The sequence below is a fragment of the Herbihabitans rhizosphaerae genome (genome assembly GCF_004216555.1).
Classification (GTDB): Bacteria; Actinomycetota; Actinomycetes; order Mycobacteriales; family Pseudonocardiaceae; genus Herbihabitans; species Herbihabitans rhizosphaerae.
This window is the reverse complement of the sequence record NZ_SGWQ01000001.1, coordinates 953476-1064899: the sequence shown is the minus strand read 5'-3', so window position 1 is coordinate 1064899 and position 111424 is coordinate 953476. Positions and strand designations below refer to the sequence as shown.

Sequence of the window (111424 nt, the reverse complement as noted above, 5' to 3'; positions counted from 1 at the left end):
TTCGCCGAGATCACCGAGGTCGGAACGGAGGCGGGGGCATGAGTTCCACACGTGCGGTCATCGTCCGGGCGGGCCTGATCCGGGGCTGGATCGAGTTCCGGCAGACGCTCACCAATGGGCAGGACGTGTTCGGATACCTGCTCTCCCCGGCGATCTTCCTGATCGTCATGGTCTCGCTGCGCGGCGACAAGCTGCCCGGCACCGAGATCTCCATCGGCTCGTCGATCATGCCCGGCGTCCTGGCCATCACCGTGCTGTTCAGCGGAGTGCTCGGGGTGGCGCAGTTGCTGGCCGTCGAGCGTGAGGACGGCACCCTGCTGCGCGCCAAGGCGGTGCCCAACGGGATGGGCGCCTACCTGTTCGGCAAGGTCGTCAGCGTCGCCGGCATGACCGTGGTCAGCCTGCTGATCGTGCTGGTGCCGAGCCTGTTCCTGCTGGACGGGTTCGTGTTCACCGCCGGCTCGGCGCTCGTGCTCGCCGGCGTTCTGGTGCTGGGCCTCGCCGGCACGATGGCGCTCGGCGCGATCGCCGGTTCGCTGATGACCTCACCGAGGGCCGCCGGGATCCTCATGATCCCGATGGGCTTGCTGGCCGCGATCTCCGGCATCTTCGCGCCGCTCACCAGGCTCGCCGAGTGGATGCAGTGGATCGGCCAGGCATTCCCGATGTACTGGATGGGTCTCGGGATGCGGTCGGCGCTGCTGCCGGAGGAGACCGTCGTGATCGAGGTCGGGCAGTCCTGGCGGTACCCGGAGATGTTCCTGGTGCTCGCCGTCTGGGCGGTCGTCGCGGTCACCTTCGCGCCGAGGGTGTTGCGCAGGATGGCGCGGCGCGAGTCCGGTGCGGCGGTGGCGGCACGCCAGCAGAAGGCGCTGCAGCGGATCGGATGAGGGCATGAATCACACGGCCAACGCCGTGCGCGCCGGTCTCGCGCGCGGGTGGATCGAGCTGAAGCAGACCGCGACCAACGGGCAGGACATATTCGGCAACCTGCTCACGCCGGTGATCCTGCTGATCGTGATGCTCTCGATGCGCGGGGACACGCTCGCCGGGTTCCCGTTGTCGCAGGCGGTGTTCGCGCTGCCCGGTGTGATCGGGATGAACATCATGATCAGCGGTCTGATGGACATCGCGGGGCGGCTCGCCGTCGAGCGTGAGGACGGAACCCTGTTGCGCGCCAAGGCATTGCCGTCCGGCATGGTCGGCTACATGGTGGGCAAGGTCGTCACCGTGAGCGGGTCCGCGCTGGTGGTCGCCGCCGCGATCATCGTGCCCGGCGCGTTCCTGTTCGACGGGCTGCGGCTGGACGCCGGCGCGTGGCTCGGTCTGCTGGGGATCCTGGTGCTCGGTCTGCTCGCGACCATGCCGCTCGGCGCGATCGCCGGCTCGTTCCTGACCAACCCGCGCGCGGTCGGCGCGCTGATGCTGCCGATCGCCGGGTTGGCCGCGATCTCCGGGATCTTCGCGCCGATCACGCTGTTCCCCGAGTGGCTGCAGTGGATCGGGCAGGTGTTCCCGATGTACTGGCTCGGGCTCGGCGTGCGGTCGGCGTTGCTGCCGGACGCGGCCGTGGCGATCGAGATCGGGGAATCGTGGCGGCAGTTGGAAACCGTTGCGGTGCTTGGTGTCTGGGCTGTTATCGGGTTGGTGGTCGCGCCGGTGGTGTTGCGCAGGATGGCGCGGCGCGAGTCGGGTGCGGCGGTGGCGCAGCGGCGGCACAAGGCGATGCAGAGGATCACATGAGCGACGTGAGAAGGTGCCTGTCGTGAGCGAGGTGATCTACAACCGCATCGCGATGCTGCGCGCCGAGCGGGGCATCTCACGGCGGGAGCTGTCCGACGCGCTGGGCGTGCACTACCAGACGATCGGCTACCTCGAGCGCGGTGAGTACAGCCCGAGCCTCTACCTCGCGCTGAAGATCGCGCAGTACTTCGAGGTGCAGGTCGAGGTGATCTTCTCCACCGCGCCGTTCCCCCGCATCGGCGACGCCGAACGCCCAGCCTGACCCCGATCCATCCACAAGGGCCGTCTTATCCACATGTCGATCAAGCCACCTCGCCCGACCACCACCCGCCGATACAATGGCCATCGGACCGCCCCCCGAAGGTGGGGTGGGCGGGGGGTGCAGTGGGCACCCCAGGTACGGCGAAAAGCGTTGGGGCGCAAGGGGTTCAGCTATCGGTGATCGTGATGCCGGAGATCGGGGTGCCCTTGGGAATGTCGCGCAGCTGATCGTGCAGTTGGCCGGCGATGTGCACGCCGACGGTGAAGTCGATCGCCTCGATGTTGTCGACCTCCGGGGAGCCGCCGAGCCGCAGCGGGTGCGCGAACGCGTACACCTGCGCCTCGCCGAGCACCAGCCCCCGCTCGTGCGCCGCCATCGCCAGCGCGCCGAGCAGATACCGGTCCTGACCCTCCGGCGTGTCGAGCTCCGCGCGCAGCTCCTCGATCGTCGCCCACGGCATGGTCAGCGTGCCCTCGATCGTATCGAGGTACCAGAAACCGTTGCGCCCCTTGAAGAACACGTCACCGAACAGCGACGTGAACCCCGGCTCCAACCCGTCCAGCCCGACCCAGGCCCACGATTCCAGTGCCCGCGCGTACGCCTGCGCCGGGAACGCCTTGGTGAGGTTCACGAGGCATCCCGCAGTCGGGGCATCCGGTCCAGCTCGAACCCGAAGATCGTGCGATACGCGTCCAGCACCGCGGCGTCGCCGTTCAGCGTCTCCTCGACGCGCGACTCGCCGGTCGTCCTGATCAGCCGGTCGCCGCTGATCGTCACCCGCCCGTCGCCGTCCAGCATCGAGCAGGTCAGGCTCTGCGTGAAGTGCGACTCCGGCGCGGTCTCCTGCCACCAGCACGTCGGCTCGAAATCCTCCAGCACCCGAGGCCGCGCCTCCATCCGGAACGCCGGCGTGCCGTCGAACACCAGGTCCGTGTCACCGTCGGCGGCCGCCCGCACCTCGTACACGCCGCTCGGATCCTGTTGCGGCGCAACGGAATCCGCGCGCAACGGGTAGTACGCGTGCCGGCCGAACCCGACGTCGACCAGCCATGGCTCGTCGAGATCCACCCGCAGCGTCAGGTGGTCGAACAACGGCCCGAACGACCCGTCGGGACGGTGCACCCGCGCCGCGAGCATCGTCACCTCGTAGCCGAGCGCGCGCAGCAGTGACGCGAACAACCCCGTTCAGCTCGTAACAGAAGCCGCCGCGCCGCCGCGTCACGATCTTGTCGACCAGCGCCTTCTCGTCCAGCCGAATCCGCTCACCCAGATGGATGCTCAGGTTCTCGAACGGAACGGTACGCAGGTGCCGCTGTTGCAGGTCCCGCAACGCCTCCACGCTCGGCGGCTGCTCGCGCGCACCGATCCGGCGCAGGTACGCGCTGGCCACATCGGGTTTCATGCGGCCATCCTGCCCGGTGCTACGCGGCCGGAGCCAGCACCCCGGTGCGATCGAGGGCGGGCTTGGGCAGCTTGCACTCCGGCCTGGCGAGGTCGATCTCGCTCTTGTCGGCCATGCACCCGTAGAACAGGTACGTCTCCTGCCCGTACCGGGTGCCCTTGTGCACGGTGACCTTGCCACTCTCGTCGACCTCGCACGGGTTGTTCATCGTGCACTCCTGGCCGTCTTCGTTCGTGGTGTTGTGCACGCCGACCACCTTGCCGCTGGCGTTGTCGATCACCGGCGAGCCGGACCAGCCACCCCTCGTGTCGCAGCCGGGCGTGTAGCGGATCGAGTCCTTCCAGGTCCAGTCACCCTCGCGCAGCTGGTACACGAAACGGTCGATCGAGCACGTGCCGATCTCTTTCCAGTAGCCGGTGACGACGCTGATCGCCTTGCCGGCCTCTGGGTGCGGCTCGTTGAGTTCGAGTGCCGCGATTCCGTGCTGGGACTGGATTTCCGCGTACGTGGTGCTCAATTGGTAGAGCGACACGTCGGTGTCGGTCATCGTGGCGTACACGATCTTGGTCGCCTTGAGCGTGGCGATCTTGTCGCCGGCGGCGTTGAGCAGGTCGAACGATCGCTGGTTCGGTTGGTTGACGATCACCTTGCCCGGCGCGGGCATGCCCGACTCCAGGCAGTGCCCGTTGGACAGCGCGAGCGCCGGGTCCTCGGGCTTCGAGGTGCTCAGCCGCACGAGTGATCCGGAGCAGTTGGACAGCGCGAGCGAACCGGCGAAGGTGATCTCGGCCGGCTCAGCCGCCGCGGCGGGCGCGGCGGTGCCGAGCGCGAACGCACAGGCGCTCGCGGCCACGGCGACGATGGCGGTCAGCTTGGACATAGGCGAACCTCCGCGGGCTCAAGCGGTTGGCTTGGGGAGTTTGCAATCGGGCTTGCCGAGGTCGATCTCGCTCTTGTCACCCATGCAGCCGGCGACCAGGTGGGTCTGCTGGCCGTAGTTCGTGCCCTTGTGCGCGGTGATCTCGCCGTCCTCGTTGCCCGTGTTGTGTGCTCAACCGGACGATGGCGCCCGAGCAGTTGGACAGCTTGCCCGCGCCGGCGAAGGTGACCTCCGCGAGGGTGATCAGGGTTCGCATGATCGGATCCGCCTACGCCGCGGATGCCGGAACCGGCACCGCGACCGCGGCCGGCTTGGCCAGCTTGCACTCGGGCTTGGCGAGGTCGATCTCGCTCTTGTCGGCCATGCACCCGTAGAACAGGTAGGTCTGCTGGCCGTACCGCGCGTCGGGCTTCACCGTGATGTTGCCGCTCTCGTCGACCTCGCACGGGTTGTTCATCGTGCACTCCTGGCCGTCTTCGTTGGCGGTGTTGTTCACCCCGACGACCTTGCCGCTGGCGTCGTCCACGATCGGCGAACCGGACGTGCCGCCGATCGTGGCGCAGCCGGGCGTGTAGCGAATCGAGTCCTTCCAGGACCAGCCGCCCTCACGGAGTTCGAACACGAACCCGTCGACCGAGCACTTGTAGATCTCCTTCCAGTAACCGGACACGACGCTGATCGCCTTGCCGGCCTCCGGGTGCGGCTCGTTGAGTTCGAGTGCCGCGATCCCGTGCTGGGACTGGATTTCCGCGTACGTGGTGCTCAACTGGTAGAGCGACACGTCGGTGCCGGTCATCGTGGCGTACACGATCTTGGTGGCCCTCAGCGTGGCGACGGAGTTGCCGGACGCGTCGAGCAGCTCGAAGGACCGCTGGTTCGGCTGGTTGACGATCACCTTGCCCGGCGCGGGCATGCCCGACTCCAGGCAGTGCCCGTTGGACATCGCCAGCGCGGGATCCTCCGGCTTCGACGTGCTCAGCCGCACCACCGATCCGGAGCAGTTCGACAGCTTGAGCGCGCCGGCGAACGTGACCTCGGCGGCCTTCGGTGGCGCCGTTGGTGCCGCGCTGGCGGATGCGGTTCCGGCGAACGCGATACTCGCGACGACGCCGACAAGTGTGCTGACAGTGGTGAGCAGTGCGCGCCTGGCCATGGCGTTCCTCCCGGGGGACTCGTGGCATCAAGTTCACCGCACGTCTACACAGCGCTACCACCCCCGAACGGCGGGTTTCGGGAAGGAAGCGGGATGCTGTCCAAGCGGAAACAGTAAGGTCGCGAAATGGTTCGAGCCTCTTGACGAAATGCCGGCTGGGACCGTTAATACTCCTATCGGAGAACACTTTCTTCGGACACCTAATTGTCACGGTCAGGGACTGATGGAACCTTCTGGTTGAGCACGTGACCCGTCGGCGTTGCCGGGTCCGACGCCGCGATCATCTACGCCCTGACCTTGGAGCCACGGGGACATGGGCGGAGGTGTGAAAGGTTATGGTTGCTTGGCTGATCGTTTGTGTCGCGGTCCTCGCGCTGCTTTTCGTCACGAGGTACCTGACCGGCAGAAATAGGGTGCGGGAGCTGGAGAAGGATTTCTCGATCGAGGTTTCCCGCAATAGTTCGCGTACACTGCGCACGGCCGCGAATGCCGCGTGCGGCGTGCTCTGGAGGGTCACGTTCACAGAGAACGGCCTCTATACCCGGCACATCTTCGCGAACAACATCATCTATGTCGCGGTGTCCGAGCATCCGCGATCGCCCACTGGGTGCACCGCCAAGGTGTGGACCAGGTGCCGGTACGCCTCCGACGCGCTGCTGTTCATGCGCCCGACGGCGTACCTGGACACTCGGCGCAAGCGGGACAAGATCGTCGCGTCATTGCGCGCCCATGCGTGGGGCGGGCCGGCGCACCCCGCCGCCGGCCACGCTCACCTGGGCTGATCGGCCCGCAAGATCGCACGCAGTCTGGTCAGCGCCCGGTGCTGGGCAACCCGCACGGCACCGGGCGTGGAGTCGATCAGCACGGCCGTCTCGTCCGCGGTCAGGCCGACCGCGACCCGCAGGATCAGGATTTCCCGCTGGCGCGCGGGAAGTACGGCGAGCAGGTCGTGCATCTTCGCGGTCAGCTCGCCGCGCAGCACCAGTTGCTCGGGGCCGACCTCGGCGCTGGTCATCTCCGGCGTCTCGGACGTGGGCTCGGCGAGATCCCGGGCCACCGCGCGGTGCGCGTCGGCCACCTTGTGCGCGGCGATCCCGTACACGAACGCCATGAACGGGCGGCCGAGATTCTGGTACCCGGGCAGCGCGCGGAACACCGCGACGCACACCTCCTGCGCCACGTCGTCCGCGGTCGGGAACGTGCGCCGCGCGTTGCCCAGCCGCGCGCGGCAGTACCGCAGCACGAGCGGGCGCAGGTAGGAGAACAGCCGATCGATCGCGACCGGATCGCCGTCAGTCGCGCCAGGCACCTCGGCGTCCACGAGCTCACGCAGCCCGGCCGGCTTGCCGCCCGCGACGACCCGCATCGGGGTCTCCTTCGCGGGCTGCGTGAGCCGCCGGACCCGTGGCGGTACGGGCTCCGGATCCGCCTCGATCGACTGCATGCTGTGCGACATACCGTCTCCTTCGCCCGCGCGCGGTACCTGTTCACGAGAAAGGAGTACGGAGGCGCCTGGCGGATACGTACGGCGTCACTTTTTGTGGCCGAAACGGGGAATCGGACGCGTCTCGGCCGGATTTGACTACTCTCCGTATGTCCCACCAGTGCGGGACGAACACATCGACTTGTCGCCGCCGCCCCGTGATCTCGCGAGTCCCGCGCCCTGCACCGGTGAGTCCCGCGCCCTGCATCGGCCTGAGCGCGGGACTCACCGTGTCCCAGCGCGGGACTCGCGCAAACATGGAACTGCCCCGGCCGCCTCCCTCCAGCGACCGGGGCAGGGACTGTGTCGCGCCCTCGGTCCTTCTGATGTCGGCCGGGCGGCGACGGTTCCGGCGTGTCTGCCCGGACCAGAGGCCTCGGCGTGTCACCGTGAGGGTTGCTTCGGAGGTGATCGCCCATGAGCAGTGCGACGCTGGTCAAGCAGTCCGACGACTTGCTGTGGTGCCTCGAGTGCCGGGCCGAGCGGCTCGCCGAGGTGCTCCACCTGCAGGACGAGCCCGAGCCGGTGGTCGTGTGCACCGCCTGCGGAGTGGTACTCGACGTTTAGGTGTTACGGCCGGTAACATGTTCGGTGTCAGGCAAGGACGCCGACCCCGGAGGCCACCGTGACACGCATGCTGGACCCCAAGGACCGCGAGGCGACCGGTGCGCGCCTGCTGAGCTCGTCCGCGCGCAACTCCTACGACCCCGAGATCGACATCGACTGGGACGCGCCGCTCGCCGAGGGCAAGGCGTACCTGCCGCTGCACCGGGTCTCCTTGTACGGCACGGAGATCTGGGAGCGCCTGACCCCCGAGCAGCGGATCGAGCTGTCCAAGCACGAGATCGGCAGCGTGGCGAGCGTCGGGCTGTGGTTCGAGATCGTGCTGATCCAGTTGCTCGCCCGGTACGTCTACGACAAGGACCCGCGCACGGCGCATGCCCAGTACGCGCTGACCGAGATCGGCGACGAGACCCGGCACATCGTGATGTTCGCCAAGGCCATCGAGCGGTTCGGGCTGCCCCGGTATGGGCCGCCGCGAGTCGTGCACGAGCTGGCGCGCGCGTTCAAGGCGGTGTCCGGCGGTGCGTCGATGTTCGCCAGCGTGCTGGTCGCCGAGGAGATCACCGACCGGTTGCAGCGCTCCATGATGGACGCCGAGGACATCCAGCCGCTGATCCGGATGGTGAACCGCATCCACGTGGTGGAGGAGGCGCGACACGTCCGGTACGCGCGCGAGGAACTCGTGCGGCTGATGCCGACGCTGGGCAAGGCCAAACTCGAGCTGCACCGGCTGGTGACCGCCGTGGTCGGGTTCGCGATCGTGGACAGTCTCATCGACCCGAACGTGTACAAGTCGATCGGCATCGATCCCGCCGAGGGGCGCCGGGCGGCGCTCCGCAACCCGCACCACCAGGCGACCCGGCTGTGGATGGGCGAGAAGATCACGGAATTCCTGGGCGATGTCGGCATGATCGGCGGCCGTTCCACCAAGATCTGGCGCCGCGCGCACCTGCTGCCGTAGTGATCGAGTTCGCCGAACTGGCCGGCGGGCCGGTGCCCGAGGGCGGCGGAATCCGGGTGACCGGCCGGTGTCACAGCGGCCCGATCCACGTCGGCGACACCTTCACCGAGCTGGTGCACGCCAACGGCCGGACCGAACGGATCTCCTTGTGTGTCAAGGAAATCGTCATCTACGGCCGCGTGATCGACACCCTCGACAAAGGCGTTTCCGCCCGACTCCTCCTCGCCGGCGGCTCGACCGTCACCCCGCGCGCCCTGCTGCGCGGCTCTCCGGCACCGTTGAACACATGACCATCGAGCAACTGGCCGTGCGACTGCGCGAATTCGCGAGCGCCCGCGACTGGGAACCGTTCCACACGCCGAAGAACCTGGCCATGGCGCTGACCGGTGAGGTCGGCGAGCTGATCGAGCATTTCCAGTGGCTGACCCCGGACGAATCCGCGCACGCGATGGACGACGCCGAACGCGCGGAACAGGTGACCGACGAACTCGCCGACGTGTTCATCTACCTGGTCCGGCTGGCCGACATCCTCGGCGTCGACCTGCTGTCCGCGGCGGCGGCGAAGGTCGACCGCAACGAGCACCGGTTTCCCGCGCGTTAGAGGAAGCGCAGGTCGTCCATGAAGACGTCGTGCATGCGGTTCTCCCATTCGGCCATGTCCTTGAAGCGGCTGCCGCAGCAGCGCTCGACCAGGTAGGCCACGAACGCCTCGCGATCGGTGTCGTCGGCGAGGCGCAGTTCGTTCTCGCGGTCGCGCAGCAGGTAGCCGCCGTCCGGCAACGCCTCGAAGTCCGCCTCGCCGCCGCGATCGGTACTCCGTCCCCGCGCCTTGAGGTAGGCGAAGTAGATCGTCCGGTACGCCTCCTCGTCGTTGTCGTCGTAGACCTTGTCCACCCACACCTTGAATCGCTCCACGCGCCGATTAGACCAGGCAGGTGATCCTCGGTAACAAGGAGCGACTGAACCGCGAGTCAGCGTTGCTGACCCTGTGCAGAACTGGCTAACGTGCGGTGGGGAGATCAACTGGGAAGGGTAAGACCCATGGGGACGACGACGAGGTCGCAAGGAGACTCGCACGGAACACGCCGAATTCAGCTCGCCAAGGCCGAACGGGAGGAGAAGGTCACCTGTGAGTGATCTAAAGCTGTTTCGTATCGCCGACGGAAAGGCACACGAGCTTGCTTCGAGCGCTGTCGCGCTGGAGCGGAAGCTGCAGAACGTGATCGAGGCGAACATGGAGACGCTGTTCGGCGTTCAGTTCCTGGAGAGTGAATACTGGACCGGTCAGAAGCATCGCGGTCGTATCGATTCACTCGGCATAGACGAAACCGGCTCGCCCGTCATCTTCGAGTACAAGCGGTCACGTGACGAGAACGTCATCAACCAGGGCCTCTTCTACTTGGACTGGCTGCTCGACCATCAGGCCGAGTTCACGCTGCTCGTGATGAAGAAGCTTGGCGAGAAGCCATCGGAGCAGATCGACTGGACGAACCCCCGGCTCGTGTGTGTCGCCGCAGACTTCACACGCTATGACGAACACGCGATCCAACAGAACAATCGCAACATCGAGCTCGTGAGATATCGAGACTTCGACGGCGAGCTTCTTGCCCTCGAGTTGCTTACCTCGGTCACCGTGGCCTCGTCGGCAACGACAGAGACGCCAAGGGGTAGGGGCAAGGTGTCCCGGGATCGCACCGTGACCGAGAACCTTAAGAAGGCGTCGCCCGATCTGACCAACTTGTACGCTGATCTCGATGCCCAACTCACAGCATTTGGTGACGACGTACAGATGACCACGAGGCAGAACTACTTCGCCTATAAGAGAATCAAGAACTTCGCATGCGTCGAAGTTCATCCGCAGAGCCGGAACCTGCTGGTGTACTTGAAGGTGAATCCGGACGACGTCGAACTCGAGCAGGGCTTTTCTAGGAATGTCCGAGGCATTGGCCACTTCGGTACGGGTGATCTCGAGTTGAGGTTGACCAACTCGGACGATCTAGCCAAGGCCGAGTCGTATCTCAGGCAGAGCTACGACGTGAGCTGACTTACGACTCGAACGTGCTCGATAGAGTTGACCATGACCAAAGCCAGCGCAGGGCTGTGACGACGGTCCTCCTTGCTCGCTGACTAAAAGAATCGTGGCGACCAGCTCTTACATCTAGCCTGGACGGCATGAGTGCGACGACGGTGCGCGGGGAGCGCGTGGACATCAAGATGTGGACTCGGCCGGAGACGGTCGAAGACCAGGCGATGGGCCAGTTGCGCAACATCTCCGCGCTGCCGTGGGTGTTCAAGCACGTCGCGGTGATGCCGGACGTGCACTTCGGCAAGGGTGCGACCGTCGGCTCGGTGATCGCGATGCGCGACGCCGTGTCGCCGGCCGCCGTCGGGGTGGACATCGGCTGCGGTATGACCGCGGTGCGGACGTCGTTGCGCGCCAACGACTTGCCGGCCAGCCTCGCCCACCTGCGCTCGCGAATCGAGGCGCGCGTGCCGGTCGGGTTCGGCATGCACAAGGCCTCCGTGTTCAACGACGGAGACGCGAACGACTGGGACACCTTCTGGCGCGGCTTCGACCAGCTGACCACCGCCGTGAAGTCCAAAATGGACAGAGCGCTGCACCAGATGGGCACGCTCGGCGGCGGCAACCACTTCCTCGAAGTGTGCCTTGACGAGCACGACCAGGTGTGGATCATGCTGCACTCCGGCTCCCGCGGCATCGGGAATCTCCTCGCACAGCACCACATCGAGGTCGCACGCGCGCTCGCGCACAACGCCGAGCTGCCCGATCCGGACCTCGCCGTGTTCCTCGCCGGGACCGACGAGATGCGCGAGTACCGCCACGACCTGTACTGGGCGCAGGACTACGCGCGCCGCAACCGCGCGGTCATGACGCGCCTGGTGTGCGACGTGCTGCGGCAGCAGTTCGACGCCGTCACGTTCGACGAGCCGATCTCGTGTCACCACAACTACGTCGCCGAGGAGCACCACTACGGCGAGGACGTCCTGGTCACCCGAAAGGGTGCGATCCGGGCCGGTCGCGGCGACCTGGGGATCATCCCCGGCTCGATGGGCACCGGCTCCTACATCGTGCGCGGGCTGGGCAACCCGGAGTCGTTCGAGTCCGCCTCGCACGGCGCCGGCCGCAGGATGTCCCGCAACAAGGCGCGCAAGCAGTTCACCGAGCAGGACCTGGTCGAGCAGACCGCCGGCGTCGAGTGCCGCAAGGACGCCGGCGTGGTCGACGAGATCCCTGGCGCTTACAAGAACATCGACGAGGTGCTAAACAATCAAGGCGACCTTGTCGAGGTCGTCGCAAAGCTCAAGCAGGTGCTCTGCGTGAAGGGTTGAGGTCAGCGTACAGCTGTGTTCACATAGACCTCACGCCATCGTCGGGGAGGTCGCCCATGCGGCGCGTGCTCACAGCCCTGGTCACCGCCCTGTTGGGCGCCTCCCTGCTCACCGGTTCGCCGGCGCAGGCGGCGCTCCAGCTCTACGGCGTCACCATCACCCGCGACGTGCCGATCACCCTGGCCGACGGCACGATCCTGCGCGCCAACGTGCACGCACCGGCCGACCCGGCGACCGGAAAGCCCGCACCCGGCCCGTTCCCGGTGGTCGTCGGGCTCACGCCGTACGGCAAATCGATGTCGGCCGGGGCCACCGGAGGGCATGGCGGCCTCAACCCGTACCTGATCAAGCGCGGCTATCTGGGCGTCGTGGTCGACGTGCCGGGTACCGGCGGCTCGCAGGGAAACTCGGAGCTGTTCGGCCCGGACGAGACGGCGGCCAGCGTCCAGGTGATCGACTGGGCCGCACGGCTGCCGGCGTCCACCGGCAAGGTCGGCCTGCTCGGGCACTCCTACCTGGCGATCGACCAGCTCTTCGCGGCGGCGGCGGTCGGCAAGGGCTCGCCGCTGAAGGCGATCTTCCCGATGTCCGCCTCCGCCGACCCGTACCGTGACCTGTTCGTCAGCGGCGGCGCGATCAACCTGGAGTCCTCGATCGGGCTTCTCCTGGCCTACACGGGCACCCGCACACTCACCCCGCTGGCCGAGCGGTACACCGACCCGATCGACGCGCTGAACCTGTTCCTGCGGCACCTCGCGCAGGTCGGCGCGTTCGAGGGCGCCACGCTCCTGGACGTGCTGCGGGACGGCCCGCGCCGGTTCGACGGCCCGTACTGGCGCGAGCGCGCGCCGGTGAACGTGCTGTCCAAGATCGTGGAGAACGATGTCGCGGTGTTCGGTGTCGGCGGCATGTACGACGTGTTCCAGCGTGGCATGCCGCTTGTCTACAGTGGACTGCAGAACGCCGCCGCCGGCCGCCCGGTGCACGCGCCAATGGTTGCCGGACAACGGGTTTCGCCGAAGTACCAGATGTTGTTCGGCCCGTGGACGCACGGCGAGATCGGCGCTGGCGCGAACCTCGACGAGCTGCAACTGCGCTGGTTCGACCACTGGCTCAAGGGCATCGACACCGGCGTCACCGGCACCCGCACGCCGCTGCGGGTGATCGAGCCGGGCGGCGCGCGCTACGAGGCCGCGACCTACCCGGTCGACCCCGATACGACCAGCCGGCTGCACCTTCGTGCCGGTGACCGGCTGAGCCCGCAACCCCCTGCGGCACAAGAGAAACCGGACACGCTGGTGTTCACCGGGCTGTCCAACCCGTGCGGGCGCTCGATCGACCAGTTCGCCGCCGGGCTGTTCTCCGGCCCGGCACACGCCGCCGGCCGCACGATCCCGTGCGTGGACGAGCGGCCGGCGATCGAACTGCCCAAGCCGTTGGAGTTGTCGTACACCACCGATCCGCTAGCCGGGCCGATGCGGCTGGCTGGCCCGGTCGGGCTGACCGTGCACGCGAGGTCCACCCAGCGCGAGACGATGTTCGTGGTGCGGCTGGAATCCGTTGCCCCGGACGGGAAAGCGGTCGAACTGAGCGGCGGCGCGCTGCTCGGGTCGATGCGTGCCACCGACCCGGCGAAGAGCTGGCCGTCGATGCCGTACCACCGGCTCACCGCCGACTCGCGCCAGCCGGTCACGCCGGGAAAGCTCACCCGCTACGACATCGAGGTGCGGCCGGTGTTCGCCACCCTGCCGGCCGGCCACCGGCTGCGGGTGACCGTCGGGACCGGCGACGTGCCGCACCTGATACCGCCGCCGACCACCGCGACGAGCCTTCTCGGCGGGGTCTACGAGGTGCACCACGACCGGGCCGCCGCGTCGTGGATCGATCTTCCCGTGGTGATCCGCTAACGTATAGCCTGGCTATATGTCGACCTTGACCGCACTCGCCGACCGTTACGTGGACGACCTCGCGGCGTTGGACCCGTGCATGGCGGCCACGATGGGCATCGCCGGGCAGGAGGCGCGCCTCACCGACTACGGCCCCGACGGCGACGCCGCGCGCACCGAACTGCGGCGCCGCACGCTCGCCGAACTCGACGAGATCGCGGCGGCGCGTCCGCCCGGCGAGGTGACCGCCGCCGACCGGATCGCCGAGGCGATGCTGCGCGAGCGGCTGGAGACCGAGATCGCGCTGGCCGAGTCGCGGGCGCGGGCGACCCTGCTGGACACCACCGAGGGCCCGATCAACCTGCTGCGACAGGCGATCGAGCTGCTCGACCAGGGCGCCGAGACGCCGTGGGAGGTCATGCACTCGCGGCTGCTGGGCCTGCCGGACGCGCTGACCCAGGTGCGTGCCGGCCTGGAGGTGGCCCGCGGCGACGGACTGGTGGCCGCGCGGCGGCAGGTCCGGCGCAACGTCCAGGCCTGCATGAACGCTCCCGCCTACCTGAGTGGCCTGGCCGACGGGGCGCCGGACGAGCGGGTGCGGGACGCGGTGGCCCACGCCAACCAGGCGCTGACCGATCTCGCCGGGTACCTCGGCGACGTGCTGATGCCGATCGCGCCGGAGCGCGACGCGTTGGGGCGCGACCGGTACGCGCTCGGTGTGCGCGACTACCTGGGCACCCGGCTCGACCTGGAGGAGACCTACGCCTGGGGCTGGGAGGAGCTGGCCAGGATCGAGGCGGAGATGGCCGCCATCGCCGGGGAGATCCGCCCGGGCGCGAGCGTCGCCGAGGTGACCGCGGCGCTGGACGCCGATCCGGCGTACCGCATCTCCGGTGCCGAGGAGTTCCGCGCCTACCTGCAGGAACTCGCCGACCAGGCCATCGCCGACCTGGACGGCGTGCACTTCGACATCCCGGAGGCGTTGCGGCGCATCGACTGCCGGATCCCGCCGACCGAGTCGGGCATCTACTACTACGCCCCGGCCGAGGACCTGTCCCGGCCGGGCACGGTGTGGTGGTCGGTGCCGGAGAGCGGACCGGACGCGGCGACCTGGACGGTCCCCGGCGTGATGTTCCACGAGGGCGTGCCCGGTCACCATCTGCAGCTCGGCGTCACCACGCTGAACACCAGCCGGCTCAACCGGTTCCAGCGGCTGTCCAGTGAACTGCACCCCGGGCACGCCGAGGGCTGGGGCCTGTACGCCGAGCGGCTGATGGACGAGCTGGGCTTCTACCGCGAGCCGGCGCACCGGCTCGGCATGCTGGCCAACGGTCAGCAGTTGCGCGCCGCGCGGGTCGTGCTGGACATCGGCCTGCACCTGGAGCTGCCGATCCCCGCGGGCACGGGCTTCCACGAAGGGGAGCGATGGAACGCCGAGCTGGGCCGCGAGTTCCTCGCGCTGCACTGCGGCCGCGACTCGGCGGCGTTCGTGAACTACGAGATCGACCGCTACCTCGGCCGCCCGGCGCAGGCCATCGCCTACAAGGTCGGCGAGCGGGTGTGGCTGGCGGCGCGGGACGCGGTCCGGCGCCGGGAGGGCAGCGCGTTCGACCTCAAGGAGTTCCACCGCGACGCCCTGGACCTCGGGCCGATGGGGCTGGACCTGCTGCGCCGCGAGCTGGTGGAAGCCTGAACCCGTGGAACACAAGCACATCGCGTTCGTGTCCGTGCCGGCGCACGGTCACGTCAACCCCAGCCTCGCCCTGGTCGCCGAGCTGACCAGGCGCGGACACCGGGTCACCTACACGATCAACGACGAGTTCGCCGGCACCGTGACCGCGGCCGGCGCGACGCCGGTGCTCTACGAGTCGACCTTCCCGTCGGACAACGATCCGAACTCCGACTGGCCCGAGGACGAGGCCGGCGGCTTGAAGCTGTTCACCGACGAGTGCTTCGCGACGTTCGACACGATCGAGGCGGCGTACAACGACGATCGCCCGGACGTGTTCGTCTACGACATCGGCGGGTTCGCCGCGCCGATCCTCGGAGACAAGTGGGGCATTCCGGCGATCCAGCTCTCGCCGACGTTCGTCGCCTACGAGGGGTTCGAAGAGGACTTCGGCATGGACGGCGAGCCGTCGCCGGCACTCGCGGCCGTGCACCGCGAGTTCGACGATTTCCTTGCCGCACAAGGGGTTTCGATCACCCGTGACGAGGTGCTCGGGAAACCGAGGCGGTGCGTGGTGGCGCTGCCGCGCACCTGGCAGCTTCATGGGGACAAGGTCGCCGACCGGTACACCTTCGTCGGCCCGCTGATCGACGACCGGGCGCACCAGGGTGACTGGACCGCGCCGGACGACCGGCCGGTGCTGCTGATCTCGCTCGGCTCGGCGTACACCGACCGGCTGGACTTCTACCGCGACTGTGTCACCGCGTTCGCCGACCTGGACTGGCACGTGTTGCTGTCGGTCGGCCGGTTCATCGAGCCGTCCGCGCTGGGCGAGGTGCCGTCGAATTTCGAGGTGGTGCAACGGGTTCCGCAGGTTCGGGTGCTCCAGCAGGCCAGCGCGTTCATCACGCACGCCGGCATGGGATCGACCATGGAGGGGCTGACCTTCGGGGTGCCGATGGTGGCCGTGCCGCAGGCGGTGGACCAGTTCATGAACGGTCACCGGCTGGCCGAGCTCGAGCTGGGCGCGCACGTCGCGGCCGAGGACGTCACGCCGGAGAAGCTGCGCGAGGCGGTGCTGCACGTGTCCTCCGACGCCACGATCGCGGCCAACCTGAAGGCGATGCGCGAGGAGATCGCCGCAGCCGGAGGAGCCAGCGCGGCCGCCGACGTCGTGGAGCGCGCCTGAGCCGTCCAACCCCGACCTGAGCCCGCTAAACCTGTTGCGCCCCAACGTTTTTCGCCGTACCTGGGGTGCCCACTGCACCCCCCGCCCACCCCACCTTCGGGGGGCGGTCCGATGGCCATTGTATCGGCGGGTGGTGGTCGGGCGAGGTGGCTTGATCGACATGTGGATAAGACGGCCCTTGTGGATGGATCGGGTGTCGCTAGCCCCAGCCGAGTTCGTGGAGTCGGTCGTCGTCGATGCCGAAGTGGTGTGCGATCTCGTGTACGACCGTGATCGCCACCTCTTCGACGACGTCCTCCTCGGTGTCGCACATGGCGAGGATCGGCTCGCGGTAGATGCTGATCCGGTCCGGCAGCACCCCGCCGTAGCTGGACAACCGCTCGGTGAGCGCGATGCCGTGGTACAGCCCGAGCAGCGTCGGGTCCTCGAGATCGCGGTCCTCCACGAGCACCACGACGTTGTCCATCGCCTTGGCCAGCTCAGCCGGAATCAGGTCGAGCGACTCGCTGACCAGCTCCTCGAACCGCGCCCGCGTCATGTCGACCGGCACGGCATCACCGTCCGGTCGTCGGCGGCACGGGCGGGGTGCCGGCCGGCGGTGGCGGACCGGTCGCCGCCTTCAGGCTCCCGCTGACCGGGGCGAGCCCGCTGCCGTCCGACAGCCTCGCCCCGACCTTGCAGTCGACCTTGCGGGAGCCGATGTTCCAGCTCTCCTCGGCGAGCGTGTCCCAGCTGAGGATCAGCTTCATCGTGGACAGATCGGCGTTGTTCGAGTACTGCGCGACGATCTGCTGGCACACCTCGGCCAGCTTCTCGTGCTGCTTCCCGATCTGCGGGTACGCCGGCCCGAGCACCGACAGGTCCGCGATCCCGACGATCTCGTAGGCGTGCGCGTCGCGGCAGTCGACCGGGTCGCCGACGGTCTTGCCGACCAGCGCGAGACAGGTGCCCGGCGGGTGCACGTTCGACTGGTCCTGGCCGGCGGCCCGGCCCGGCAGCGAACTGGACCGCTGCAACCCGCAGCGCACCTTGCGGTCCCCGCCGCGCCACTTGTCGTCCGGCGGCCGCAGCGCGTTCACGCTGAACGTGCCGAACGGGTCGAGCTTGCCGCCGAGATAGGCGCTCGCGCCGGCGGTGCAGTTGCTCTGCGCGATCAGGCGCCACTGCTCGGGCGCCGGCGGGTCCGCGTCCGGCCCGTGGTCCGCTGACACGTCGACCACACCAGTGACCTCGAACACGTGCGGCTGCGCGCAGTCGACCTTGTGCATGTCGCGGGCGTCCGGCCGGGCCCACTGCAGACAACTGCCCGGCGGCGAGTCGAACGCCTCGGCGGCGAGCCTCGACTCCCGCTGCGCGGCCGACTGCGCGTCGTCGATCGGCTGCTCGGCACGCAGATCGGCCGGCCAGGAGAACAGCACGCTGAGCGTGAGTACGACGAGCGCGCCGGCGAACGCGCCCACCATCAGAAGGCGCGTTCGCGTGGTGTTGTCGTCGGAACGAAACCACTCGCCGGTTCGAGACATCTATTCCATGATGCCGTGCCGAGCCTCGGACGGCCTGCAGTGGTGTCCGGTGTGCCAACAGTGTGGAGATTGGGACAGTATGTGTGTTGCGATCGGGACAAGTCGGCCACGCGGACGCGCTGAGATCGGTACTGTCCCCGCCGGGAGTGGTTCATGACTGACGACAAGTCGAACGGTGTGCCTGAGGAGCAGCAGGGCGACACCGATGCAAGCAGCGGCGAGCCGCCACGTCGCGGTTCGATCAGCTTCCAGGACGCTGATACGACGCAGGCGCGCCAGCCGACCGTCGCCGAGCAGCGGGCGCGCGAGCGGGCGATCCAACGCGAGGAGCGGGACGCCCGCCTCGCGGTGGTGAGCGCGGAAGAGAAGAAGTCGACCACCCGCCGCCGGATCATGATCGGCAGCGGTGTCACGGTCGGCCTCGTCGCGCTGGTCGCCACGAGCTACAACGCGCTCGAGCCGGACGAGGTGTACGCGACCTGCGTGGACGACAAGACCGGCCAGGCCGTCGACGACAAGTACTGCGACGAGAGCTACATCCGAAGCTCCGGCGGCCACTACGACAGTGGTGGCGGCTTCTTCTTCATCGGTGGGTTCGGCGGGCCGTCGTACCACCACAGCTACGGCAACAACCGCTACAGTCCCGGCCAGTCCGTGCCGAACTACAAGAGCTCGTACAGCAAGCCGAGCGGATCGACGATCAAGACCTCCGGGTCCGGCAAGACGATCCAGCGTGGCGGGTTCGGCGTCAAGAGCAGCGGCAGCAGTGGGAAGAGCGGGGGCTCCTGAGTTGCGTCGAGAACGCTCGCAGCCGCGATCGGACTGGCAGCGCAAGGTCGAGGAGCAGGGCCTGGTCTTCGGCACGCCCGCGCGCGACGCGTCCGGGAAGATGCGCGAGTACTGGGACGAGTCGGTGCACTACGTGTTCCCGATGGACGAGATCCTGTCCATCGAGGCGGACGTGGAGCTGCTGCACTCGATGTGCCTGGAAGCCGTCGACAACGTGGTGCTCACCGAGCGGTACAAGGACTTCGGCATCCCTGAGTGGGTGTGGCCGAAGATCGCCGAGTCGTGGAAGCGCAGTGATCCGCACGTGTACGGGCGGTTCGACCTGCGCTACGACGGCAACGGTCCGGCCAAGCTGCTGGAGTACAACGCCGACACGCCGACCTCGCTGCTCGAGGCCGCGGTGATCCAGTGGCACTGGAAGACCGAGGTGTTCCCGGACGACGACCAGTGGAACTCCATCCACGAGAAGCTGGTCGAGCGGTGGACCGAGATCGGCGACAAGCTGCCGTCCAACGAGGTGTTCTTCACCTGGTCGTCGGCCGACGCGACCGGTGAGGATCACATCACCACCGCGTACCTGCAGGAGACGGCCGCCCAGGCCGGCATGGACACCGTGGGCCTGGCCATCGAGGAGATCGGCTGGGACCCGGTGCTCAAGCGGTTCGTCGATCTCCGCGAAGCGCCGATGAACACGGTCGTGAAGCTGTATCCGTGGGAATGGGTGGTCGACGAGGAGTTCGGCAAGCACGCCGTGGCGAGCCTTCCGCAGACGCTCTGGCTGGAGCCGCTGTGGAAGATGCTGCTGTCCAACAAGGCGCTGCTGGCGGTCCTCTGGGAGATGTACCCGGGCCACCCGAACCTGCTGCCGGCGTTCCTGGACGACCCGGGCATGCTCACCGAGTACGTGCGCAAGCCGCGGCTGGGCCGTGAGGGTGCCAACATCCAGATCGTCGCGCCGGGCTATGAGACCCAGACCGGCGGCGTGTACGGCGAGGAAGGCTACGTCTACCAGGCGTTCGACCCGCTGCCCGAGTTCGACGGGTACCGGCCGGCACTCGGTGCCTGGATCGTCGGCGACCTCGCCGCCGGGCTCGGCATCAGAGAGACGGCCGGCCTTGTGACCGACGACGGTGCCGCGTTCGTCCCACACCGCATCCCCGAATCGTGATAATCCACCTCAAACCGGATCTTTTCCGCTAGGCCAGGAGGACCTGTGATCACTGAGCTCGCCGCGACGACTGTCGTCGCGCTGCCGGACAACTTCGGCTCCGACCTCGGAAAGGGCATCGGCGCGATCGCCCTGTACGCGATCGTCGGGCTGGTCCTGATGTTCGGTGGCTTCTACGCCATCGACTGGACCACCCCGGGCAAGCTGAACGAGCTGGTGCGGTCGGGCAAGCCGAACGCGGTGATCGTGACCGCTTCCGGAATGCTCAGCATGGCGTTCATCATCGTGACCGCGATCATGAGCTCCGGCTACGACCTGACCGCCGGCTTGATCAAGTCGCTGGTGTTCGGCCTGCTCGGCATCATCGTGCAGGTGCTGGCCGTGCGCTCGCTGGAGTGGCTGACCAAGATCGACGTGGGCGGCACCATCGAGAGCGAGAAGTTCGCGCCGGCCACCATCGTGGTCGCCGCCGTGCACCTCGCGCTGGGCGCGATCGTCGCGGTCGCGATCTTCGACCCGCAGGTCTTCGCGCCGGCCCCCGTCGTCTGATCGAGTGCGTCTCCTTCGGACGCCTGAGGAACGGTTCGCCGGACTCGCGGATTTCGACTACGAGCCGCGGTACGCCGACGTGTCCACTCAGGACGGTGGCACGCTGCGGATCGCTTACGTGGCAACGGGTCCGGCCGACGGGCCGGTCGTGCTGCTGTTGCACGGCGAGCCGACGTGGTCCTATCTGTACCGGTCGATGCTGCCGGTGCTGGCCGACGCCGGCCTGCGCGCGATCGCACCGGACCTGGTCGGCTTCGGCCGCTCGGACAAGCCGGCCGACGCGGGCGACCACACCTACGCGCGGCACGTCGAGTGGATCCGGGCGCTCGCGTTCGATGTGCTCGACCTCAATGCGGTCACGCTGGTCGGCCAGGACTGGGGCGGCCTGATCGGGCTGCGGCTGGTGGCCGAGCACCCCGAGCGGTTCGCCGGCGTGGTCGCGGCCAACACCGGCCTGCCGACGGGCGATCAGCGCATGCCGAAGGCCTGGGAGATGTTCCGCGACGTGGTCGCCACCGCGGAGACGCTGGACGTCGGACGGTTCGTGCAGGCCGGCTGTCGCACGCCGTTGTCCGAACAGGCGCTGGCCGCCTATGCCGCGCCGTTCCCGGACCGGAGCTACACGGTGGCGCCGAGGGTGATGCCGACGCTGGTGCCGAACCGGCCGGACGACCCGGCGAGCGAGGCCAACCGCGCGGCCTGGGTGCGTCTGTCCACATTGGATATCCCGTTCCTGTGCGCGTTCTCCGACGGCGACCCGATCACCGGTGCGATGGCGCCGATCCTTCAGCGCACCATGCCGGGTGCGGCCGGGCGGGAGCACCCGACGATCACCGGCGCCGGGCACTTCGTGCAGGAGGACGCCGGCGACCGGCTGGCCAATGTGATCACCGACTTCGTGCGGGAACTGGGCTCCTGACCGCTGATCCGCGCCGAGCCGCCGCCCGCGTGACGGTCGGCGTCGGGGTGGCCGCACTGCTCGCCTATTCGGTGGCCGGCCCGCTGCTGGCCTCCGTCGGCGCGGGTGCGGTCCTCGCCGGCGTGGTCACCGCGGCCGGCGAGCCGCTGATCGTGCTCGCGATGGCCCGGCGGCACCCGATCTCCTTGTGGCGCAAGGACTTGCCGCACGTTCCCCTGTCGCACCTGGTGTTCGCCGGCGTGTCCGCACTCGGGCTGGCCGGGTTCGGGCTGCTGTCCTTCCACGCCGTGCGCACCGGCCTGCTCGCCCCGGCCGTCGCGCCGCTGACCTACGCCGGCGCGCTGCTCACCGGGCTGGCGTCGCACCGCTGGGGTCCGCGTGCACTGCTCGCGCTGCCGCCGGTAGCCGTGCTCGTGCCGGTGCTCGGGTTCTCCTCGTCCACGGCCCTGGCGGTGATCGGCGTGCTGTCCTGGGGGATCGCGCTCGGTGTGCTGGAGTCGAGGCTGCGGGCCGCTCGTGGCGCCGTGTTCGCCGTGGTCCTCGGTGTGGCGACAGCCGTCGGCGGTGTGCTGGGCGGAGTGCTCTACGCGTGGTCGGTGTCGGCGCTGGTGATCTTCTCGGTGGCCTGCCAGATGGTCGCGCTGGCCGTGCTGGGGTATTGGGTCGAACGCGCGGGGCGTGGCCGACTAGGCTGACCAGCCGTGATCGACCTCAAGACACTGCGCGAAGACCCGGACCTGATTCGCACCTCGCAGCGTACGCGCGGCGAGGACGCCTCCGTCATCGACGCGCTGCTGTCCCTCGACGAGAAGCGCCGTGCCGCGATCCTGCGCGCGGACACCCTGCGCGCCGAGCAGAAGCAGTTCGGCAAGCAGGTCGGCCGGGCGCAAGGCGAGGAGCGGGAAGCCTTGCTGGCCAAGGGAAAGGCGCTCGCCGCCGAGGTCAAGGCCGCGGAGGCGGAGCAGTCCTCGGCCGGGGCGGAACTGGCAGAGCTGCACCGGCTCGTGCCGAACATCGTGCACCCCGAGGCGCCCGCCGGCGGCGAGGACGACTACGTGGTGCTCAAGACGGTCGGCGAGCCGAAGACGCTGGACTTCGAGCCGCTGGACCACCTGGACCTCGGCACGCGGCTCGGCGCGATCGACATCGAGCGCGGCGCCAAGGTGTCCGGCTCACGGTTCTACTTCCTCACCGGCGTCGGTGCGCAACTGCAACTCGGGCTGCTCAGCATGGCCGCGGCGCAGGCGGCGGCGAACGGCTTCACCCTCATGATCACGCCGTCGCTGGTGCGCCCCGAGATCATGGACGGCGGCGGGTTCCTCGGCGCGCACTCCTCGGAGGTGTACCGGCTGCGCGACGACGACCTCTACCTGGTCGGCACCTCGGAGGTGCCGCTGCTCGGTTATCACTCCGACGAGATCCTGGACCTGTCCGGCGGGCCGAAGCGGTACGCCGGTTGGTCGTCCTGCTACCGGCGCGAGGCCGGCTCGTACGGCAAGGACACCCGCGGAATCATCCGCGTGCACCAGTTCGACAAGGTCGAGATGTTCACCTATTGCCGGCCAGAGGAGGCCGAGGCGGAGCACGCCCGGCTGCTGGCCTGGGAGGAGGAGATGCTCGCCAAGATCGAGGTGCCCTACCGGGTGATCGACACCGCGGGCGGTGACCTCGGCACCTCGGCCGCCAGGAAGTTCGACTGCGAGGCGTGGATTCCGACCCAGGGCACCTACCGCGAGCTGACCTCCACGTCGAACTGCACCACGTTCCAGGCGCGCCGGCTCAACGTGCGCTACCGGGACAAGAACGGCAAGCCGCAGATCGCGGCCACGCTGAACGGCACGCTGGCCACCACCCGCTGGATCGTCGCGATCCTGGAGACCCACCAGCAGTCGGACGGCTCGGTGCGGGTGCCCGAGGCGCTGCGCCCCTACCTCGGCCGCGACGTCCTCGAACCCGTCTAGGAGTGCGCTGAACAAGGCCGCGAGGGTGGTGGCCCACCTCCACGTTGGGCCCGTCGGTGCATCACCCTCACGTTCCCCACGCCCTGATGATCTTGGTCGACCTGGGCTTTCTCCGTGGCTGATGGACTTTAGCGGGCTAAAGTACGCAAAACATGAACGGAGCGATCGCTAAGTTTCAGACAGCACGACGTTGTTCAGCAGCCGTCTAGAGCACCGCTTCGAGTTCGCGCAGCAGCGCGGCCTTGGGCTTGGCGCCGACGATCGTGCGGATGACCTCGCCGTCGCGGAACAGCAGCAGCGTCGGCACGCTCATCACCTGGTAGTCGCGGCCCACGCGCGGGTTCTCGTCGTAGTTCAGCTTCACCACGCGCAGCGAATCGGCGTGCTCGGCGGCGATCTGCTCAACCACGGGCGCGACCATCCGGCACGGTCCGCACCAGGTCGCCCAGATGTCCACGAGTACCGGCTTCTCGCTGGCCAGCACCTCGGCGGCGAACGTCTCGTCGGTCACGGGCAGCATGCTCGGCATGTGGTTTCCCTTCGTGCGACGGCCTGCGCCATCGCGTCGCTGATCGTGGCTCGGGCGGCCCGCAACTCGTCGATGCAGGCGTCGATCTCGGCGAGCTTGCGGCGGTAGGTGGCCACCGAGTCGGGGCACGCGTCGCCCGATTCGTGCCCGGCGAACAGGCACTCCACGAACGGTCGGGTGTCCTCGAGCCGGAAGCCGATGGTCACCAGCGTGCGGATCTCCCGCACGACGCGCACCGCCGTCTCGTCGTACTCGCGGTAGCCGTTGCTGGTGCGGCGGGACCGGAGCAGGCCCTGCGACTCGTAGTACCGCAGCGCCCGCGTGGTTGTGCCCGACCGCTGCGCCAACTCGCCGATTCTCATGACCCGACGCTAAACCTTGCCGCCGACGTCAACGCAACGCCGACGCGAGCCGTTAACGTGGACGGCATGACCGGTGTCGAGGTGCGCACGACCAGCGGCCGCGTGCGGGGCGCGCGCGACGCCGGCGTGGTGTCGTTCAAGGGAATCCCGTACGCCGCGCCGCCCGTCGGTGACCTGCGCTTCCGCGCGCCGGTGCCGGCGCAACCCTGGGACGGCGTGCGCGACGCGGTCGAGTTCGGGCCCACCGCGGCGCAGCCTCCGGTCGAGGCGATGCGGGTGGTGTTCCCCAAGGTCGACATGCGGCCGACCGCGCCGGGCTGGGTGCGCGGCGACGGCTGTCTGACGGTGAACGTGTGGACGCCCGAGTCCGGTGCCGGTGGCCTTCCGGTGATGGTGTTCATCCACGGTGGGGCGTTCCTGGGCGGCGGCGGATCGGCCACGGCGTATGACGGCACCTCGTTCGCGCGCGACGGTGTGGTGCTGGTGACGCTCAACTACCGCCTCGGGCCGGAGGGCTTCCTGACGCTGCCCGGCGGCGACACGAACGTCGGGCTGCGCGACCAGTTGCTGGCGCTGCGGTGGGTGCGGGACAACATCACCGCGTTCGGTGGCGACCCGGACAACGTCACCGTCTTCGGCGAGTCCGCCGGCGGAATCAGCATCATCGATTTTCTGGCATCCCCTGCGGCACAAGGACTCTTCCAGCGCGCGATCGTCCAAAGTGGAATGTCCTATGTGGCCGATCCGCGCTACTCCGAGCGGGTCGCCGCCGCGCTCGCCGGCGTCCTCGGCGTGCCGCCGACCCGGGACGGGTTCGCCTCCGTGTCGCAGGACAAGGTGCTCGAGGCGCAGCTGCTCACCGCGATCAATCCCCGGTCGGTGGACATCAGCGGCATCGACGGCGCGCAGGAGTTGCACTCCACGACGCAGTACTGGCCCGCGGTGGACGGCGAGCTGATCACCGGCGCGCCGGTCGACGCGATCAGTGCCGGTTCCGCGGCCGGGATCGACCTGTTGGCCGGGTACACCGCCGACGAGATGAACCTGTGGCTGGTGTCCACCGGGCTGGTGGAGAAGTTCACCGACGAGCGGGTGGCCGCGCGGGTGGCGCGCGTGCATTCGTCGCCGGAGAAGGTGATCGCCGCGTACCGCGCGATGCTCCCGGACGCCACGCCGGGGCAGATGATGTCCGCGATGCTGACCGACCAGGGCTTTCGGCTGCAGACGCTCGGAGTGGCCGACGCGCACGCGTCGGCGGGTGGGCGCACGTACGCCTTCGAGTTCGCCTGGCGGTCGCCCGCGGTGGGCGGCACCCTGGGCGCGGCGCACACGCTGGAGATCCCGTTCGTGTTCGACGCCCTGGACGGGCCCGACCTCGGCGGGCCGGACGGCTTCATCGGCGACGAGCCGCCCTACGAACTCGCCACGCGCGTACACAAAGCCTGGGTCGACTTCGCCACCACAGGTGACCCAGGCTGGAAGCCCTACACGGCCGACAGCCGATCAGTCATGCGCATCGACACCGAGTGGACGATCGTGGACGACCCCGCCGCCCCCGCCCGCACCGCCTGGGCCGTGGGACTTTAGCGGGCTAAAGTACGCGCTTTTCACGTGGTCGTCCGGGCCGCGAAACGCAGGTGCGCAGGTCAGCGGCCTGTGGATAGCGGGTTTGACCTGAGGCTGCTGATATGCGTCCGTACTTTTTCCCGCAAAAGTACGCGGCAGCTAGGCGAGTACCTGGTCGGCGACGTGCTTGGCGATCTCCAGTGAGCTGGTCGCCGCGGGGGAGGGCGCGTTGAGCACGTGCACCTGGTGCGGCGCCGTCTCGATCAGGAAGTCGTCGACCAGCGAGCCGTCCGGCAGCAGCGCCTGGGCGCGCACGCCGGCGTCCGCGCGCACCAGATCCTCGGCACGGACGGCGGGTACCAGCCGGGCCAGGCTGGCCGCGAAACGCTTGCGGGACAACGACCTTCGCACCTCGTGGTACCCGGTGCGGGCGAACCGGCGGGCCAGCTTCCAGGTGCCGCGGAAGCGCACGACGTCCAGCACGTCCCGCCCGGAGAACGCGCGCCACCGGTACCCCTCACGGCGCAGCGCGAGCACGGCGTTCGGCCCGGCGTGCACCGAACCGTCCAGCATCCGGGTCAGGTGCACGCCGAGGAACGGCAGCGTCGGATCGGGTACCGGATAGATCAGCCCGCGCACCAGGTGCGAGCGGTCCGGCCGCAGTGTGAAGTACTCGCCGCGGAACGGCACGATCCGTGCGCGCGGCGTCAGTCCGGCCAGCCGGGCAACCCGGTCGCTGTGCAGCCCGGCACAGTTGACCAGCGCGTCCGCCAGCACCGAACCGTCCATTGTGGACACCTCGACGCCGGTGCCGCGCTGCCGGATCGCCACCGCCGGGGTGGACAGCCGCAGGTCCGCGCCCGCCTCGGCGAGCTGCCGGGCGAGCACGTCGCAGACGGCCGGAAAGTCGATGATGCCGGTGGACTCCACGCGCAGCGCCCGCACGCAGGCGACCTCCGGCTCGAACTCGCGCGCCTCGTCCGGCCCGATCATCCGCGCCGGCACACCGTTGGCCTCGGCGCGTTCGGCGAGCACCGTCAGCGCCGGCAGTTCGGACTCCGAGGTGGCGACGACCAGCTTGCCGCACACCTCGACGGGCACATCGTGCTTCCGCGCGAAGTCCACAATGGACTTGTTGCCGCGCACCGACATCCGCGCCTTGGCCGAGCCGGGCTTGTAGTACAGCCCGGCGTGCACGACGTTCGAATTGTGCCCGCTCTGGTGCGCGGCCCAGCGGTCTTCCTTCTCCAGCATCGTGATCCGGATACCGCGGGTGGACAGCTCGTTGGCGACGGCGAGACCGAGGATGCCGCCGCCGATCACCACCACGTGACGCGTCATGTCAGACGGATCGTCGCGCGCGCCGATGTCGTTTCCGGAGTACGAACAGGCCCGCGCCCATGCGCCACACGTCGCTCACCCTGATCCGGCTGCCGTGCTCGGAATGGTTGGTGCGCAACGAAACCGGCACCTCGACCGGCTTGATCCCAGCGCGCTCGGCGACGTAGGCCAGCTCGGTGGTGAACAGGAATCCCGACTCCAGCAGGTCCGGCGCGGTGCTTCGGGCCCAATCGCCGGCGAGGATGAACGTGCCCTGCGGGTCCTTGGTGCGCATACCCAGGATGAGCCAGCGCAGCACGCGGAAGCCGAAGGTCATGACGTCGCGCAACATCGACCGGTCCACCACCGAGTCGCGGTGCGCCTTCGATCCGACCACGACCGGGACGGTGTCGCCGTCCAGTTCGAGCGCCGCGTCCAGGTCGCCGAATCCGAACGGCAGGTCGTCCGCGCCGAGGAACACGCGGTTTCCCTTGCTCGCGAGAATGCCCTCGCGCAGCGCGTTGCCGAGGCCCTTCTCGCAGGTGAGCACGCGCAGCGGGGTCTTGCCGGCCCACTCGCTCTCCAGACGGCGGGCCAGCTCCAGCGTGCCGTCGCTGGATCCGTTCTCCACCACCAGGATCTCGGCGGCCCCATCGCCCATGTCGGCTAGCTGCGAGTCCAGCTCGTCGAGCGTGCGCTCGATCGTGCTCGTGCTGTTGTGCGCCGGCACGACGTAGCTGAGCGCGAGACCGTCACCCATGGTCAGGCCTCCGAGGCCGACGCGGTCACCTTGTCGATCACCACGTGCGCGGGCAGGATCGCCGCGCGCTCCTCGGCGACGGCGTCCGATCCGGCGCCCGTCTCGATCAGGTCGAGGAAGTGATCCAGTTGCGCGGCAAGGGGTTCCGCCGCGTACGGGATCATCGGGATGTCCATGATCGTCTGCTGCCGGTAGCCGCCGCCGTCCACCGAGTGGGTCACGTTCTTGTAGACCGTGATGTCGCGGCGCAGCAGGTCCACCTCGATCAGCCGGTCCACCTCGAGTACCGAGATCGTGCGCACCTTGCGCTGGCTGATCCGGCTCGCCGAGATCGTGGCGATCGCGCCGTCCGGGAAGGTCATGGTGGCGTCGGCGCTGTCCTCGGACCGGCTCTCCTTGGACACGTCGTGGAAGTACCCGAACGCCCCCTTCACCACCGACGGGGGACCGCCGATCAGGCGAATCGCCAGGTCCACGTCGTGGATCAGCAGGTCGGTGGCCACGCCGTTGCGGATCCGCGGCACGAACGGCGAATGCCGCACCGCGTTGACCTGCACGACGTCGCCGACGAGCTGCTTCGCGGTCAGGATCGCCGGGTTGAACCGTTCCAGGAACCCGCACATCAGCGGCAGGCCGAGCCGCTCGGAGTCGGCCACCAGCTCGGCGGACTGCTCGTATTTCGGCGCGACCGGCTTCTCCACGAGTACCGGCTTGCCCAGCGCCATCGCGTGCTTGGCCAGGTCGTAGTGCGACTCGGTGGCCGACGCGATCACCACGGCGTCCACAGTGGACAGTCCGTCCACGTCGCCGGCCCACCGCACGCCGTACTTGCCGGCGACCTCTTTGCCGACGTCCTCACGCTGCTCGATCAGCTGCGCGAACTCGGCCCGCTCGGACGCGGCGATCACGCGTGCGTGCAGTGAGCCCATCGCGCCGGATCCGACCAGTGCGATCCGCGGTCTCGCGGTCATGCTCCCAACACCTCCCGGACAGCGGACACCACACTGTCCACATCGGACCCGCTCAGGTGCTGGTGCACCGGAAGCGAGAGTGCCTGCGCCGCGACGGCGGACGCGACCGGCACGTCCGAGCTGATCACCCGGGGGTGGTCGCGGTAGCAGTCGTAGTCGAAGACGACCCTCGGGTAGTAGATCCCGTTGCCGATCTCGCGCTCGGTCAGCGCGGCGGACAGCGCGTCGCGGCCGACGCCGTTGCGCGTGGCCGGCCCGTCGATCAGCACCGTGTACTGGTGCCACACGTGCGTGCGGCCGGGCCGCGGCTCCGGCACGGTGAGGCCGGGAATGTCGTTGAGCCCCTTGGAAAGCGCCTCCGCGTTGCGCTGCCGGCGGGACGTGATCTCGTCCAGCTTCTCCAGCTGCGGGATGCCGACGGCGGCGTGCAGGTCGGTCAACCGGTAGTTGTGGCCGGCGACCACGTACTGGTAGCGGGCGCGCATGCCCTGATTGCGCAGCACCCGCAGCCGATCGGCGAGTTGGGCGTCCGACGTGGTGATCACGCCGCCCTCGGCGGTGGTGATGTTCTTGGTGGCGTACAAGGAAAAGCAGCCGACGCCGTAGCTTCCGGCGGGGTGCCCGTCGTAGGTCGCGCCGACACTCTGCGCCGCGTCCTCCACCATCGCGAGCCCGTGCCGCTCGGCGAGCGGGACCAGTCGGCTCATGTCGGCCATCTGCCCGTACAGGTGCACCGGCATGAGCACCTTGGTGCGCGGGCCGACCGCGGCGGAGACCGCGTCCGGGTCGACGCAGAAGTCGTCGAGCGTGATGTCCGCGAACCGGGCGGTGGCACCGGCCTCGAGGATCGCGTTCAGCGTGGCGACGAAGGTGAACGGCGAGGTCACGACCTCGTCGCCGGGCTGGAGGTCGAGTACCTCGATCGCGGCGACCAGGGCTGTTGTGCCGCTGTTGACCGCTACGGCATGATCGACACCGGCGATCGACGCGAACGTGTCCTCGAAACGCTTGACCATCGGCCCCTGGGCGATGACGCCCGATCGGAGTACCTCGGTCACGAGTGGTTCGGCGTCGCGGACGTCGACCACGGTGATCGGAATCATCGGCTGTCTTTCTTCTTGGACGGGTCCCCACGTCATTGTGTGTGCGCTGCCCCGCCGGTCGCGCGGCCACACGTTACCCTGGCCTCTTGCGATCCGACCGACGCGCCCGACGCACGCGTTCGGCCGGACTTGCCAACGCTCGGGGGAACGGATATCGAACGCAGGCGCCCGGAGGGCACATGACCGTGGACAGTGACGTCGTACCGCAAGAGGAAGCGGACAAACCGCCCGCGGGTGCGACCAACTGGCGCACGCTCGCGATCACCTGGCTGCGCCGGTTGCTGATCGCCGCCGTGGTCGCCGGCGCGACGTACTACGTGGTCACGCGCTGGGACGAGATGTGGGCGGCGCTGAGCAGGGTGCCCTGGTACATGGCCGCCGCCAGCCAGCTCGCGGTGATCATCGGCGTGCTGCTCGGCGCGTTCTCCTGGCGGGTCGTGGTGAACGATCTCGGCGCGCCGGTCAGCAAGACCCGCGCCGGGCAGATCTACCTGGTCAGCCAGCTCGGCAAGTACGTGCCGGGCTCGGTCTGGGCGTACGTGCTGCAGATCGAGCTGGGCAAGAAGGTCGGCATCCCGCGCGCCCGGATGTTCGTCAGCTCGTTGGTGCAGGTCGGCGTGTCCGTGGTGGCGATGTTGACGCTCGGCATGATCGCGCTGCCGCGGATGCTCGACGCGAACCCCCGGGCCACCTGGCTCTACGCCGCGCTGCCGGTTTCACTGATCGTTCTTCACCCGAAGGTGTTGACCTGGGGAGTGAATCTGGTCCTGAAGGTGCTCCGGAAGCGCCCTCTCGATCACGCGCTGCGGCTGACCACGATCGCGAAGACGCTCGGCGTGTCCGTGCTGTCCTACACGCTGTTCGGCGCGCACCTGTGGTTGCTCGCCACCGGTGACGGCACGCCGCACCTGGACGTGCTGCTGATTAGCGTCGGCGCGGTGGCGGTCGGGTTGGTGGCCGGACTGCTGTTCTTCATCGTGCCGTCGGGTGCGGGCGCGCGTGACGTGCTGATCGCGACCGCGCTGGCGCCCGCGATCGGCCTGGACGCGGCGGCCGCCTTCGCGCTGGCGTCGCGGGTGATGTTCACCGTCGCCGAGCTCGGGTCGGCCGGGGTCGCCGCACTGCTGGCGCGCCGGGAGCAGTTGGTGGAGGCCCGTTCGTGAGCGTGCACCCCAGCGCCGTGATCGGCGACGGCGTGAAGCTCGGAACCGGTGTCACGGTCGGGCCGCACGCGGTGCTGCTCGGGCCGATCGAGGTCGGCGACGACTGCTGGATCGGGCCGGGCTGTGTGATCGGGACACCGCCGGAGATCACCGGTGTGGATCACCCGTCCGAGTGGTCGGCGCCGCGGGACGCGCCCGGTGTGCGGATCGGCGCGCGGACCGTGATCCGCGAGCTGAGCACGATCCATGCGGGTTCCTACCGGCCGACCACGATCGGTGCGGATTGCTGGTTGCTGAACCGGGTGTACGTCGCGCACGACTGTCTCATCGGCGATCGGGTGACGCTCTCGGCGGGAGTGAGCCTCGGCGGTCACATTCAGGTCGGCGACGGCGTGAATGTGGGGATGAACGCGGTGGTGCACCAGCGGAGAGTGATCGGCCCGGGCGCGATGGTCGGCATGGGCAGTGCGGTGAGCCGCGACGTGCCGCCGTTCGCGAAGGCCTACGGGAGCCCGGTGCGGCTGCACGGCGTGAACGCGGTCGGCATGAGCCGGTCCGGGATCGCGGACTCCGACGTGGCGGTGCTGGCTTCGGCGTACGAGCAGGGGCGGCCGCCGGTGGAGTTGCCGGCGTCGCTGGTGGCCGCGTTCGCCTGGTGGACCGCCGCCGAGCCGGCCCGACCGCTGGTGTGATCGTCGAGCGCCTGGTCGACGCGGCGGGATGGTTCGTCGTCGCGCTGCGGACGAACGAGGGTTTCCAGCAGGCGCTCTACGACGAGCTGGCCGACACACTGCGAACGTGCGCGGTCGCGTGGTCCGGCGCGGACTCGATCCCGCGGCAGGCTGTGAATGTGATGGTGGACCCGGTGCCGGCGACTCACGCCGCGGCTGAGGCGTATCCGGAGCCGCAGCGGCAGCGGATCTACGACGCCGGCTACGAGCTGCACGATCTCCTCACCGAGTGCACCACCGACGCCCCGAACCCCTGACCCGAACCGCCGACCATCTGCTTCGAATCGCTCCGCCCTCCGCGAACCCCCTTGCGCCGCAATGGTTTTCGCCGTATCTCGGGTTTGCCCACAGTTCCCCCCACCCGCCCTGGGGGGTGGTCCGGCGTCAGCGTATCGGGGGATTGGGGTCGGTCGAGAGATGGTGATCGACTTGTGGATAACACGGGGGTTGTGGATAGGTCGGCGGCTCGTGCGGTCCATTGTGGACGGACGAGGTGGCGGTGCGGGTCAGGCCGCCGCGAGTCGATCGGCTGAGGCTCCGGCGGCGGTGAGCGCGCCGGCTAGGTCGGCGGTCAGCAGCAGGCCGTCGCGCTTGACGGGCCGGCCGCCGACGAGCACGGTGTCGACGTTGCCGGGGTGCGCCGAGGTGACCACGGTGGCGATCGGGTCGTGCCGGCCGCCGGCCAGATTCACCGCGTCCGCGCGCAGCAGCACGACGTCGGCCCGCTTGCCCGGCCGCAGCGAACCGACCTCGTCGGCCATGCCGATCGCGGCCGCGCCGTCCAGCGTGGCCAGCCGCAGCACGTCGGACGCGGTGCACGGCCGGCCGTCGAGCTGGCTGGTCAGCAGTGCGGCACGCATGAGGGTGAACATGTCGCCGGCGACCGTGGTGACCACGTCGACGCCGAGCCCGGTCGTCACGCCGGCCGCGCGCAGCCTGCCCAGCGTCGGGGCGCCGTGCCCCATCTGCGCCTCGACTGCCGGTGTCACCGCCATCGATCCGCCGGTGTCGGCGATCATCCGGAGCTCGTCGTCGGCCAGGTCGTTGCCGTGCACGAACGTCACGTCCGGCCCGAGCAGGCCGCGTTCCCGGAGAGCCTCGACGGGGCGCGCGGCGACCGGGCCGCGTCCGATGTGGACGGTGATGCGTATGCCGTGTTCCCTCGCGTGCCGCCAATCCTGCTCGACGACCTCGATCGGCGTGTACGACGGCCCGTGCGGCGCCGCGGCCAGTGTCACGAGGCCGGCTGGTTCGGCGAACAGCTCGCGCCGGGCGCGGCGCAGCCCGGCGAGGTGGTCGGCCGCCTCGCCGGTGAACGGGTAGCCGTAGCCGAACAGCGCGCGGATGCCGCTGGCCCGCAGCGCGGCCACGGCGGCGTCGGTGTGCTCCGGCGTGTTCTGGATGTGCGAGAAGTCGAACAGCGTGGTGACGCCCGCGTCCAGGCACTCCAGCGCGCCGGCAAGGGTTCCGGCGTACACGTCGGACGGCCGGAACCTTTGCGCGAGGGTGCGCGGCACGAGATCGATGTAGGTGCCGAGATCGATGTCCACGGCGATTCCGCGCAGCACGGCCTGCCAGGTGTGGCGGTGGGTGTCGACGAATCCGGGCAGCACGATCCTGTCCGTGCAGTCGATGACCGTGGCACCGGCGGACGGCAGGTCCGGCCCCACGGCGGCGATCGTGTCGCCCTCGATGAGCACGTCGGTGTGCGGTCGGGCCACCGGCTCCGGCTCGGTGTCGATCACGAGGGCGTCGTGCAGCAGCGTGCGGTCGGTGGTCACGGGTGGCTCCTCCACGTCAGGCGAAAGCTTTCCGGAAAGCTATCGAGGAAGCTATCACGAAAGCTTTGAGTAAAGCTTTCAAAAAAGCTTTCGAGAAAGCTATCACGTGAGCAAGTTAGGGTTCAACCGTGACCGAGCGCCCCGACCGCGTCGACCAGCTGATCGCCACCTGGCGCTCCGAGCTGCCGACCGCCCTCACCCAGACCTCCGAGCTGTCCAAGCGCGTGATGGTGCTCGCGGCCGATCTCGACGCCGCCTCCAGGCGCGTGTTCGACGAGCTCGGCCTGACCGCCACCGAGTTCGACGTGCTGGCCGCCCTGCGCAGGTCCGGCAAGCCCTACCGGCTGCGCTCCAACGAGCTGAGCAAGTCGCTGCTGCTGTCCACCGGCGGCACCAGCAACGTGATCAACCGCCTGGTCGCCCGGCGATTGGCCGAGCGCGACGCCGACCCCGGGGACGGCAGGAGCACGCGGATCAGCCTCACCCCGGACGGCGTCGCGCTGGCCGAGAAGGCGCTGATCGCGAACTCACGAGCACACGAGAGCGTGTTCGCCCCCGTGCCGGCCCGCTACGTCCAGGCCGCCACCGGGGCGCTGCGCGACGTCTTCACGGCCACCGACACTCGCCCCTGACTACGGCGACTCGGAGCGCGCGCGGACCGCGTCCTTGGAGTGCCGCCCGCCGTTGCCGTTCGGCGAGCTGTCGTCCGGCTCAAAGTCCACATCGGACACTCGACCGTCCGAAGTGGACGCAGGGCGCCGGCGTCGCAGCACGGCCGGCACGATGCCGACACCGGCGGCCAGCAGCAACCCGACCGCGAACGCCGCGACCTCCAGCCCCAGACCAGGGATCTTCCAGTCGATCTCCAGCTCACCGCTGGTGACACCCTCGGGCAGATCCACCACCAGCAGCCCCGACTCGTTGGTCCGCCAATCCACCGGCTGACCGTTCACCTTGGTCACGTAACCCGGCCAGGCCAGCCGCGCGAACGAGATCGACGCGGGGCCGGATCCGTTGTCCCGCTTGAAGTTCAGCCGCTCGCCGACCGTGCCGGTCATCCGGTCGGAGTCGACCGTGACACCCCGCGAGACGTGCGAGACGCGCCCGTCCGGGTGGGGCAGCGGGGCGACCCGCTTCCACACCGTCACCAGATCGGTGGACTCCGCCTCGGGCGCGCGCCGCCACCCGGGCGGCGGGTCCTCCTTGCGTGTGTCCACGAGCGAGTTCTGCACGACGACGGTCCGCACTCGCAGGAGATCGGCCAGCGGAACCTGGTAGTCCAGCGGTCGCAGCCACAGCGCCTTCCACGCGTCGCGGCACATCGAGCCCTGGTAGACCACGCACAGCGCGTTGTCCAGCTTGGTGAACCCGATGCCCGAGTACGCCGTCGTGGTCTCCACCCCGGCCGTGGAGTACATCGAGCCGAACAGCATGTCCTGGTACGCGCGCCCCGGATGCAGGTCCGAGCCGTGCACATTGGTCACGTTCGCGATCTGCACGGTCATGCCCTCGTACTTGGCGAACCGCTCGGTCAGCTCCTTCTGGCTGGTCGGGAACCGATAGTTGGTGACGCCGTTCATGCTCGGGTAGTACGCGAGCTGCAGGCCGAGCACCGCGAGCGTGCCGAGCATCAGCGCGGCGATGCCGAACCGGTCGCGCACGCCCCGCCACACCACGAGCCCGACGAGGACCGCGACCACCAGACCGCCCAGCGCGATCTCGCCGATGTTGTCCGGAATGTCGCCCCACGCGATGAACCCGCCGAGGAAGATCGCGCCGAAGGACAGCGCCGCCCGCAGTTTCACCCGAGTGCGTTCGAGCCCGGCGCTGGCCAGGATCGCCCACAGAATCATGATCGGGAACCACAGGCAGGTGACCAGCCGCAGCGGCCAGCGGAACATCCAGATCTGCGACGGCCCGAGCACCAGCAGGAAGTACACCGCGCCGAACACCGCGAGCGCGGTCAGCGTGCGCCCGCGGCCGCGCAGCTCCTGCCAGCGCAGCCAGGGCAGCAGCGGCAGCACGAACCACGCCAGGTAGATCGCCGGGATCGCCAGGTGCGAGCTGCCGAAGCTGGAGATCCACGGCTCGTTGATCGGCGTGCTCATGCCGAACAGGTCGGACAGGTTCGGCGAGAGGAACTCGTCGTTGTAGGTCTCGGCCTCCGACCGCCAGCCGACCGCCGAGGTGAGCACCAGCGGCAGGTACACGATCATGCTCATGGCCAGTACCGACGCGCCGGACACGGCGAGCCCGATGGCCCGTTTCGCCTTGCCGATCACCGCGGTCTCGATCATGAACGCGATCACCAGCACTCCGGTGGCCAGCAGGCCGTACGGGTTGCCGAGCGAGCAGCACAGGTACCCGGCGAGCACCACCCACAGCAGCGACCCGCCGCTGTGTACCGCGCGGTGCAGCGCGATCCACACCCACGGCAGGAACGCGGTCGCCATCAGCGAGTACGTCCAGGAGGAGGCGTCCCAGTAGAACGTCTGCGTGGCCAGCGGGGTGGCGGCGCCGACCGCGGCGGCGATCCACGGCCGCACCCGGTAGCGCCGCGCCAGGAAGTACACGCCGAGCGCGAGCAGCATCAGGAACAGCGTCTTGGCGATCGTCATCGCCAGCGCCATGTTGTCCAGCGGGTAGACGGCGACCGCGATCAGCATCATCACCGGGTTGAACATGCCGGTGGACGCCTCGGCGGCGAACGCGCCGCCGCGCCACATGTCCGGCTCGAGCAGCGGCAGCCGGCCGTCCAGCACGGACTCGGCCAGGCGCCGCCAGATCGGCACGGTGGAGCCGACCGTGTCGTCCCAGTAAAAGAAGATCGTGTTGCGCAGCAACGGAAACCCGGCCGCGACGACGAGCATCGCGAGCATGGCGAGCGCCGGCAGCGCGCGCCGCAGCCTGGTGGATCTGTCCGAGCCGTCTTCGGCAATAGTCGGACTCATCGCCATTTGGCAACCATCCTCATGGGAATTCGCGCGCATCCGCCCACGGATGCGGCCGCCACTAAGTGCGTCACGGTACCGAGCGTGTTTCTTTGATGTTTCGGCAGTGTCCCTGACGTGCGGTGATCACATATGGATCAACGCGCTCGCGTGCTCCAGGGTTGCCTGATCGTGTGACGTCGCGTGCGTGCGAGAGTGTGCGCGTGGTGGACGTGCGTGACGCGGCGAGCGCCGGTGAGACGGCGGGCGGCGCGCCGGCCCGGTGGTGGGATTCGGCCGCGATCCGGGTGGCCGCGCACGCCACCTGGGTGGTGCTGCTGTGCGTCGCGGTGGTCGCGCGGATCGGGCGGTTCGGCTTCAATCCCAGCGACCAGGGCTTCATGCTGTCGCTGTCCTGGCGCCTGATCAACGGCGAGATCCCGCACGTCGACGTGATCTCCGCGCGCCCGCTCGGCTCGGCCGTGCTGCACGTGCTCGACTTCGCCGTACCGGCACCGCTGTTCGTGTCCTCGGCGTTCGTGGCGGCCCTGGAGATCACGGTGGCCACGATCGCGCTGGCCGTGTTGATCACCGGTGAGTCGCCGCTGCGCTGGGGGCCGCTGCGCACCGGGCTGGTGGCGGCCGCGGCCCTGGTCAACATGCACACGTTCCCGCTGATGGCCTGGCACACGGTGGACGGGATCTTCCTGGCCGCCGTGGGCTGGTGGCTGCTGGACTCGGGCCTGCGCGGCGACTCGGCGTGGCGCCGGCGCCTGGGGTTGTTCCTGGTCGGGTTCGCCGTGATGTGCAAGCAGAGCTTCGCGTTCGCCGCACCGGTGGCGCTGGCGATGCTGCTGTGGCACCCGGCGGTGCGCCGGCGGCCGCGACGCTGGGGCGCGACGGTGGTCGACGTCGTCGCGCTGGGCGCGTTCCCGCTGGTGTACTTCGCGGTGGTGACCGTGGCCGGCGGGCTGGGCGAGTCGATCAGCCAGCTCACCGGTGGCGCGCAGGCCTGGGGCGAGCGGCTGTGGCAGGTCTGGTCGACCGATTTCACCGCGCCCGGATTCGATCCCCGGCCGGTGGCGCTGCTGTTCGCCTGTTGTGCGATCGGCGCGGCGCTGGCGCGCGGGCCACGGTGGACGGTCGCGGTGCGGGTGGCCGGCGCGGTCGCGGCGACCGTGCTGGTCGTGTACGTGATCGCGGACGGCGCGCTGGTGCGGGCCGGCGACTGGGCGATCGCGCTGTTCTGGATGCTGCTGGCCGCCGCCGCGGTGGACGGCGTGATCCGGCGTGCGGTGCCGTGGCGCGGGCTGATGGTGGCGTTGCTCGGTTGGATGTGCAGCTTGTCGTGGGGGTACTCGTCGCCGACGCTGCTGGGCGGCAGCCTGGCGTTCGGCGCGATGTGGCTGGTGTGGCGGTCGGTCCCGGTGCCCGTGCTGGCGGCACCCGTGCGGCTGGGTACGGCGACCGCGCTGGGCCTCGCCGGGACGGTTCTCGCCGGGCTGCTCGTGGCCGCCGAGCACGATCGCGCACCGTATTTCGATCAGCCGCAGGGAATGCTCACCAGAGACCTGGGCGACGTGCTACCGAGTATGCGCGGAATTCGTACCAGTGAGAACACGCATCGATACGTCGCGCAGATGAGCGACTGTATTTCTCGTCATCCGGCCGGCGGGATCGCGGTATTCCCGGACAATCCGTTCGTGTATCCGGCGACTCGGCATCAGAATCCGTTCCCGATCGACTGGCCGCTGCCGATGGAGCTGGTCGGCGACGCGCGCGAGCGGATGCTGAACACGGTGAAGGAGCTGAACGCGCGCGGGGACTATCTCGTGCTGTTCCAGACGGTTTCCTTTCCCGCCTTGGGTTCCGGCGCCACGGTGCCGGCGAGCGTTCCGGTCGACGCGCCGATCGCCGGATACGGTGATCTCGAGGAGACGATCCGTTCCGGGTTGACCGATCAGCGGATCAGCTGCGGCAGTTTCGTGGGAGTCTGGTCGCCGCCCTCACGCTGACGGCCAGCAGTGCATCGCCATTTCGGCGACAGCCAGCAATTCCGATTTCGACGCGCCGTCGCGGGCCTGCTGCGACATTCCCTGGAGAACCGCTCCGGTGTATCGCGCCAGCGCCTTGGCATCGGTTTCCGGTGGCAGTGCGCCCCTCCGGATATCGGACTGGATCCGCTTGCGAATGGCGGTGACATTGGCGTTGCGGATGTCCCGCAGCATCGTCTCCACGTCGGCCGACGCCTCGGTGCAGTTGATCCCCGCGCTGATGACCAGGCACCCGCGCGGGTGGCCGCGCTCGGTGTAGGCGACGGCCGCCTCGGCGAGCATCCTGGCCACGCCGGCGCGGACCGTGGGCTCCTCGTCCAGCGCGCCCTTGGCGAACACGCCGTGCGTGCGCTGGTACACGTCGACGACCTCGGCGAACAGCCGCATCTTGTCGCCGAACGCGGCGTACATGCTGGGCGCGCGAATGCCCATGGCGCCGGTGAGGTCGGCGATCGAGGTGGCGTCGTAGCCGTGCTCCCAGAACGTGAGCATCGCGCGGCGCAACGCCTCATCCCGGTCGAAACCCCTTGGCCGACCCGGCCGCGCCCCCTGTTCTGTCGCCGTCACCCCCACATTCTATGACGAGCGTTATGGAATTGCCGATACTGTTCGATTCCGGGGCGATCTACGGGAAGGCCGGTGCGGCTGTGGGCGCGTTGGACGGCAAGACGGCGCTGGTGACCGGCGCGAGCCGGGGGATCGGCCAGGCGATCGCCAAGCGGCTGGCCGCCGACGGTGCGCTGGTGGCCGTGCACTACGGCAGCAACGACGCCGCGGCGAGGCGGACCGTCGAGGACGTGAAAGCCAAGGGTGGCAAGGCTTTCCCGGTGCGCGCCGAACTCGGTGTGGCCGGCGACGCGGAACGGCTGTGGGTCGGGTTCGACGCCGGCCTGCGTGAACTCGGCGCCGAGCCGGGCGTGGACATCCTGGTCAACAACGCCGGTGTCGCCCCGGCCGGCGACTTCACCGCCACGACCGCCGCGGATCTGGATCGCGCGTTCGCGGTGAACGTCAAGGCGCCGTTCCGGCTCGTCCAGACCGGGCTGACCCGGCTGCGCGACGGCGGCACCGTCGTCAACATCTCCTCCAGTGCCACGCGGGTCGCGAGCCCGATGACCATGGCGTACTCGATGACCAAGGGCGCGCTGGACGTGTTCACCCGCACGCTGGCCGCCGCACTCGGCGAGCGCGGGATCACGGTGAACTCGGTGTCGCCCGGGTTCGTCGAGACCGACATCAACTCGGCGTGGCTGCGCGGCAGCGAGGAGACCTACGCGCAGGTCGTGAACGCCGCGGCGCTCAAGCGGATCGGCGAGCCGGAGGACATCGCGGACGCGGTGGCGTTCCTCGCCTCGCACGACGGCAGGTGGATCACCGGGCACGATCTCGACGCCACCGGCGGCCTGCGCCTCTGATTTGTGTAGCGATCGATACGGTTCTTCGGCTAGGCTAATTCTGTATAGATCGCTACAGAAAAGGCGCGCTGATCGCCGTGCACTACGGCAGCAACGACGTGGCGGCCAAGCAAACCGTGGACGAGATCACGGCCGCCGGCGGCACGGCTTTCCCGGTGCGCGGCGAGCTGGGCGTGCCGGACGACGCACGAACGCGCGGACCTCACCCGTGTGAGTGAACCAGCGCCCTGAAACCCCTGGTCAACGCCCCGCTGCGGGATCGAGCCCGCTGAATCCCGTTCAGTTGTGCGCTCCGGAGACCTCTCCTCACGCGCGTCGCGTTCCCCTCGATCATCGCGTACTCGATGACCAAGGGCGCGCTGGACGTGTTCAGCCACACGCTGTAACCCGTGGCTGCACGACAGCGCGGAGGACTACGCCCGCGCGGCCGGCTACTCCGCGCTGAACCGGGTCGGGGAGGTCGATGACGTGGCCGACGCGGTGGCGTTCGTGGTGTCGAACGACGCGCGCTGGGTCACCGGCCACGACCTCGACGTCACCGGCGGCTCGATGCTCTGATCATGGGCGGCGGTAGGTCAGGTGCACGGCGGCCGGCGTGTGCACGCATTCGGTGAGTTCCAGGCCGACCAGTGCACGGCCGGCCGGCTCGAACAGCCGGGTGCCGGCGCCGAGCAGCAGCGGCACCAGGTGCAGCCGGATCTCGTCCACGATGCCGGCGGCGAGCGCTTGCTGTGCGATCGCCGGTCCGCCCATGATCACCAGGTCACGCTCGCCGGCCGCCTCGCGGGCCAGTTCCACCGCTCGGGTGAACCCGTCCGTGACGAAGGTGAACGTGGTGGGCCCCTTCACCAGCATCTCCTTCGGTCGGCCGGTCACCACGAAGCACGGCCGGCGGAACGTGCCGTCCTCGCCCCACGGTCGCTCGCCGAGGTCGAACATCCGCCTGCCGAGCAGGAACGCGCCGGCGCGGTCCAGTGGCCGCCGGGCGAACGGCGCGTCAGCCGCCTCGTCCATCCAGGCGTGCAGCCGCTCGCCCTCCACGCCCATCGGCGTGTCCATGTCCACGTCCGGGCCCGTCGCGAACCCGTCGATCGAGACCGAGAATTCCAGCACCGTGTTCGTCATGCACGGGTAGACCGCCACGGCGGCGAAAACTCATCGCACGAGGTCAGAACCGGCCGTGCAGGCGAGGTCGTACTCGCTCGCCAGGCCGGCGAGGAACTTCCTGGAGTCCTCCGCATTAAGCGCGATCGCGGCAATGTCGGGAAGCAGTTCACTGTACGGTCGCACCAGTTCGGGGCCTTCGAGGAACACGCCATGGGCATGACTGTCCAGATAGGCCAAAGGGTCATGACGTTCGAAACCGAACAGCCGGAAAGCCCCGCCGAAGATGGACTTCTCGCCAGCGCTGATTGGTACGACTCGGATCGTGATGTGTGGCAGCCCGGACAGCAGCACAAGTTTGAGCACTTGCTCATGCATGACGGCTGAACCGCCCACGGGGATCCGAAGCGCTTGCTCGTGCACGTAGAAGTCGAATCGGGCCGGAGTTGGCCTGTGAAGGGTTTCCTGGCGGCGCATCCGGACCTGCGCATATCGGCTGATGGTCTCATGCGATCGATTTGACCGACCCGTATTCATGGCGAGGGCATATTCGGGCGTCTGGAGCAGACCCGGCACGAGGAGTGGCTCGTACATCACCGACTCAGCCGCTGTTGACTCGTGGAAGATCAGCGAGTGGAGCTGGTTGTTGACCCACTCGCCGTGCGGGCTGAGCCAGTAGCCGAGCCTGCGATCGGCGATTCGGCACAGTTCGAGCATCTCCAAGGCCTGCGGCCGGTACACCTTGCAGGGGCCGAGGTAGTGGAACACGTCCACGGTCGGCAGCCCGATGTGCCCGGACTCGATCCGGGAGATCTTGGTCGACGACCAGCCGGTCTGACGCCCCAGCTCGCGCTCGGTCAGCTTGGCGGCGTGCCGCCGTTTCCGTAGTTCCGCGCCCAGTTCTCGATAACAGGCGTCCGCCCGTCTCCTCGCCATGCGGATAACCGTACGGACGGTGTGACGCCAATTCGCCTGGCGCGCCGAAATCTCATCCCAACGGATTAGCGTGCGCCATTGTTTGCCACCCGCGCACACCAATTCAGAACCAGCGTTCGAGCACCTGGGCCACGCCGTCCTCGGAGTTCGGCGCGGTGACCTCGTCGGCGACGGCCATCGCCTCGGCGTGCGCGTTGGCCATGGCCACCCCGTGCCCGGCCCAGCGCAGCATCTCCACATCGTTGGGCATGTCCCCGAACGCGATCACGCTCGCCGCGTCCACTCCGAGGCGCTCGGCGACATCGGACAGCCCGGTCGCCTTCGTCACCCCGCGCACGGAGATCTCGATCAGCCCGTTGCTCGTCGAGAACGTCACGTCCACCGCGTCGGACAGCACCTCGACGGCGGCCTGGACCATCTCCTCGCTGGTGAGCTTCTCGTGGCGCACCAACAGTTTCGTCGCCGGCTGCCCCAGCACCTCGGCGCGCGGCGCGACGTTGTGCTCGTTGTCGCCCCACGGGTTGGAGAACGCCGGCTCGTGCATGAACGTGCGCCCCAGGTGCTCGAGGAACGTCTCGCGGCGCACCGACGCGGTCACCCGTTCCACCGCGATCGACATCCCCGGCAGCACCCGTTGCAGCGCGTGCGCGACGTCGTGCAGCACCATCGGGTCGATCTCGGTCGCCGAGAGCACCTGGTCCGCGCCGATGTCGTAGAGCACCGCGCCGTTGGAGCACACCGCGTAGCCGTCCAGCCCGGCGGCGTCGGCCACGGACGGGATCCAGCGCGGCGGTCGGCCGGTGACCAGCACGAACGGCGTCCCTGATCCGGTCACTCTGGCGATCGCGCGCTCGGTGCGCGAGGTGACCCGCTCCATCGGATCGAGCAGGGTTCCGTCCACGTCGGATGCGACCAGTCTCGGCTTCTGCACGGGGTTATCTTCTCGCGATTGGCACGCCCGTCCAGCATCGCCGTCGGAGAATGGCGCGAGACTCACAACGATTCGCGCGCTGCCGGCCACTGACAGACGTGACCACCAACGCGAGATCTCCAGGGGTGTTGACCTTGCCGGTACCCGAGGCCGCGGAGCACACCGATGCCGAGCTGTGGCGGCGTGCGGCCGACGGCGGCAAGGCCGACTTCGGCGTGCTCTTCCAGCGGCACGTGCAGCGGCTGTGGAACCACGCGTACCGGCTGACCGGCTCGTGGGCCCAGGCCGAGGACCTCACCTCGGCCACGTTCCTCACCGCGTGGCGGCGCAGAGCCGAGATCACCCTCGTGCGGGACAGCGCGCTGCCCTGGCTGTACACGGTGATGGGAAACCTCGCCCGGGACGAGCGTCGCGGGCTGCTGCGGCGGCTGCGACTGGTGAAGAAGGTGTCCGAGCCGGTCGCGGTCGCCGACCACGCGGACAGTGTGGCCGCCCGGGTGGACGACGAGGCCAGAGCGCGGCGCGCGGCCGACGCGATCACCGCGCTGCCGCCCGCGCAGCGCCGGGTGGTCGAGCTGTGCCTGGTCGCCGGTCTCGCCCCCGCGGAGGCGGCCGAGGTGACCGGAATTGACCAGGGCACCGTGCGCGGCCACCTGTCCCGCGCGCGAGCACGACTCCGTCAGACGTTGGAGGAATCGGAATGAGCATCGACGACTTCGACCGTCCGGATAGGACGATCCCGGACGATGTGCGGAATCGCTTGCGGGACAAGGTTTTTCGTGGCATCGACGGCCGGAGTACGCGCTGGTACGCGCCGATCGCGGCGGCGGCCGCGGTGGCTGTCGCGGCCGGCGCCGTGGCGATCGCGCAGCCGTTCGGCAACGGCGAGGACACGGCCGCACCGGTGCTGTCGCCGTCGACGTCGAAGCCGACTACCACCACGTCGTCGCCGCCGAACTACGCCGAGCCGCCGCTGGATCCGGTCAAGGCCAAGGTGCAACTGGACCGCTGTTGGGCGGCGGCGCTGCGGACGGGTGCGGCGGCGCGGCTGCCGGACCGTGCGCGGTGGTTGCCGGTGTTCACCGTGGACGACTTCCGTGGCACGACGGTCACCGCCGCGCACGCGGACGGCAAGCCGCTGTTCTGCGAGACCACCAGGACGAAGGTGACGCTGACGGACCCGAACGCGGCACCGGCCCACCTGTCGCGCGGGCGCACCTCGGTGGCGCTGATCAGTCCACAAGGGACACTCGCCGGAGTGCTCGATCCCGCGTGGCGCGAGCCGAACTTCCGAGCGGAGGGCGACGGCATGTCCGGCGGCGGGCCGGCGTGGCACAAGGACCGCCTGTTCGTTTTCACCTCAGCCGTCACTCCTCGGCCGGGCAAGGTCACCGCGATCACGGCTGACGGCGAGCTACGGGTGCCCACCCCATGGCCACCGGCCGTGGCCGTGACCGAGCCGATCGGCCCACCACCGGACCGCACGTCCGAGCGTGGCAAGGCGCTCGACGCGTGCATCGCGGCCGCCATGAGCCAGAACGGCGTGCCGGACCCGGAAAGCTGGCATCCCGGTGCCGCGGCCGGCTCCGGTGACGAGCTTGTCGCGTTCGCGGTGGCCGGGGACCGGGTCGCCTCGTGCACCGACCAGGGCGCGAAGCGTCACCCGCAATTCGGTGTGTACCAAGAGAAGCGGGCGACACCGGACGCGCCGGCGAAGCCGAGGGTGCTGGCCCTTCCGCCGGTGATCGGCGGGAAGATCGCGGTCGGCGGCACGCTGCTCCCGGAGGCGCGTCGGATGGAGATCACCGTGCCGGGGCGGCCGCCGGTGTCGGCGGACGTGCACGACGCGACTTTCGCCGCATTGTTGCTGCCGAAGGAGAACACGTTGGAAAGGGCGCAAATGCCCGATTTGAACGGAATCGTGTGCACTGTGTACGACGCGCGCGGGACAGTGCTGTACACAGGAAAGTTGTACGGGGAGTGAGCGATTCGTGACCCGGATCGCCATCAAAAGCGACCCGGGTCACGGTCACGTACCAAACGTTGGTTGATACCAAACACTTGGCACTACGGTCGGGCACGTGCGCGTAGGCATCCTCATCCACCCCGAGCACCGGTGGTGGATCGCTGAACCGAAATGGCGAGCCGTTGAGGAGTACGGCTTCCACCACGCCTGGACCTCCGACCACCTCGGCTGGAGAACACTCGTGGACGGCCCGTGGTTCGGCGCGATGCCCACTCTCACCGCCGCGGCCACCGTGACGACCAAGATCCGGCTCGGAACCTGGGTCGCCTCACCGCAGTTCCGCCATCCGGTGTCGTTCGCCCGGGAGATCATCACGCTCGACGACGTGTGCGACGGGCGGTTCACGCTCGGCGTCGGATCGGGCGGCAGCGGCGACTACGACCAGCGGGTGATGGGCGGAGAACCGTTGTCCGCCAAGGAAAAGGGCGTGCGGTTCGGTGAGTTCGTGGAGCTGCTCGACCAGCTCCTGCGACACGACAGGACGAGCTGGAGCGGCGAGTACTTCGAGGCGGTCGAGGCACGCAACGCGCCGGGGTGCGTGCAGAAGCCACGAGTGCCGTTCCTGATCGCCGCGAACGGGCCGAAGGGCATGCGGCTGGCCGCGCGGCACGGCACCGGCTGGGCCACGATCGGCGGCGGCGAGTGGCAGGAGTCCGACGACATGACCGCGTGGTGGCGCGGTGTCGCGGAGGTCGCGCGCAAGTTCGACGACGCGGTGGAGGCCGACGGGCGCACCGTGCCGATCGACCGCTACCTGGGCCTGGACGCCGCGCCGCAGTACGTGCTGTCCAGCCTGGAGGCGTTCACCGACGCGCTCGGACGGGCCGAGGAGCTGGGGTTCACCGACGTCGTGGCGCCGTGGCCGAGGCACGACGGGATCTACGCGGGCAGCGAGTCGGTGCTCGAGCAGGTCGCCTCGGACGTCCTGCCGGCACTGTCGCGCTGAAGTAGCGTGGCCGGCGTGCGAGTGGGTGTGGTGATCCTTCCGGAGTACCGGTGGTCCGAGGCCGCGCCGAAATGGCGTGCGGCCGAGGAATACGGCTTCCACACCGCGTGGACCTACGACCATCTCGGCTGGCGATCGCTGGTGGACGGGCCGTGGTTCGACTCGATCGGCCTGCTCACCGCCGCGGCCACGGTCACCTCGAGCCTGCGGCTGGGCACGCTGGTCGCCTCGCCCAACTTCCGGCACCCGGTGTCGTTCGCGCGGTCGCTGATCGCGCTGGACGACATCTCCGACGGGCGTTTCACCCTCGGCGTGGGCGCGGGGCACGCGGGCCAGGACAAGTACGACAACGTGGTGATGGGCACGCCGGAGCCGTCGATGCGGGAGCGCGCCGAGCGGTTCGCCGAGTTCGTCGAGCTGACCGACGCGCTGCTCACCACGCCGAAGACTTCCTTTGAGGGCAAGCATTTCAGCGCGGTCCAGGCGCGGATGGCGCCCGGCTGCGCGCAGAAGCCGAGGGTGCCGTTCATGATCGCCGGCACCGGGCCGAAGGCGATGCGGCTGGCCGCGCGGTTCGGCCAGGGGTGGATCACCACCGGCACGGTGCGCGACGACGTGGACGGCTGGTGGGGTTCGCTGCGCGCACAGGTCGAGCGGTTCGACGAGGCGCTGCACGAGCAGGGCCGCGATTCCGCCGGGGTGGCCCGGTGCCTGCTGCTGGACGCCTCGCCGGTGTACTCATTGTCCACAGTGGACACATTCGCGGAGATGGTCGGCCGCGCGGGCGAATTCGGGTTCACCGACGTGGTGGTGCACTGGCCGCGGCCGGACGGGATCTACGCCGGCGACGAGTCGGTCCTCGAACGCGTCGCCTCCGACGTGCTCCCCACCCTCACCGTCCAGTAATTCGCGAGTCCCGCGCCCTGCACCGGTGAGTCCCGCGCTGTGCACGATGCGGGGCGCGGGACTCGGGGTGTCTGAGCGCGGGACTCGCGAGGTTCAGATCTCGGTGTGCGGGATCGGCCAGCGCAGGAGGCGATGCGGCAGCACGTGGTGGCCCTCGTCGACGCGCACCGCGAGCCCGGTGTCCACCAGATCGGCCAGCAGCGCCTCGTCGGCCGCCGCATCCTCGGCCAGCGCGACGAACCGGTTGGCCAGCGCGCCGGTGATCAGCACGTCCCGGTGCTCGCCGTCCGGCCGCAGATCGCGCACCCGCACGAACCCCGGCCCGACGCGGTAGCAGCACAGGCCGGCGCGGTGCCCGTCGCGCCACCGCCGGGCGTACTCGCCCCGGCCGGCCGGCGGTGTCAGGTGCACGAGCGTGCGCACCGGCCAGGGCGGCTCGCCGCCCAGCGTCCACTCCAGTGGCACCCGCCGCGCGGTGGCGTCGGTCAGCAGCCGCAGCACGGCCGGCGCGCGCTCGCCGAAGGACAGCGGATCGGTGATCACCAGCCGCCGCGCGAACGCCTGCGCCCGGCGCACCACGCCACGCGCCCGCGCCACCGTCAGCTCTGCGGCGGGCACCACGAGATGGTCGGGCCACAGCTCGCCCGGCTCGGCGGTGCGCACCCCGGCTCAGCCGCCCCTCGGCGAGGTGGCCAGGCCGACCCAGCGCCCGCCCTCGGTGAACACCAGGCCGTGCGCACGCAGCTCGTCCAGCCACCCGGTGAGGCCGTCCTCGTCCCACGCCAGGCCCGCGTCGGCCAGCCGGCGCAGCAGCCCGCGCACCGAGCGCCCGTGCTCCAGCTCCTGCCACGCGACGCACTGCCGCTCGTCGTCAAGCAGGTGATCCGCGGCCGGCCAGCCGATCCGCCGGTCCCTGATCACGATGCCGGCGGCGGTACGCGTACTGACCAGCGAGCTGTCCGGGTAGCCGTCGATCCACCGGCGCACCGCCTCGTTCAGCGGCGCGACCTGTTCGGCGGTCAGCCCGCGGTCCGGCGTGTCGAACAGGTACACCAGGTCGTGCAGCCGCTCGGACGGCCGGTCGTAGACGTGCCGGTACACCTCGGCAGGTGTGCGGACCGGGAACCCGAGCGACGGGTCGGCGAAGTACGGGCTGAACCTGTTCAACTCGATCCGCGCGGTGCAGCTCGGCGGCTGCAGGTGCACCAGCGCGGGCAGTTGCGGCAGTACGGCGGCGTAGTCCTCGGCCCGCTCGCCGGGGAACCCGTACAGCCAGTTCCACGACACGGTCAGGCCGGCCGACTCCAGGTCGCGCATGGTGCGCACGTTGTGCACCGCGCGCACGCCCTTGTTCATCCGCGCCAGCACGTCGTCGACCAGCGACTCGATGCCGGGCTGCACGCTGCGCACCCCGGCCGCGTCCAGCACGTCGATCTGCGTCCGGGTGAGGTTCGCCTTCACCTCGTAGTGCAGCCGCAGGTCCCAGCCGCGGCCGGCGATCTCCGGCAGCGCGGTGCGCAGGTAGGTCGGCTCCAGGATGTTGTCCACGACCATCACGTCGAGCACCGCGTGCCGGGTGATCAGGTGCTCGACCTCGGTGGTGAACACCTCGGGTTCCTTGGCGCGGAACGCCATCGCGGTGCCGTTGAGCCCGCAGAACGTGCAGTGATGGTGCTCGCCCCACCAGCAGCCGCGCGCGGACTCGACCACCAGCTCGGCCGCCGAGTGCTCGCTGACCGTGGACTTCTCGAACGCGGCGAACCAGTCGTCGAAGTCCGGGGCGACCAGGTGCGCGGGCGGCACCAGCCGTCCCGGCGGGTTCGCCACCGTGGCACCGGCCGGCGTGCGCCAGCACAGGCCGGGCACGGCGTCGAGCCGGTCCGGCGCGCCGGACAGGGTCTGGACCAGCAGCGGGTAGCTCTCGTCGCATTCGCCGCGCAGCACGAAGTCGATCGCCTCGAATTCGCGGTGCAGCGCGATCCCCATGGGGCCGTCGCAATTTCCGCCGCCGAACACCACGGCGATTTCGGGCCTGCGCTGTTTCAGCCGGGTGGCCACCGCGAGGCTCGGCACGTTCTGCATGAACGTCGTGGTGAATCCGATCAACTCGACGTCGAGCGCGGCGAGTTCGTCCACGACCAGGTCGACGAACTCGTCCGCGTGTTCCCGCGCGGCCGAGGCCGATCGCATGCGCAGATTCCGCCGCTCGGCGTACTCGCGCATGGGCTCGATGCCGAAGTCGGCGCCGAACAACGTGCCGGCGAATATCCAGTCGCCGAGCGCGTGGTTGAATCCCGCCTCAGCGATTGCGGTGTATTCGAACGGCGAGAAAGCGCCACCAGTGCGCTCGGCGAGGAAATCGGCGAACCGCAGTCCGCCGTGATAGCCGATAGGGGCATCGATGCCCTTGTTCCGGCACGCCGTGCGCAATACCCCGATGGCCAGCGACGGCCGGGAAAGGTCGTGCCACGGCATACAGACGAGACAGGTGCGCATGACCCGGACCACTACGAAGTCGCAGCGCCATCAGGTCAGTGCTCGGCGAGCGGTGGTCGGCCGCCGGCGGCCGGATTCGGTTCTTCGGCTTCGAACGCACATCCGGGAAGGAGGTCGGACGCGCCGAGAATTACGCGCGTACCCTTCTTTCCCGGGCGGACATCCTTCGCGAGATGCTTGATCGTCATGCTGCCGGAGTCGCTGTTTTCGATCATTTTCCGAACCTCCCAGCGGGCGAGGACTGGTTCCATCCTGGACTACCCGGATGTACGTGAGGATACGGAGTCGTCACGGCGCGCTCAAGAAGCAAAGTGTGGACTAAATCAATGATTTAGCGTTTGTCGCCCGTTAGTCTGGTCGGGTGACCTTGTGGTTGTCGCGTCCCTCGCGTGCGAAGGTGGTCGTACTCCGACCGCTGGGGAGGTCTGATAATCGGTGGGCACTCTGGGGAACAACCGGTTGAATTGGTTGCTGTCGTCCAGCGCATTGTCCAACCTCGGCGACGGCATCGGCCAGGTCGCGTTTCCGTTGGTCGCCGCCATGCTCACACGAGACCCGGTGTTGATCGCCGGACTCGCCGTCGCGCAGATGCTGCCGTGGCTGCTGTTCGGCGCGGTGGCCGGCGTGCTGCTCGACCGGGTCGACCGGCGCAGGGCGATGCTGGTCGCGAACGTGCTGCACGCGGTGGTGGTCGGCGCGCTGGCGATCATGGTGCTGGCCGGCACCGCGTCCATTCCGATCGTGTACGTCGCCGCGCTGCTGATGGGCACGGCCGAGACGGTCGCGGACAGCGCGGCCACCGTGCTGATCCCCGCGCTGGTCGACAAGAGCGACCTGGAGAGCGCCAACAGCAAGCTGCAGTCCACCGAGATCGTCGGCCAGATCTTCGTCGGCAACCCCGTCGGCAGCCTCGCCTTCGCGGTGTTCGCCGCGTTCCCGTTCCTGCTCAACACCGCGGCCTACGTACTCGCCGCGATCCTGCTCGTCGGGCTGGCCGGCAGCTACTCGGCGCGTCAGGCCGCCGATGTCGAGCCGGTGCGCGGGATGCGGGCGGAGTTCGCCGTCGGCGTGCGCTGGCTGCGCGGCAGCCCGCTGATCCTGCGGCTGATCGTGCTGGCCGGCCTGCTCGGCATGACCATGGAGTTCGCCCAGGCCCAACTCGTGCTCTACGCGCTGGAGGACCTGCGGCTGTCCGAGGCCGCGTTCGGCGTGTTCGCGTTCGCCGCCGGGGTGGGGGGCCTCGCCGGCACCGGAATCGCCGCGCGTCTGGTCGCCCGGTTCAGCCGCTGGTCGGTGCTGCTGGCCGGCATCGTGGTGTCCGGGCTGGCGATCGGGGCGATGGGCCTGGTCCACCAGCCGGTACTGGCCGCCGTGCTGCTCGGCTGCTTCGGCGGCGCGGTGATCGTGATCAACGTGGTCGTCGGGACGCTGCGGCACCTCGCCGTCCCGGACGCGCTGCTGGGTCGGGTGATCGGGGTGTGGCGGACGCTGGTGTGGGGTGCGGTGCCGGTGGGCGCGCTGATCGGCGGGCTGCTCACCCGGTGGCTGCACAGTCCGAGTTGGACGTTCGTGGTGTCCGGTGCGAGCCAGGTGGTGATCGCCGGCGCCGCGGCGATGTTCCTGCGCCCGTTCCGCGCCCGGATCAACGGGCGACCCGCTTTGTCGGCCGGTGCGGATACGGTGGCCTGAGTTTCCTTATCCGGCAAGGAGTTCACCTGTGCGCGTCGGCATCGCGATCCTTCCCGAGTACCGCTGGCGGCAGGCCGCCGAGAAATGGCGGGCGGCCGAGGAGTACGGCTTCCACCACGCCTGGACGATGGACCATCTCGGCTGGCGGTCGCTGGTGGACGGTCCGTGGGTCGGCGCGGTGCCGACGCTGACCGCCGCGGCGACGGTCACCTCGCGGATCCGGCTCGGCACGTTCGTGGCGTCGCCGAACTTCCGGCACCCGGTGCCGTTCGCGCGTGAGCTGATGGCGGTGGACGACATCAGCGACGGGCGCTTCACGCTCGGCGTCGGTGCGGGTGGCGGCGGCTACGACAGCACCGTCATGGGTGGCGAGGATCTGGCGCCGGTGGCCAAGCACGCGCGGTTCACCGAGTTCGTGACGCTGCTGGACGCGTTGCTGACCGGCGAGCGGACGACCTTTCGCGGTGAGTACTTCACCGCCGTCGAGGCACGCAACGCGCCGGGCTGCGTGCAGCGGCCGCGGCTGCCGTTCGTGATCGCCGCGAACGGGCCGAAGGGCATGCGGCTGGCCGCCAAGCTCGGTGCCGGGTGGGCGACCACCGGCGGGCCGTGGCGCGGCGGGGACACCGACGGCATGGACCAGTGGTGGGGCTCGGTCGCCGCCGTGGTGCGAAAGTTCGACGAAACCGTTGCGGCACAAGGGGTCCAGCGATTTCTCCAGCTCGACGCGGCACCGGCCTACGTGCTGTCGAGCATGGAGTTCTTCGCCGACACGCTCGGCCGCGCGGCCGAACTCGGGTTCACCGACGTGGTGGCGCCGTGGCCGAGGGCCGAGGGGATCTTCGCCGGCGACGAGTCCGTGCTGGAGCGCGTCGCGTCCGACGTGCTGCCCACACTCGAGGTGTAGCGCGCGTGGTGCGGGGTAACCACCGGCCATGGCACAGCGGGACATCGCGCGCGGATTGTTGGCCGCGGCCGGTCGGACCTACGCCGCGCAGGCGGGCATCCGCCTGACCGACACTCCCGCGCCGCTGTACCGCTTGCTGGTGTTGTCGGTGTTGCTCTCCACCAGGATCAAGGCCGACATCGCGGTGTCCGCCGCGCGTGAGCTGGTTCGCTCGGGGTTCGGCTCGCCGCGGCGGATGCTGGACGCCACCTGGCAGCAGCGGGTGGACGCGCTCGGCCGCGCGCACTACGTCCGTTACGACGAGAGCACGGCCACCGCGTTGGGCGACGGCGCGCGTCTGCTGATCGATACCTACCGTGGTGACCTGCGTCGGCTGCGCGATCGTGCCGAGGGTGATCAGGGCAAGATCCGCGCGCTGCTGACCGAGGTGCCCCGGCTGGGTCCGGTGGGTGCGGACATCTTCTGCCGCGAGGCCCAGCAAGTGTGGCCCGAGCTGCGGCCTTACTTGGACAAGAAGGTGCTCGCCGGCGCGTCGCGGGTGGGTCTGCCGGCCGACGAGCGCATGCTCGCGAGGCTCGTGGACGCCGACGATCTCGCCGCCTTCACGGCATCACTCGTACGGGTGGCACTCGACCGCGACCTCGCGAAGAGCGTCACAGAGGGTAGTTAGGCACAGGCGATTCGGAGCGCACAGGTGACGCCGGTACCCTGAGCGCCCGTGGGTGAAACAGACGGCGGCCCCCTTGGGCAGGCAGACCTCGTGGTCGTGGGATCAGGCTTCTTCGGTCTCACGATCGCCGAGCGCGTGGCGACTCAGCTCAACAAGCGCGTGCTCGTGCTCGAGCGTCGGCCGCACATCGGTGGCAACGCCTACTCCGAGCCGGACCCCGATACCGGCATCGAGGTGCACGTCTATGGCGCGCACCTGTTCCACACGTCCAACAAGCGAGTGTGGGACTACGTCAACCAGTTCACCGAATTCACCAACTACCAGCACCGAGTCTTCGCCAAGTGCCAGGGCCAGGTCTACTCGTTCCCGATGAACCTGGGCCTGATCAACCAGTTCTTCGGCAAGTCGCACACGCCGGACGAGGCGCGCGCGCTGATCGCCGAGCAGGCCAGCGAGATCGACACCGCGGACGCGCAGAACCTCGAGGAGAAGGCGATCTCGCTGATCGGTCGCCCGCTCTACGAGGCGTTCATCAGGGGTTACAACGTCAAGCAGTGGCAGACCGACCCCAAGGAACTGGACGCCAGCATCATCACCCGGCTTCCGGTGCGCTACACGTTCAACAACCGCTACTTCAACGACACCTACGAGGGTCTGCCCAAGGACGGGTACACCGCGTGGCTGGAGAAGATGGCCGAGCACCCGAACATCGAGGTTCGGCTGAACGTCGACTACTTCGACGTGCGCGACCAGATCCCGGCCGGCACGCCGACGGTGTACACCGGCCCGCTGGACCGCTACTTCGACTACTCCGAGGGCCGGCTGGGCTGGCGCACCCTGGACTTCGAGCGCGAGGTCGTCGACACCGGCGACTTCCAGGGCACCTCGGTGATGAACTACAACGACGCGGACGTGCCGTACACCCGGATCCACGAGTTCCGGCACTTCCACCCCGAGCGCGAGGACCGTCACCCGAAGGACAAGACGGTGATCGTGCGCGAGTACTCGCGGTTCGCCACCAAGGACGACGACGAGCCGTACTACCCGATCAACACGGCGGACAACCGCGCCAAGCTGGAGCGGTACCGCGAGTTGGCCAAGGCCGAGGCGCGCGAGCGGAACCTGATCTTCGGCGGCCGGCTCGGCACGTACAAGTACCTGGACATGCACATGGCCATCGGGTCGGCGCTGTCCGTATTCGACAACAAGGTCGCGCCGCACCTCACCGAGGGTGCGCCGCTGGACGGATCGATCGATGGCTGAGCTGACCTCACAACTGACGAGCGGAGCACGCGCGGACAAACCCGCGCCCTCAGCGTCGCCTGAAACCGTTGTGCTGCAACGGGTTCAGGGCGCGATCGGGAAGCCGATCGTGATCAAGACGGCGCGCGGCATGTCGCACTTCGGCGAGCACAGCATCGGCTGGTTCGCCATCGGCGTCCTCGGCGCGCTGCGGGACAAGCCACGCCGCAAGGAGTGGCTGACCGCGTCGGCCGGCGCGGTGGCCGCGCACGCCGCGTCGATCGCGGTGAAGCGGGTGGTGCGGCGCAAGCGGCCGAACGACCCGAACGTCGCGGTGCACGTCGGCACGCCGAGCAAACTGTCCTTCCCGTCCTCGCACGCGACCTCGACCACGGCGGCGGCGGTGCTGTTCTCCACCATGACCGGGCGCAAGCTGGTCCCGGTGCTGGTTCCGCCGATGCTGGTGTCGAGGCTGGTGCTCGGCGTGCACTACCCGACCGACGTGATCGCGGGCGCGGGGCTCGGGGCACTCGTCGGCGGACTGGTTCGCCGGAAGCTTCGGAGGAGCGGATCGTGAGTACGGCCGAGAAGAAGTCCGAGGCCAGGACCGAGGCGGGCACCGAGACGGAGACCCCGTCCAGTCCCGGCGGCAACCCGATCACCGGGTTGATCAAGACCGCGCGCCCCAAGCAGTGGGTGAAGAACGTCCTGGTGCTCGCGGCGCCGTTCGCGGCACTGGCTCGCGAGGCCGACCGGGACAACGTGCTGCAGGGCTCGGTCGTGCTGGACGTGGCGATCGCGTTCGTGGCGTTCTGCCTGGCCGCGTCGGCGGTGTACCTGATCAACGACGCGATCGACGTCGAGGCGGACCGCGCGCACCCGACCAAGCGCAACCGCCCGATCGCCGCCGGCATCGTGCCGGTGCCGATGGCCTACGGCGCGTCGGTGGCCCTGTTCATCGCCGCGCTCGGGGTCTCGCTGATCGCCGGCTGGCCGCTGCTGATCGTGATCGCGGTGTACTGCGCGGTCCAGATCGGCTACTGCCTCGGCTTGAAGCACCAGCCGGTGATCGACCTGTGCATCGTGGCGTCCGGCTTCCTGCTGCGCGCGATCGCCGGTGGTGCGGCCGCCGGTATCCCGCTGTCCCAGTGGTTCCTGTTGGTGACCGGTTTCGGCGCGCTGTTCATGGTGGCCGGCAAGCGGTACGGCGAGATCATCCTGTACGAGCGCACCGGCGCCAAGATCCGCGAGTCGTTGAAGAAGTACTCGGCGAGCTACCTGCGGTTCGTGTGGGCCACCGCCGCGGCGATCATGATCATGAGCTACTGCCTGTGGGCGTTCGAGACGCGCCAGGGCGACACGTCCAACTCGGTGTGGGTCGTGGTGTCGATCGTGCCGCTGGTGGTCGCGGTGCTGCGGTACGCCGTGGATGTCGACCAGGGCAACGCCGGTGAGCCGGAGGAGATCGCCCTCGGCGACCGGGTGCTCCAGGTGCTGGGGCTGGCCTGGGTCGCCACCGTCGCGATGTCGGCGTTCATCTGATCCCGTCCCCGGGTATCCCCGTGACCGCGTCCCTGACCACAGGGGCGCGGTCTTTCACGTCGAGGGTTGACGAATGAGTTTGCGAACATCTATGTTCGTCGAGTCGTTCGGGATCGACTCGGCACGGGGTGTGCGTATGCGGGAATGGCGAATGCGGGCGTGGCTGGCGCTGGCCGGCTGCGTGGTCGCGCTCGCCGTCTTCTCGCCCGGCTCCACCGGCGCCACGCCCTTGTCCGAACCGCTGACCCCGCCGGTCGCCGAGCGGCACACCGGCGTGCAGGTCGCGCTGGACGCGATGCGACTCGGCAACGACGCCGTCGGCGCGTCCGTCACCGGCAGCGACAGCACCGGCATCTGGCACCTGAGCAGCGGCTCCGGTCGGGCCGGCACGGACACGCCGATCCGGTCCACCGATCAGATCAAGGTCGCCAGCAACACCAAGACGTTCGTGGCGTCGGTGGTGCTGCAGCTCGTCGGCGAGCGGCGGATCGACCTGGACGCGCCGGTCGGGCGCTACCTGCCGGGTGTGGTGTCGGGCAACGGCCACGACGGCGACAAGATCACCGTCCGGCAGCTCCTGCAGCACACCAGCGGCCTCCCGGACTACCTGACGCCGGAGATCATCGCCGATCCGCTGGCGTACACCCGGGTGTTCAACCCGCGCGACATCGTGGCCATGGGCCTGCTCAAGCCGCCCGCGTTCAAGCCGGGCGCGGGCTGGCTGTATTCGAACACCAATTACGTACTCGCCGGAATGATCATCGAGAAGGTGACCGGGCGATACGTCGGCGACGAGATCCTGGACCGAATCGTGCGGCCGCTCGAATTGTCGCGCACGACGTATCCGAAACCGGGTCAGCGCACTATCGGCGGCCCGCACGTTCGCGGATACATGGATGACCGGGACACCACGGAAACCGAACCGTCGCTTATCGGTGCGGCCGGAGAAATGGTGTCCACCGGCGTCGACATGACGAAGTTCGCGAAGGCGCTCGCGTCCGGTCGCGTGGTGCCGCCCCGGCTGCTCGCCGAGATGCGGCGGACCGTGGACGCGAACGGTGTCGGCTACGGCCTCGGTGTCTTCAAGATGCCGCTGACCTGCGGCGGAGAGGCGTGGGGGCACGGCGGCGCGTGGCCCGCGTACACCACGCTCACCATGGCCACCGACGACGGCCGCGAGGTGTTCGTGTCGGTCAACAGACACAACCTGCGCATTCAGCTCAATGAGACCGCGGACGCGGCACTCTGCTCGGGAAGATCTCCTCGATAACGAAGGAAAATTGATGACGAAAAGGTCGAGGCGGGCGCGCTATGCGTTCGCCGCACTGGGTGTCGCCCTTTCTGTCGGAGTGACTATTCCCTTGGTCGCTTCGGCGAAACCGAGTGTCGCGCCGCACGCGAATACGCAGAAAGAGGTGGAGAACGCGCGTTCCGGTGGCTACGCGCCGGGCGCCGCGGTCACCGCGGGCGACAACAACGGGCTGTGGTCCGTCCACAGTGGACAGGCGGCGTTGTTCGGCAAGCCGATCCAGTCCGGCGACCAGGTTCGCGTCGGCAGCCTGTCCAAGCTGTTCACCTCGACCATGACGCTGCAACTGGTGGCCGAGCGCCGCGTCGACCTGGACGGGCCGGTCGAGCGGTACCTGCCCGGCGTGGTCAAGGGCGACCACGACGGAAACAAGATCACCATCCGGAACCTGCTGAACCACACCAGCGGCATCCCGGACTTCCTGAACACCGCGTTCGACCCGTTCAAGCAGCTCAAGCCGCACACGCTGGCCGAGGTCGCCGGCTGGGGCCTGTCGCAGAAGTCGCTCGGCGCGCCGGGCAGCGTGCACGCCTACTCCGGCACCGGATACGTGCTGCTCGGGATGGTGATCGAGAAGGTCACCGGGCGCTCGTTCTCCGCGGAGTTGGCCGACCGGTTCGTCCGGCCGCTCGGGCTGACCGGGACCTCGCTGCCGACGCCGGGCGACAAGAGCATGGACGGCCCGCAGGTGCGCGGGCACGTCGGCCAGGTCCTGTACGCCGACGTCACCGAGGTGGTCGAGCCGTCGATCGGCGCGATGTCCGGTGGCATGGTGTCCACCGGTACCGACATGGCGAAGTTCGCCCAGGCGCTGGCCACCGGCAAGCTGCTCCCGCCGCACCTGATGGCCGAGATGCGCAAGCCGAACGGCGCTCCGGTGGGCGACCCGCACTACGGCCTGGGCCTGATCAGGTACCCGCTGCCGTGTGGCGGCGAGGCCTGGGGCCACCCGGGTATCTGGCCCGGCTACCAGACCGTGGCGGCCGCGACCGACGACGGCCGCACCGCGTTCGTGGTGGTCAACAACCTCAGCATCGAGGACCTGATCGCCATGCTCGGCCTGCCGCAGTCGAGCAGCGGTGGCAGCGGAAGCGGCTCCAGTGGCGGTGGCAACGGAAACCGCTACACCGCGCTGGGTGCCGCGCTGTGCGAGCCGCGGTGATCTGATCTTGGCCCGCGGTCGCCGGAACCACCCACACCCACCGCACCCCGGCGACCGCGGGTCATCCCACAACGTCAATCGCGTGTCCGAAACTTAGCGATCGATCCATTCATGTTTTGCGTACTTTAGCCCGCTAAAGTACGCAAAACATGAAAGGGTGCGGGGATCGACGTGGAGGACGGCTGATGAAATACATGGTCATGATGCACGCCGGCGCGAACGCCACCGAGGAGCTGGCGTCCTGGTCGCAGGACGACGTCAAGCACATGATCGGCTACATGCGCGACTTCAACGCCGAGCTGGCCGAGGCCGGCGAGTTCGTCGACGGCCAGGGGCTCGCCTTCCCGGAGGACGCCAAGTTCGTGCGGGTGCGCCCGGACGGCGAGGTCACCGTGACCGACGGGCCGTTCGCCGAGGCGAAGGAATTTCTGATGGGCTTCTGGATCCTCGACGTGGTGAGCGAGGAGCGCGTCATCGAACTCGCCAAGCGGATCTCGCTGGCACCCGGCAAGGGCGGCGAGCCCGTCCACCAGGAGGTCGAAATCCGGCCGATCGGCGAAGAACCACCGGTCTGACAATTCATACCGCTCCGATGACTACATCGGTGGCGGTAGGAAAACTTGCTCCTCACGACGTACGTGGCAATTCCCGGGCTCGGGCACGGTTGACAGTGCGGTCCTGCGATTTCGTGCAGGACGGCACACTGTTCGGTCAGCCGAAAGGATTGCCGATGTTTGTCACATCCGTACAAAAAACGCGCCGGAGGCTGAAACCCGGTGTAGCGGCCGTTGTCGCGGCGGCCGCCATGGTGGCGGTCGCTCCGGCCGCCTCGGCCACGCCGGAACCCCGCGTTCTCGCGGGCGGCGTGATCGCGTGGGGCTACAACGGATCAGGCCAGACCGACGTGCCGGCGGAGGCCACCTCGGATGTGGTCACCGTCGCGGCCGGCGGCGCACACGGGCTCGCACTGAGGACCGACGGCCGGGTCGTCGGCTGGGGTTCCAACGACTCCGGGCAGGCGACCGTGCCGGCCGGGGCGCAGTCCGGCATCACCGCGATCTCGGCGGGTTTTCTGCACAGTCTCGCGCTGAGCAATGACGGCCGGGTGATCGCTTGGGGCGCCAACTCCTCCGGTCAGTCCACGGTTCCGGCGGAGGCACAATCCGGGGTCAAGGCCATCGCGGCCGGGTATTACCACAGCCTCGCGCTGAAGAACGACGGTCGAGTGATCGCCTGGGGTCTCAACGACTCCGGGCAGGCGACCGTGCCGGCCGGGGCGCAGTCCGGCGTCACGGCGATCGCGGGCGAATGGTTCTCCTCGGCCGCGGTGACCGCGTCGGGCGGCGTGCTGACCTGGGGAACCGGAACGTCGCCAGTGCCTCCGGAGGCGAGTTCGGGCGTCGTCGCCATCTCGGCGGGAACCGGTCATATCGTCGCGCTGACCGGGTCCGGAAATGTGGTCGCCTGGGGTGACCAGTCCGACCAGCCGCCGCCTGACGCGGCCTCGGGCGTCACGGCGATCTCGGCCGGGCACACCGAGAATCTGGCGCTCAAATCGGACGGCAAGGTCGTCGCCTGGCCGGAAGGCACGCTGCCGCCGGAAACTCAGTCCGGCGTCATCGCCATCGCATCCGGTGTCGATTTCGGACTCGCCGTTAAATAGGGCTCTCGGTCGAACGGAATTCAATTCTCAAAGGACGGGTGTGCTGATGTTGAATGTACGAAAGAGACCGGCACGACTGGTCGCCGCGGCGGTATTCGCCGGAATGGTGGTCAGTCCGGGTGTCGCTAATGCGGCTCCCGATGCGGCCGCGGTGGGTCGGGTCATCGCGTGGGGTGGCAACACCAATGGTGAGCTGAACGTCCCGGCCGAGGCTCAGTCCGGGGTGATCGCGATCTCCGCCGGCAACGGCTACGGGCTCGCGCTGACCTCCGGCGGCAAGGTTCTCGGGTGGGGCGCGAACGACCGCGGCCAGGCCACGGTGCCGGCGGCGGCCCAGTCCGGGATCGTCGCGATCTCGGCCGGTTCCACCCACAGTCTCGCCGTGACCTCGGCGGGCAAGGTCGTGGCCTGGGGCGACAACAGTTCGGGCCAGAGCACGGTGCCGGCGTCGGCCCAGTCCGGGATCGTGGCCGTCGCGGCGGGCGAGACCCACAGCGTCGCGCTGACCTCGACGGGCGAAGTGCTGGCCTGGGGGTCCAACGAGTACGGCGAGTCCACCGTGCCGTCCGAGGCGCGGTCCGGCGTGGCCGGCATCGCGGCGAACATGGCCTCCACCGTGGTGCGCACCGCCGCCGGCAATGTCCTGTCCTGGGGCTTCTTGGCTCAGGGCGACGTTCCGCCAGGGCTGGCCGATGTGATCGACATCGACGCCGAGTTCGTCCACGCCGTCGCGCTGCGCCGGGACGGCACCATCACCGCGTGGGGCGACAGCAGCGGCCCACCACCCGGAACCGTGGACGGGGCGCTGGACGTGGCGGCCGGCTACTCGAACAACCTGGCGCTCATGCCCGGTGGGCGAGTCCTCGCTTGGGGAGGCGACCCGGCGGAGCAACTTCCCGCTGAGGTGTCGTCCGGTGTCACGGCGATCGACGGCGGGCGGTGGCCGTTCAGCCTCGCCCTGAAGTGAGGTCGGTGATCACGGTCGGCGGAATCCTCAGCCGCCGATCGTGATCTCCGGGCCGCGCTCCCAGCCGTTCACCCGGCGCGTGCCGTGCTCCACGGTGACACCGGAAACCGGTGCCACGTAACGCATCCGGATGACCTGCAGCGGCTCGTAGATCGCGTCGCCGCGCAGGTACGCGGGCAGCACCTGCTCGGTGCCGACACCCTGCAGCGGCGCGTACGGGCCGCCGTTGTTCGGGTCCGCCTCGCCGCCGACCAGCCCGCGCATGTCGGATCCGGCGGCGAGCCGGTAGGTGGTCGGCGCGATCACCCCACCGGAGAGCTGCGACGGCGTCCGGCACGGCAGCAGGAACGCGTTCGGCCAGTCCAGCCCGACCCGCTCACTCGCCGGCACGACATCGGCCAGCGGCACCACGGCGGGTAGCCGTGGCCTGCCGAGTTCGCCACCACTCACGGTGGCACGGACGCGATCGGCGGCCGGCGCGTGCTTCGCCGGGTCGTAGCGCTGGTCCCGCCACAGGCCGTCGTCGGTGCCGGCCGGGCCGGAGACGCGCGCCAGGGTGCCCACCGTCGGCCCGTTCTGCTTGCCGAACTCGACCTCGATCCGGGCATCCGGCCCGCCGAGTGTCGGCACCACGAGCGGCGGCGTTTTGCGAACGTCCACATTGGACGGTAGTTCGAACCAGCCGTCGGCGGCCGGTCGCAGTAGGCCCACCGACGGATCGGGTTCGACGTCCACAGTGGACTCGAGGCCGCAGGTGCTGCCGGTGAGCGCGTGCAGACTGTCCTTGCCGATGCTGAACGTGTTGCGGCGCACCACGACCGAGTAGGCGACGCTGGCCACCTCGATCGCGACCACCGCCCACACCGCGCAGGCGACCAGCACACCGGCCGACGGCGCCCACCGGCTGTGGCGCCAGGTCAGTACGAGTGCCGCCAGCGCCAGCGCACCACCGGCCGCGAGCGCCAGCATGGACAGCGAGAACCCGGCCAGGGCAGGGGTTTCCTCGCTCCACTTCACGTTGCGGGTGGACAGCGCCCACCACGTGTTGGGCGCGGCGACACCCACCGCCAGCATGAACGCGAAGACGATGATCAGCGCGACCTTGGCCACCGCGTGCCGCGCGGCGCCGTGCACCATCGCGTGCACCGCGACGGCGAGCGCGATCGTGCCGAGACCGGCGAGCGCGCCGAAGTGGTGCGTCCACTTGGTCGGCGTGAACACCAGCAGCACGGGCACCAGCGCGGTCGCCACCAGCAGTCGGCGGGTCGGTCCGGCGGCCAGTCCGAAGGTGCTGCTCGAACCGCGGAATCGCTTGTACAGCACCAGGAATCCGGCGAACACGGCGGCGAGATAGGTGAGCAGGACCGGCACCCGGCGGCTCAGCGCGCCCTCGGTCAGCGTCGGATCGAGCAGCCGCCGGTAGCGCTCGTTCTCCTGCAACCAGGACATGTTCGGGCCGATCTCGCCGCGCACCCTGGTCGCCTCGATCACCGTGCCGAGCGTCTGGTCGTAGAACATGAACGGCAGGATCGACGCGACCGCGGCGAACGCGATCGGCAGCCAGGCCCACACCGGCAGGTCGTGTCGGTTGCGCAGCTTGCGCACGATCCTCGGCAGCGCGGCGATCAGCGGCAGCACCGCGGCGATACCGGTCGGCGTGACCGCCACGGTGGCGCCGGCCACGATCACCGCGACGGCCAGTGTGGACACCGCGCGGGTGGCGATCGCGCGTTCGGTGAGCACGAACACCAGCAGGGTGCCGAGCACGATCCACGGCTCGGGGCGCATGCCGACGTCGTAGGCGAGGTACCAGAGCAGGAACGCGCCGGCCGCCGTCCAGCGGGCCGCGCGGCGGGAGCCGGCGGTGACCCGGGGGAGCACCATCCGGTCGATGATCAGCCAGCTGGCCAGGCCCGTGATCGCGGACGGCAGCCGCATCCACGGCGTGGAGTACCCGGCCTCGGCCCACAGCCGGTACACCTCGTAGAACCAGCCGAACGGCGCCTCCGGGACGTTGAACCACCGGAAGTAGTTGCCCACGAAGTCGGTGTCCTGCGCGGACTTGAGCATCGTGGCGATGTAGCCGTCGTCGACGGTGAGCGGGCCGATGAACACCCAGACGGCGAGCGCGGCGAGTACGACGCCGTCCAACGCCTTCGGTCGGATCACCTTGGCGGTGAGGATCTTCACCCGATGGGTGGACGCCCGATCGAGTCGTCGCAGCACGAGCAGCGCGGCGATCAGACACAACACCGACACGACGCCCAGCACGATCTTGAGCACGGTCGGGCCGCTCTGGAACCGGCCGTCGGTCTGTGCGGTGATCCGCATGCCGGCCGTGTCGGCGGTGGGTGGCAGGTCGGTGAAGAAGCCCTGCACGACGGGTGCGGCCGGGATTCGGCTGATCTCGTTCCGGCCGGCGAGCACCGTCGTGCTGCCGCCGTCGGACCGGACGTGCACCTCGCAGCCCGGCACGGTCACCGTGGCGGGGCCGATCCGCACGGCGAGCGCGCCGCCGCGCGACTCGACGGTGAGCCCGCTGCCAGTCGGCCGGTGCACGGCGCTGCCCGGGGGCGGGGTGGTCGACAGCAGGGTGCCGCCCGGGAGTGCTGCCGTCTGCGCGCAGCCGACCCGCGCGTCGAGGGTGGCCGGCCGGTAGGGGAACAGCGGCAGCGCGCTGTCCTGTGGGCCGGCGGTGGGCCACTGGTAGGTGACGGTGTCCTGGTCGACCGGCGCCAGCATGAACAGGATCGCGGTCAGGCCGGAGATCAGCGCCAGGACGGCGGCGACCAGCCGAGCTCTCGGGGCCGATCCCCTGACCTGCGAGGGCTTCGGTTCGGGCTCGACGCGCGGCGATTCCGCCGTGTTGACCGACACGCGGGGATGTTAGGGGAGTGGTGAAGGGTCACCCCAGCACACCCGTTCGGACGTAACGCATGTCACTCACACGTGGACAAAGTGACGATCACGCCGTAAGCGCGCACTCAGATCCACCTTCATGTTTCGCGCGCCGCCCCCGATGGGTCCAAGTTAGCGGAGGGGACCGACAGGAGTCGGGGGTGACGCCACTGCTCAGCCATCCGCGAGTAGGTCATAGACACGATCGCAGAGGAACAAGCGTCCGTAGGTTCTGCCGGTTATCTCCCTCAAATATCCGGCACCGACCAACTTTGCGATGGCCGAGTTGGCAGTGGGGTAGCTGACGGCCAGATCGTGTTGTACCCGCGTCACTGTCATAACGGGGTAGCCAATGATGTTGGCGGCCAGATTGAGCAGAGCCGGGCTTCGTTCGCCGGCGGCCTTCATCTTGTTTGCGACCTCATTCGAGAAGGCGATCAACTTGTCGACCGTCGTGACCGCTGCGTTCGCTTGTGCGCGGACAGCACGAGCGAAGAAGTTGACCCATGGATCGAAGTTTCCCGTCTTGCTCGTATCGAGCAGGTGGTCTATGTAATCTTCGCGGCGTGGCTCCAGCCAGGGCGAAAGGTTCAGCACTGGGTGCTCCAGCACGCGCTCCTCGATCATCTGCAACGTGATGGCGAGGCGCCCGATCCTGCCGTTACCATCGCTGAAAGGGTGAAGTGTTTCAAACTGGTAATGGCTCAATGCCGTCTTCACCAGGACGGGCATCTCCTGCTCGGCATTGATCCACTTCTCCCATTCGCTGACACCGTCCACGAGGAGTTGTCCAGGAGGAGGTGGAACGAAGCGTGCCTGTTCAACTCCTCGCCCGCGATCGCCGATGCACACCAAACGTTCCCGGAGTTGACCGGCGTCGTACGTGTCACCGCGAGTTCCCTTGACGAGAATTCCTTGCAACTCGGCAATCACGTTGAGACATATGGGTTTCTTTTCGATCAAGGCCAGTCCGCGAAACGCCGCGTCGATATAGTTGCGGACCTCCTTGACCTCCGCGCTGGTATCCGCAGCCTGGCGATACTGGGCTTCAAGTACGTCTGCCAGTGGGGCGTACGTTCCCTCGAGCGCCGACGTGCTGACCGCCTCGCGGGTCAGCGAGGGCTGGACCAGCAGGCGAGGGTTTGGCAGTTGCGCTACTCGAGCATGGAGAACGCCCAGCGCCCTGTCCGCCTCGCTGATGATCTTGTAGGTGGTGGGCTTCAGGTCAACGGTCGCTGGTAGCGGAGACGGGACGAAGGCATGGTGCGCGAAGGCATGACCGGTCGCCGGATCGGTGCCACTGATCGGAGTCAGGTGGCCGACCGGGGAACGACGGAACTCTGCTACCTGCACTTTTAAAGTTTAGCAGGCGAGACGTTAAAAGCCTACGGCAGTTCTGAAACCTTCTTGCAGAGTGTGCCGCACAATGTAAGGATTCGGCTTGAGGCTTTAAATTACATGGCTGTGATTCAAAGCCGATCAGGTCCAGGTGCCGGTGTGCCGGATTCCGTGTGCGGCTTCGGGGTGGGCGACGAGCAGCGTCGAGCCGTCGTGGAAGTCGAGGCGCACGGCGGAGGACGGCGGGGCGCTGCGGCCCACGTGCGGGGCGGTCAGCGCGCGCAGGCTGGGGCCGGCACTCTCCTCGAAGGTCGTGTACCCCTCGGGGGCGGGTTCGGCGGGCGGCTCGAGAACCCGGCGCGGGTACACGATCGCCAGCCTGCGGTCGGTGATCACCAGAGTCGCCTGGGCCCGGCCGGCCGCGAAATGGTCGGCGAAGCGCACCGCGTCCTGCTCGGGATCGCGCGCCCAGACCCAGTAGGCGAGCGTCGGGTCGTCCGGCCAGTCCTCGTCGTCCATGGGTCGCTCGGTCGGCAGCGGCCAGCGCGGCGGGTCCGCGTGCACCTCCGGCATCCGCCGCGCCGGGGTGTACGGAATCGCTTGCGTGCCACCGATTCTGGCCCCGACCCAGCCGGGAACGGCGGGTAGCCGGACCATCAGCCGCTCACCGGGTTGGAGCCACGCCGCCAGATCGCTCATCGCCCGCCCACCGTCCGCGCGTGCATCCACTGGAACCGACGGATCCTGGCCGCCGAGCACCAGATCCAGCCCTGAATCGTCCACAAAGGACACTCGAAGGCACGGGAAGTCCTGCTTGAGCGCGCGCCGCTGGGCCGGCGCGACACCGCCGATCCGGTCCCGCGGCATCTCGCCGAACGGCGCCATCTCCGGCGTCCAGACCGGCTTGCCCTCGACGTTGCGGCCGTAGTACTTCACCCGGTCGGAGAAGATGTCCACGGCTGCCTTGCCGGACTCGGCGAGCCCTTTGCCGACCGCCAAGCCGAACCGCGCCGCCTTGCCGAGCATCGAGGTCGGCTTCGACTCCTCCGGCTCCTCGCGCTGCACCAGCACGGCCAGCCGACCAGCGGTGAGCGCCACCAGGATCGGGTCGTAGTCGGGCAGCCCGTCGCGCCGGAACAGTTGTGCCGCAAGACAATCCGGCGCACCACCGAACGGGACGACCATCGGCGGCCGGGGCGCGTCCGGCCGGCTCCCGTTGTCCCCGTCACCGCCTCCGGCGAGCACGGTCAGCGCGGCGCCGCCCGCGACGTTGGCGGCCGCCGAGGCGCCACGGCCGAGCAGTGATCGCTTCGGCTGCCCCTGCTCGTCGAGCCCGCGAACGTCATAGCCGACCCTGCGCGCGCCGAACAGCATGGTCGCCCACAGCAGCCGCTCGTCCTCGCCCAGCGACAGGCGGGCCAGCGCCGCCGCGCCGAGCGGACGCTCGAACCGCGATCCCCACCGTTCCGTCATGATCTCTGCCCCCGCATCCGCTCCGCCTCGGACAGTTCGAACCGCACGGCCGAACCGCCCGGCCAGCTCACCTCGACCCGGCCCGCGTCGAACCGCGGCGGCCGGGAGTCGTCGGCCCGCCACAGCACACGCGGCGCGTCCCGCTTCACCACGACCACCGCGAACCCCGACGGCGAGACCACGAGCCACTGGTCGCGCCCGCCCGCGCGCACCGCGCGGTGTAGCGCCACCGCGTCCGCGTTCGCCCCGGAGCTGACCGTGCACCCGCCACCCTTGCCGGACCGGCGCGGCGCGTCGGACGAGGAGCGGAACTCGTCGATCAGCCCGCGCACCACCAGGTACGGGAGCATGATCACCAAGCACGCCAGCAGGTAGATCGGCACGCCGATGTAACCCACGATCCGCAGGAATCGGTTGTGGTACCAGACGCCGGTCAGCACCACGCCGTGGTCGTCGAAGACCAGGAACTTCTTGCGGAAGTAGTACACCGAGACCGGCTCAGGGAACTGCTCGCGCACCGATTCGCGGGTGCGCTCCATGTCCTCGCTCAGCATCAGCGGCGTACGACCACGGTGAACGGGCCCACATCCGATCGGGTGAACGGCGGGCCGGCGAAGGCGGACATCGGGAACGTCACCGGGTACATCCGCCCGTTCGGGTCGGCCGGGAAGGCGTCGCGGATCAAGCTGATGAACGCCGTCTCGCCGCCGGGATCGCGCAGCAGCACCAGCACTGTCGGCCGCGTGCCGGGGCTGCGGTCCATCTCGGCCGCCAGTCGATCGGGCGTCGTCGCCGTCGCCCACCGGTTCACCGCCGCCTCGCGCGCGTTGAAGTCGGCCATCGGGTTGCCGTACTGGCTGATCCCGGAAAGGTAGGTCCAGTAAGGGAAAGCGGTCAGCAACACCGACGAGTTCGACAGCAGCACCAACTCGTCGGGCCGCTTGCCGGTCAGTCGCCTGATCTCACTGTCCACTTGGGACACGTACTGGTCCGGGTCGTCCTTCGAGGACGCGTTGGCACCGTTCCCGCCGGTCGGATACGCGTCGGTGAACGCCGCCTTCACCCCGTCCTCGTGCAGCGATGGTGCCTGCTGCACAAGGGAAAGCAGCACACCGAACGCGAGCAGCAGGCCCAGCGTGCGCACCGGGAGCGCGGGCAGCCGCCGCACGCCGAACCGGGCCAGCTTGGCGATCCCGAGCACCCCGGCGCAGGCCAGCACCACGATCAGCAGCACCTGTGTGCGGAACGCCAGCAGCGTCGTGTCCGCCACGAGCGCCAGCGTGGACAGCGCGTACCAGAGGTAGCAGGTCGCCGCGACCGCCCCGAGCCCGACGGCGATCACGCTGCGGCGCGCGGCCACCACGATCCACACCACGCCGGCCAGGCACAGCGCGCCGGTCACCGAGAACTCCAGCATCGGCGTCGGCAGGTAGATGCTCGCCTCGGGCAGGAAGCGCGCCGCCGCGTTGTGCGTCGGCCGGCCGGAGATCACGGCCACCAGATACGGCGCCCACACCAGCAGCGCGACCGCGATCCCGAGTGCGGCCACCACGGCGGCCGGCACCAGCGTCCGTCGCGCCACGAGTATCCGTTCCCCTTGTGTCACAACGACATTCGCCACCGCGAGCAACACCAGCAGCAGCGCGAAGAAACCGGCAAGCAGCGTGTACGTCGCGCCGAAGGCACCCAGGGCGAGCCCCAGCACGACGGCCGCGCCGATCGGCCGCTCGCCGGTTCGCAGGGAGCACAGCATCCGCCAGGCCAGCACGGCCAGCGGCGGGATCGTCGCCACGATCACCCAGGAGTACGGCTCGCCGGCGCCGTGCAGCACGCCGACGATCGTGGTCAGCATCGCCAGCACCACCGCCACCTGCCGGCGCACCAGCACGCTCCACAGCGCGAAGCACAGCACGCCAGACACCGCCAGCGTCACCATCGACCACGGCTTGAACGCCTGCCAGCCCTCCAGCCCGAGCGCGTTGGCGAACCGGCCGCCGAGCCAGAACCAGCCAGCCGGGTAGTAAGGTGGCACGTCCGTGTAGTTCATGTCCGCCAGCGCGGCCGACTCGGTGAGCCGGGTCAGGTACGGCGCGCGGAACGACTGGTCGATCTCCACGCCGCCGAGGTAGTAGCGGGTTCCCTTGAGCAGCAACGCGATCGGCAGCGTGGCGAGCGCCGACAGGCCCGCCCAGGACAGCGGGGTGGCCCAGCCCGGCCAGCGCCGCGCGGCGGCCAGCCACAACCCGACGGCGAGCAGCGCGGCGCAGCCCAGCGTCATCCAGGCGATCGGCACATTGGACGGGTACGGCGTCCAGAACCGCCCGACGAGCCACTGCAGGCCGAGGCTGACCACGGCGGCGACGATCGCGCCGAGCAGCAGCTCGACACCGAGGCGACGGAGCGTCCGTCCACTCGGGACTCTGGCGTCCTCCGTGCTCGCCGCGACGGTCACGTCAGATCGGCAGCTTCTTGAACAGGGGGCGCGGCACGTGCCGCAGGACCGACATCACTGGGCGGAACGCGCGCGGCGCCCAGACCAGCGGCTTGCCCTTGCGCGCCGCCTTCACCGCGATCGCGGCGACCTGCTCGGCGGTCTGCTCTAGCGGCGCCTTGCCCCGGCCCTCGGACATCTTCGTGCGCACCTGGCCCGGTCGCACCACGGTGACCTTGACGCCCTCGGGCGCCAGTGCCTCGCCGAGGTTCAGGTAGAACCCGTCGAAGCCGGCCTTCGTGGCGCCGTACATGAAGGTCGACCGCCGCACCCGCTCGCCGGCCACCGAGGACAGCGCGATCACCTTGCCGTGGCCTTGCTTGCGCAGCCGCTCGCCGAGCAGCACACCGACCGACACCGCGCCGGTGAAGTTGACCTGCGCCATCTCCACGGCGTGCGCGTGGCTCTGCCACGCCTGCTCGTCGTCACCCTGCACGCCGAAGGCCACCACGGTCACGTCGATGTCGCCGACCGCGAACGCCGCGTCGAGCGTCATCGCGTGCGAGTCGGTGTCCTTCGCGTCGAAGTCGACCTCGGTGGTCTCGCACCCGAGGTCGCGCAGCTGGGTCGCCGCGGCCTCGCGCCGGCTGGTCGGACGAGCCGCCAGCACCACGTGCGGCTTGGCCGGCGCGTACATCTGCGCGATCGCCAGCGCGATGTCCGACGTGCCGCCAAGTAGCAGCACGGTCCGCGGATTACCCGTCGCGTCGATCACAGCAGCTCGAGCCTCCTGGCCATATCGGAGGCGAAAATCCCTTGCGGGTCAACGGAATCGCGGATCTTGCGCCACTCGTCCAGCCGCGGGTACATCGTGCGGAACGCCTCCGGCGAGGTGCGCGAGTCCTTGGCGGTATAGAGCCGCCCGCCGTAGGACAGCACCTCGTCGTCCAGGTCGGCGCAGAACGCGTCCAGACCCTGCTTGATCGGGAAGTCCAGGCACATCATGAAGCCCGGGTGCGGGTAGGACAGCGGCGCGCGGTTCGACTCGCCCATCCGCTTGAGCACGTTCAGGAACGAGTAGTGCCCGGACGTCGACACCTTGCGCAGGATCGCCTTGAGCTCCTCCTCGCGCTCGAACGGCAGCGAGAACTGGTACTGCAGGAAGCCCTTGGACCCGTAGGCGCGGTTCCACTCCCAGATCATGTCCAGCGGGTGGTAGAACTGCGTCAGGTTCATGATCTTGCCGCGGTGCCCGTTCTTCGGCACCAGCTTCTGCCAGACCTCGCTCATCAGGCCGAACGTCAGCTTGTTGGCCAGGCCGTTCGGGAAGATGTCCGGCAGCGTCACCAGGTGCGGGGCGTCGAACTTGAGCGGGTTCGCGCGCAGCTTCGGCGGCAGCTCGTCGAGCTTGGCCAGCGAGCCGCGGGAGAAGGTGGCGCGCCCCATCTTCGGACCGGTGGAGATCGTGTCCGGGACGGCCATCGAGTAGTCGTAGTTGTCGTCGGAGCCGTTGACGAACAGCTCGATCGTCTCGTCCAGGTTGGACGTGCGGTCGGCGTCCACTGTGAAGTAGGCCGACTCGGTCTTCTTCATCTTCACCGAGGCGCGCAGGATGATGCCGGTCAGCCCGATGCCGGCGACCGTGGCCCAGAACAGGTCCTGCTCCGGTCCGTCCGGGGTGAGCGTGCGCACCTGGCCGTCCGCCGTGAGCAGCTCCATCGACAACACGTGGCTGCCGAACGTGCCGGCGCTGTGGTGGTTCTTGCCGTGGATGTCGTTGGCGATGGCGCCGCCGACAGTCACCTGCCGGGTGCCGGGCAGCACGGGCACCCACAGCCCGTGCGGCAGCGCGGCCTTCATCAGCTGGTCGAGGCTGACACCGGCGTCGACGTCCACGATCGCGCCGTCCGGGTCGATCGAGTGGATCTTGTCGAGGCCGGTCATGTCGATGACGAGCCCGCCGGCGTTCTGCGCCGGGTCGCCGTAGGAGCGTCCGAGTCCGCGAGCGATCACGCCTCGCTCGCCGGCCGCCGCCACCGCCGCGGCGACGCTGTCGACGTCGGCCGCATGCACCACCTTCGCCACGGTGGGCGAGGTGCGCGCCCAGCCCGTCAGCTTCTTCAACTCATAGTCTGGCTCCACCGGGCCCAGGGTAGCGACGTGATTCTGGTGCTCCTCTCAGGGCTGATACGATGCTTGTATGGCCAAGCGTAAGATCACTGTGACGGTCGATGAGGAGTTGGTCGATCAGGCCCGCGAACTCGGCGAGACCCATCTGTCCGCCGTCGTCAACAAGGCGCTCGCTGACCATCTCGATCACCTGGCTCGGCTCGATGCGATGCGCCAGATGCTGGATGAGTGGGATGCCAAGTTCGGGCCAGTGCCTGAGGAGGAACTCGCGTCCGCACGCGCCACGCTCGACGAACTCGACGGTGTCGCGAGTGATCGAGGCGCGGCTTGATGCTGCCGATCATTCTCGACTCCGACGGGCTCTCCGCGTTGTCCGACGACGTTCCGTCCGTGGCTGCCCGCGCGATCCTGACCCATGCATGGGCGGATGGACGAGACGTACTGGTGCCGGCGGTCGTATGTGCGGAGGTCGCCCGTGGCACCGCCCGCACTCGTCGTGTCGAAACGGCGATCGCCGGGCGGCAGGTGCGCGGCCGGCCGCGTCAAGCGGTGCAGGTGGTCGACACCGACCTCGATCTCGCCAAGGGAGTGGGTGCGGTGTTGCACGGTGCGAAGGCGGACAGCCGGGACATCGTTGACGCGCATGTCGTCGCCGTCGCGGTGCGACACGGCGGGGGACTTGTGATCACCTCGGACTCGGACGACATCCTCCGTCTGTCCGCCGCGACTCCAACCGCCAGGATCAGTACACGGCGTGCCCGTTAGGCGTCCGCGTGCACCTCGTACACTGGCCCGGCCCGCGAAGCAAGTGCCGACCGGATCGAGGTTGCGGTGACAGCGGTGGCCCCCGAAACCGAAGTACAACAGCAGACCGAACGCCAGGGCTTTCTCGCCCAGGCGATCCGGTTCGTCCTCGTCGGCGGCTTCTGCGCGATCATCGACTTCGGTGTCTACCGGCTGTGCCTCGCCCTCGGGCTGGACGCCGGTATCGAGACCGACATCGCCCGCACGATCAGCTTCATCATCGGCACGGTCACCGCGTACTTCCTCAACCGCAAGTTCACCTTCAACGCCGACGGTCACTCGAAAGCATGGGGATTCGCGATCCTCTACGTGCTGACCTACGTCGCGGCGGTAGGAATGAACAAGTGGATGCTCGCCGCGCTGCCCGAGGGCACCTGGTGGACCAACCTGGCGTGGGCGATCTCGCAGGGCTCGGCCACCGTGGTCAACTTCGTCGTGCTCCGCACGGTCGTCTACAAGCAGTGAGCGGACACACCCGAGGCAACGCGGCGTGGCGGTCGTGCGTTGACGAGGTACCGTGACTTACCGTCCACGTCGCGCGCAGACAGTGAGCGCCACACGTACCAAGGCAGGGACGCCCAACAGTGAATAAGTCTGTTCAGACGGCCCCCGCGCGGATCGCGCACATCGGCGAGGCCGCCCCCGAGGTATCGCTGGAGGACCACGTGCCGACCGGCCGGCTGCTCGCCCAGCGCGGTCTGTTCGACGGCCCGTCGGAGATCGTCGGCAACAAGCTGTACGCCGAGGTCACCCGGGGTGTCGCACACCTGGAGCGGGACTCGATGAGCATGGAGCCGTCCGCGACGGTCTCCATGAACACCTACTTCGGTCGTTTTCCGGCCAGCTACTGGCAGCGCTGGACGGTGGCCAAGGAGGTGGCCGTCGAGCTGACCGCCACCGGCTCCGGGAAGCTGACGATCTTCGCGTCCGACATCGACGGGTACACCCGCGCGATCGTGGTGAAGACGCTCATCGGCGTGAAGGACGAGCGGCTGTCGCTGACCGCCAAGATCGACCGTTTCCTGGACGGCGGCGCGCTGTTCCTGGAGGTCGAGACGGATCTCGGCCAGCGGATCACCGTCGAGCAGGTGCGCTGGACGGTCGAGCCGCCGGAGAAGATCCGGCCGACCGCGGTGGTCATCTGCACCTGCAACCGCGCCGACGACTGCCTCAACACGCTCGAGGCGCTGGCCGCCGACCCGGTGGCGCTGTCCGGTCTGGACGCGATCTACGTCGCCGACCAGGGCACCGACACCGTCGACTCGCGGCCCAAGTTCGCCGAGGTGTCCAAGGCGCTCGGGGACAAGCTGCGCTACATCCAGCAGCCGAACCTCGGCGGCGCGGCCGGCTTCACCCGCGGCCTGTTCGAGACCGGGCGGCAGGCCGAGCACGCCAACGTGCTGTTCATGGACGACGACGTGCTGCTCGAGCCGGACATCGCGATCCGGCTGACCGCGTTCGCCAACCGCACCTCCGAGCCGGTGATCGTCGGCGGGCAGATGCTGTACCTGCTGCACCCGACCTACCTGCACGTGCAGGCCGAGTACGCCGAGCTGGAGAACCTCGCGCCGGCGCAGCTGCCCAAGAACGCGCTCAGCAACGCCGACCTCACCGGGGTCGACGAGGAGACCGGCAAGCCGAACCGCCAGGAGATCCGCGTCGACGCCGGCTACAACGGCTGGTGGTCCTGCCTGATCCCGTCGGAGATCGTGCGCGAGTGCGGCTACCCGCTGCCGATGTTCTTCCAGTGGGACGACATCGAGTACGGCTACCGCGCCAAGGAGCACGGGTTCGCCACGGTGACGCTGCCCGGCGCCGGCGTGTGGCACGCCGACTTCCACTGGAAGGACTGGGACGACTGGCACCGGTACTTCAACCTGCGCAACTCGATGATCACCGCGGCGCTGCACTCGCGGTTCGAGACCAAGCACGTCGCCCGCGTGCTCGCCGCGCAGCTGACCAGGTACCTGCTGTCGATGCAGTACGGGCTCGCCGCCACGCTGATCAAGGCGGTCGAGGACTTCCTGGTCGGGCCGGAGATCCTGCACGACGGCGGCGCGTCGGCGGTGCCGATGATCCGCGAGCTGCGCGCGAAGTACCCGGAGACGCAGCGCCACCCGGCGTCCGCGGTGCCCGGCCTCAAGCAGGGTGAGCAGCCGATGGTGCCCGCCGCGCCCAAGCCGCTGCTCACGCGGGCGGTGCTGGTCAAGCGGCTGATGTACCAACTGCTCGGCAAGCACGCCTACGACATCGGCACGATCCCGGCCGAGGACGCCACCTGGTGGCACGCGTCGCTGTTCAAGACGGCGGTCGTGACCGACGCCAACCAGGAGGCCGTGCGGGTTCGGCACTACGACCGCAAGGCGATGTTCCGCCTCGCCCGTGAGGGTGGCGCCGTGCTGCGCCGTCTGATCAACGAGGGTGGCACGGCGCAGGCGGCGTACAAGCAGGCGATGCCGGAGCTGACCAGCCGGGAGAACTGGGCGCGTCTCTACAAGCTCTGACGCTCGGCGAGGTGGCGCACGCCGCCGATCAGAAGCTCGATTCCGTTGGTGAAGTAATCGTCGCGGTTGGCGCAGGTGCTCAAGGGCCCGGCCGCCGCGACGATTCTCGGATACCTGTCCGCGGGCAGCGCGCGCAATTCCGCTTCGACCACTCGTTGCCGGTCGACGTCGGTTTCCTCGACGAACAGTGAATCGCTGACCAGCGCGATCGTGGTGCTCAACAGATGGCGCGCGATCTCGGTCGCCCGGTGTGTGGAGAATCCGGCGCGGGCGAGCACATCGAGCGCGATTTCGACCGTGGCCAGTGTGCTGTCGGTGTTCACCTGTCGGCTGTTCAGCAGCCTGGGCGCGCTCGGGTGGCGGCGCAGAACGGTGACGACCGAGGTCAGCACGGTGCGCAACTGTTCGGGCCAGGGTTCCGTTTTATCGATGGCCAGGTCGAATTCCGCGTAGATCGCGTCGACCATTCCGTCCAGCAGTTCCTCTTTGTTTCGGAAATGCCAGTAGAGCGCCATCGGCGTGACGTCGAGTTCGGTGGCGAGCGCGCGAATCGTGACCGCATCGAGCCCTTCGGTGTCCGCGCGGGACAGTGCCTTGCCGATCACCGTGGCGCGGGTGAGGCGCTCTGCTCTGGTCACGTGTGTACTATACAACGTACATGTACGACGTATAGGAGGTGGCTCATGCTGGTGACGTCCGTGGTCATGTCGATCGCGCTCGCCGTCCTGTTCCTGGCGCTCGGCGCGGCCAAGATCGCCGGTGTGCCGGCGATGGCCACGAGGTTCGAGCACCTCGGCTACGACGCGCGGATGCGCACGATCGTCGGGGCGCTGGAGGTGGCCGCCGCCGTCGGGCTGGTCATCGGCGTGTTCTGGCCGCCGCTCGGGGTCGCCGCGGCGATCGGGCTCGTGGCGCTGCTCGTCGGGGCCGTGGTGTCGCATCGCCGCGCGGGCGACGAGGTGAAGGAGATCGTGCCGGCGGTGTGGGTCGGCCTGGTGGCCGCGGCGACGGCCGTGCTCGTCGTGGTCGCGACATGAGCAAACGGGACGACCCGAACGGCGACCGGTTCTTCGCCCTGCGCACGTTCCGGCGGGACGGGACGGTCGTGTCGACGCCGATCTGGCTGGCTCACGACGGCGGGCGGTGGTTCGCGTACACGCCGGGCCGGTCCTGGAAGGTGCGCCGAATTCAGCGGAACAGCCGCGTCGAGGTCGCCCGATCCGACTTCGACGGCGATCCGAGCGGCGAGTGGCACTCCGGCACGGCGCGAATCCTGACCGGCCCGGAACTGTCCGCGGCTCGGCGGGCGATGCGGCGGAAATACCGCTCCAGGTTCCGCCTCTTCAGACTGATGACCTTCCTGATGAGCTGGCGAAACGGCCGCGCGGTCGGCCTGGAGATCGATCTCGAGGGGCTGACGGCGGCTGAGATCAGGGCGTCTGCGCGGCGATCGTGTTGAGAATGTTCGTGGTGATCACGCACGGGTCGATCTGCACCAGGCTGTTGGTCAACGACACGCCGGCCGCGCCGTTGGCGAGCTTCACGATTCCGGTGCACTGCTTGCCGTGCTTCGGATCGTTGCCCACCGCCTCGGTGCCCGGTTTGCCGGAGTAGGACTTCGCGACCGCGCCCTTCGCCGGGTCCGGCACGGTCTTCAGCTCGGTTCCCCACACGATCAACGTGGAGAAGACGCCGTTCACGTTCGGCGCGAACGCCGGGTTCGCCGACTTCGGGCCGAGCCGGAAGAAACAGCCGACCTTGTACGGGTCGCCCGGCTCGATGTTCGCGGCGTACGGCTTGACCGGCGAGATCGGGCGCACCTCGGGCGGGAACGCGTCCCAGGACACCGCGCACGGGTCGAACGGCGCGCCGGCCGTGCTTGCCGTCGGCGGAACGTCCAGGTCGCCGAGCTGCTGCAGCGGAATGTCCGGCCGGCTCGACGACGGCGGTTTCCGAGGCTTGAGCGCTCCCAGCACGCCGGTCACCGCTGCCTCCGAGGTGGCGCAGCTCGGTGTCTCCACGACGACCACCTGCGTCTTCGGGTCCGGCGTGCGCGCCCCCGCGTCGCCGATGATCGACACCTCTCGTGGATTGTGCGCCCAGGAGACCTCGCACCCGGTCACCCCGGTCTTCTGCGCCATCTTGATCCCGCCGACGGTCAGCTCGCGCGCGCCGGAGGACAGCTGCCGGGTCGGGTCGGACATGAACCGCAACCGCACGGTGATCCCGCGCGGCTTCGACTGGCACGCCGACGTGTCCTCGCCGGGCGAGGCCTGCGCGCCTTCCTTCGCGGCGGCCACGGCGGCGCACGGGTCGACCGAGCCCAGCGGCACCGCCGGCTGTGTCACCTTGTCGGCGCGCAGTGGCGGTCGCTGCCAGCGGGCGACGGTGGTGGTGATCAGCTCCTTGACCGCCGCGCACGGAGTCTTCGGCGTCGCACTGCCCGAGGGCGCCATCACGTTCAGGTAGACGGTCGCCGGCGGCTGCTGCTGATCGAGGAGCACGTAGCTCGGGCAGGACGTCGTGTTGCCCGGGTCCGGCGGCGGCATCACGACCTTCACGCCGGCGACGTCCTCGGGCTGGCCGAGCCGGCCGTGGCTGCCCAGCCGCACGCTGAACCGCCAGGACAGGATGTGATCGCGGTGGGTGTACAGCGTGCAGTCGGACAGCTCGTTGCCCGGCATGATGCTGTCCGGCGCCTCGCCGACGATCTTGCTCGCGGCGGCCACGTCCAGCAGACCGCACGGGTCGATCGCGCGTGCCCGCTGCAGCGCGGCGGCCCTCGGCTCCTCGGCCGGATCCATCGGCACCTTCGGCGGGGGCGGCTCCTGCTCTTCCATCTGCTCGGCCGGCGTCGCGGTTCCGGCGACGGTGGTCGAGCACGCCGTGAGCACCGCGAACATGGCGGCGCCGAGCACGGTGATCTTCTGAAAAGCCCTGGTCATCGAACCCCCGGATCGCGTCGTGCGACAACGCGCCGAATAGTACGGGAGGATTTCCGGCGCAACTGTCGATTCGGGGTATCGGGGCTCGTGTAGGTGGTGAAACCCAACCGAAGGGAGCACAACCATGTCCGAGCTGCGCACGTTGTTGAGTGGTCTGGTCGTCGGAGAGTCGCCGCGCTGGCATGACGGCCGGCTGTGGTTCGCGAACTGGGGCGCCGAGGAGATCGTCGCCATCACCGAGGACGGCGCCGCCGAGGTCGTCGGCAAGGGGCCGAAGCCGGCCGGCTACTCGATCGACTGGCTGCCCGACGGCCGCATGCTGATCACTGGGCACGACCGGCTGCTGCGCGTCGAGCCGGACGGGTCGGTGGTCACGCACGCCGACCTGAGCGCGCTGCCGGACGGGTGGAACGAACTCGTCGTGCACGACAACGGCGCCATCTACGTCAACAGCATCGCGTTCTCCTTCGGCGAGGAGGAGTTCCGGCCGGGTGTGATCGCGGTGGTCAAACCGGACGGCACGGTCCGCCAGGTCGCCGAGAACGTCGCGTTCCCGAACGGCATGGTGATCACACCGGACGGCTCCACCCTCGTGGTCGCGGAATCATGGGCCGGCACGCTCACCGCGTTCGACATCGAGCCGGGCGGCGGGCTGTCCAACCGGCGGGTGTGGGCGCCGTACGGCGGTGACGGGCTCACCATCGACGCCGAGGGCGCGATCTGGGCGTCCGACATGGCCGGCGACAAGCCGCTCGTGCGCCGAATCCGCGAGGGCGGCGAGGTCCTGGAGGAGATCGGGCTGGACGAGGCGTGCTTCGCATGCATGCTCGGCGGCGACGACGGCAGGACGCTGTTCCTGATGGTCGCCGAGTGGCGCGGGATCGAGCGCATGGGCGAGCTGTTTCAGGCGACCACCGGCCGGATCCTCAGCACGCGGGTGTCGGTGCCGCGCGCCGGCAGGCCGTGACGCGTCTGGTAGAGACGGTGGAGGCGGGCCACCAACGCGGGAGCGCCATGGCCAAGAAGCGCAAAGGCAAGAAGGCACAAAAGGCAGGTGCGGCTCCCAAGCCGCACGTCAAGTGCCGGACCTGCGGTGGCAGCGGCCGGATCTCCTCGGAGGCGCCCTGGTCGGGTTCCGGGGTGGTCATTCAGAAATGCCCGGAGTGCAGTTCGGCTACAGTGAACCTCGTGCACCGGATGTACCCGATCACCCCTCCGCCCCGCGCCTGACGCGGGGTGCCGCCGCCGGGACTCGACCCGGCGATGACGCACGTCTTGATCACCTTCACGACAGCACCCCGCTCACGCTGACACCTGTCACCACGAGCGCGGGAGCTTTCCCTTGTCTGCCAACAGATCCACACTTCTTCTCGTCACCGCCGGAATCCTCTGGGGAACCGGCGGCTTGTCCGGCTCGATCCTCGCCGACGACGCCCGACTCGATCCGCTCGCCGTCGCCGCGTACCGCCTGCTGATCGGCGGCGCACTCGCCACGGTCGTGGTCGCCACCCGGCTGCGCGCCGCCCGCACCAGGGCCGCCGCCCGTCGGATACTCGCGACCGGCGCGCTGCTCGCCGTGTTCCAGACCGCCTACTTCACCGCCGTGTCGTCCACGTCCGTCAGCTTGGCCACGCTGATCACCATCGGCAGCGTGCCGGTATTCGTGACGGGAGCGACGGCCGTACTGGAGCGGCGATTGCCCGACACGGTCACCCTCGTGTCGATCACCGTCGCACTGGCCGGACTGGCCTTGCTGTCCGGAAACGGCGGCACGGCAACGGTTCTCGGCATCGGCGCGGCACTCGTCGCCGGCGCGGGATTCGCCACGCTGACCGTGATCAACCGGCGGCCGGTCGACGGGTTGGACGCGGCCACCACGACGGCGCTCGGCCTGCTCACCGGGGGACTGTTGCTGCTGCCGGTCGCGCTGCCGCTCGGCATGGCGGTGCCGCTCACCGCGACCGGCCTGGCCGCCGTCGCGTTCCTCGGGCTGGTGCCGACGGCCATCGCCTACGGCGCGTACTTCGCCGGTCTGCGCCGGGGCAACGCCGTCGCGGCGGCACTGGCCGCGATGCTCGAACCGCTCACGGCGACGGTGCTGTCCGTGTTGCTGCTGCACGAGCGGCTGACCGGGCTCGGCATGATCGGCGCGGCTCTGCTGCTCGGTGCGCTGCTGGTGAGCTACCTGCCGCGATCGAGGGCGGCGGTTCAGCTCTGAGCGAATAACCTACGAGTGAAATCCCTTGTGTGGCAGGAGGAACAGGAGTTCTCTCGACAGCATGAGTGATTCGAAGCGCGCGCTCGTGTTGCACCTTGCCGGTGGCAGCGAGCCACTGGTGTACGCCCTGTCCGACGAAGGAGCCCAGGACCTGGAGAACCGGTTGCCCGATCTGCTCGGCGCGGGAGCCGTGCATATGCCGAAGCTCGCCGACGGCACGTTCGCGGCGATCAACTTCGTGCACGTGGTGGCCGCACACATCGACGAGGTCACTCCGATGACCCGGGTGTTCGGCAATCGTCGGACGAAGGCGGCTACCGGTCTCAGTCGCTAGGCCTGCGGTAGACGATCGAGTGGCGGAAGAAGAAGTGCCGGCGTACCACCGCTTCGGGTAGGTGTTCGTGCGCGGCGGCTCGGAGCTGCGTGAACGTCATGTCTGGATCATGGACCGGCATGGCGCTCTTGTGGTCGCTCCATCCGCCGCGTGGGGGTCTTGGCAGGTGCACGAGGCGCATCGCGAAGTTCGCCGGTACTACGGCCAGGGCGCGGGCGTAGTCGAGCGGCGTCGGCTTGTGCAGGCCGAGGATGGCGAGGACGCCGCCGGGGCGCAGGGTGTCGCGTAGTCGGGTGACCGTTGGGGCGAACGGCATGTGGTGCAGGCTGGCGATGCAGGACACGAAGTCGTAGTGCTCGTGGGGGAGTTCGTGCTCGTTGAGGTCGGTCCGTGTGAACTGGACGTTCGGTGGGGCGTTCTCGCGGGCTGCGGTGATCATGGCTTCGGAGCGGTCGAGGGCGTCTACTTCGGGTACTTGTGTGGCGAGTAGGCGGGCGAAGGTGCCGGTGCCGCAGCCGACGTCCAGGGCGTGCTTGGTTCTGGTGGGCGCTTGGCGTAGCAGGAATCCGTGGTAGTGGTCGTTGTGGTTGAAGTGCACGTCTTCTTGTTTACCGGAGGTGCACGTCTTCGCCCGATCACTTCACGATCATCATGCCGAACAGGGATGTCCCGACCGCGAACTCCCGGACAGGCCTGGCTGGTCCTGGATGGCGGTGTCCCAACCGTTCACGGGATCGTCCTCGGGGCCGTTCGCCAAGTACCGGTTCGGGGTGTTCGAACAGGAAGGCCACGCTCGCGCGGATCTCCAACAGCTCCTCGACGAGGGCGACCACGTCGAGGACGGAGGTAAGGCGGCGTCGGTCCTCCGCGACGCCGGGCGCGGTGAGTTGATTCTGGTCGCCGACACGACCTGGGCGTTCGGGTTGTATCGCGTCCAGGACGGCGAGCACTGCGCCGGAGCCGGCTGCTCGTTCTACGACGGTTGGATCGTCAACCTGGAGAACGATCCCCGCCGCGCCAGGCGCATCCACGGTGACGTCCTGGACGGGCGGCCGGTGGTTTTCACTGAGAACGGTTGACGGCCATGGACAAAGGAAAGCCCGGCTGGCAGGACGAAACAACCAGAACCTGACCTGGTGATCACGATCAGCCAGTTGGCGACACCGTCACCGTGCGAGCCGAACCGATCGCCGAGCCCGAACCGCCGCCACCGATGAGTTTTGCTTCGCCGCCCGTCCGAAACCCAGGTCACGCTCACCTACGACTGGTCGGCCGTGCCGCCGCGCATCCGGCAGTACATCCAGTTCCCGCCGTTCGGTCCCGAGCACCTGATCAACTCGCTGCACCACCTGGCCGAGCTCACCACACCGACGCCCCAGGCCTCGACGCCCTGACCAAATCACACCGACTCGCCACCGGCACCGGCACTGGCGCGATCAGAACGCCGGCGTCCCTGGTGCAGCAGCAGCGCGACCCCGAACCCGAGCAGGCTCGGCACCGCCGCGATCACCGCCACCCCGGTCCAGCCCGAGGCCACCCGAGATCACCGCCCCACCCAGCAGCGGACCCAGAGCCGCCGCCACGTTGAACGCGGAGATGTTCACCGACGCCACAAATCCAGCGGCCGGGCCGGCGCGGTCCATCAGATACGTGTGCACCAGTGGCCCCACGGTGAACGCGGACGCGCCGAGCAGGAACAGTGCGATCAGGCTGGTTCCCTTGGCGTGCATGAGAAATCCCTGCAGCAGCAGGCCGCCTCCCAGTACCGCGAGTGGGATGGGCAGCACTCGGCTGATCGACTCCGGCCGCACCTTCCCGGCCAGCGTGCTGCCCACGACCGTGCCGAGTCCGTACACCAGCAGCACGCCGGTGACCCACCCCGACGAGAACCCGGTGACCTCGCGCAGCGTCGGCGACACGTACGTGAAGGCGGCGATCATGCCGGTGAACGCGAAAATCGTGGTCAGCAGTCCGAGCACCCGCGCGATCATCAGCATGGGGTAGTTGGACGCGACGGCGGACAGCGCCGCCGCACCCGTGCACAGCGCCATCAATCCGATCAGCAGACCGCGGCGGGGCAGGCGTCCGGCCAACACGGTGAGGACCGGCCCGCCGACCGCGATCATGAAGGCGTAGGCGGTCACCAGCAGCCCGGCGGTGGGCAGGTCGACCGAGAGATCAGCGGCCACTTCGGGCAGCACCCCGACGATGATGAACTCCGAGGTGCCGATCGCGAAGGCGCAGAGCAAGAGCGAGGTTCCGCTCCGTTTGGCGGATCCGAGAATACCCAGGAAAGGCGAGGTGCCCGTTGCGGATCGGTGAACTCAGCGAGCGGACCGGCGCGACCCCGAGAATGCTGCGCTACTACGAAGAACACGGCCTGCTCACCCCGAAGCGCACCGAGGGCCGGTTCCGCGAGTACGACGACTCGGATGTGGACGTGGTGGCACGCATCAGGTGTCTGCTGTCCTCCGCGCTGCCGATCGAGATCGTGCGCAAGGTGATCCTGTGCACCGGCGAGGGCGCCGAGCTGCCGGGCGAAGGCGAGTGCCGTCCACTGATCGACGTACTCAACGACGAGTTGGCCAAGCTGAACGCGCGGATCGACCAGCTCGCCACCAGCCGTCGCTCGCTCGAATCCCTGGTCGCGGACCTGTCCTGCGTACTCAAGGACTGAGCGATTCCTTTTTCGATCCGCCCGAGTCTCCCTTGCGACAACCTCGTGAAGGGAGATCGATCATGCGAAAGCTCAAGGCCGGCGGGTTCATGACCCTCGACGGTGTGTTCCAGGATCCGGGCGGCTTCGGCGAACTGGACGGCGGTGGCTGGGCACTCCCGTACTTCTCCGACGCCGCGCGCGACGACGCGATCGCCGGCATCGAGGCCAGCGACCTGTTTCTGTGCGGCCGGGTTACCTACGAGCTGCTGTCCACGGCGTGGTCCGGTAATGAGGGTGAGTACGCCGACCGGCTGCGCGAGATCCCCAAGCTCGTCGCGTCGAGGACGCTGCGCGGGCCGCTCACCTGGAACGCGAGCGTGCTCGACGGCGACGTGCCGGAGGCGGTCGCCGAGCTGAAAGTGTTGCCGGGCAAGGACATCGTGATGTACGGCAGCGGCACCCTGCTGCGTACGCTGCTGCGGCACGGCCTGGTCGACGAGGTCGCCGTCGGGGTGCATCCGCTCGTGCTCGGCGAGGGCAAGCGGCTGTTCGACGGCATCGGCCGGGCCGACCTCACGCTGGTCGACGTCGCCAAGGGCGACACCGGCGTGGCCACGCTGATCTACCGACCGTGAACGGGAGGCGACGATGACCACCGCCGACTTCGCCACGCTCGCCGAGCCGTACCGGCGGGAGCTGATCGCGCACTGCTACCGCATGATCGGCTCGGTCGCCGACGCGGAGGACCTCGTCCAGGAGACCTATCTGCGCGCGTGGCGCGGGTACGACCGGTTCGAGGGGCGCTCGTCGCTGCGCACCTGGCTGTACCAGATCGCGACCAACGTCTGCCTCACCGCCGCCGGCAAGAGCGACCGGCGGGTGCTGCCGTCCGGAATCGCCGAGCCGAGCGGTGACCCGCACGGCGAGCCGCGCATGGCCGGCGCGGAAACCTTGTGGCTGCAACCGATTCCGGACTCGCTGGTGGCCGATCCGGCCGCCACCGTCGCGGCGCGGGACAGTCTCCGGCTGGCGTTGATCGCGTGCCTGCAGGGCTTGCCGTCCAGTCAGCGGGCGGTGCTGTTGCTGCGGGACGTGGTGGGTCTGCGTGCCGCCGAGGTGGCCGAAGCGCTGGACACCAGCGTGGCCGCGGTGAAGAGCACGCTGCAGCGCGCCCGCGCCCGGCTGGCCGAGCTTCGTGACGCCGCCGGTGACACGGTCGACGAGCCGGCCGAGCCCGAGCGCAAGCACCTGCTCGAGCGGTACATGCGTGCGTTCGAGACCTCGGACGTGCGTTTACTGGAGAGGATTTTGCGGGAAGACGCAAGCTTGCAGATGCCGCCGGCGGCGACCTGGTTCTCCGGCAAGAGCATCTGCGTGCCGTTCTTCGCCGCCAGTGCACTGGGTGAGCCCGGTGACTGGCGGATGCTGCCGACCTCGGCGAATGGGCAGCCGGCCGCGGCCGCCTACCTGCGCGGCGAGGACGGTGTGTACCGGGCGTACGGGGTCGCGGTGCTCACCGTGACCACCACCGGGCTGGCGGAGATCATCGCGTTCGGTGACCCGTCGCTGGTCACCCGGTTCGGCTTTCCGTCGGTCAGTTCCTGATGAGGACGAACGGGCCCGCCGAGGCGATGAATTGCCCCAGCGGGACCGTTCGGTGCCGATAGACCAGCGTCCATTCGGCCGGACGGCCGGAACCCACGAGATGGACGTCGGCCCGACTGGTGAGTTGCGGCGCGAGGTCGTTCTCGATCGCGACCGACGCGCCGTCCGGAATGAGTTGGAGCAGTCGCCGCGCCGGCTCCGCGATCGCTGCCCGGTTGGCGTCGGTGTTCTCGACCACGGACGACCGGGTGGACGTGGTCAATACCGTTCCGGCTATCACCAGTGCGGCTGCTATCGCCGTGGAAAACCGTCGGAGGCGCAGCAGTGTCAACGAGTGGACGAGCGCGAAGAACACGATCGGCATGAGAACGGCGTCGTAGTGAAAGTCCGGCTGCCAGTAGAACAGATTCGAGCTGAGCAGTCGCCAGGCCAACGTCGGGAGCACGAGCAGCAGCAGCGGCGAACGCAGTGCCAGGAACAATGACGGCGCGAGTACGAGCAGCACGAGCACGATCTTGTCCGAGTCGAACCAGTCGCCGGTACCGCTTCCGGCCGCCTCGAAGAATCGATAGGACGTTCCCCGGAAATGGGGGATCAGCACGAAAATGCTGACCAGTGTGGCCGTCAGCCCGCACGCGGCGGTGATCAGGCCGAGCCGGCGTGTGGCGGGTTTGACGGCGATCAGCAGCCCGAGCATCGCGACCGTCAGCCCGAGATCCTCCTTGACCAGGACCAACGACGCGGCGATCGCGACGGCCTGCCCCAACTTGCCGCGAAGGTACGCGTCCAGGGCGAATGCCGTGATCGGGACGGCGAACGCCACCTCGTGGAAGTCGAATGCCAGCGCGCTGTGCAGCCCCCAGGAGATCCCGTAGCAGAATCCGATCGTCGTGCCCAGCATCGGGCCGAGCAGACGGATCGCGGTGCGGGTAACCGGGAACACCGACAGGCCGAGCAGCAACGCCTGGGCGATCAGCAGGGTTTCCGCCGACGGGAACAGGCGGTAGAACGGTGCCAGTATGGCGAGAATCGGGCTGAAATGCTCGCCGAGAAGATTGTGTCCGAGAATGTCGGACACCGGAAGCTCGCCGTGTGCGTATCCGCGTACCGCCTGCTCGAAAATACCGAGGTCGAATCCGGACGTCTGGAAATTCGCGTGTCTCCGCAATGAGAACGCGGCGTACGCCACGGAGAAGACAATGGCAAGGCCTGCCGGAATCCTCGGCGAGAGCGTGTCGGATCGACTGTCGATACGAGTGTTCAGCACTGCGGCCATGGCACCTCCGTCGTCGTTGTGCCGACGACTGTTGGTTGCCCGTGCTGAAGAAACGTTGCGTAATCCTGAAGAACTCTTCAGAGCCGGCCGGTCAGCCGTGCCAGACTCGCCGCATGCGGGTACTCGTCGTGGAGGACGAAAGGCGGCTCGCCGCTGCGCTGAAATGGGGGTTGGAGTCGCATTCGTTCACCGTCGACGTGGTGCACGACGGGCGGGACGGGCTGTGGATGGCCCAGGAGGGCGACTACGCGGCGATCATCCTCGACATCATGCTGCCCGGGCTGAACGGCTATCGCGTGTGCGCGGCGTTGCGGCGAGCCGGCGACAGCACGCCGATCATGATGCTCACCGCGAAGGACGGCGAGTATGACGAGGTGGAGGGCATCGAGACCGGTGCGGACGACTACCTCACCAAGCCGTTCTCCTACCCGGTGCTGCTCGCCCGGCTGCGCTCGATGGTGCGGCGCGGCAAGGCCCCGCCGCGCACGATGACCTTCGGCGATCTGGCGGTCGACCCCGGCGCGCGCACGTGTCACCGAGGCGACGAGCCGATCAAGCTCACCGCGCGGGAGTTCGGTGTCCTGGAGTGCCTCGCGCTGCGCGCGGACCGGGCGGTGAGCAAGATCGAGATCCTGGAGCAGGTCTGGGACGCGCACTACGACGGCGACGTGAACGTGGTCGAGGTGCACGTCAGCGCGCTGCGCCGCAAGATCGACCAGCCGTACGGGCGGCGCGCCATCGTGACCGTGCGCGGCATGGGCTACCTGCTGGACGGTCGCGGTGGGTAGATGGCGGCGGCTGATCCCGCGCTCGGTCGGCGCCCGCTCGGCCCTCGCGGCTGCCCTGGTCTCCGCGGTCATCTTCACCGGCGGCGCGTTGTGGCTGCGCGACACCGTCTACGACAGCCAGATGGCGGCGACCGAACAGCAGGCGCGGCGGGACCTCGACTACCACCTGAACGCGCCCAACAAGTACTGGCTCAGCGGTCTTGGCGGCGTGGCCTGGGCGAAGGTGCCCTTCGAGGTCGTCGCCGCCAATCGCGTCCCGCTGCGCTGGAGCAAGAGCCTCGAGCCGTTCGGTGTCCCCGTGACGGACTACCCGGACGACGTCCCGAAGTCGCAGAGCGCGAGAACCGGGAGCCCGATCACGACGCGCACGATCAGTCTGGGTACACCCCGATGGCGGCACGCGGACCCGGACCTGGCCGGCGTCACCATGAAGGTGATCACCGTCGACGCTTGGCGCGACGGCGGGGCGCCAGGCGACCCGCGCGTGGGGGTCGACCCGGCGAACGTGCATCCGGACTCGGTCGTGCGGTTCTCGGTATTCGTCACGCCGTTCGCGGCGGAGGAAGCGGTCGCGGCGCTGGACCGGTGGCTGTGGGCGGTCGCGGTGCTCTGTGTGCTGCTGATCGCGGGCGTCGCGTGGTTCGCGACGAACCGGGCGCTGCGGTCGGTCGACCGGATCAGGAGCACCGCGGAGGACATCAGCGCCACTGAACTGCACCGCAGAGTGCCCGTCCCGTCCACCGGCGACGCCGTGCAGCGGCTGGCCGTGACACTCAACGAAACCCTTGGCAGGCTTGAGAAGTCGGCCGATCAGCAGCGGCGGTTCATCGCGGACGCGGCGCACGAGCTGCGCAGTCCGATCGCGAGCGCGCGCACTGTGCTGGAGGTGGCGCTGGACAGCCCGGACCGGGCGAACTGGCCCGCCGTCGCCGACGACGCGGTGACCGACGTGCGGCGCCTGCAGCACGTGGCCGACGATCTGTTGCTGCTGGCCAGGTTCGACGCCGCCCAGCCGGCACCCACCGCCCCGGTGGATCTCGGCGAGCTGGTCCGGGAGTTCGAGGGTGTCACCGTCCGGGTGGACGGAACCGTTGTGGTGCAAGGGAATCGGGGACACCTGGCGCGGCTGGTGCGCAATCTCGTGGACAACGCGCGGCGGTATGCGATCGAGGAGGTGACCGTCGAGGTTCGGGCCGAGGACGGTGACGCGGTGCTGATCGTCGCCGACGACGGGCCGGGAATCCCGCCGGAGGACCGGGAGCGGGTGTTCGAGCGGTTCACCCGGCTCGACGAGTCACGCGCGCGGGACGCGGGCGGCGCGGGGCTGGGGCTCGCCATCGTGCGGGACATCGCCGAACGGCACGGCGGGACCGTCCAGATCGCCGACGGCGCGCGCGGTGCCACGTTCGTGGTGCGACTGTCCACTGTGGACTAGGGGACGAGCGGACCTTCGAGCACTCGCCTCGCCGCGGGCTCGTCGCCGTCCACGGTGAGACCGGCGATCGAGCGGCGGTTCCACAGCGTCAGCAACAGATCCTGCGCGGTCCCGCGGATCGTGGCGACCGGTTCGCCGGGCCCGAGCGTCCACGAGCCGCCGGTGTCGGTCGCGGTGAGGCGGATCGCGTGCTCCGGCGGTGTCGCCCGCCCGCGTGCCACCTGGCGCGGCGACATCGTGTCGATCACCTCGGCGATGCCGTCACCGGCGAGCGTCGGGTCCAGCACGGGCACGATTCCCAGTGCGTGCTCGGCGTCCCAGCGGTGCACCAGCGTCTCGTGGCACCGGCGGCGGCGCCAGAAACCCACGGTGTGCGGCGGAAAGAACGTCCACGCCGGCGTGTCCGGGTCGATGTCCACAGTGGACACGAGAATGGCGGCCGTGTCGCGGAACCAGCCGATCAGCTCGGCGCGCTCGCGCGGCGCGGGGTCCGTTCGGAAATCACCGTGTCCCTCGGTGATCGCGGCCGCCGCCCACAGGTTGCCGCCGCCGAGGTGGTTGGCCAGGTCGTACAGCGTCCAGTCGCCGCAGTGCTCGACGGCCGAGTCCAGGTCGCCGCCCAGGCACGCGGCGAACGCGTCCAGTTCGTCGCGCAGGTGGGTCGGGAAGGCGGCACTGTCCATGATCAGTAGCGGTAGAAGTGCTCCCGCTGGCCCTTGCGGGCGAGCTTGAGCCAGCGCACGAACGCGCGCGGATCCCGTTTGGTGACAAGGAAGTACATGCCGAACCGGATGATCTCCAGCGCGCCGATCTTGCGCATGCCCGGCTGGGACAGCAGGTACCCGCGGTTGCGGTAGGTGTAGTACCGCTTCACCTCGTCGGAGGGGTCCTGCGCGTGGAACCGCCCGCCGAGCATCGGCTTGAACTCGTCCGAGCCGTCAGGGTGCAGATAGGCAACCTTGAGGCAGGTGCCGAACGGCAGGCCGGAGCGCACCAGCCGCCGGTGTACCTCGACCTCGTCGCCCCGGAAGAACAGCCGGTAGTCCGGCACGCCCACCACGTCCAGCGTGGACGCCCGGAACAGCGCGCCGTTGAACAGCGACGCGATGCCGGGCAGGAAGTCCGTGCCCAGCTCGCGGGCGGTGCGCTTCCAGGTGAGGCCACGCCGCAGCGGGAACGCCAGCGACTCGGGGGCCGCGATGTTCGACACCACCGGCGACACCTCGGCCAGACCGCGCGTCTCGGCCTCGTCCAGCAGGGTCGCCAGCACGTGCTCGTCGGCCGGCCGGCCGTCGTCGTCGGCGAGCCAGACCCAGTCCGCGCCAAGGGAAAGCGCGTGCAGGATGCCCAGCGCGAACCCGCCCGCGCCGCCCAGGTTCCGCTTGGACTGCAGGTACGTCGAGGGCAGCGGGCACGCCTCCACGACGTCGCGCGCCGGCTCGTCCGGGCCGTTGTCCACGACCACCAGGTGATCGGGCAGCCGGGTCTGCGTGGCCAGCAGTTTGAGCGAGTCGGTGAGCAGTTCGCGGCGGTGTCTGGTGACCACCACGGCCACCACGATCTCCGCCGGTGTGCTCGACTGCTGGCTCGTCATGTCCGCATCATGCCTTGTCCTGGCTGTTGGCCGCGGCAGGCTCGTGGCCGAGTCGCTGCAGCGTCTCGTGGCTGACGCTCTCGAACGGGTCCTTGCCCTTGTAGCTGGTCAACACGTCGCGCAGGGAGCCCTGCTGACGGATCTCGCCCTTGTCCATCCAGATCGCGGAACTGCACAGTTCCAGGAGTAGATCGTCGGAGTGCGAGGCGAACACCAACAGGCCGGAGCGTTGTACCAGATCGAACAGTCGGTCGCGAGCCTTGTCCAGGAACGCCGCGTCCACCGCGCCGATGCCCTCGTCGAGCAGCAGGATCTCCGGGTCGATCGAGGTCACCACGCCCAGCGCCAGCCGCACCCGCATACCGGTGGAGTAGGTGCGCAGCGGCATCGACAGGTAGTTGCCCAGCTCGGTGAACTCGGCGATGTCGTCGACGCGCTTCTGCATCTGCTTGCGCGACATTCCGAGGAACAGCCCCCGGATGAGGATGTTCTCGTAGCCGGAGATCTCCTGGTCCATGCCGACGCCGAGGTCGAACACGGGCGCGACCTTGCCGCGGATCTCCGCCTGCCCGCGGGTCGGCTCGTAGATGCCGGACAGCAGGCGCAGCAGGGTGGACTTGCCGGCGCCGTTGTGCCCGACCAGACCGACCCGGTCGCCTTCCTTGAGCGACAGCGTGATGTCCCGCAGCGCCTCGATTATCGGCACCTTGCTGTCCGTGCCGATCTTGCCGCCGGCCTTGGACAGCAGCGCCTTCTTCATCGACCGCGACTTCGCGTCGAAGATCGGGAAGTCGACCGAGGCGTTCCAGACGTCGATGCTGACCATGTCGTATCGCCTCTCAGACCCAGTACGAGACGCGGGCACGGTAGTTGCGCATGGCCAGGAACGCCAAGCTCCAGCCGACGATCGTGAGCCCCAGCACCACGACCCAGTTGTGCCAGTTCATGTTGTTGCCGAGCAGTGGCGCTCGCACGATCTGGATGTAGTGGTACAGCGGATTCAGCTCCGCGACCAGCTCCCGCCAGCCACCGTCGCCGCCGCCGACCCGGCTCCTGAGGATGTCGGTGGTCCACACGATCGGCGTCATGAAGAACAGCAACTGGGTGAGCGCCGAGATCACCTGCGGGATGTCGCGGTAGCGCGTGGAGATGATGCCGAACAGGATCACCACCCACAGGCCGTTCAGCGCGATCAGCGCGATACCCGGGATGGCGAGCAGCGCGTCCCAACCGAGCCCGTGATGCCACTCGGGATTCGGAGTCTCGGGCGGGCTGAGAATGTACCGCTGCGTCAGGTGGCTCCAGAACACGGCGAGCACGACCACGTAGACGACCAGGTTGTGCGCCAGCATCAGGGTCAGCCGCCACACCGTGCGCAGCGCGTAGACCGTGATCGGCGCCGGGAGGTGCTTGATCAGCCCCTCGTTGGTGATGAACGTGTCCGCGCCCTCGGTGAGGCAGCCGAGAATGAAGCCCCACACGATGAACCCGACCGTCAGGTACGGCAGGAACGTCTCGACCGGGATGTGGAACAGCTGCGAGTACAGGAATCCGAGGCCGGCCGCGGTGATCGCCATGCTGAGCGTGATCCACAGCGGGCCGATCACCGATCTGCGGTACCGCTGCTTGATGTCCTGCCAGCCGAGGTGGCCCCACAGCTCGCGCTGGGCGATGCCGTTGCGGATGTCCGCCCACGCCCGCGTCCAGCTGCGGCTGGGCGCCGCCGCCGGCGCGTCGTTCCGCTCGATCTCGGCCGTCGCTTGCACGGCAGCAGAGCCTACCGGCGGCACCCCCGCGCCTTACGGACCGGGCTTGCCCGCGGTCATCACCAGCGAGAGCAGGTCCGGCCGGGAGCGCAGCAGCGTCTCCAGTTCCTGGCCGGTGACACCGGTTCGCGCGCCGTCTGGACCGTGCGCGCTGACGTGCGCGGCGAGCAGTGCGGAGGCGGTTCTCGTTGATCCGCCGTTCACGACCTTCCCGCCCGTGCGCCGCGTCCACATCGCCGCGCGGAACGCCGAAGACATGACCGCGAACACCAGGCCGCCGACGAATCCCGCCGCGGCGCCGGTACCGGTGCCGCTCAGCAGCACGGTGTGGTCGAGCGTCACGCCCACGACTTGACAACCGCTCCAACACCCCTTCGCGTACTTTAGCCCGCTAAAGTCCCTCGGCCACGGAGAAAGCCCAGGTCAGACAAGATCACCGGGTGGCAGAGAAGGTGAGGGTGATTCCGCGTACGACTGCGAAGCGATGGTGGGTCACACTCACGGTTCACCCACGGCCGATCGGGTCGAAGGCCGTCACGGGATCTTGAGCAGCACGGCGGTGACCGCGTTGCCGAGTGCCGCCTTGTTCGGCTGCTGACCGCCCGGCGGCACGTAACGCACGTGCACCATCAGCGCGTCCGGCCCGCGCTGTTTCACCGCGCGCATGCCGAACGTGCCGTCCGAGACGTCCTGGAAGAACACCGCGCCCTCGCCGACGTCCGGCACCTGCTCGATGTCCCGCTGGCCCTGCACGACCTGGCGGATGAGCACGGACGCGGTGCGGCTCGGGTAGTGCACCACGCTCATCACCGCGACGTTGTTCGTGCCGACCCGGTAGGCGCACGACTTCACCACCGAGTTCGGGCTCGGGTTGCCCGGCATGTCCTGCTCGGCGTCCAGCGGCCAGCCGAGCAGCGGGCCGACCGTCGCCCTCGGCAGCAGCGGGCAGGCGTCGGTGAACGGCGGCGGGTTCACCGGCTGCGGCGTGGGGCGCAGGGTGGCCGGCGGGGATGGGGTGGTCGTGGTGGCCGCCGGGTCGGGGCTCGCCGATCCGATCACCGTCACGCCGCAGCCGGCCACGATCAGCGCCGCCGCGGTGAGCGCGGCGAGTCCCGGTCGCGGCCTCATCGGAGCCGGCTCAGAATCAGGCGGGCGGCGGCGATCAACTCCTGCTTCTTGAGCGGAGCGTCCTCTTTCTTGCTGTACGTCAGGTACAGGTTGACCGAGTCGGTGGCCCGCGTGGTGACCACCCGGATGCCGTGCGTCTTCGGGTTCTGCGCGTTGCGCACGAACTGCGCCGCCACGCCCAGACCGGCCACCTGCTCGAGCACGATGTCGCCGGTGGCCGGTCCCGGCTGCAGCTCCGGCGGCGTCTCGGCGAGGTAGTACGCCTGCAGGCCGACCGTGGCCTGGCCGCGATCGAGGTACAGGCAGTCGCGCGCGATCCACTTGAGGCTCACCCGCGCGCCGGGGTCACGCTGGCTGTCGGACTGGAGCTTCAGCACGGTGCGCACCTCGGTGAAGGTGAGCAGCGCGCACGCGTCCCCGAACGGCGCCGGCCGGCGCGACGTGGTCGTGGTCGTCGTCGTGACCGGCGCGCGCGTCGTGGTCACCGGTGGCGGGGCGAGCGTCGTCGTGGTGGTCGCGGCTGGGTCGGGCGTCGCGGTGCCGGCGACCGACTCGGCACACCCGGCCGTCGCGATGCCCAGGGCGCCCACGAGCACGGCTGCGGCACTGCGGCGGATCATGGTTGCTAAAGGTACTGGCCCGTCCCTCGGATGTGTGGACCGTCCGGGGTCTCGGTCAGGCCGGTGCCCGGCGGCAGCGCGCCGCGGCGCATCTGCTCCAGCTGCACCCGCGCGGCCATCTGCTGGGCGAACAGCGCCGTCTGGATGCCGTGGAACAGGCCCTCCAGCCACCCGACGAGCTGCGCCTGCGCGACCCGCAGCTCGGCGTCGGACGGCGCGCCCTCCTCGGTGAACGGCAGCGACAGTCGCTCCAGTTCCTCGCGCAGCTCGGGCGCGAGACCGTCCTCCAGCTCGGTGATCGACCGCTTGTGGATCTCGCGGAGCCGGGTGCGACTGGCCTCGTCGAGCGGAGCGGCGCGCACCTCCTCGAGCAACTGCTTGATCATCGTGCCGATGCGCATCACCTTCGCCGGCTGCTCGACCAGGTCTCCGACGGATTCGCCGAGCACCTCACCGGCCTCGCCAGCCCCTTCCTCGGGGATCTTGGCCGCGCCGAGGGGCGAGCCGTCCGGCCCGACGACCATGACGTGCCTCGGCTGATCGTTCCGCTCACCGTGGTTCTCGTTCGGCTGGTTCATCTGCTCCGTCCCTGGTCCGTGGCCACCAAGCCTAGTCGCCGCGCCGGAGGGCCACCCGCCCCCGGAATAGGGGCGGTTGCCGACGGCCGTACGGTGTAATCCATGGCATTCGACGTCGCTCGAATCCGCGGGTTGATTCCCGCGTTGGGTGACGGCTGGACCCACCTCGACGCGCCGGCCGGAATGCAGGTCCCCGAGCAGGTGGCGACCGCGGTGTCGACCGCTCTGCGCGCGCCTGTCTCCGGCCCTGGCGGGGTGTTCCCGGCGTCCCAGCGCGCCGAGGCGATCGTGGACGCGGCAAGACGCTCGATCGCCGATCTCGTGGGCTGTGACCCCGCCGGCGTCGTGCTCGGACCGAACCCGGCCGTGCTGCTACAGCGGCTGGCCGACGCGCTCGGCAGCGGCTGGGTGATCGGCGACGAGGTGGCCGTGTCGCGGCTGGACAGTCAGGAGAACATCGCCCCGTGGCTGCGAGCCGCCCAGCGCGCCGGGGCGACGGTGCGCTGGGGCGAGATCGACATCGAGACGTGTGAGCTGCCCGCGTGGCAGTACGAGAACCTGGTCAACCACCGCACGAAGCTGGTCGCGGTGACGGCCGCCTCCGGGGTGGTCGGCAGCCGTACCGACCTGTCGAAGATCACCGGCTTGGCCGAGGACACGGGCGCGCTGGTGGTGGTGGACGCGTCGGCCGCGGCGCCGTACGTGCCGCTGGACATCGCCGCGATGGGCGCCGACGTGATCGCCGTGTCCGCGACCGCGTGGGGTGGGCCGGCGGTCGGCGCGCTGGCGTTCGCCGATCCCGGGCTGCTGGACCGGCTGCCGCTGTGCTCGCTGGACCCGACCGCGCGCGGGCCGGAGCGGTTGGAGCTGGGCCCGCACGCGTACCCGCTGCTGGCCGGCCTTGTCGCGTCGGTGGACTACCTGGCGATGCTGGACGAGGCCGCCACCGGGCCGCGCCGGGAGCGGCTGATCACCTCGCTCGGCTCGGCCAAGTCGTATCACGCGGGCCTGCTGGCCAAGCTGATCGGCGAGCTGCGCGGGCTGCGGCACGTGATGGTGATCGGTGACGCGATGCGCAAGATCCCGGCGGTGGCGTTCACGGTCGGCGGGGTGAAGGCGTCCGACGCGGTGGAGCATCTGGCCGATCGCGGCATCTGCGCGTTCGCCGACGAGACGGCCAGCGGGGTGTTCGCGGCACTCGGGGTGAGCGAGGTGGGCGGCGCGGTGCGGGTCGGCCTCGCGCATTACACGACGGCGGTCGAAGTGGACCAGCTCGTCGGTGCCTCGGCAGAACTGGCCTGAGCGGAGCGGGAACAAATCGGGTGCGGCCCGCGTTGTACAGGATGGTCGTAAGTTTTGGTGTTCGTGTGTGACACGCTCGCGGAAACGATGTTGCGGGCGCTTTCAAGGTTTCTTGCAGGATAAGCTGGAGAAGTCGCGTCTGAGAACCCGACCACGGGTGCCGCAGGTCGCGGCGCCGGTTCAGCCCCTGTAGAGGAGCAGCATGACACAGGGAACAGTCAAATGGTTCAACGCGGAGAAGGGCTTCGGCTTCATCTCCCGTGAGGCCGGTCCGGATGTCTTCGTGCACTACTCGGAGATCGACGGCAACGGCTTCCGCAGTCTGGAAGAGAACCAGCAGGTGGAGTTCGAGGTGACCGAGGGCCCCAAGGGCCCGCAGGCGGTCCAGGTCCGCGCTGTCTGATCCAGCCGTGAACCGAGTGCCGGTGTCCCCACTCCCAGCGGGTGGGGACACCGGCATTTTCACGAGGTTTGGCGCCGCCGTGTCGTGGAACACCCTGGGTGACTGTTCGTGCTATTGAGAATGTTTCCCATGAGTGTTCCGAATGTTCTTTCCGAAAGTGTCTCGTCCGCGCGTCGTGGCAGCGATTTCGCCGAACTCTCCAGGTGGGTCAAACGATCCGGCCTGTTGCGGCGGCGATATGGCTATTACGCCGCACGCATCGCGGCCAACGTGGTGCTGCTCGGCGTCGGTGTCACCGCGTTCGTCCTGCTCGGAGAATCGTGGTGGCAGTTGTTCACCGCGGCGTTCCTGGCGATCGTGCTGACCCAGTTCGCGTTCATCGGACACGACGCGGGCCACCAGCAGATCTTCCGCTCACGCAAGGCCAACGACGGTGTCGGCTACGTGCACAGCGCGCTGGTCGGCATCAGCTACGGCTGGTGGGTCGGCAAACACAACCAGCACCACGCGAACCCCAACCACGAGGACGACGACCCGGACATCGACATCCCGGCGCTGGCGTTCAGCCGCGAGCAGGCGGTGACCAGGCACGGGGTGCGCCGGTGGGTGGCTCGGCACCAGGCGGTGCTGTTCTTCCCGCTGCTGCTCATGGAGGCGGTGATGCTCCGCGTCGCCAGCGTGCAGGCCGTGCTCCGGCGCGAGGTGAAGGCCATGCCGGTCGAGGCCGCACTGCTGACCGCGCATCTCGCCGGTTACCTGACGGCCCTGTTCCTGGTGCTCTCGCCGTGGCAGGCGGTGTTGTTCATCGTGGTGCATCAGGGGCTGATGGGCGTGTACCTCGGCTGCTCGTTCGCCCCGAACCACAAGGGCATGCCGATCCTGCCCAGCGAGGTGAAGCTGGACTACCTGCGCAAGCAGGTGCTGACCTCGCGCAACGTCACCGGCGGCAAGTGGGTGGACTTCCTGCTCGGCGGCCTCAACTACCAGATCGAGCACCACCTGTTCCCGAACATGCCGCGGCCGAATCTGCGCCGCGCGCAGGCCGTGGTGCGCGAGTTCTGCGGACGGCACGACATCCCGTATACCCAGTGCGGCCTGATCAGGTCCTACGCCATGGTGCTGCGACATCTGCACGAGGTCGGCGCGCCGCTGCGCCGGGCGCGACTCAACCGAGCGTGAGCACGAGCTTGCCGAACACCGGCTGCTCGTCCAGTGCGGCGTGCGCGTCGCCGGCGCGTTCCATCGGCAGCACCTCGTGCGTGATCGGCTTCACCGTGCCGTTCTCGATCAGCGGCCACAGGTGTTCGCGCACCTCGGCGACGATCGCGCCCTTGCCGTCCACCGGGCGGTGTCGCAGGCTCGCGGCCGTCACGGTGGCCCACTTGCCGAGCAGCTCGGCCAGGTTCAGCTCGCCCTTGACCCCGCCCTGCATGCCGATCACCACCAGCCTGCCGTGCGGGGCGAGCACGGATACGTTGCGCGGCAAGTACTTCCCGCCCATGTTGTCCAGCACGACGTCCGCGCCGCGCCCGTCGGTGGCCGCGCGCACCTCCGCCACGAAGTCCTGCTCGCGGTAGTTGATCACGATGTCCGCGCCGAGTTCGGCGCACCGGGCCAGCCGGTCGGCCGAGCCGGCGGTCACCGCGACCGTCGCGCCGAGCGCCTTGCCGACCTGGATCGCGTGCGTGCCGATCCCGCCGGCGCCGCCGTGCACGAGCAGCGTCTCGCCGGCACTCAGCCGGGCCGTCATCACCACGTTCGACCACACCGTGCAGGCCACCTCGGGCAGGCCCGCCGCGCTCACCAGGTCCACAGTGGACGGAACGGGCAGCAGTTGCGCGGCCGGCACGGTGACCCGCTGCGCGTACCCGCCGCCGGCCAGCAGGGCGCACACCTGGTCACCCACTCGCCACTCGGTGACACCCTCGCCGAGTGCCGCGACGGTGCCGGAGCACTCCAGGCCGGGCACCTCGGTCACACCGGCAGGCGGTGGGTAGAAACCCTTGCGCTGCAACAGATCCGCACGGTTGACCGCACTCGCGGCGACGTCCAGCAGCACCTCGCCGGGGCCGGGCGACGGATCCGGGACTTCGGTCCACTCGAGAACCTCGGGACCACCGGGCTCACGAATCGTGATCGCTCGCATACGGGCACACTAGTCCGAACGGGAATGGTGGGAACGTGACAGGCGTAACTCGGTGACGTTGTGGCACGAAGACACATAGTGATCCGCGCACCTGTATGCGCGGTCGGACACCCCGAGAAGGGAACCGTTTTCATGCCGTCAGCCACGTTCAAGCTCCGTGTGGGCGCCGCGATACTCGCGGCGAGCGCCGGGCTTGCCCTCAGCGCGATCCCGGCCTCAGCGGCTCCGGCCAAGGCCGACGCCCTGCCGGACGGACCGGCGCTCGCCCGCCAGCTCGTCAACAAGGTCAAGGGCGCGAACATCAACCGGCACCTCATCGCGATGCAGCGCTTCTCGGACTCCACCGGCGGCTCTCGCGCGGCGAGCACCGAGGGGCACCGGCGTTCCGCCGAGTACATCGCCGGCAAGGCCGAGGCAGCGGGCTTCACCGTGACGCGCCAGGAGTTCCCGTTCACCTTCACCGAGAAGCTCGCCGAGCGGCTGGCCGTTGGCGGCACGAACGTGCCGATCTCGATCATGACCTACAGCCCGTCCACCCCGGTCGGTGGCCTGACCGCGCCGCTGGCCGTGGTGCCGGCCGGCGCGGACGCCACGCCAGGCTGTGAGGCGTCCGACTACGCGGGTGTCGACGTGGCCGGCAAGGTCGCGCTGATCAGCCGCGGTGGCTGCACGTTCTTCGACAAGCAGGCCAACGCCGCTGCCGCTGGTGCCGTCGCCGCGGTCATCTACAACAACGTGCCCGGCGGGATCGCCGGCACGCTCGGCGCGGTCGGCACCATCCCGACCGGCGGCATCACCCAGGCCGACGGCGCGGCGCTGATCGGCCAGGCTGGTGCGGCCACCACCGTCGAGCTGCGCGCGCTGCTCGAGGACCGCACCAGCTACAACGTGATCGCCGAGACCAAGACCGGTCGCAAGGACAACGTCGTGATGGCCGGTGCGCACCTGGACAGCGTCACCGAGGGCGCCGGCATCAACGACAACGGCTCGGGCAGTGGCGCGCTGCTGGAGACCGCGCTGCAGCTCGGCGGGTCGCCGAAGGTCAACAACACGGTGCGGTTCGCGTGGTGGAGTGCCGAGGAGTTCGGTCTTGTCGGATCGACGTACTACGTGCAGCAGCTGCCGTTCGAGGAGCAGTTGAACATCGCGCTGTACCTGAACTTCGACATGATCGCCTCGCCGAACGCGGCGTACTTCGTCTACGACGGCGACGACTCCGACCAGACCGGTGCCGGCCCCGGCCCGTACGGCTCGGCGCAGATCGAGCAGGCGTTCCACGGCTTCCTGAACACCACCGGCACGCCGACCGAGGGCACGGACTTCTCCGGGCGTTCGGACTACGGCGAGTTCATCGCGGTCGGCATCCCGTCCGGTGGCCTGTTCACCGGTGCCGAGGGCGTCAAGACCGAGGCGCAGGCGGCGAAGTGGGGCGGCCGGGCCGGTGTCGCCTACGACCCGTGCTACCACTCGGCCTGCGACAACCTCGGCAACCTCGACCGGGTGGCGCTTGACCGCAACGCCGACGCGATCGCCTGGGTGACCGCGTCCTACGCGATCAGCACCGAGGACGTGAACGGTGTTCCGCCGAGGGCCCAGCGCGCGCAGGCGCGCCTGGCCTCGATGCGGATGGCGAAGGTCGCACACGCCGACGCGCACGGTCACGTGGCTTCCTGATTGCTCGTTTCCCGAAGCCGGGGTCCGTCCACAGTGGACGGACCCCGGCTTTGTCGTGGCACGATGGGAGCTGTGTTGGCCGACTTCTGGTTGGACCCGATCTGTCCGTACACCTGGATCACGTCGCGGTGGATGATCGAGGTGACGAAGGTGCGCCCGGTCCAGGTGCGCTGGCGGACGATGTGCCTGTCGGTGCTGAACGAGCACCTGGAGGTCGACCCGGAGGACCCCGAGGGGCTCTACGGCCGGTACATGCGCATGCCGGCTCGGGTTTGCCTTGCCGCGCAACAGGATCACGGGCACGACGCGATGGGCCGGCTGTTCACCGCGATGGGCGCGCGGATGCACGGGCGCGGCGAGTGGGACGCGATCGGCGGCGCGCTGGCCGACGCCGGCCTGCCCGCCGAGCTGGCCCGCGCGGCCGAGGACACCGGGTACGACGACGCCCTGCGGACCGCCAACGCCGAGGCGATGGCGCTGGCCGGGCCGGACGTCGGGTCGCCGGTCATCGCGGTGTCCACAGTGGACGGTCCACGGATCGCGTTCTTCGGCCCGGTGGTGTCACCCGAGCCGCGCGGCGAGGACGCCGGCCGATTGTGGGACGCCGTGCTGCTGATCGCCGGCGTCGATGCCTTCGCCGAGCTGAAACGCGGCCGCGGCTAGCCGAGGCTGTTGGTGTCGAAAGTGTTGCAGCGACTGGGATCCCCGGTCTGCATACCGGTGTTGAACCACTTCTTGCGTTGCTCGGAGCTGCCGTGGCTGAACTTGGACTTGTCCACGGTGCCGTCGCCGAGATTCTTCTGGATGTAGTCGTCGCCGATCTTCTCCGCCACGTCGATCGCCGCGTTGATGTCCTCCTGGGACACGTTGCGGATCAGCGGCCGGCCGCCCTTCTGCACCGGCGTCGTGGTCGCGTGCTTGGCCCACACGCCGGCGTAGCAGTCGGCCTGCAGCTCCAGCCGCACCGAGTCGGAGTTGGGGCCGGAGCCGCGCTTCACCCGGTTCGACGTGCCGAGCAGGTTCTGCACGTGGTGGCCGTACTCGTGGGCGAGCACGTACGCCTCGGCGAACTGGCCGCCCTTGGCGCCGAAGTCCCGCTGCAGCTGCGGGAAGAACGCGAGATCGATGTACACGAGGCCGTCACCGTTCCGGTCCGCCGGGCAGTAGAACGGCCCGGTGTCGGAGGTCTGGCTGCCGCAGCCGGTGTTGACCCCGCCCTTGAAGAAGCGGGTGGGGGCAGGCTTGTAGGTGACACCCGATCGGCTGAACTGGTCACTCCAGTAGGCCTGAATCGAGTTGATGATCGCCACGAGCGCGCAGTCGTGCTTGGCGTTGGCGTCGCTTCCGGTGCGGCACTGCTCGGCGAGGTTGGCGTTGTCCACCTGGCCGCCGTCGCGCACCTCGCCCGTGCTGCCGAGCGGGATTCCGCCGCCGCCCCCGACACCGCCGCCGAACTGCGACATCAGGAAGTAGATCACCAGCCCGACGATGCCGATCCCGCCGCCGCCGAGCGCGGCCCGGCCGCCGATACCCCCTCCTGGAGAGCTTCTGGTGTCCTCGACCTGCGAGGTGTCCAGCCCCACGTCTTCGTTGAACTCCACGGTGCTCTCCACGTCTCGAGGGGTTCACGCAGCCGCGTAAACGATAAGGCAGAACCGGTGCCACGGGCATGCCGCGATCCGGCTGGTCCCCTCCGACCAGGTTTCGCCAGGCCGGCACGTGAAAAGGCCTGGGCGCGTGAACCCGCCGGTTCACGCGCCCAGGCCATCTGTTCAGTCAGCCGTCATTCAGGCCGGCGTGGAGCGCTACCGGGCACACCGGGAGGCGGGTCCGATGTAGCGCTCAACAGCGTCGATGTGCGGATATCTCGTGACCAAGACGCGCACATTCGAAGCCCGATCCACCGCTCACAATCGCGACTGGGTCGAATCCTGTCGCCTCAGCCGCGGGGACGCGGCGAACGGCTGACCACTACGGCGATATGCATCTCCACGGCACCACCTGCCCTCTCCCGGCTGGCGACACGTTCGGCACACCTCGGGCCGTGTGCCTGGTTCGCGACAACCGGCCGATAACCCCAATATGCTCCTCGTCCTTCATCATCACAACCCCCCAACCAGGCCCTGAACTGGTGAAACTCGCTGTCACTGTCCGAAACGGACGGTCGATGTCCACTGCGGGTCAGGTCGGGGTGCGACGGGCGCGCCCGTTCCGGTTACCCTGCCCGAGCGAGGAGGCGTGGCAGAGCGGCCGAATGCATCCGCCTTGAAAGCGGAAGACGGGAAACCGTCCGGGGGTTCAAATCCCTCCGCCTCCGCCAAACGTTCGACGTTCACGCCCGTGGTCGGGATTTGTTTGTCGCCATGACTCACGACTGGTCGTCGAACTCGATGACCTGCGGGCTGGCCGCGTCGTCAGTCATTCGGTGCCGTGCCCGTGTCTGCAGATTCGCGCCGAGTTCGGCGAGCCGCTTTCCGAGCGCTTGTTCCTGCTCGACGGGCAGTTCTGGCGCTCGTCCGGCATCGGCGTCCAGGATGCGGAGCACGTAGTTGGAGAGCTGCTTGTTGACGCCGGACAACTCGCTGAGCAGGACCAGTTCGTCATGCCAGTCGCCATCCTTCTGGGTGTGCCCCGTCATGCCGGCGTCACTGCCTGTCCCCGGCAGAGCCGCTCGGCCGCCGTTGGCAAACCGCCGTCCATGACGAGTACCGCTGCATTCCGCTGCCGGATCTGGCGCACCAGCCTGAACACGATTTCGGCACGGGGCGACAGATGTGCGCCGTCCACCACGACAACGCCGGCGGCGCGCGGCATGTTCAAGGCATCCAGTAGGCCGCTAAAGGCGACCCGGTCAACGCTCTCCTGTGGCGCGCCAACATCGGTGAACACTCCGCCGAGCCGCCAGCCTTCTCGAACACACCAGTCGGCCAATGTGTCCTTGCAACTGCCGATGAAGTCCGGCCGATCCAGCGAGCTGCACACATAGCCGTAGACCAGTGGTGCGGGAATGGTTCTGGTTGTCATGGTGGGCATCCCTTGTGGCGTGATTGCGTGTGTGGAAGGCACCCACCACCGATCCCACGACCGTCGCGGGACCGGTCTGGCGGCCCGGGAGTCACCTGGTGGCGGGACCGATCGCGACCGTATGGCCGCTACGCGCTAGTAACCCGAACTGTCAGTTCGGGTAGGAAGGGCGACCAGATGGTCAGGCCGGCATGCCGACGCGGGTCGCCAGTCGGACCGCGTCGGCGGACACGGATCGGCGGCCGCGTTCGATGACGGCGCGCAGGACGGCATGGGCGGCCGGGCGATAGCGGACGTCCTCAGGTGCGTCCTGTTCCGCCGCTTTGAGGATCTGGAGTGCGCTGGGAAAGTCGCGGCGTTGGCCGTATCCCTTGGCCTGGTCGAGTAGAAAGGCGACCCGCCGCTCGATCGAAGGTGAGCGATCCTGGTTGATTGTCCCGGCCAGACGCAGACCTTCCACCGCCTCGCCGGATTCCACTTCCACGCTGACGGCGTACATCGCAACATTGGTTGGCCCGAACGCGGTCCAACAGGTGTTCCGTTCGCCCACACGATCCGCGAGCGGAACGGCCTCACGCAAGCGATCCCGAGCTGTCCAGACGTCGCCACCACGCACCGCCGCGATGGCCGAGATCAACAGCAGCGAGCCGGAGACGGCCATGGCGTCCGCGTTGCCGGCCTCGACCAAGTGGTGCACGTCGGTCCGAGCATGCAGCGCGACGGCTTCGGCGGCGTCAGCTTGCCCGTCCGCGAGGAGCACCTGTGCCAAGTTCCACCGAGCGGCTGCCAGTCGGATCGGATCGTCTGCAGTCTCGGCCGCCTGCAGCCCACGGTCCGCCACCAGCAGCGACAGATCGCCCCGGCCGACGCGCTTGGTGACAGTTCGCAGGAGGCAGTACAGATCGGCTGCGGTGCGATGCGCCTCGCGCTGCTCGATCCCGGGTGACAGTCGTAGCGCCGTTTCGGTGCTCGCGATCAGGCCCGGCAGTTCGGCGGTGAGCCGGCTGTAGCGATGCGGCGAGGTTTGCCACGTGTGCCACGCGCTGGCCACCTCGCGGCGCAAATCGCCGACGTGCGGCGCGGTGGAGTTGGCCGGCGCCGGCGCCGGCGGTGGTGCGGTCAAAGCTTGGAACAGCGCTTCACTCGGCGCGCCTGTGCCACGCGGACGCGGCACGGCGGGCGGATCGTTGAGCAGGTCACCGGGTGCAACTCGCAACACCTCGGCCAGCCGAGTCAGCACCTCGATCGTGGGCACCTTCTGGCCGCGTTCGATCTGGTACAGGTAGTCCGGGGTGATGCCGACCAACCCGGCGACGACCGTCTTCGTCCGGCGGGCGGCCGTCCGGTAGAACCGGATCCGATCGCCCACCACGCGGGCCAAATGGTCGTCCGTCACTGTTTCGCCGTCCCCATTCATGGGCCGTGACCAGGACAAATCGTATCGCGGCCGTCGCCGCGTGGATGGCGGTGGCAGACTTGCCGGGTGACTGCGCGTGAGCAATCGCCCCGCACGCTGCTCCTCTGGGACATCGACCACACCCTGATCGAAACCAGAGGCGTCGGCCGCGCCATCTACGACCGCGCCTTCCCCGCCGCGACCGGGCGGCCGCTCACCAACCTGGCCACCATCGCGGGGCGCACGGAACTGGAGATCATGCGCGAGTCGTTGCGCTGCAACAACATCGAACCGACCGCCGCCATGATCGAACGACTGGCGACGGCCCTTGTCCAGGGTTATGAGGATGCCCGGGACGAGCTGGCAACTACCGGCCGCACTTTGCCAGGAGCAAAGGACACCTTGGCGACGTTGGCGGCGAATCCCGCCGTCTTCCAGACCGCCCTCACGGGCAACCTGCGCGAAGTCGCGCGCATCAAGCTTGAGGTTTTCGGCCTCGTTCAGTTTCTCGATCTTGAGGCCGGTGCCTACGGAGATGATCACCACGAGCGAGCCGAACTCGTTGCCATCGCCCAGGAACGCGCCAGCAAACGCGCTGGTGTCGCCTTCACCAACGACGCAACGGTACTGATCGGCGACACCCCCAACGATGTCGCCGCGGGGCTGACAGCAGGCGTGCGCGTCATCGCGGTTGCTACCGGCAAAAGCACCTCGGAGGAGCTACAGAGCGCCGGGGCGACTGCTGTGGTTCATGACGCGTACGCGCTCGCACAGGTCCTCAGCGCGCGCGGTTGACAGGCGCAATTGAAGATCGTCCACGCTATTGGTTGCGGGTACTTCGAGTTCGTCCGGGCGCGGTGCTCGTGTTACGGCCAAGATCGGGCGCGGACCGCGTACGATTCGGCGTCCGTCGTCGCTCCCACCTCGTGAGGCAGGCATGGTGAAGACGCCGTCGCTGCTGGTTTCCGTGATCGCCGTGGTGGGGGTGGTCGCGGCCGGGTGCACCGACGAGGTGAGCGGCAGCGCCACCGCTGTGGACGTGCCGGTGACAACGACGCAGGCTCCGCCCACCGAGGGCGGCGGCGCGGTGTGCCGAGCGCGGATCGGGTTTCTCGGCGCGCTCAGCGGCCAGTTCGCCGCCGTCGCGATGCCGGCGCTGAACGGCGCCAAGCTCGCCGTCGAGAAGTTCCGCAAGCGCAAGCCCGACTGCGCTGTCGACCTGGTCATGCTCGATACCCAGGGCGACGCCGCCAAAGCCGTGCCGATGGCGACCAGGATCGTCCCCGACCGCGATGTCGTCGGTGTCATCGGCGGCGCGTTTTCCGGTGAGAGCAAGGCGATCATGCCGATTCTGGCGAGTTCGGGCGTCCCGATGATCAGCCCGTCCGCGACGGCGACCGAGTTGACCGCGTCCGGCCGCGTGCCGGTGTTCCACCGCGTGCTGGCCTCCGACGAGGCACAGGCGGCCGCCGCTGGGCGGTACCTCAAGGACGTGGCGCGCGCGGCGAAGGTGTTCGTGGTCAACGACAGCGGCCAGTACGGCACGGCGCTGGCCGACAAGGTGAAGAGCGTGGTCGGCCCGGCACTCGTCGGCACGGACACGGTGCAGCAGGGGCAACGCGGCTTTCCCGGCACGATCGCCAAGATCACCGCCACCGCGCCGGACGCGGTGTTCTTCGCCGGCATCTACACCGAGGCCGGCCCGCTGCTGAGGGAATTGCGCGCGGCCTCCTCGACCGCGAAGTTCGTCGCCGGTGACGGTGTGTACGACGCGCAGTTCGCGACACTCGCCGGGCCCGCGGCCCAGGGCGCGGTGATCACCTGCTCGTGCGCGCCGGCGGAAAGGACGAAAGGCGTCTTCGCCGACGAGTATCTGTCCCGGTACGGCACGCCGGCGGGAATGTTCGCCGCGGAGGGATTCGACGCGGCGACGGTTTTTCTGGACGCGATCGAGTCCGGTCGGCGTAATCGCGAGGATGTACTGAGGTTCGTGAAGACATACGACAAACCTGGAGTCGCGCGACATCTGAAATTCGACGGTGACGGAGACCTGGATCCGTCCGTGACGACCGTCTGGACCTATCTCGTGACCGCCGGCCGGTTCGTGCCCGATCAGGAAGTCCGCCCGTGACCTATCCGTGGTCCGACCCGATCTCGATCGCGATCCGGTTCAACGACAACATCACCCGGCGTGACCTGGACGGCCTGTCCGACTTGATGACGGAGGACCACGCGTTCATCGACACCGAGGGTGCCGCGGTCGAGGGCAAGGCCCCCTGCGTCGAGGCGTGGCGAGGTTTCTTCGAATCGTTTCCGGACTATCGGAACATCTTCACCTCGATCGGCGCGCACGGTGAGGTCGTGACGATAGTCGGACGTTCGGTTTGCGAGGAGCCGGCACTCGACGGTCCCGCGATATGGACAGCCACTGTGCGTGACAACAAGATCGTCGAATGGCGGGTGTTTACGGACAGTCGCGAAGTCCGCGAATGGCTGGGGATTCGCGCAGATACACCGGACACATAGACGTGACCAAGGTGTTACTAACTGTGCCCCATTTGGCCGATATGTGCCGGCATTGAGCACCGTACCGTTTTCTCCTGGGGGCAGGTGAAGATCTCACCTCGAGGGAGGAGGCGATCATGGATCGCGAACTGCCGATGACCCCGCGGCCGAGCTGATCGCGATGTGGGCGGTGGCCGAGCAGCCGGCGTGGCCGGCGAGCGTCACCGTCGCGCTCGACGACCCAGGTCCCCACGGTCGGGTCGCCGCCGCCGCGGTGGAACGCGCGGCGGCGGCCGGTCAGCGCATCACGTTCGACCGGACTGTCCACTTCGGACAGTCAGCGGTCCGGGACGCGTTGGTGCTGACCGTGTTGCGCGAGGCGATGTCGAATCTGGTGCCCGTGGACTGGTCCGCGCGCGGCGACCTGCCATGGCCGTCGCGGCTGGTGGTGCACCTGCCGCCACCGTCGGTGGTGGACAGCGAGTCGGGTGGCGCGTGGCGCGCGGAGCACCGGTTCGGCCAGTGCTGGTACCGCGTCGGGCCGAGCTTCCTGGTGATCAAGGACGTGCGGCCGGGCCGGCCCAAGGCGCGCACGCTGGTGCCCGGCGAGTGGACCGAGGCGTTCCTGGCGCTCGCCTCCGGCGACGGGGTGCCGCGCGACGAGTGGCAGCGCGTGATGCTCGACCGGCTGGTGCGCGCCCGGCTGGCGATCATGCTGGACGAGCGCGGCGTCGTGCTGCCGTACCGCATGTGCCGCTGGCCGATCGCCGCGACGTAATCGCGAGTCCCGCGCCCTGCACCGGTGAGTCCCGCGCCCTGCACGATGCACAGCGCGGGACTCACCGTGTCCCAGCGCGGAACTCGCGCGTTTGCGGCGGCGTGATCAGCCCTTGGTCGCGGCCTTGGCGGCGATTCGGGCCTGAACCTCGGGACGACGCAGCGGCGGCACCGTGGTCGGCGGCTGCTTGCGGTCGGGCAGCTCGGCGAGCAGGCGAGTGGTCGTCGCCGTGACCTCGGCGACGGCGGCCTCGAACGGCTCGCGCGTCTTGTCCGACACGCTCTGCACGCCGCTGACCTTGCGCACGTACTGGCGGGCGGCGGCCTCGATCTCCTCCGCGGTGGCCGGCGGTTCCAGCCCGCGAAGTGCGGTGATGTTTCGGCACATGTCAGCCAGCGTACGGGCGCGTGATGTTCACATGCGCATGTTTTCGAGGCAGGATGCACCCGACCTCACAGCCCTGCCGACCGGAGGACACTCGTGTCACGCCCCAAGTCGCTGCTTCGCCTGGCCGTGGCGCCGGCCGTCGCGGCCACGTTCCTCGCCGTGCTCCCGCTGACCACGCCGTCGGCCGCCCCGCCGGCCGCGGCCGAGCGGTGGACGCCGCTGAGCCCGGTGTCGGTCAGCTACGACACGGCCCTGCCGCAGGCGCACGCCGCCAAGGGCCGAGTGCTGTCGTTCAACGACTTCCACGGCGCGCTCGAGCCGCCGACCGGCAGCGGCGGACTGGTCAACGGGAACCCGGCCGGCGGCGCGGAGTACCTCGCCACGCAGGTCAAGAAGCTGCGCGCGGCCGGTGCGGCCAAGGGTGAGGACGTGATCACCGCCGGCGCCGGGGACATGGTCGGCGGGACCCCGCTGATCAGCGCCGCGTTCCACGACGAGCCCAGTATCGAGGTGCTCGGCAAGCTCGGCGTGGACGTGACCTCGGTTGGCAACCACGAGTTCGACGAGGGCGTCACCGAGTTGAAGCGCCTGCAGCGCGGCGGCTGTCACCCGACCGACGGCTGCCAGGACGGCGACGGCTTCGACGGCGCGAGCTTCAAGTACCTCAGTGCCAACGTCGTGGACAAGAAGACGAAGATGCCGGTCCTGCGGCCGTTCGAGATCAAGCTGGTGCGCGGCGTCCCGGTCGCGTTCGTCGGCATGACGCTCGAAGGCACGCCGGACATCGTCAACCCGAACGGCATCAAGGACGTCGAGTTCCTCGACGAGGTCAAGACCGCGAACTTCTACGCCAACCTGTTCCGCAAGGTCGGCATCAAGGCGATGGCGCTGCTGGTGCACGAGGGCGGCGCGCAGTCGGCCCCGCCGCCGGTGCAGGACCCGTCCGGGTGCGCGAACTTCGCCGGCCCGATCACCGACATCGTGAAGGGCCTGCGGCCGGAGTACGGGCTGGTCGTGTCCGGGCACACGCACCGCTTCTACAGCTGCGCGCTGCCGAACTCCTCGGGCGCCAACACCGTGGTCACCAGCGCCGGTTCGAACGGCACGCTGGTCACCGACGTCGGCTTCACGCTGGACCGCCGCACCCGCTCGTTCGCCTCCATCTCGGCGGCGAACACGTTGGTGGAGAACGGAATCCGGCTGCCGGACGGCACCTGGGCCAAGGACCCGGAGGGCAACTTCCTGCGCAATCCGGCGCTCGTGGACCCGGACGCGAAGGTCATCGTGGACAAGTACCGCAAGGCCGTCGCGCCGATCGCGAACAAGATCATCGGCAAGATCACCGCGGACATCACGCGCGCCGAGTCGCCGGCCAAGGAGACCGCGCTCGGTGACGTGATCGCGGACGCGCAGCTCAAGTACACCGCCTCCGCCGGTGCGCAGCTCGCGCTGATGAACCCGGGCGGCATCCGCGCCGACCTGTCGCACGCGTTCTCGCCCGGCGGTGAGCCGGCCGGCGACATCACCTACGGCGAGGCGTTCACCGTGCAGCCGTTCAACAACCTGGTGGTCACCCAGGACCTGACCGGCGCGCAGCTCAAGGCCGTGCTGGAGCAGCAGTTCGCCGGGCATGCCGGCCAGACCACGACCAAGATCCTGCAGATCTCGGCAGGGTTCGCCTACGCCTACGACAGCACGAAACCGGCGGGGGACAGGGTTTCCGAGCTGACGCTGAACGGCGCGCCGATGGATCCGGCCGCGGTGTACAAGGTCACCTCGAACGACTTCCTGGCCAACGGCGGCGACGGGTTCACCTCGCTCAAGGAGGGCGCGAACCGGGTCACCGCACCGGGATTCGACGTGGACGCGCTGACCGCGCACCTCGGCGCCGCTCCGGTCGCGCCCGGACCGCGGGACCGGATCCGTAAGCTCGGCTGAGTGACGCCGCAGTACTCGGATCCCGAGGTCGTCGAGCGCGAGAAACAGCTGGTCCAGCGGCTTACGGGTGGCGTGCCTCGGCTGGAGGAGATCGGCTGGACCAGCCGCGCGTACGTGGTCGACGGCGGGCGGTACGTGGTCATGTTCCCGCGTACCGACGAGGATCGCGCGGAGTACGAGCGGGAGATCGCGATCCTGCGCCTGCTGGATGGTGTGCGGTTCGACGTATTGGTTCCTCGGCTTCGTTGGGTCGGGGACGGCAATTCCCATCTCGGGTACGAGGGAATCGTCGGGCGGCAGTTCGATCGGTTTTCGGAGGAATTGGACGCGGACCGGAAAAGAGCGATCGGACGGCAGATCGGCGGATTCGTCCGCACGATGCACACATTCGACCTACCCGGCGTGCCGACCTTCGCCGTGCGCGAGGTGGTCGAGAACCTGCACGAGAAGTACGCGCTCGGCCTGCCGGTGATCCAGCAGCACCTCGGCGCGTCGGAACTGGTGCGGCTCAAGGACTTCGTGCAGGACGAGGTGCCGGCCGAGCTGGCCCGGCTGGGCTGCGACGCAGTGCTTTGCCACGGCGATCTCGGCTATTGGAACATCGTGCTGGCCGACGACGACAGGGTCGGGATCATCGATTTCGGCGACGTCGGCTATTACGACAGGTCGCAGGACTTCGCCGGGCTGGCGGATCCAGAAGTACTGGAGGGCGCGCTTTCGGTGTACGGGGACGACGATCTTCTGCGGCGAAAGATCGCGCTGCGCCGGACGATTCTGCCGATCGTGGATCTGCCGTTCTACGTCGGAAAGGGCGACGAACGCGGTGTCGCCGAGAAGATCGCCGGAATTCGGGCCGTGATCTGAGCCTTGCGATACGGCTCGCGTGCCGGCAGACTGCGGCGATGCCTTTGTGTACGTTGATGTTCGCGATTGTGGCGGTGCTCGCGGCCGTTGGGTTGTCCCCGGCGCAGGCGGCGGCCACGCCGCTGCTGACCCAGCCGAGGTGCGCCGGGCCGGCGCCGTCGGTCGACGTGTTCAAGGCCGGTGGCCTGCCGTTGGCAGACTGGCGGGAGAACCTGGAGTTCGACGGGCGCGGCAGGCTGTGGGTGTCGCACATCAACAACAGCCAGGTCGAGGGGTACGACGCGAGCGGGCGGCTGGTGGCGACGATCCCGGTGCCGTCGCCGGGCGGGATTCGGCGCGGCGTCGACGGGCTGATGTACGTGAACTTCGGCATCGGGCCGGCCGACGCGCTCACCGGCAAGCCGTCCGGGCTGATGCGCTTCGACTCGACGCTGGACCGGCCGACCGCCTCGGTGTTCGCGACCCTGCCTGGCGGGATCAACGGCCTGGCCGTGGACGGTGCCGGCAACTTCTACTTCGGTCGGGAGTTCGCGCCGTCGGTGCTGAAGGTGCGGCAGGACGGGTCGATCGACCAGGCGTGGACCGACGCGGCCGGCGTGTTCGGCACGAACGGCGTGACCGTGCTCGGCTCGGAGTTGTACGCGACCGTGCTGGTGCACCCGTCCTCGCCGGTGGCGCGGGTGCCGCTTGCCGACCCTGGCGCGCACGCCACGGTGGCCGACCTGAGCCCGCTTCCCGTGCTGCCCAAGGGATTGGACGATTTGGAGGCGCGCGGCGACGCGCTCTACGTGACCGCGTTCGTCTCCGGTGAGCTGCTGCGGGTGGACCGTGCGACTGGGCGCACGTGCGTGCTCGTCTCGGGGCTGATCACGCCGACGAGCGTGCGGGTGCCGGTCGGATTCGGAGACGCGGACCCGGCGCGCGAGCTGTTCGTGACCGAGGCGTCCGGGCGGATCGTTCGCGTGCGCACGTAATTTCGCGCGCCATATGGTGGCATCATCTGGAATCGTCGGCGCCATGCCAGCGAAATTCAAGGACATGGTGCTCGACGCCAACGATCATCACGCGCTCGCCGACTGGTGGTGCCGCGCGACCGGATACGTGCGCAAGGACGAGGTGGAGCCGGAGGAGGACGGGTGGGTGCGGCCGCACGAGTGGCCGGTGCCGATCGTCGACGCCGACGGCGTGGGGCCGCTGTTCTGGGTGGTGCCGGTGCCGGAGCGCAAGACCGTGAAGGACCGGATTCACATCGATGTGTTCGGTGATCCGGAGGAGCTGATCGCGCTCGGCGCCACGCTCGTGCGCAAGCGCGACGACGAGATCGAATGGGACATCCTCGCCGATCCCGAGGGCAACGAGTTCTGCGTCTTCGCCCCACGCGACTGACACTCTCCTGCCGCCGGTTATCCACAGCCCCGGGTTATCCACAAGTTGATCACCAAACCCGTTGTGGCCCTTGACAATCGATAGGCTGGGCTCAAGGGCCGCCCCCGGGTTCGGGTGGGGGCCGCTCCGTGCGCGAGGCGAGATCGAGTTCGGTGCGGTGATCAGGTGGATTCGCAGCCGATGCCGTCGTGGTCGGCGTCGAAACCGTGCGGGTCGGGTGGCCGGACCTTGAATCGGCGCTGCGGGATGTCGGGGCAGTCCAGGTCGGGTGAGGCCGGCGAGATGCACATCGTCGGGTAGGACGGGTCGCAGTCGGCTGCCGGCGGGGGAGCCACTGGCTTGGTTACCGATCTGGGTGCGGGCGGCGCCGGTCGAGGCGCCGGGGGCTTCTTCGTGCTGGGTGGTGGCGCGGGGAGTTCGGGTACGGGCGGTGGGGCGGGCACAGTCGAAACCGTGATCGGGGC

General features: G+C 69.0%; 123 protein-coding genes, 1 tRNA gene and 1 pseudogene (2 of these 125 running past the window's edge). 74 read left to right on the top strand and 51 right to left on the bottom strand.

Translation table 11 applies throughout. The features are described from left to right. The 4 genes in view from EV193_RS05380 to EV193_RS05365 are tightly spaced (at most 22 nt apart) and all read left to right on the top strand, a layout consistent with a single transcriptional unit that may run on beyond the window. Positions 1–42, top strand: the end of a protein-coding gene (locus tag EV193_RS05380; RefSeq protein ID WP_207222517.1) for an ABC transporter ATP-binding protein. Its footprint begins 864 nt before the window's first position; the window shows 42 of its 906 coding nt (coding positions 865–906); the start codon falls outside the window, past its left edge; it ends in the stop codon at positions 40–42. Then, positions 39–890 (top strand): ABC transporter permease, encoded by an 852-nt coding sequence (locus EV193_RS05375; protein ID WP_130342772.1) that lies wholly within the window; start codon positions 39–41, stop codon positions 888–890. The genes EV193_RS05380 and EV193_RS05375 overlap by 4 nt, the downstream gene beginning before the upstream one ends. A gap of 4 nt (positions 891–894) precedes the next feature. Then, entirely contained in the window at positions 895–1743 is an 849-nt protein-coding gene (locus tag EV193_RS05370; protein ID WP_130342771.1) for an ABC transporter permease, read from the top strand. Positions 1744–1765: 22 nt separating this feature from the next. Then, entirely contained in the window at positions 1766–2005 is a 240-nt protein-coding gene (locus tag EV193_RS05365) for a helix-turn-helix transcriptional regulator (RefSeq protein ID WP_130342770.1), read from the top strand. A gap of 166 nt (positions 2006–2171) precedes the next feature. Here the strand turns inward: EV193_RS05365 and EV193_RS05360 are convergent, their stop codons facing one another. The 5 genes and pseudogenes from EV193_RS05360 to EV193_RS05345 form a co-directional block, all read right to left on the bottom strand. Further along, positions 2172–2636, bottom strand: a complete 465-nt coding sequence (locus EV193_RS05360) for a T6SS immunity protein Tdi1 domain-containing protein (RefSeq protein ID WP_130342769.1) — start codon at positions 2634–2636, stop codon at positions 2172–2174. Beyond that, positions 2633–3184 (bottom strand): arylamine N-acetyltransferase family protein, encoded by a 552-nt coding sequence (locus EV193_RS05355; RefSeq protein WP_278044157.1) that lies wholly within the window; start codon positions 3182–3184, stop codon positions 2633–2635. The genes EV193_RS05360 and EV193_RS05355 overlap by 4 nt, the downstream gene beginning before the upstream one ends. Before the next feature lie 64 nt (positions 3185–3248). Next, positions 3249–3407, bottom strand: a pseudogene (locus EV193_RS34385) (arylamine N-acetyltransferase); the annotation flags it as partial. Positions 3408–3426: 19 nt separating this feature from the next. Continuing rightward, a complete protein-coding gene (locus EV193_RS05350) occupies positions 3427–4287 on the bottom strand; it encodes a S1 family peptidase (protein ID WP_130342768.1) in 861 nt (286 codons plus the stop codon). Positions 4288–4555: 268 nt separating this feature from the next. Beyond that, a complete protein-coding gene (locus EV193_RS05345; protein WP_130342767.1) occupies positions 4556–5440 on the bottom strand; it encodes a trypsin-like peptidase domain-containing protein in 885 nt (294 codons plus the stop codon). Positions 5441–5775: 335 nt separating this feature from the next. Here EV193_RS05345 and EV193_RS05340 point away from each other — a divergent pair, with 335 nt between their 5' ends. Then, positions 5776–6222 carry a hypothetical protein gene (locus EV193_RS05340; protein ID WP_130342766.1) on the top strand — a complete coding sequence of 149 codons (447 nt, stop codon included), beginning with the start codon at positions 5776–5778 and terminating at the stop codon, positions 6220–6222. On the opposite strand, the gene shbA is transcribed toward EV193_RS05340, so the two are convergent. Next, entirely contained in the window at positions 6210–6806 is a 597-nt protein-coding gene (gene shbA, locus EV193_RS05335; protein WP_130342926.1) for an RNA polymerase sigma factor ShbA, read from the bottom strand. The two genes, EV193_RS05340 and shbA, sit on opposite strands and share 13 nt — an antisense overlap. 534 nt (positions 6807–7340) lie before the next feature. Here shbA and EV193_RS33140 point away from each other — a divergent pair. From EV193_RS33140 to EV193_RS05320, 4 genes are all read left to right on the top strand, one after another. Beyond that, positions 7341–7490 carry a hypothetical protein gene (locus tag EV193_RS33140; RefSeq protein WP_165401235.1) on the top strand — a complete coding sequence of 50 codons (150 nt, stop codon included), beginning with the start codon at positions 7341–7343 and terminating at the stop codon, positions 7488–7490. 67 nt (positions 7491–7557) lie between these two features. Then, entirely contained in the window at positions 7558–8448 is an 891-nt protein-coding gene (locus tag EV193_RS05330; RefSeq protein WP_130342765.1) for an AurF N-oxygenase family protein, read from the top strand. After that, entirely contained in the window at positions 8448–8738 is a 291-nt protein-coding gene (locus EV193_RS05325; RefSeq protein ID WP_130342764.1) for a hypothetical protein, read from the top strand. The genes EV193_RS05330 and EV193_RS05325 overlap by 1 nt, the downstream gene beginning before the upstream one ends. Further along, complete coding sequence (locus EV193_RS05320) at positions 8735–9049, top strand: nucleotide pyrophosphohydrolase (RefSeq protein ID WP_130342763.1); 315 nt, start codon at positions 8735–8737, stop codon at positions 9047–9049. Before EV193_RS05325 ends, EV193_RS05320 begins: the two co-directional genes overlap by 4 nt. Here the strand turns inward: EV193_RS05320 and EV193_RS05315 are convergent. Then, the gene (locus EV193_RS05315) at positions 9046–9363 is read right to left on the bottom strand and encodes a hypothetical protein (protein ID WP_130342762.1); all 318 of its coding nucleotides are present in this window, start codon (positions 9361–9363) and stop codon (positions 9046–9048) included. The two genes, EV193_RS05320 and EV193_RS05315, sit on opposite strands and share 4 nt — an antisense overlap. Before the next feature lie 214 nt (positions 9364–9577). Between EV193_RS05315 and EV193_RS05310 the strand changes: the two genes are divergently transcribed. The 5 genes from EV193_RS05310 (at position 9578) to EV193_RS05290 (ending at position 16543) form a co-directional block, all read left to right on the top strand. Continuing rightward, on the top strand, positions 9578–10492 hold the full coding sequence (locus tag EV193_RS05310) for a DUF5655 domain-containing protein (RefSeq protein WP_130342761.1): 915 nt from the start codon (positions 9578–9580) through the stop codon (positions 10490–10492). A 128-nt stretch (positions 10493–10620) separates the two neighbouring features. Further along, a complete protein-coding gene (locus EV193_RS05305) occupies positions 10621–11799 on the top strand; it encodes an RtcB family protein (protein WP_130342760.1) in 1179 nt (392 codons plus the stop codon). A gap of 56 nt (positions 11800–11855) precedes the next feature. Further along, positions 11856–13706 (top strand): CocE/NonD family hydrolase, encoded by a 1851-nt coding sequence (locus tag EV193_RS05300; protein WP_130342759.1) that lies wholly within the window; start codon positions 11856–11858, stop codon positions 13704–13706. A 16-nt stretch (positions 13707–13722) separates the two neighbouring features. Further along, positions 13723–15378, top strand: a complete 1656-nt coding sequence (locus EV193_RS05295) for a DUF885 domain-containing protein (RefSeq protein WP_130342758.1) — start codon at positions 13723–13725, stop codon at positions 15376–15378. A 4-nt stretch (positions 15379–15382) separates the two neighbouring features. Further along, entirely contained in the window at positions 15383–16543 is a 1161-nt protein-coding gene (locus EV193_RS05290; protein WP_130342757.1) for a macrolide family glycosyltransferase, read from the top strand. A 199-nt stretch (positions 16544–16742) separates the two neighbouring features. Here the strand turns inward: EV193_RS05290 and EV193_RS05285 are convergent, their stop codons facing one another. Further along, a complete protein-coding gene (locus EV193_RS05285) occupies positions 16743–17093 on the bottom strand; it encodes a metallopeptidase family protein (RefSeq protein ID WP_130342756.1) in 351 nt (116 codons plus the stop codon). 4 nt (positions 17094–17097) lie between these two features. After that, positions 17098–18066, bottom strand: coding sequence for a septum formation family protein (locus EV193_RS05280; protein WP_130342755.1), 969 nt, complete (start codon positions 18064–18066; stop codon positions 17098–17100). A 153-nt stretch (positions 18067–18219) separates the two neighbouring features. Between EV193_RS05280 and EV193_RS05275 the strand changes: the two genes are divergently transcribed. Genes EV193_RS05275 through serS form a run of 6 tightly spaced genes read left to right on the top strand, consistent with a single transcriptional unit; the run spans position 18220 to position 23452 of the window. After that, positions 18220–18855, top strand: a complete 636-nt coding sequence (locus tag EV193_RS05275) for a hypothetical protein (RefSeq protein ID WP_242613144.1) — start codon at positions 18220–18222, stop codon at positions 18853–18855. A gap of 1 nt (position 18856) precedes the next feature. Then, positions 18857–20023 (top strand): glutathionylspermidine synthase family protein, encoded by a 1167-nt coding sequence (locus EV193_RS05270; protein WP_130342754.1) that lies wholly within the window; start codon positions 18857–18859, stop codon positions 20021–20023. A gap of 45 nt (positions 20024–20068) precedes the next feature. Continuing rightward, positions 20069–20572 carry a DUF350 domain-containing protein gene (locus tag EV193_RS05265; RefSeq protein ID WP_130342753.1) on the top strand — a complete coding sequence of 168 codons (504 nt, stop codon included), beginning with the start codon at positions 20069–20071 and terminating at the stop codon, positions 20570–20572. A 4-nt stretch (positions 20573–20576) separates the two neighbouring features. Further along, positions 20577–21491, top strand: coding sequence for a haloalkane dehalogenase (locus EV193_RS05260; protein ID WP_130342752.1), 915 nt, complete (start codon positions 20577–20579; stop codon positions 21489–21491). Positions 21492–21520: 29 nt separating this feature from the next. Beyond that, complete coding sequence (locus EV193_RS05255) at positions 21521–22186, top strand: MFS transporter (RefSeq protein ID WP_130342751.1); 666 nt, start codon at positions 21521–21523, stop codon at positions 22184–22186. A 6-nt stretch (positions 22187–22192) separates the two neighbouring features. Then, positions 22193–23452, top strand: a complete 1260-nt coding sequence (gene serS / locus EV193_RS05250) for a serine--tRNA ligase (protein WP_130342750.1) — start codon at positions 22193–22195, stop codon at positions 23450–23452. Positions 23453–23657: 205 nt separating this feature from the next. Here the strand turns inward: serS and trxA are convergent, their stop codons facing one another. Both trxA and EV193_RS05240 read right to left on the bottom strand, forming a co-directional pair. Next, positions 23658–23981 (bottom strand): thioredoxin, encoded by a 324-nt coding sequence (trxA, locus tag EV193_RS05245; protein WP_130342749.1) that lies wholly within the window; start codon positions 23979–23981, stop codon positions 23658–23660. Continuing rightward, on the bottom strand, positions 23960–24343 hold the full coding sequence (locus EV193_RS05240) for a MerR family transcriptional regulator (RefSeq protein WP_130342748.1): 384 nt from the start codon (positions 24341–24343) through the stop codon (positions 23960–23962). The genes trxA and EV193_RS05240 overlap by 22 nt, the downstream gene beginning before the upstream one ends. 66 nt (positions 24344–24409) lie before the next feature. Here EV193_RS05240 and EV193_RS05235 point away from each other — a divergent pair, with 66 nt between their 5' ends. After that, complete coding sequence (locus EV193_RS05235; protein ID WP_130342747.1) at positions 24410–25930, top strand: carboxylesterase/lipase family protein; 1521 nt, start codon at positions 24410–24412, stop codon at positions 25928–25930. Between the two features lie 138 nt (positions 25931–26068). Here the strand turns inward: EV193_RS05235 and lhgO are convergent, their stop codons facing one another. The 4 genes from lhgO to EV193_RS05215 are packed head-to-tail and all read right to left on the bottom strand — an operon-like array spanning position 26069 to position 30063. Next, a complete protein-coding gene (lhgO, locus tag EV193_RS05230; RefSeq protein ID WP_130342746.1) occupies positions 26069–27250 on the bottom strand; it encodes an L-2-hydroxyglutarate oxidase in 1182 nt (393 codons plus the stop codon). A 1-nt stretch (position 27251) separates the two neighbouring features. Next, entirely contained in the window at positions 27252–27989 is a 738-nt protein-coding gene (locus EV193_RS05225; protein WP_130342745.1) for a glycosyltransferase, read from the bottom strand. A 2-nt stretch (positions 27990–27991) separates the two neighbouring features. Then, positions 27992–28960 (bottom strand): Gfo/Idh/MocA family oxidoreductase, encoded by a 969-nt coding sequence (locus EV193_RS05220; protein ID WP_130342744.1) that lies wholly within the window; start codon positions 28958–28960, stop codon positions 27992–27994. Further along, positions 28957–30063, bottom strand: a complete 1107-nt coding sequence (locus tag EV193_RS05215; RefSeq protein WP_130342743.1) for a DegT/DnrJ/EryC1/StrS family aminotransferase — start codon at positions 30061–30063, stop codon at positions 28957–28959. The genes EV193_RS05220 and EV193_RS05215 overlap by 4 nt, the downstream gene beginning before the upstream one ends. Positions 30064–30242: 179 nt before the next feature. On the opposite strand from EV193_RS05215, the gene EV193_RS05210 reads away from it, so the two are divergent. From EV193_RS05210 to EV193_RS05200, 3 genes are read left to right on the top strand one after another with little or no spacing between them, the layout of a single operon-like run. Continuing rightward, positions 30243–31226 (top strand): lysylphosphatidylglycerol synthase domain-containing protein, encoded by a 984-nt coding sequence (locus EV193_RS05210; protein ID WP_130342742.1) that lies wholly within the window; start codon positions 30243–30245, stop codon positions 31224–31226. After that, on the top strand, positions 31223–31918 hold the full coding sequence (locus EV193_RS05205) for a DapH/DapD/GlmU-related protein (protein ID WP_130342741.1): 696 nt from the start codon (positions 31223–31225) through the stop codon (positions 31916–31918). The genes EV193_RS05210 and EV193_RS05205 overlap by 4 nt, the downstream gene beginning before the upstream one ends. Further along, on the top strand, positions 31882–32214 hold the full coding sequence (locus EV193_RS05200) for a hypothetical protein (RefSeq protein ID WP_130342740.1): 333 nt from the start codon (positions 31882–31884) through the stop codon (positions 32212–32214). The genes EV193_RS05205 and EV193_RS05200 overlap by 37 nt, the downstream gene beginning before the upstream one ends. 249 nt (positions 32215–32463) lie before the next feature. On the opposite strand, the gene EV193_RS05195 is transcribed toward EV193_RS05200, so the two are convergent. Next, positions 32464–33738 carry an amidohydrolase family protein gene (locus tag EV193_RS05195; protein ID WP_130342739.1) on the bottom strand — a complete coding sequence of 425 codons (1275 nt, stop codon included), beginning with the start codon at positions 33736–33738 and terminating at the stop codon, positions 32464–32466. Positions 33739–33866: 128 nt separating this feature from the next. Here EV193_RS05195 and EV193_RS05190 point away from each other — a divergent pair, with 128 nt between their 5' ends. Beyond that, the gene (locus tag EV193_RS05190) at positions 33867–34370 is read left to right on the top strand and encodes a MarR family winged helix-turn-helix transcriptional regulator (RefSeq protein WP_207222489.1); all 504 of its coding nucleotides are present in this window, start codon (positions 33867–33869) and stop codon (positions 34368–34370) included. On the opposite strand, the gene EV193_RS05185 is transcribed toward EV193_RS05190, so the two are convergent. Then, on the bottom strand, positions 34371–36689 hold the full coding sequence (locus EV193_RS05185) for a glycosyltransferase family protein (protein ID WP_130342738.1): 2319 nt from the start codon (positions 36687–36689) through the stop codon (positions 34371–34373). It lies immediately after the preceding gene. 203 nt (positions 36690–36892) lie between these two features. On the opposite strand from EV193_RS05185, the gene EV193_RS05180 reads away from it, so the two are divergent. Then, a complete protein-coding gene (locus tag EV193_RS05180; protein WP_242613143.1) occupies positions 36893–38683 on the top strand; it encodes a hypothetical protein in 1791 nt (596 codons plus the stop codon). Here the strand turns inward: EV193_RS05180 and EV193_RS05175 are convergent. Continuing rightward, positions 38675–39289, bottom strand: a complete 615-nt coding sequence (locus EV193_RS05175) for a TetR/AcrR family transcriptional regulator (protein WP_242613142.1) — start codon at positions 39287–39289, stop codon at positions 38675–38677. The two genes, EV193_RS05180 and EV193_RS05175, sit on opposite strands and share 9 nt — an antisense overlap. A gap of 23 nt (positions 39290–39312) precedes the next feature. Between EV193_RS05175 and EV193_RS05170 the strand changes: the two genes are divergently transcribed. From EV193_RS05170 to EV193_RS05160, 3 genes are all read left to right on the top strand, one after another. Beyond that, the gene (locus EV193_RS05170; RefSeq protein ID WP_130342737.1) at positions 39313–40137 is read left to right on the top strand and encodes an SDR family NAD(P)-dependent oxidoreductase; all 825 of its coding nucleotides are present in this window, start codon (positions 39313–39315) and stop codon (positions 40135–40137) included. 77 nt (positions 40138–40214) lie between these two features. Beyond that, positions 40215–40355 carry a hypothetical protein gene (locus EV193_RS05165; RefSeq protein ID WP_207222488.1) on the top strand — a complete coding sequence of 47 codons (141 nt, stop codon included), beginning with the start codon at positions 40215–40217 and terminating at the stop codon, positions 40353–40355. 175 nt (positions 40356–40530) lie between these two features. Beyond that, positions 40531–40695, top strand: coding sequence for an SDR family oxidoreductase (locus EV193_RS05160; protein WP_130342736.1), 165 nt, complete (start codon positions 40531–40533; stop codon positions 40693–40695). On the opposite strand, the gene EV193_RS05155 is transcribed toward EV193_RS05160, so the two are convergent. From EV193_RS05155 to EV193_RS05145, 3 genes are all read right to left on the bottom strand, one after another. Beyond that, positions 40696–41262 (bottom strand): dihydrofolate reductase family protein, encoded by a 567-nt coding sequence (locus EV193_RS05155; RefSeq protein ID WP_130342735.1) that lies wholly within the window; start codon positions 41260–41262, stop codon positions 40696–40698. Positions 41263–41292: 30 nt separating this feature from the next. Then, positions 41293–42177 (bottom strand): helix-turn-helix domain-containing protein, encoded by an 885-nt coding sequence (locus EV193_RS05150; protein ID WP_130342734.1) that lies wholly within the window; start codon positions 42175–42177, stop codon positions 41293–41295. 103 nt (positions 42178–42280) lie between these two features. After that, entirely contained in the window at positions 42281–43108 is an 828-nt protein-coding gene (locus EV193_RS05145) for an HAD family hydrolase (protein ID WP_130342733.1), read from the bottom strand. A 128-nt stretch (positions 43109–43236) separates the two neighbouring features. Between EV193_RS05145 and EV193_RS05140 the strand changes: the two genes are divergently transcribed. The 4 genes from EV193_RS05140 to EV193_RS05125 all read left to right on the top strand — a co-directional run bounded on the left by EV193_RS05140 (position 43237) and on the right by EV193_RS05125 (position 46986). After that, positions 43237–43812: an RNA polymerase sigma factor gene (locus tag EV193_RS05140; protein WP_423202134.1), complete on the top strand. Its 576-nt coding sequence runs from the start codon at positions 43237–43239 to the stop codon at positions 43810–43812. Next, positions 43809–45092, top strand: a complete 1284-nt coding sequence (locus EV193_RS05135) for a hypothetical protein (RefSeq protein WP_130342731.1) — start codon at positions 43809–43811, stop codon at positions 45090–45092. The genes EV193_RS05140 and EV193_RS05135 overlap by 4 nt, the downstream gene beginning before the upstream one ends. A 97-nt stretch (positions 45093–45189) precedes the next feature. Then, entirely contained in the window at positions 45190–46080 is an 891-nt protein-coding gene (locus EV193_RS05130; protein ID WP_130342730.1) for an LLM class flavin-dependent oxidoreductase, read from the top strand. 15 nt (positions 46081–46095) lie between these two features. Continuing rightward, positions 46096–46986 (top strand): LLM class flavin-dependent oxidoreductase, encoded by an 891-nt coding sequence (locus EV193_RS05125; RefSeq protein ID WP_130342729.1) that lies wholly within the window; start codon positions 46096–46098, stop codon positions 46984–46986. 93 nt (positions 46987–47079) lie between these two features. On the opposite strand, the gene EV193_RS05120 is transcribed toward EV193_RS05125, so the two are convergent. From EV193_RS05120 to EV193_RS05110, 3 genes are read right to left on the bottom strand one after another with little or no spacing between them, the layout of a single operon-like run. After that, a complete protein-coding gene (locus EV193_RS05120; RefSeq protein WP_130342728.1) occupies positions 47080–47649 on the bottom strand; it encodes a DUF5825 family protein in 570 nt (189 codons plus the stop codon). 6 nt (positions 47650–47655) lie between these two features. Continuing rightward, positions 47656–49482, bottom strand: a complete 1827-nt coding sequence (locus tag EV193_RS05115; protein WP_130342727.1) for a RiPP maturation radical SAM C-methyltransferase — start codon at positions 49480–49482, stop codon at positions 47656–47658. A 35-nt stretch (positions 49483–49517) separates the two neighbouring features. Further along, complete coding sequence (locus EV193_RS05110) at positions 49518–49697, bottom strand: hypothetical protein (RefSeq protein ID WP_130342726.1); 180 nt, start codon at positions 49695–49697, stop codon at positions 49518–49520. A gap of 244 nt (positions 49698–49941) precedes the next feature. On the opposite strand from EV193_RS05110, the gene EV193_RS05105 reads away from it, so the two are divergent. The 11 genes from EV193_RS05105 to EV193_RS05055 all read left to right on the top strand — a co-directional run bounded on the left by EV193_RS05105 (position 49942) and on the right by EV193_RS05055 (position 60633). Then, positions 49942–51171, top strand: coding sequence for an MFS transporter (locus tag EV193_RS05105; protein ID WP_242613141.1), 1230 nt, complete (start codon positions 49942–49944; stop codon positions 51169–51171). 28 nt (positions 51172–51199) lie between these two features. Beyond that, the gene (locus EV193_RS05100; protein ID WP_130342725.1) at positions 51200–52078 is read left to right on the top strand and encodes an LLM class flavin-dependent oxidoreductase; all 879 of its coding nucleotides are present in this window, start codon (positions 51200–51202) and stop codon (positions 52076–52078) included. A gap of 28 nt (positions 52079–52106) precedes the next feature. Then, positions 52107–52748: an endonuclease gene (locus tag EV193_RS05095; protein WP_130342724.1), complete on the top strand. Its 642-nt coding sequence runs from the start codon at positions 52107–52109 to the stop codon at positions 52746–52748. A 48-nt stretch (positions 52749–52796) separates the two neighbouring features. After that, positions 52797–54011 (top strand): UDP-galactopyranose mutase, encoded by a 1215-nt coding sequence (gene glf / locus EV193_RS05090; RefSeq protein WP_130342723.1) that lies wholly within the window; start codon positions 52797–52799, stop codon positions 54009–54011. Continuing rightward, positions 54004–54567 carry a phosphatase PAP2 family protein gene (locus tag EV193_RS05085; protein WP_130342722.1) on the top strand — a complete coding sequence of 188 codons (564 nt, stop codon included), beginning with the start codon at positions 54004–54006 and terminating at the stop codon, positions 54565–54567. The genes glf and EV193_RS05085 overlap by 8 nt, the downstream gene beginning before the upstream one ends. Continuing rightward, positions 54564–55532, top strand: coding sequence for a decaprenyl-phosphate phosphoribosyltransferase (locus EV193_RS05080; protein WP_130342721.1), 969 nt, complete (start codon positions 54564–54566; stop codon positions 55530–55532). The genes EV193_RS05085 and EV193_RS05080 overlap by 4 nt, the downstream gene beginning before the upstream one ends. A 136-nt stretch (positions 55533–55668) precedes the next feature. Beyond that, positions 55669–56802 carry a serine hydrolase domain-containing protein gene (locus tag EV193_RS05075; RefSeq protein WP_165401233.1) on the top strand — a complete coding sequence of 378 codons (1134 nt, stop codon included), beginning with the start codon at positions 55669–55671 and terminating at the stop codon, positions 56800–56802. Between the two features lie 145 nt (positions 56803–56947). Beyond that, positions 56948–58003, top strand: coding sequence for a serine hydrolase domain-containing protein (locus tag EV193_RS05070; RefSeq protein WP_165401232.1), 1056 nt, complete (start codon positions 56948–56950; stop codon positions 58001–58003). Between the two features lie 185 nt (positions 58004–58188). Beyond that, positions 58189–58578, top strand: a complete 390-nt coding sequence (locus tag EV193_RS05065) for a YciI family protein (protein WP_130342718.1) — start codon at positions 58189–58191, stop codon at positions 58576–58578. 17 nt (positions 58579–58595) lie between these two features. Beyond that, positions 58596–59666, top strand: coding sequence for an RCC1 domain-containing protein (locus EV193_RS05060; protein ID WP_207222487.1), 1071 nt, complete (start codon positions 58596–58598; stop codon positions 59664–59666). A gap of 46 nt (positions 59667–59712) precedes the next feature. Next, on the top strand, positions 59713–60633 hold the full coding sequence (locus EV193_RS05055; protein ID WP_130342717.1) for an RCC1 domain-containing protein: 921 nt from the start codon (positions 59713–59715) through the stop codon (positions 60631–60633). A gap of 27 nt (positions 60634–60660) precedes the next feature. Here the strand turns inward: EV193_RS05055 and EV193_RS05050 are convergent, their stop codons facing one another. From EV193_RS05050 to dprE1, 7 genes are all read right to left on the bottom strand, one after another. Further along, entirely contained in the window at positions 60661–63510 is a 2850-nt protein-coding gene (locus EV193_RS05050; RefSeq protein WP_242613140.1) for an arabinosyltransferase domain-containing protein, read from the bottom strand. 195 nt (positions 63511–63705) lie between these two features. Continuing rightward, a complete protein-coding gene (locus EV193_RS05045; RefSeq protein WP_130342716.1) occupies positions 63706–64884 on the bottom strand; it encodes a Fic family protein in 1179 nt (392 codons plus the stop codon). Positions 64885–65010: 126 nt separating this feature from the next. Beyond that, positions 65011–66342: a hypothetical protein gene (locus EV193_RS05040; protein ID WP_130342715.1), complete on the bottom strand. Its 1332-nt coding sequence runs from the start codon at positions 66340–66342 to the stop codon at positions 65011–65013. Beyond that, positions 66339–66896, bottom strand: coding sequence for a hypothetical protein (locus tag EV193_RS05035; RefSeq protein ID WP_130342714.1), 558 nt, complete (start codon positions 66894–66896; stop codon positions 66339–66341). Before EV193_RS05035 ends, EV193_RS05040 begins: the two co-directional genes overlap by 4 nt. After that, positions 66896–68794, bottom strand: coding sequence for an arabinofuranosyltransferase (locus tag EV193_RS05030; RefSeq protein ID WP_130342713.1), 1899 nt, complete (start codon positions 68792–68794; stop codon positions 66896–66898). Before EV193_RS05030 ends, EV193_RS05035 begins: the two co-directional genes overlap by 1 nt. A 1-nt stretch (position 68795) precedes the next feature. Continuing rightward, positions 68796–69548 carry a decaprenylphospho-beta-D-erythro-pentofuranosid-2-ulose 2-reductase gene (dprE2, locus tag EV193_RS05025; protein ID WP_130342712.1) on the bottom strand — a complete coding sequence of 251 codons (753 nt, stop codon included), beginning with the start codon at positions 69546–69548 and terminating at the stop codon, positions 68796–68798. After that, a complete protein-coding gene (gene dprE1 / locus EV193_RS05020; RefSeq protein ID WP_242613139.1) occupies positions 69545–70915 on the bottom strand; it encodes a decaprenylphosphoryl-beta-D-ribose oxidase in 1371 nt (456 codons plus the stop codon). Before dprE1 ends, dprE2 begins: the two co-directional genes overlap by 4 nt. Positions 70916–70973: 58 nt before the next feature. On the opposite strand from dprE1, the gene EV193_RS05015 reads away from it, so the two are divergent. The 4 genes from EV193_RS05015 (at position 70974) to EV193_RS05000 (ending at position 74211) form a co-directional block, all read left to right on the top strand. Next, positions 70974–71234 (top strand): type II toxin-antitoxin system CcdA family antitoxin, encoded by a 261-nt coding sequence (locus EV193_RS05015; RefSeq protein ID WP_130342711.1) that lies wholly within the window; start codon positions 70974–70976, stop codon positions 71232–71234. Next, on the top strand, positions 71234–71668 hold the full coding sequence (locus tag EV193_RS05010; RefSeq protein WP_130342710.1) for a PIN domain-containing protein: 435 nt from the start codon (positions 71234–71236) through the stop codon (positions 71666–71668). Before EV193_RS05015 ends, EV193_RS05010 begins: the two co-directional genes overlap by 1 nt. A 75-nt stretch (positions 71669–71743) precedes the next feature. Then, complete coding sequence (locus EV193_RS05005) at positions 71744–72172, top strand: GtrA family protein (RefSeq protein WP_207222486.1); 429 nt, start codon at positions 71744–71746, stop codon at positions 72170–72172. A gap of 119 nt (positions 72173–72291) precedes the next feature. Continuing rightward, entirely contained in the window at positions 72292–74211 is a 1920-nt protein-coding gene (locus EV193_RS05000; RefSeq protein ID WP_130342708.1) for a glycosyltransferase, read from the top strand. On the opposite strand, the gene EV193_RS04995 is transcribed toward EV193_RS05000, so the two are convergent. After that, positions 74199–74849 carry a TetR/AcrR family transcriptional regulator gene (locus tag EV193_RS04995; protein ID WP_278044155.1) on the bottom strand — a complete coding sequence of 217 codons (651 nt, stop codon included), beginning with the start codon at positions 74847–74849 and terminating at the stop codon, positions 74199–74201. The two genes, EV193_RS05000 and EV193_RS04995, sit on opposite strands and share 13 nt — an antisense overlap. Positions 74850–74894: 45 nt before the next feature. On the opposite strand from EV193_RS04995, the gene EV193_RS04990 reads away from it, so the two are divergent. Beyond that, the gene (locus tag EV193_RS04990; protein ID WP_130342706.1) at positions 74895–75248 is read left to right on the top strand and encodes a DoxX family protein; all 354 of its coding nucleotides are present in this window, start codon (positions 74895–74897) and stop codon (positions 75246–75248) included. Continuing rightward, the gene (locus EV193_RS04985; RefSeq protein WP_130342705.1) at positions 75245–75670 is read left to right on the top strand and encodes a PPOX class F420-dependent oxidoreductase; all 426 of its coding nucleotides are present in this window, start codon (positions 75245–75247) and stop codon (positions 75668–75670) included. Before EV193_RS04990 ends, EV193_RS04985 begins: the two co-directional genes overlap by 4 nt. On the opposite strand, the gene EV193_RS04980 is transcribed toward EV193_RS04985, so the two are convergent. Next, positions 75642–77156 (bottom strand): hypothetical protein, encoded by a 1515-nt coding sequence (locus EV193_RS04980; RefSeq protein ID WP_130342704.1) that lies wholly within the window; start codon positions 77154–77156, stop codon positions 75642–75644. The two genes, EV193_RS04985 and EV193_RS04980, sit on opposite strands and share 29 nt — an antisense overlap. 124 nt (positions 77157–77280) lie before the next feature. On the opposite strand from EV193_RS04980, the gene EV193_RS04975 reads away from it, so the two are divergent. The 3 genes from EV193_RS04975 to EV193_RS04965 all read left to right on the top strand — a co-directional run bounded on the left by EV193_RS04975 (position 77281) and on the right by EV193_RS04965 (position 79708). Continuing rightward, positions 77281–78123, top strand: a complete 843-nt coding sequence (locus EV193_RS04975; RefSeq protein ID WP_130342703.1) for an SMP-30/gluconolactonase/LRE family protein — start codon at positions 77281–77283, stop codon at positions 78121–78123. 375 nt (positions 78124–78498) lie between these two features. Next, positions 78499–79374, top strand: coding sequence for a DMT family transporter (locus tag EV193_RS04970; RefSeq protein WP_130342702.1), 876 nt, complete (start codon positions 78499–78501; stop codon positions 79372–79374). A gap of 61 nt (positions 79375–79435) precedes the next feature. Beyond that, on the top strand, positions 79436–79708 hold the full coding sequence (locus EV193_RS04965) for a hypothetical protein (protein ID WP_130342701.1): 273 nt from the start codon (positions 79436–79438) through the stop codon (positions 79706–79708). On the opposite strand, the gene EV193_RS04960 is transcribed toward EV193_RS04965, so the two are convergent. Further along, entirely contained in the window at positions 79698–80306 is a 609-nt protein-coding gene (locus tag EV193_RS04960) for a class I SAM-dependent methyltransferase (RefSeq protein WP_130342700.1), read from the bottom strand. The two genes, EV193_RS04965 and EV193_RS04960, sit on opposite strands and share 11 nt — an antisense overlap. A gap of 109 nt (positions 80307–80415) precedes the next feature. Between EV193_RS04960 and EV193_RS04955 the strand changes: the two genes are divergently transcribed. Together EV193_RS04955 and EV193_RS04950 are read left to right on the top strand one after the other, a co-directional pair. After that, a complete protein-coding gene (locus EV193_RS04955) occupies positions 80416–80787 on the top strand; it encodes a hypothetical protein (RefSeq protein WP_130342699.1) in 372 nt (123 codons plus the stop codon). A 141-nt stretch (positions 80788–80928) separates the two neighbouring features. After that, positions 80929–81102: an SRPBCC family protein gene (locus tag EV193_RS04950; protein ID WP_242613138.1), complete on the top strand. Its 174-nt coding sequence runs from the start codon at positions 80929–80931 to the stop codon at positions 81100–81102. 42 nt (positions 81103–81144) lie between these two features. Here EV193_RS04950 and EV193_RS04945 read toward each other — a convergent pair whose 3' ends face one another. After that, positions 81145–81957: an MFS transporter gene (locus tag EV193_RS04945; RefSeq protein ID WP_165401231.1), complete on the bottom strand. Its 813-nt coding sequence runs from the start codon at positions 81955–81957 to the stop codon at positions 81145–81147. A 59-nt stretch (positions 81958–82016) separates the two neighbouring features. Here EV193_RS04945 and EV193_RS04940 point away from each other — a divergent pair, with 59 nt between their 5' ends. From EV193_RS04940 to EV193_RS04930, 3 genes are all read left to right on the top strand, one after another. Then, a complete protein-coding gene (locus EV193_RS04940) occupies positions 82017–82385 on the top strand; it encodes a MerR family transcriptional regulator (RefSeq protein WP_130342697.1) in 369 nt (122 codons plus the stop codon). 62 nt (positions 82386–82447) lie between these two features. Next, on the top strand, positions 82448–83002 hold the full coding sequence (locus EV193_RS04935) for a dihydrofolate reductase family protein (RefSeq protein ID WP_130342696.1): 555 nt from the start codon (positions 82448–82450) through the stop codon (positions 83000–83002). Positions 83003–83015: 13 nt separating this feature from the next. Beyond that, the gene (locus tag EV193_RS04930; protein WP_130342695.1) at positions 83016–83972 is read left to right on the top strand and encodes a sigma-70 family RNA polymerase sigma factor; all 957 of its coding nucleotides are present in this window, start codon (positions 83016–83018) and stop codon (positions 83970–83972) included. Here the strand turns inward: EV193_RS04930 and EV193_RS04925 are convergent. Then, positions 83962–85248: a DUF2079 domain-containing protein gene (locus tag EV193_RS04925; protein WP_130342694.1), complete on the bottom strand. Its 1287-nt coding sequence runs from the start codon at positions 85246–85248 to the stop codon at positions 83962–83964. The genes EV193_RS04930 and EV193_RS04925 overlap by 11 nt on opposite strands. Positions 85249–85361: 113 nt before the next feature. On the opposite strand from EV193_RS04925, the gene EV193_RS04920 reads away from it, so the two are divergent. Beyond that, complete coding sequence (locus tag EV193_RS04920; protein ID WP_130342693.1) at positions 85362–86036, top strand: response regulator transcription factor; 675 nt, start codon at positions 85362–85364, stop codon at positions 86034–86036. Continuing rightward, a complete protein-coding gene (locus EV193_RS04915; protein ID WP_130342692.1) occupies positions 86029–87471 on the top strand; it encodes a sensor histidine kinase in 1443 nt (480 codons plus the stop codon). The genes EV193_RS04920 and EV193_RS04915 overlap by 8 nt, the downstream gene beginning before the upstream one ends. On the opposite strand, the gene EV193_RS04910 is transcribed toward EV193_RS04915, so the two are convergent. From EV193_RS04910 to EV193_RS04875, 8 genes are all read right to left on the bottom strand, one after another. Further along, positions 87468–88154 carry a maleylpyruvate isomerase family mycothiol-dependent enzyme gene (locus tag EV193_RS04910; protein WP_130342691.1) on the bottom strand — a complete coding sequence of 229 codons (687 nt, stop codon included), beginning with the start codon at positions 88152–88154 and terminating at the stop codon, positions 87468–87470. The genes EV193_RS04915 and EV193_RS04910 overlap by 4 nt on opposite strands. 2 nt (positions 88155–88156) lie before the next feature. After that, entirely contained in the window at positions 88157–89065 is a 909-nt protein-coding gene (glfT1, locus tag EV193_RS04905) for a galactofuranosyltransferase GlfT1 (RefSeq protein ID WP_130342690.1), read from the bottom strand. Between the two features lie 7 nt (positions 89066–89072). After that, on the bottom strand, positions 89073–89891 hold the full coding sequence (wzt, locus tag EV193_RS04900; protein ID WP_130342689.1) for a galactan export ABC transporter ATP-binding subunit Wzt/RfbE: 819 nt from the start codon (positions 89889–89891) through the stop codon (positions 89073–89075). A 13-nt stretch (positions 89892–89904) separates the two neighbouring features. Further along, positions 89905–90831 carry a galactan export ABC transporter permease subunit Wzm/RfbD gene (gene wzm, locus EV193_RS04895; protein ID WP_242613137.1) on the bottom strand — a complete coding sequence of 309 codons (927 nt, stop codon included), beginning with the start codon at positions 90829–90831 and terminating at the stop codon, positions 89905–89907. A 33-nt stretch (positions 90832–90864) separates the two neighbouring features. Next, positions 90865–91173: a hypothetical protein gene (locus EV193_RS04890; protein ID WP_130342688.1), complete on the bottom strand. Its 309-nt coding sequence runs from the start codon at positions 91171–91173 to the stop codon at positions 90865–90867. 192 nt (positions 91174–91365) lie between these two features. Further along, positions 91366–91959 (bottom strand): hypothetical protein, encoded by a 594-nt coding sequence (locus tag EV193_RS04885; RefSeq protein WP_130342687.1) that lies wholly within the window; start codon positions 91957–91959, stop codon positions 91366–91368. Then, on the bottom strand, positions 91956–92579 hold the full coding sequence (locus EV193_RS33135; protein WP_165401230.1) for a hypothetical protein: 624 nt from the start codon (positions 92577–92579) through the stop codon (positions 91956–91958). Before EV193_RS33135 ends, EV193_RS04885 begins: the two co-directional genes overlap by 4 nt. A gap of 5 nt (positions 92580–92584) precedes the next feature. Then, positions 92585–93157: a bacterial proteasome activator family protein gene (locus EV193_RS04875; RefSeq protein ID WP_130342686.1), complete on the bottom strand. Its 573-nt coding sequence runs from the start codon at positions 93155–93157 to the stop codon at positions 92585–92587. A 102-nt stretch (positions 93158–93259) separates the two neighbouring features. Here EV193_RS04875 and EV193_RS04870 point away from each other — a divergent pair, with 102 nt between their 5' ends. From EV193_RS04870 to EV193_RS04860, 3 genes are all read left to right on the top strand, one after another. Next, positions 93260–94459, top strand: a complete 1200-nt coding sequence (locus EV193_RS04870) for a cysteine desulfurase-like protein (protein ID WP_130342685.1) — start codon at positions 93260–93262, stop codon at positions 94457–94459. A 202-nt stretch (positions 94460–94661) separates the two neighbouring features. Further along, positions 94662–94862, top strand: a complete 201-nt coding sequence (locus EV193_RS04865) for a cold-shock protein (protein WP_130342684.1) — start codon at positions 94662–94664, stop codon at positions 94860–94862. A 129-nt stretch (positions 94863–94991) separates the two neighbouring features. Beyond that, positions 94992–96041 (top strand): fatty acid desaturase family protein, encoded by a 1050-nt coding sequence (locus tag EV193_RS04860; RefSeq protein ID WP_130342683.1) that lies wholly within the window; start codon positions 94992–94994, stop codon positions 96039–96041. Here the strand turns inward: EV193_RS04860 and EV193_RS04855 are convergent. Further along, positions 96028–97008: an NAD(P)H-quinone oxidoreductase gene (locus EV193_RS04855; RefSeq protein ID WP_130342682.1), complete on the bottom strand. Its 981-nt coding sequence runs from the start codon at positions 97006–97008 to the stop codon at positions 96028–96030. The two genes, EV193_RS04860 and EV193_RS04855, sit on opposite strands and share 14 nt — an antisense overlap. A 132-nt stretch (positions 97009–97140) precedes the next feature. Between EV193_RS04855 and EV193_RS04850 the strand changes: the two genes are divergently transcribed. Beyond that, entirely contained in the window at positions 97141–98682 is a 1542-nt protein-coding gene (locus EV193_RS04850) for a M28 family peptidase (protein WP_130342681.1), read from the top strand. 63 nt (positions 98683–98745) lie between these two features. After that, positions 98746–99345: a mycothiol-dependent nitroreductase Rv2466c family protein gene (locus tag EV193_RS04845; RefSeq protein WP_130342680.1), complete on the top strand. Its 600-nt coding sequence runs from the start codon at positions 98746–98748 to the stop codon at positions 99343–99345. Here EV193_RS04845 and ypfJ read toward each other — a convergent pair. Beyond that, positions 99342–100283 (bottom strand): KPN_02809 family neutral zinc metallopeptidase, encoded by a 942-nt coding sequence (gene ypfJ / locus EV193_RS04840; protein WP_130342679.1) that lies wholly within the window; start codon positions 100281–100283, stop codon positions 99342–99344. The genes EV193_RS04845 and ypfJ overlap by 4 nt on opposite strands. A gap of 631 nt (positions 100284–100914) precedes the next feature. On the opposite strand from ypfJ, the gene EV193_RS04835 reads away from it, so the two are divergent. Then, positions 100915–101002, top strand: a tRNA-Ser gene (locus tag EV193_RS04835). Between the two features lie 48 nt (positions 101003–101050). Here the strand turns inward: EV193_RS04835 and EV193_RS04830 are convergent. The 3 genes from EV193_RS04830 to EV193_RS04820 form a co-directional block, all read right to left on the bottom strand. Beyond that, complete coding sequence (locus tag EV193_RS04830) at positions 101051–101320, bottom strand: hypothetical protein (RefSeq protein ID WP_130342678.1); 270 nt, start codon at positions 101318–101320, stop codon at positions 101051–101053. Next, positions 101317–101706: a recombinase family protein gene (locus EV193_RS04825; RefSeq protein ID WP_165401229.1), complete on the bottom strand. Its 390-nt coding sequence runs from the start codon at positions 101704–101706 to the stop codon at positions 101317–101319. Before EV193_RS04825 ends, EV193_RS04830 begins: the two co-directional genes overlap by 4 nt. A gap of 181 nt (positions 101707–101887) precedes the next feature. After that, the gene (locus EV193_RS04820) at positions 101888–103102 is read right to left on the bottom strand and encodes a helix-turn-helix domain-containing protein (protein WP_242613136.1); all 1215 of its coding nucleotides are present in this window, start codon (positions 103100–103102) and stop codon (positions 101888–101890) included. A gap of 87 nt (positions 103103–103189) precedes the next feature. Between EV193_RS04820 and EV193_RS04815 the strand changes: the two genes are divergently transcribed. The 4 genes from EV193_RS04815 to EV193_RS04800 all read left to right on the top strand — a co-directional run bounded on the left by EV193_RS04815 (position 103190) and on the right by EV193_RS04800 (position 106385). Continuing rightward, positions 103190–103897 (top strand): HAD family hydrolase, encoded by a 708-nt coding sequence (locus EV193_RS04815; RefSeq protein ID WP_130342675.1) that lies wholly within the window; start codon positions 103190–103192, stop codon positions 103895–103897. A gap of 142 nt (positions 103898–104039) precedes the next feature. Then, positions 104040–105233 (top strand): branched-chain amino acid ABC transporter substrate-binding protein, encoded by a 1194-nt coding sequence (locus tag EV193_RS04810; RefSeq protein WP_130342674.1) that lies wholly within the window; start codon positions 104040–104042, stop codon positions 105231–105233. After that, positions 105230–105628, top strand: a complete 399-nt coding sequence (locus tag EV193_RS04805) for a nuclear transport factor 2 family protein (RefSeq protein ID WP_165401228.1) — start codon at positions 105230–105232, stop codon at positions 105626–105628. Before EV193_RS04810 ends, EV193_RS04805 begins: the two co-directional genes overlap by 4 nt. Before the next feature lie 160 nt (positions 105629–105788). Next, positions 105789–106385, top strand: a complete 597-nt coding sequence (locus tag EV193_RS04800) for a DUF5825 family protein (protein WP_130342672.1) — start codon at positions 105789–105791, stop codon at positions 106383–106385. A 105-nt stretch (positions 106386–106490) separates the two neighbouring features. Here EV193_RS04800 and EV193_RS04795 read toward each other — a convergent pair whose 3' ends face one another. Beyond that, a complete protein-coding gene (locus tag EV193_RS04795) occupies positions 106491–106772 on the bottom strand; it encodes a DUF2277 domain-containing protein (protein ID WP_130342671.1) in 282 nt (93 codons plus the stop codon). Positions 106773–106865: 93 nt separating this feature from the next. On the opposite strand from EV193_RS04795, the gene EV193_RS04790 reads away from it, so the two are divergent. The 4 genes from EV193_RS04790 to EV193_RS04775 are packed head-to-tail and all read left to right on the top strand — an operon-like array spanning position 106866 to position 110960. Continuing rightward, on the top strand, positions 106866–108710 hold the full coding sequence (locus EV193_RS04790) for a bifunctional metallophosphatase/5'-nucleotidase (RefSeq protein WP_130342670.1): 1845 nt from the start codon (positions 106866–106868) through the stop codon (positions 108708–108710). Then, positions 108711–109574, top strand: coding sequence for an aminoglycoside phosphotransferase family protein (locus EV193_RS04785; RefSeq protein WP_130342669.1), 864 nt, complete (start codon positions 108711–108713; stop codon positions 109572–109574). A gap of 56 nt (positions 109575–109630) precedes the next feature. Continuing rightward, on the top strand, positions 109631–110548 hold the full coding sequence (locus EV193_RS04780) for an SMP-30/gluconolactonase/LRE family protein (RefSeq protein ID WP_130342668.1): 918 nt from the start codon (positions 109631–109633) through the stop codon (positions 110546–110548). Between the two features lie 43 nt (positions 110549–110591). Continuing rightward, positions 110592–110960, top strand: a complete 369-nt coding sequence (locus tag EV193_RS04775) for a VOC family protein (protein WP_130342667.1) — start codon at positions 110592–110594, stop codon at positions 110958–110960. Positions 110961–111121: 161 nt separating this feature from the next. Here EV193_RS04775 and EV193_RS34380 read toward each other — a convergent pair whose 3' ends face one another. Then, positions 111122–111424, bottom strand: the 3' portion of a protein-coding gene (locus EV193_RS34380; protein WP_207222485.1) for a hypothetical protein. It continues 201 nt past the right edge of the window; the window shows 303 of its 504 coding nt (coding positions 202–504); the start codon falls outside the window, past its right edge; the stop codon is at positions 111122–111124.

Excerpts from the sequence above, each read along its gene's own strand:
- wzt (WP_130342689.1), bottom strand. The coding sequence starts at position 89,891 with ATGGTCAGCATCGACGTCTGGAACGCCTCGGTCGACTTCCCGATCTTC.
- EV193_RS04810 (WP_130342674.1), top strand. The coding sequence starts at position 104,040 with ATGGTGAAGACGCCGTCGCTGCTGGTTTCCGTGATCGCCGTGGTGGGG.
- EV193_RS05040 (WP_130342715.1), bottom strand. The coding sequence starts at position 66,342 with ATGACGGAACGGTGGGGATCGCGGTTCGAGCGTCCGCTCGGCGCGGCG.
- EV193_RS04850 (WP_130342681.1), top strand. The coding sequence starts at position 97,141 with ATGCCGTCAGCCACGTTCAAGCTCCGTGTGGGCGCCGCGATACTCGCG.
- lhgO (WP_130342746.1), bottom strand. The coding sequence starts at position 27,250 with ATGACGCGTCACGTGGTGGTGATCGGCGGCGGCATCCTCGGTCTCGCC.
- EV193_RS04910 (WP_130342691.1), bottom strand. The coding sequence starts at position 88,154 with ATGGACAGTGCCGCCTTCCCGACCCACCTGCGCGACGAACTGGACGCG.
- EV193_RS04985 (WP_130342705.1), top strand. The coding sequence starts at position 75,245 with ATGAGCAAACGGGACGACCCGAACGGCGACCGGTTCTTCGCCCTGCGC.
- EV193_RS04865 (WP_130342684.1), top strand. The coding sequence starts at position 94,662 with ATGACACAGGGAACAGTCAAATGGTTCAACGCGGAGAAGGGCTTCGGC.
- EV193_RS33140 (WP_165401235.1), top strand. The coding sequence starts at position 7,341 with ATGAGCAGTGCGACGCTGGTCAAGCAGTCCGACGACTTGCTGTGGTGC.
- EV193_RS05185 (WP_130342738.1), bottom strand. The coding sequence starts at position 36,689 with ATGAGTCCGACTATTGCCGAAGACGGCTCGGACAGATCCACCAGGCTG.
- EV193_RS05150 (WP_130342734.1), bottom strand. The coding sequence starts at position 42,177 with ATGGCGAGGAGACGGGCGGACGCCTGTTATCGAGAACTGGGCGCGGAA.
- EV193_RS04925 (WP_130342694.1), bottom strand. The coding sequence starts at position 85,248 with ATGGCCGCAGTGCTGAACACTCGTATCGACAGTCGATCCGACACGCTC.
- EV193_RS04935 (WP_130342696.1), top strand. The coding sequence starts at position 82,448 with ATGCGAAAGCTCAAGGCCGGCGGGTTCATGACCCTCGACGGTGTGTTC.
- EV193_RS04795 (WP_130342671.1), bottom strand. The coding sequence starts at position 106,772 with ATGTGCCGAAACATCACCGCACTTCGCGGGCTGGAACCGCCGGCCACC.
- trxA (WP_130342749.1), bottom strand. The coding sequence starts at position 23,981 with ATGCCGAGCATGCTGCCCGTGACCGACGAGACGTTCGCCGCCGAGGTG.
- EV193_RS05235 (WP_130342747.1), top strand. The coding sequence starts at position 24,410 with ATGACCGGTGTCGAGGTGCGCACGACCAGCGGCCGCGTGCGGGGCGCG.
- EV193_RS05225 (WP_130342745.1), bottom strand. The coding sequence starts at position 27,989 with ATGGGTGACGGTCTCGCGCTCAGCTACGTCGTGCCGGCGCACAACAGC.
- EV193_RS04975 (WP_130342703.1), top strand. The coding sequence starts at position 77,281 with ATGTCCGAGCTGCGCACGTTGTTGAGTGGTCTGGTCGTCGGAGAGTCG.
- EV193_RS05280 (WP_130342755.1), bottom strand. The coding sequence starts at position 18,066 with ATGTCTCGAACCGGCGAGTGGTTTCGTTCCGACGACAACACCACGCGA.
- EV193_RS04775 (WP_130342667.1), top strand. The coding sequence starts at position 110,592 with ATGCCAGCGAAATTCAAGGACATGGTGCTCGACGCCAACGATCATCAC.
- EV193_RS04980 (WP_130342704.1), bottom strand. The coding sequence starts at position 77,156 with ATGACCAGGGCTTTTCAGAAGATCACCGTGCTCGGCGCCGCCATGTTC.
- EV193_RS05240 (WP_130342748.1), bottom strand. The coding sequence starts at position 24,343 with ATGAGAATCGGCGAGTTGGCGCAGCGGTCGGGCACAACCACGCGGGCG.
- EV193_RS05320 (WP_130342763.1), top strand. The coding sequence starts at position 8,735 with ATGACCATCGAGCAACTGGCCGTGCGACTGCGCGAATTCGCGAGCGCC.
- EV193_RS05370 (WP_130342771.1), top strand. The coding sequence starts at position 895 with ATGAATCACACGGCCAACGCCGTGCGCGCCGGTCTCGCGCGCGGGTGG.
- EV193_RS05015 (WP_130342711.1), top strand. The coding sequence starts at position 70,974 with ATGGCCAAGCGTAAGATCACTGTGACGGTCGATGAGGAGTTGGTCGAT.
- EV193_RS05330 (WP_130342765.1), top strand. The coding sequence starts at position 7,558 with ATGCTGGACCCCAAGGACCGCGAGGCGACCGGTGCGCGCCTGCTGAGC.
- EV193_RS05275 (WP_242613144.1), top strand. The coding sequence starts at position 18,220 with ATGACTGACGACAAGTCGAACGGTGTGCCTGAGGAGCAGCAGGGCGAC.
- EV193_RS04885 (WP_130342687.1), bottom strand. The coding sequence starts at position 91,959 with ATGAGGCCGCGACCGGGACTCGCCGCGCTCACCGCGGCGGCGCTGATC.
- EV193_RS05300 (WP_130342759.1), top strand. The coding sequence starts at position 11,856 with ATGCGGCGCGTGCTCACAGCCCTGGTCACCGCCCTGTTGGGCGCCTCC.
- EV193_RS04855 (WP_130342682.1), bottom strand. The coding sequence starts at position 97,008 with ATGCGAGCGATCACGATTCGTGAGCCCGGTGGTCCCGAGGTTCTCGAG.
- shbA (WP_130342926.1), bottom strand. The coding sequence starts at position 6,806 with ATGCGGGTCGTCGCGGGCGGCAAGCCGGCCGGGCTGCGTGAGCTCGTG.
- EV193_RS04920 (WP_130342693.1), top strand. The coding sequence starts at position 85,362 with ATGCGGGTACTCGTCGTGGAGGACGAAAGGCGGCTCGCCGCTGCGCTG.
- EV193_RS04860 (WP_130342683.1), top strand. The coding sequence starts at position 94,992 with ATGAGTGTTCCGAATGTTCTTTCCGAAAGTGTCTCGTCCGCGCGTCGT.
- EV193_RS05340 (WP_130342766.1), top strand. The coding sequence starts at position 5,776 with ATGGTTGCTTGGCTGATCGTTTGTGTCGCGGTCCTCGCGCTGCTTTTC.
- EV193_RS05350 (WP_130342768.1), bottom strand. The coding sequence starts at position 4,287 with ATGTCCAAGCTGACCGCCATCGTCGCCGTGGCCGCGAGCGCCTGTGCG.
- EV193_RS33135 (WP_165401230.1), bottom strand. The coding sequence starts at position 92,579 with ATGATCCGCCGCAGTGCCGCAGCCGTGCTCGTGGGCGCCCTGGGCATC.
- EV193_RS05375 (WP_130342772.1), top strand. The coding sequence starts at position 39 with ATGAGTTCCACACGTGCGGTCATCGTCCGGGCGGGCCTGATCCGGGGC.
- EV193_RS05035 (WP_130342714.1), bottom strand. The coding sequence starts at position 66,896 with ATGCTGAGCGAGGACATGGAGCGCACCCGCGAATCGGTGCGCGAGCAG.
- EV193_RS04930 (WP_130342695.1), top strand. The coding sequence starts at position 83,016 with ATGACCACCGCCGACTTCGCCACGCTCGCCGAGCCGTACCGGCGGGAG.
- EV193_RS05155 (WP_130342735.1), bottom strand. The coding sequence starts at position 41,262 with ATGACGAACACGGTGCTGGAATTCTCGGTCTCGATCGACGGGTTCGCG.
- EV193_RS05305 (WP_130342760.1), top strand. The coding sequence starts at position 10,621 with ATGAGTGCGACGACGGTGCGCGGGGAGCGCGTGGACATCAAGATGTGG.
- EV193_RS05110 (WP_130342726.1), bottom strand. The coding sequence starts at position 49,697 with ATGATCGAAAACAGCGACTCCGGCAGCATGACGATCAAGCATCTCGCG.
- EV193_RS05210 (WP_130342742.1), top strand. The coding sequence starts at position 30,243 with ATGACCGTGGACAGTGACGTCGTACCGCAAGAGGAAGCGGACAAACCG.
- EV193_RS05055 (WP_130342717.1), top strand. The coding sequence starts at position 59,713 with ATGTTGAATGTACGAAAGAGACCGGCACGACTGGTCGCCGCGGCGGTA.
- EV193_RS05060 (WP_207222487.1), top strand. The coding sequence starts at position 58,596 with ATGACTACATCGGTGGCGGTAGGAAAACTTGCTCCTCACGACGTACGT.
- glfT1 (WP_130342690.1), bottom strand. The coding sequence starts at position 89,065 with ATGACGAGCCAGCAGTCGAGCACACCGGCGGAGATCGTGGTGGCCGTG.
- EV193_RS04875 (WP_130342686.1), bottom strand. The coding sequence starts at position 93,157 with ATGAACCAGCCGAACGAGAACCACGGTGAGCGGAACGATCAGCCGAGG.
- EV193_RS05095 (WP_130342724.1), top strand. The coding sequence starts at position 52,107 with ATGGCACAGCGGGACATCGCGCGCGGATTGTTGGCCGCGGCCGGTCGG.
- EV193_RS05170 (WP_130342737.1), top strand. The coding sequence starts at position 39,313 with ATGGAATTGCCGATACTGTTCGATTCCGGGGCGATCTACGGGAAGGCC.
- EV193_RS05345 (WP_130342767.1), bottom strand. The coding sequence starts at position 5,440 with ATGGCCAGGCGCGCACTGCTCACCACTGTCAGCACACTTGTCGGCGTC.
- EV193_RS04845 (WP_130342680.1), top strand. The coding sequence starts at position 98,746 with ATGGGAGCTGTGTTGGCCGACTTCTGGTTGGACCCGATCTGTCCGTAC.
- EV193_RS05220 (WP_130342744.1), bottom strand. The coding sequence starts at position 28,960 with ATGACCGCGAGACCGCGGATCGCACTGGTCGGATCCGGCGCGATGGGC.
- EV193_RS05075 (WP_165401233.1), top strand. The coding sequence starts at position 55,669 with ATGCGGGAATGGCGAATGCGGGCGTGGCTGGCGCTGGCCGGCTGCGTG.
- EV193_RS05215 (WP_130342743.1), bottom strand. The coding sequence starts at position 30,063 with ATGATTCCGATCACCGTGGTCGACGTCCGCGACGCCGAACCACTCGTG.
- EV193_RS04780 (WP_130342668.1), top strand. The coding sequence starts at position 109,631 with ATGTTCGCGATTGTGGCGGTGCTCGCGGCCGTTGGGTTGTCCCCGGCG.
- EV193_RS04990 (WP_130342706.1), top strand. The coding sequence starts at position 74,895 with ATGCTGGTGACGTCCGTGGTCATGTCGATCGCGCTCGCCGTCCTGTTC.
- EV193_RS05065 (WP_130342718.1), top strand. The coding sequence starts at position 58,189 with ATGAAATACATGGTCATGATGCACGCCGGCGCGAACGCCACCGAGGAG.
- EV193_RS05295 (WP_130342758.1), top strand. The coding sequence starts at position 13,723 with ATGTCGACCTTGACCGCACTCGCCGACCGTTACGTGGACGACCTCGCG.
- EV193_RS04965 (WP_130342701.1), top strand. The coding sequence starts at position 79,436 with ATGAGTGATTCGAAGCGCGCGCTCGTGTTGCACCTTGCCGGTGGCAGC.
- EV193_RS04955 (WP_130342699.1), top strand. The coding sequence starts at position 80,416 with ATGGCGGTGTCCCAACCGTTCACGGGATCGTCCTCGGGGCCGTTCGCC.
- EV193_RS04800 (WP_130342672.1), top strand. The coding sequence starts at position 105,789 with ATGTGGGCGGTGGCCGAGCAGCCGGCGTGGCCGGCGAGCGTCACCGTC.
- EV193_RS04830 (WP_130342678.1), bottom strand. The coding sequence starts at position 101,320 with ATGACGGGGCACACCCAGAAGGATGGCGACTGGCATGACGAACTGGTC.
- EV193_RS05010 (WP_130342710.1), top strand. The coding sequence starts at position 71,234 with ATGCTGCCGATCATTCTCGACTCCGACGGGCTCTCCGCGTTGTCCGAC.
- EV193_RS05085 (WP_130342722.1), top strand. The coding sequence starts at position 54,004 with ATGGCTGAGCTGACCTCACAACTGACGAGCGGAGCACGCGCGGACAAA.
- EV193_RS05115 (WP_130342727.1), bottom strand. The coding sequence starts at position 49,482 with ATGCGCACCTGTCTCGTCTGTATGCCGTGGCACGACCTTTCCCGGCCG.
- EV193_RS04825 (WP_165401229.1), bottom strand. The coding sequence starts at position 101,706 with ATGACAACCAGAACCATTCCCGCACCACTGGTCTACGGCTATGTGTGC.
- EV193_RS04870 (WP_130342685.1), top strand. The coding sequence starts at position 93,260 with ATGGCATTCGACGTCGCTCGAATCCGCGGGTTGATTCCCGCGTTGGGT.
- EV193_RS05135 (WP_130342731.1), top strand. The coding sequence starts at position 43,809 with ATGAGCATCGACGACTTCGACCGTCCGGATAGGACGATCCCGGACGAT.